This window comes from Mesorhizobium sp. M7A.F.Ce.TU.012.03.2.1 (assembly GCF_004006095.1).
GTDB lineage: Bacteria > Pseudomonadota > Alphaproteobacteria > Rhizobiales > Rhizobiaceae > Mesorhizobium.
On the sequence record NZ_CP034779.1, the window covers coordinates 2,455,856 to 2,565,881 of the forward strand.

Below are 110,026 nucleotides of genomic sequence, written 5' to 3' on the forward strand. Positions count from 1 at the left end.
GAGTAGGGGAGTAGGGGAGTAGGGGATATGTTCCACAGCGCAATCTGCACCACTTACATACTGCCTTACTCTCGTATTCCCTTCAGGACATCAAATGCCTTCACCGGCAAGTTCCTCCGAAATCGTGCCGACCTGGTCCTGGGCGCTGCGCATCATCGGATAGATGGCCAGCACCTTTTGCCAGGCCTCGAGCGCCGATTGCTTGTGGCCGGTCAGCGCCATGATCTGCGCCAGGCCGGACAGCGCGCCGAAGTGGCGCGGCTCGAGCTGCAGCGTATGGTCGATGTCGGACATCGACTTGCCGTAGTTCTTCATCATGAAATGGACGGTGGCACGCCGGTTCCAGCCTTCGGCATAAGTCGGCTGCAAAGTCACCACCTGGTCGAGGAAATCGAGCGCGACGTCGAACTTCTGGCCCTCGACGGCTTTTTGCGACCACTGCATCATCAGGTCGATCGAGGCGCTGCCGGATTGCGACCACTCGCTCCAGATGTTGCCGGCGATGCGCTCGGCCGCCTTTTCGTTGCGCTCGCGTTTCAGATCGCTGAACAGCTGGTCGAGGCGGGCTTGTTTCGTCGTTGCGGCGGGCGGCGCGTCCTGAGTGGCCGGCGGCGCGACAGCATCGTCCGCCCATGCCGGGCCATAAATGACGCCGGAAACAAGCAGAGATGTCACAAATGCAAAAAGAGTCCGCATCGCCGGACTCTAGTCCCGGGCGACGGAACGTCAAACTGAATTTGGCGTGAAAATGCCGGCAGGCGGCAACAAGCATCAAATGGGGGGAGGCAACAGCCTCCTGCCCGAAAACTCAGCCCTGGCGTGCCTTGTAGCGCGGGGCGGTCTTGTTGATGATGTAGACGCGGCCCTTGCGGCGAACCAACTGGTTGTCGCGGTGACGCGCCTTCAGCGCCTTGAGCGAATTCTTGATCTTCATGGTCTTGCCTGTCGGTGTGGACCCGGTCCGGGTCGAAATTTTAAGGCGCGCCAGAAGACGCGCCTTTGAACTGTGGGAGGCTCATAAACGAGGAGCCTTGTCCCTGTCAACCGCAAGCGTGCTCCATAGCGGCTGTGAATTGTCCCTGTCATCAATTATCCGCCATGTCGGCCTTGCGGCATTGCGCGGCCCTGGGGCCGGCTGGGATGATGCGGTCGCCGTGAAGTGATTTGGAGAGAACCATGCGCCGAATGTTCCTGTCCGCCTGCCTAGTCCTGCTGGCGGCAGCTTCGGTTGCTCGCGCGCAGGAATGCGACCGCAGCGACGACAGCCAGCAGATGATGAACATCTGTGCCGGCGAAGACTATCAGGCGGCCGACGCCAAGCTCAACAAGGCCTATCAGGACCTCACCAGCTCGGATGACGCCGGCGGCAAGAGATTGCTGCAGGTGGCGCAGCGCGCCTGGATCACTTTTCGCGATGCCGAATGCGCGCATTCCACCGCCGCCAGTCAAGACGGCTCGATCCATCCGATGGCAGTATCGCAATGCCTGACCAGATTGACTAATGATCGCATCAAGCAGCTCGCTGCCGCGGCCAATTGCGAGGAAGGCGATTTGAGTTGCGTCAAACCAGGCGAGGACGAGAGCGACGATTTGCAGTAGGCAACCCTATGAGGCGCGACGGCTGATCCGAGTGAAATGTCCCATCTTGCGGCCGAGCCGCGCTTCGGCCTTGCCGTAGAGATGCAGCATCAGATCGGGCTCGGCGAGCAGCTCCGGGACGCGCAGCACATCGTCGCCGATCAGGTTTTCCATCACACAGTCGGAATGGCGGTCCGGGGCGCCGAGCGGCAGGCCGGCGATGGCGCGGATATGCTGCTCGAACTGCGAGACGATACAGGCGGCTTCCGTCCAATGGCCGGAATTGTGCACGCGCGGCGCGATCTCGTTGGCCAGCAGCGAGCCGTCCGCCAGCACGAAGAACTCGACGCCGATGACGCCGACATAGTTCAGCGCCGACAGGATCTTCGATGCGGCCGTTCGGGCCGCTTCCGCCGTCTCCGGCATAATGGCGGCCGGCAAGGTCGATGTGTGGAGAATGCCGTTGCGATGGATATTCTCGGCTGGATCGTAGGCGACAACCGCACCGTCCAGCCCACGCGCCGCGATCACCGATATCTCGCGCTCGAACGGCACGAAGGCCTCCAGGATCAGAGGCACATTGCCCATCGCGTCGCATGTGCCGGCGAAGCCGCCGGCTTCCATGTTGCGGAAGACGCGCTGGCCTTTGCCGTCATAGCCCATGCGCCGGGTCTTCAGGACACCGCTGCCGTCGAATGCTTTCAGCGCCGCGATCAGCTGGTCATCATTGTCGACGGCGTGGAAATCGGCGGTGGCAATGCCGATGCCGTTGAGGAATGTTTTTTCGTCCACCCGGTCCTGCGCCACTTCCAGCGCACGCGCCGGCGGATAGACCGGAACCTTGACGGCCAGCGCGCTGGCGGCTGCAACCGGCACGTTCTCGAACTCGTAGGTGACGACGGAACTCGAGCCTGCCAGTTCGGCAAGAGCGGCCGGGTCGTCATAGGCGGCTGTTATTTGCCGGTTGGCGACCTGCGCGGCCGGGCAATCCGCTTGCGGCTCCAGCACCACGGTGCGGTAGCCGAGGCGGGCGGCGGCAACAGCCAGCATGCGGCCGAGCTGGCCGCCGCCAATGATGCCGATGGTCGATCCGGCGGGCAGGCTCACGGCGTATCCGTCGGTTCGGTCGCGACCTTGGCGGTCTGCGCGGCGCGCCAGGCGTCCAGACGGACGGCAAGGCTGTCATCGTTCAGGGCCAGCACGGCAGCGGCCAGAAGGGCTGCGTTGGCAGCGCCGGCCTTGCCGATGGCCAGCGTGCCCACGGGAATGCCGGCTGGCATCTGGACAATGGACAGCAGCGAATCCTGCCCGGAAAGCGCTTTCGATTCCACCGGCACACCGAACACCGGCAGCGGCGTCATCGCCGCCGTCATGCCGGGCAGGTGCGCCGCACCGCCGGCGCCGGCGATGATCACCTGATAACCGGCTGCCTTGGCGCCCTTGGCGAAATCATAGAGCCGGTCCGGCGTGCGATGCGCGGAGATGATCAGCCGCTTGTGCGGGATGCCGAGTGCTTCCAGCGTTTCGGCGGCATGACGCATCGTCGCCCAGTCGGACTGGCTGCCCATGATGATGGCGACGTCGGCGCGTTGATCGTCCAAGTCCGTGTTCCCCGGCGACAAAGGCGCGCCTTAGCGGAATTCGCGCGAGGCCGCAAGGATAGGCGGCGGCCGCGGCGGTCTGGCAAGACGGAAACCAGCCGGTCAGATGCCGTCGCGCTCGGCCTCTGGCGTCGAGACCAGCAAGGCCGAAGCCGCGTTGGCGGCGGTGATGGCCGCCCGCATGGTCTGCCCACGGGCAAGTCCCGCGGCCAGCGCGCCAACGAATTCATCGCCGGCGCCATGCGTGCTGGCGACCTTGACGGGGATGGCGGACAGAGCAAAGGCCTCACCGCTACGATCGCAACAGGCGACGCCCTCGCCGCCCGCCGTGACAATCGCCACCGGATAAAGATCGGCCAGCAGCCGTGCGGCTTGCGCGGCCCCGTCCAGCGTCTCGAACACTGCTGTGCCAGCCAGGAATTCAGCCTCGATGGCGTTGACCACCAATATGTCGACCAGGGCGATCAACTCGTCGGAGAGTTTGCGCGCGGGGGCCGCGTTGAGCACGACGCGGCCGCCCCGTGCTTTGACGGCGCGTGCGGCGGCAATGTTGCCGGCTTCCGGCACTTCGTTCTGCAACAAAAGCACCGCCGTCTGTCCCACCACATCGGAAGCAGAGACGATGTCGGCATGGCCCAGTGTCAGATTGCTGCCCGAGACGATCACCGCGCCATAGTCGCCGCCCGCGTCGAAGATCGCCACGCTCATGCCGGAGCCGGCGCCAGCGGCCACCCGCACGAAGCGGTGGTCGACCACTGCGCGATTGAGATTGGCCAGCAACGCCCGCCCGAAATCATCGTCGCCGACGGCGCCGATCATCGCCGCGCGCACGCCGGCCCGCGCCGCCGAGACAGCCTGGTTGCCGCCCTTGCCGCCGCATTTCGGGTGCCAGGCATGGCCGGTCACCGTCTCGCCCTTGCGCGGGCGGTCGGGCGCGTCGACCATGATGTCGTAATGCAAGCTGCCGAACACGGTGACCAGCGGCGATGTCGTCATGAGCCCCGGTCTTTTCGTTTCGATGTCACCGCGGACATGGTGCGGCCGAGATTGCGCTCCGCCGCCTGGTAGTCGCGCTGTGCCACCGCCACGAACAGCGCGTCGAGGATGTTGAGCTGGGCAATGCGCGCCGCTGCGTTCTCGCCCATCAGCGGCGAGCCCTGCGCGGTCGAGCACAGCACGATGTCGGCGACCGCAGCCAGCGGCGAGTTGTCGTAGTTGGTGATGGCCAGCGTGCGGGCACCGTTCTTGCGGGCCAGCTGGATGGCGTCGATGACGGCCGACGTGTTGCCCGAATGCGAGAAGCCGACGGCGATGTCGTCGCCGCCGAGCAGCGAGGCCGACATCAGCATCATATGCGAATCGTCATAGACGGATGCGCGGATGCCGATGCGCAGAAACTTGTGCGAGACATCGCGGGCGATCTGCGCCGAGCCGCCGACGCCATAAAAATCCCGGTTCTTGGCACGGAAGAGCAGCTCGGCGGCGCGGTCGAAATCCTCGATGTCGAGGATCGCCAGCGTCTCCTCCAGCGCCTGGATGGAGGTGCGAAAGACTTTTTGCACGATCTCGGCCGAACTGTCGTCGGATGACAGTTCCTGGTGCATCTCGGCGGTCGGCAGGCGACTGTATTCATAGACGGCGGTGCGGAAGTCGCGATAGCCGGAAAATCCCAGCTTCTTGGCGATCTTGACCACCATCGCCTCGGACACGCCGGACTCTTCGGCGATCTGTTTCAGCGGAATGCTCTCGTCGAAGCCGCGCCGGCCGAAGACGGTTTCCACCACCTTCGCCTCCAACGGGGTGAGATGCGGCATCATCATGCGGATGCGCGGTCCTACCGCTTTCAGGTCCAGCCCGCTCAAGGTCATCCACGCCCCCTCGTCACGCGATCGATAAGCATCGCGGCGAGGATTATAAGACCAGTTGCCAGAAGCTGATAGAAGGACTGGACGTTCATCAGCGTCAAACCGTTGCGCATGGCGCCGAGGATGACGGCGCCCAGGATGGTGCCGACGATGCTGCCCTTGCCGCCCATCAGCGAGGCGCCGCCGATGGCGGCAGCCGCGATGGCGTCGAGTTCCCAGAGATTGCCGAGGATGGGCTCGGCGGCGCCGAGCCGGCCGACCAGGATCTGCGCGGCAAGCGCCGCCAGCAGGCCTGAGATCATGTAGGCGGCGATCTTGGTGCGGGCAATCGGCACGCCGGCGATGTAGGCCGCTTCCTCGTTGCCGCCGACGGCAAGCAGATATTCGCCGAAGGGCGTCTTCTTCAAAACGACCCAGGCGACGACAGCCACGCAGGCGACGATGATGACCGCCAGAGGCAGTCCAAACAGCGATCCGTTGAAGATGGCGCGAAAGTCGGCGGGCAGGCCGAGGACCGGATTGCCGCCGGTGTAGATCAGCGCCAGCGCCCGATAGGTGCTGAGCGTTCCCAACGTGACGATGAAGGGCTGCAGCCCGACATAGGCGACGAGCACGCCGTTGACGAGGCCGCAGGCAAGGCCAATGACGAAGCCGGCGGCGATGGCCAGCGGAAACGGCACGCCGGCGACCATCATAGAGGCCGAGATGACGGCCGAGAGTGCCGCCGTCGGCCCGACCGACAGGTCGATGCCGCCGGAGATGATGACCAGCGTCATGCCGAGTGCGAGACAGGCATTGATGCTCGACTGCTGCAGGATGTTGATCAGGTTACGCTCGGCGAAGAAGCCGGGCACCAGCGCGCCGAATACGGCCAGGATCACGACAAGGCCGATCAGCGTGCCGGCGTCGCGCATCGAAACGCCGCGCAGGAATTCGGCGCGTGGCCGCACCAGAGTGGTATCCGACATATCCGTCACCTCTGCCTTGCCTGTTACGCGGCCGGCGTTTGCGTTTGCGGGATGGCGTGCGCCGCGATCGCCTGTTCGCTGATATCGTCTCTGTGGAGTTCGGCCGCGATCGTGCCGTCGCGCATGACCAGCACGCGGTCGGCAAGCCGGATCACTTCGGGGAGTTCGGAGGAGACGACGATCACGGCATGACCCTCGGCGGCGAGTTCCTCGATCAGATGATAGATCTCCGCCTTGGCGCCGACATCGATGCCGCGTGTCGGTTCGTCGAACAAGAGGATGCGCGTTCCCGCGGCCAGCCAGCGGCCGATGATCGCCTTCTGCTGGTTGCCGCCGCTGAACAGGCGGATCGGCCGGTCGAGCAGGAACGGGCGCAGATTGACGCGGCTCATCCTGTCGACCGCCACCTGTTTCAGCCTGGTGTGATCGATGACGCCGCGCGGCGCGAATACGTTCATCGAGGCCAGCGCCATGTTGCTGGTGATCGAGCGCAGCGGCACGATGCCTTCGCGCTTGCGCTCCTCCGGCACCAGGCCGATGCCGGCGGCAATCGCATCGCGCGGGCCGGCGAAGCGCGCCGCCTTGCCGTCGATTGCAATGGTGCCGGCCGTGGCGCGATCGGCGCCGGCCAGGAGCCGCAAAAGTTCAGTTCGGCCGGAACCGACCAGGCCGGCAATCCCCAGCACCTCGCCGCGATGCAGATCGAACGACACGTTGCGCACCTTCGTCGCCGAGGAGAGGCCACGCGCGCTCAGCATGACCTTGTTCGTGGCATGGGAATTATGGTGTTCCTGCGCCAGTTCGCGGCCGACCATCATCGCCACGACCGCTTTCTCCGACAGGTCTTTCAGATCGACGGAATCGACGACGACGCCGTCGCGCATGATGGTGGCGCGCCGGCAGATGCCGAACACCTCATCCAGCTTGTGCGAGACATAGACGACGGCGACGCCATCGCGCGTCAAACCTGTAATGACTTGCGCGAGCCGTTCGAATTCGCTCGGCGTCAGGCTCGATGTCGGCTCGTCCATGGCGACGATGCGGGCGCGATCGAGTAATGCCCTGGCAATCTCGACAATCTGCCGCTGCGCCACCTTCAGGGTGCCGAGCGGGGCGGCTGGATCGATGGAAGGGTCGATGGCTGCAAGAGCCTCGGCGGCGCGGCGCTCCTGCTCTCTGCTGGCGACGAAGATGCCGCCGCGCGTCAGCGGATGGCCGAGGAACATGTTCTGGGCGACGCTGAGGCGCGGCACCTGCTGCAATTCCTGATGGATCATGGCGACGCCCGCAGCGCGCGCGGCAACCGGGTTGGCGAGTGTAACCGGCTTGCCGTCAATGAGGACGCTTCCCGCTGTCGGCCTGTAGACGCCAGACAGGATGCGCAGCAGCGTCGACTTGCCGGCGCCGTTTTCGCCGAGCAGGCCGTGGATTTCACCGGCCCCCACCGAGAGTGACACCTCGTGGAGCGCCCGTACGGCCGGAAACAGCTTGGAAATGCCCTTGAATTGCAGCCTGGGTGACATCGGGTTCTATCTCCGGGCCATGGTGCCGGTCAGAAGCGAATTGCCCTGACCGGCACTGTTGGTTGGCCTTACTGGCCCGCAGCCGCGTCCTCGAGCAGCGCCTTGCGCGCGCCGGCGCCGGAATAGCGGTCGGCATTGTCCTTGGTGATCAGCGCCTGTGGCGTGGCGACGACGCGCGGCAGCTTCTGTCCCGCGACGAGACGCAGAGCTGTTTCCAACGCCACTTCGCCGGTCAGAACGGGGAAACTGTCGACCGTGCCGGTCAGTTCGCCGGCCCGTATGGAGGCATAGGCATCGGAAATGCCGTCGGTGCCGAAGACCGCAACCTTGTCCTGCAGGCCGGCGGCCTTGACAGCCTCGACGATGCCGAGCGCCATGCCGTCATTGTTGGCATAGAAGCCGATCAGGTCGGGATGCTGCTGCAGGATGTTGGTGGCCGCGTCATAGGAGGTCTGGCGGTCCCAGTTGCCGGGAACGCTGGCGACAACCTCGAACTTGCCTCCCTCGGTGATGGTCGACTTGAAGCCATCGGTGCGCTGCACGGCGGCATAGACGCCAGCCTGGCCTTCGACGATGGCGACCTTGCCGCCATTCGGACGATTCTTGACGAACCATTTGGCGACGCGCACGCCATTGTCGCGTTGGACATTGCCGACATAATGCTCGGCCTGCGGGATGACGGCGTCATTGACATTGACCACCGGCACGTTGGCGGCCTTTGCCTGCTCCATGATCGGCTGCAGATTGGCATCCGTCTGCGGCGAGACGAGCAGCACGTTGTAGCCCTGCGTCACCAGGCCTTCGGCGATGGTGAGCTGGCCGAGCTGGTCGCCCTCGCTCTGCGCTGCCTGATAGACGACAGGAACGCCGACCTTGGCGCCGAATGCCGTGTAGCCCTCGCCCAGCGAGCGCCAGTATTCATTGGTCAGCGTCTTGGAGACCGCGCCTGCCTTGGTGCCTTCGGGCAGCTTGGGGAACGCGCCGAACTTGGCCTCGACCTGCGACCAGTCGATGCGGTCCTTTTCCGTGTCGGAATTGAGCGGCGCGAGGTCGGCGGAAAAGGCAGAGCCGATCGAGAGCGCCATCAGTGCGGCGGTAGCGGTGGCAAGCAGAAGTTTCATTGTATTCCTCCCTGGTTGAAAAACGGCGATGGCGCGGATGCCTCAGCTATCCGGCCCGAGCATGATTTCCTGGATGATGGCCTGCGACGTAACGGCATCCTGGCTGTCCATGGCGGCGGACAGGCGATTGTCCTGCTCCAGCCGGTCGACGACGCGCAGCATGCGCTTGACGGTGGCGATGTTGACTTCGCACTCGCGCACCGGATCGAGCCCGGTCATATCGGGGAACGTGTCGAAATAGATGGCGCCGGCGTAACCGTCGCGGCGAATCTGCCTGAGCAGCTCGATGGTCTGCAGCGTGTGCACCGCGCCGACCATCAGGCCGTCGTCGCGCTTGGCGTAGCCGTCGTTCAGGTGCACGCCGAGCAGCTTGCTATGACGCGCCACCAGGGCTGCGGCAAAGGCCGGCTGTTCGTCGGCGTAGAGCACATGAGCGAAATCGAGCGTGACGCCGAGATTGGGCAGGCCGACATCGCGGATCGCCAGCAAGGTCGTCGCCGCATCCGGCATCAGGCTGTAGGAGCGGGGTTCGTTCGGTTTGTATTCAAGGCTGATCTGACAGTCGGGATCATGTGCCGCAACTTCACGAATCCCATCAATTTCGTGTTGCCAAAGCGTCGAATAGTCGGCCTGGAAGGCGTAGTCGAAGCCATCCTGGCCGAGCCACAGCGTCATCAGGCTGGCGCCGGCCTCACGCACGGCATCGATGCCGGCCTTGGTCAGGTCGATGGCCTCGCGGCGCACCGCCGGATCCGGATTGGTGAAAGCGCCGAGCTTGAAGGCGGGGTTGGAGTAGTAGCGCATGGCAAAGCCATTGATGGAGAGCCCTAGATCGCCCAGTTTCAGGGCGATTTCCGTGGGCTTTTCACCGACGTGGTCAGGAAAGTTGAGATCGAGATCGGTAAGCCCCTCGACCTTGGCGGCGCGCGCCGCCATCTGCAGCAGCGACGGCTTGCCAGTAAGATCGGGCCACTCAGCCTGCGGCCGCGAGGCAAAGGAATTCAGGCGCGTGGCGAAACGAGTGGCTGTCATGATCGATCCTTCAATCGTCATGACTTCACATAAATAAAGATATTTGTAAAGTTTGTTTGGGAGGCTACGAAGCGGCCACGAGGCTGGACCCGCCAAGGTGCGCAAAGGGAGCCGGCAGTTTCCCGGCCGGTGCCCTGGAGAGCCCGTCAGGCCAATAGGCGCATGATGGCGCGTGCTGGTTACGGCCGGCGCATTCAGGTAGCGATTCGCCGGGTGTTCAATCTGGCCAGCGCAAGACGCCGGACGAATCCTTGCGGGCGAGTTTCATCGCATCGGCCGGGCGGTCCTTGGCGGTCAATACGGCGCGCAACCGTTCGGCGACGATCTCAGCCTCGCCGGGATGGAGGTTGCAGGGATCGAGGAAGAAATGGCCGCGCTCCACCTCATGGTTGCGCACGATGATCGGCGGCGAGCCCGTCGCCAATGCCGAGGTGAGGCCGGCCGCCGTGAACCGGCTTTCGGGCAGTACAAATATCTGAAGCCGATCGAGAGGGTTGGCGGTCGGATCGGGAATGATCTGCGCGACAATGCCCGGCAGGCCCTGCAACGTCTCCTTCCACAGGTTGAGCGCGGCGTCTTCGCGGCGGCGGATGCCGGCATGGTCGCGCTTTTCCCAGGCTTCCAGTGCGGCCATGGTGCCGGCGATGCTCTCCTTGCCGACCTTCATGGCGCGGGCGACGCCGCGGTTCTGGAGATAGGCGGTGCGAACCAGATCCTTGCGCCCGGTGACGATGCCGCTGGTCGGCCCACTCAGGAATTTGTGTCCGCTGTAGATGACAATGTCGGCGCCGCGCGCGAGGAAGCCGCGCAGATCATACTCTGAAGCCGCATCCACGATCACAGAAACGCCCCTGGCGTGGCAGATCTCGCAGAATTCCTCCAGGGACAGCATGCCATACTGCACGGTGTGGTGCGCAACGACGTAGAGGCCCGCCGCCGTGCGGTCGTTGATCGCGTCGCGCACATGATAGTCCTGCGTCACGCTGACCGTGCCGGCCGGCACGACCCTGGCGCCCGCCAGCCGGACCGACTGGTCGATCGGCGCACCATAGTTGACGATGTGCCCGAGCTGGACGATGACCTCCGACTTGAGGCCTTCCGTGTTATCAGGCAGCCGCTCAATGGCGAGCAGATTGGTCCCCGTCATCGCACCGGCGATCGCCATGGTGATGCCGCTGGCGCAGCAGGCAGTGATGAAACCGGCCTCGCCGCCGGTCAGGCGCGCGACGATCGTGCTTGCGGCACGTTGCAGGTCATCCATTTCCACCCATTGCGAGGCCATTTCCGCCATGGCGCTGATCGCTTCGGGGACGATGATCGACGCGCCGAGCGCGGTCATCGTGCCGGAGACATTGATGATCGGGCGAAGGCCGAGCCGTTCGCGGATGGTGGTGTTGGAGCCGTCGGTGGAAGTGGTTTTCATCTCTCGGATTCCATTCTTCTAAAGGTCAGGCGGCGATCTCGACAACCGCCTCGATTTCAACGGTGATGTTTCCAGGCAAGGAGCCGACGCCGATCGCCGAGCGGGCATGGCCGCCGATATTGTCGAACACATCGGCAAACAGGTCGGAACAGCCATTGACCACTTTCGGGTGGTCGCTGAAGGTCGGTATGGCGTTGACGAAGCCGAGCAGCTTGACGACGCGCACGATCCGGCCAAGGTCGCCGGTGGCTGCGTGCATGACGGCAAGCAGATTGAGGCCGGTGAGGCGGGCATGGCCATAAGCCTGCTCGACGGTGACATCCTCCCCCACCTTGCCGGTAAACAGCGTGCCGTCGGTGCGCAGCGGACCCTGGCCGGACAGGAAGATCAGCCGGCCGCTTTCGGCATGGGTGACGAAGTTGGCGATCGGTGTCGGCGGCTCGGGTAGCGTCAGGCCCAACGCGGCGAGCCGGATATAAGGCGTCATGAAAGAAGGCTCCTTGCGACAGCGTTCGCTGTCCCGTTCTAGAAATGCGAGGCGCGGAAGCGCGCCAGGAAGGTGCGCAGGCGCTCATTGTCGGTGTCGGCCGCCAGGATTTCGGCGGGTGGACCCGCCGCGCTGACGCCGCCATCGGCCATGAAGATGATGCGGCTCGAGGCATCTCGGGCAAAGGCCATTTCGTGCGTGACCATCACCATCGTCATGCCGTCCTCGGCCAGGCTACGCACGACCTCAAGCACCTCGCCGACCAGTTCCGGGTCGAGCGCGGAGGTTATCTCGTCGAGAAGCAGGATCTTCGGCCCCATGGCCACGGCGCGGGCAATGCCGACGCGCTGCTGCTGGCCGCCGGACAGTTCGGCGGGCAGGCTGTCGGCCTTGTGGGCGAGGCCGACCCGGCCGAGCCAGTGTTCGGCGATGGTGCGCGCTTCGGCGTTGCTCTTGCCGCGCACCTTGGTGAGGCCAAGCATGATGTTGCCGGCGGCTGTCAGGTGCGGAAAGAGGTTGAAGCTCTGGAACACCATGCCGGTCTCGGCGCGCATCGCGGCGAGATCGCGTTCGCTGCGACGCTGGCGGGTTCCGGCTTCGCGAAAGCCGACCTCCTTGCCGTCGATGCGGATCGAACCACTGTCATAGCTTTCGAGAAAGTTGACGCAACGCAGCAGCGTGGTCTTGCCGCTGCCGGAGGGGCCGATGACCGTCACCACCTCGCCCTTCGCCACCTGCAGGCTGACCGAACGCAGGACCTGGACGGTCCCAAAGGCTTTGGAAACGTCCTGGACGTCGAGAAGGGCCGGGGTGTTTTTCGGACTTGTGGACATTGCTATTCCCGGATGAAGGAGAAACGCCGCTCGAGCCGACGGCTGGCGAGCGAAAGGGCATAGTTGACCGCGAAGTAGATGAGCGCGCCGAGGATATAGAGCGGCATGGCCTCATAGGTGCGGCCGATGACCTGGTTGATGGCCTGCATCAGGTCGGTGATGCCGAGCAGCGATACCAGCGCGCTGCCCTTGACCGCATCGGTGACGCCGTTGATCCAGGGCGGCAGGAAGCGCCTGAACGCCTGTGGGAAAATGACGTAGGCGAGCCGCTGGCGAAAGGTGAGTCCGATCGCCATCGCCGCCTCGGACTGCCCTTTCGGAATGGAGCCGACAGCACCTCTGAAATATTCGACGACCTGAGCTGTCTTGAACAGGGTCAGCGCCAGCACTGCGGCCCAGAACGACGGCAGATGAAGCCCAACGGCCGGCAGTCCGTAATAGACAAAGAAGATGAGCACCAGGATCGGGATGCCGCGGATGGTGTCGCTGAAGATGCGCACGGCCCATTGCAACGGCACCGGGCCATAGACTAGGCCGACGCCCATGATCACGCCGGCGATCAACGAAAACACCACGACCAGCAGGGATACCCACAGTGTCAGGGCAAAGCCCTGGGCGAGGAAAGGCAAGGCATAGGCTATCTGGGTCAGCATGTCAGCGCGCCGCCCTGAACCGGCGCTCGACGAGCCGAAGCGCAAAAAGCAAGATGTAGCCGGTCACCAGATACATCGCCGTGACCACGAGATAGACCTCGACGATGCGGAAGGTGTTGAAGTTGATCCACTGGGCGCCATAGGTCAGCTCCGGCACCGAAATGACCGAGGCGACGGAGGTGTCCTTGAACAGCGATATGAAGGTGTTGGACAATGCCGGCAAGGTGATGCGCAGCATGGTCGGCAGGCGCACGTTGAGCAGCCTTTGCCAGGGCGTCAGGCCGATTGCCTTGCCGGCGTCCAACTGTCCGCGCGGAACGGCTTCGAGCCCGGAGCGAAACACCTCGACCAGATAGGCGCCGCTATAGAGCGACAGCGTGACGACGAACGAGGTCGGCGCGCTGTAGGCGATGTCGACCACTGTCGGCAGGCCGTAGAAAACGAGGTAGACGAGCAGGATCAGCGGCACGTTGCGGATGAATTCGACGTAGGCGGCGATGATGGTGCGCACGATGCGTCCGGCAGACACGTACCAGACCGCCAAAACCAGACCGATGACGGTGCCGATGGCGATCGATATGACGGCGAGTTCGAGACTGAGCAGCAGTCCGCCCCACAGCTTGTCGAAGTGCCGCCAGATCAGGTTGAAATTAAGGGCATAGCCCATGCGTCCGCCTCAGTGCCGCAGGCTTAGAGCAGTTCACCGTTTCACGGAAACGGCGACCCGCTCTAACTCTTTGTTTGACGCAATTCCGGACGAAAAACCGTTTCACACTTCCTGGAATTGCTCTAGGGAGGCGGAAGGGCGCTGGATACGCCCTCCCACCTGATGCAGATCAGATGGCCGGGAAGCCGGGATGGCGCGCCGGCGGCTCCTGTCCGAAATAGTCCTTGAAGGCGGCATCGTAGAGTGCGTTTTCGTGGCCGAACATGGCGATGGTGAAGGTCGCGTTGACGAAGGTCAGCCAGTCAAGGTCGCCTTGCCGGAGTGCCGCGCCATAAAGCATGCTCAGCCAGCTCTTGCCGGCGTCGAAATATCTGTCCGGATTGCGCGAGGCGAGCCAGCGCACCGTGGACAGATCGACGGCAGCGGCGTCGACGCGTTTCGATTCCAGTGCCTGCAGCACGTTGGCCTGGGTATCGATCTGCATGACCTGGCACTCGGGCAGCACCGAATGCACCTGCGCCTCGGCATCGACATTCTGCAGGATGGAGACGCGTGTCGCCGAGCCGCCGGCAAGCAACTTGTCGAAGGTCTTGTTCTCGGCGGTCGGAAGGCTCAGCAGGGCGACGCCCTCGACGTAGTAAGGCCGGGAAAAGTTGACCAGCTGCGAGCGCTGGGCGCTCATCGTCATGAACTGAATGGTGATGTCGACCTTGTTGGTGGTGACGTTGGGGATGCGCTGTGCCGGATCCTGCATCACGAACTCGACCTTGGTCGGATCATCGAAAAGGCCCTTGGCAAGAATGCGCCCCATGGTGATGTCCATGCCGACGAGTTCGCCGGCATCGTTCTCGAAGTGCCACGGCGCGTTGGTGCTGCCGGTGCCGACGATCAGCTTGCCGCGATCGAGCACGGTGCGCAGCAGGCTGTCGGGTGCTGCCTGAGCAGCGGCCTTCTGGGCATCGACGGCTACCGCCGCACCCACGACGCCGGCCGTGGCCAGTCCCGCCATTCCCAATTTCAGAAAATCACGTCTTCCGGATGTGTCGTTCACGGCGACCTCCTTTCGTTTGTGTTCCCCTTGCACAGGCAATACACGCGTCAGTGTCGTCGAAGCGATTGTCTCTTACAAGAGACGTGTGTATCCTGTACAGGACAGATACTAACACCGGGAATCAACAATGCAAGATGGCAATGCCTCGGCACTTTCAGCCGGCGAGAAGATTTCGGGCTCCCGTGAAAAGGGGCTCAACCGGGTGCTCGAGATTCTGGAGTTTCTTCACACGACCCAGCGCGCGATCGGCATTGGCGACCTTGCCAAGGGCGTGAACGCGCCCCGTTCGACGATCTATACGCTGGTGCGGTCGCTGGTCGATGCGGGACTGCTGGAAATGGAAGGCGACGGCAATCGCGTCTATTTCGGCAAGAAGCTCTATCTCTACGGAATGGACTATGTGCGGGGCAACGACCTGTTGAGGCGGGGGCGCCAGGAGGTCGACAATCTGTCGCGCGAGACCGGCGAGACTTCCGAACTGTGCATGCTGCAGAGCGGCCGCTATACGATCGTCCATGCGAGTCCCGGCACCAGGCCGTTCCGCATCAGTTCCGCCACCGGCTTGCAGATACCGCTGCCCTGGACGGCCTCGGGGCGGCTGCTTCTGGCTGGGCTGGAGAAGGCTGAGATCGAAGACATGGTGTCAAACGACGATCTCGTGCTGCCCGACGGGCGCAAACTGCGGCTCGACGATTTCGTCGCCGACATCGCAAAAGCGCGGATCACCGGCTATTGCGTCACTTCGGGCCTTGTCGATGCCTATACCAAGTGCCTTGCCGCGCCGGTGTTTTCAGCGCCGGGCAAGGTCGAGGCGACGATGTGCCTGGTGGTCCCCATCGATACATCCGAGGGGCGGACCGGCGAACTTATCGGCCTGCTGCGTGATCGTGCCGCGAAGCTTTCGATCGCCGGGTAGCGCGAGCGAGCGAACGCCAACTCACGCAATGATGTCGGGAATGATCTTGTCTTCCAGCGCCATCAGCCGGTCCTTCAGGAACAGCTTCTTCTTCTTCATGCGCTGGATCTGCAGCGGATCGCAGGCCATGGCGATCATCGCGTTGATGGCCGCATCGAAATCGGCGTGTTCCTGCTTCAGGCGGGAAAATTCTAGGCGAATATCGGCCTGTTCCTGATCGGACATTCTCTACCGTCTGCACGTCTGCGGCGCCCAAAACTGGGCCTGATTGGGCGGGACCGGGTGTTTTGTCACCGGCGTGCAGCCCATATCACATTTCAAGGTGTCGTGGAATGCTACCACGGATCATTCGACATCGCGGCCGGATGGTGGCACAGTGTCATTGTGCCGTCACAGAAGCGAACCTGCGGTGGACGCGCCGTGACGGTTGCAATCGAGGAAAACCATGAAAGGGAGAACCAATCATGTCTCTTGCATCCCATCTTGATGAGTTGCAGCGGAAACACGGCGACATCGAACGTGAAATCGATGACGCGATGAATCATCCATCGGTCGACGACCTCGAAATCGTGAATCTCAAGCGACGCAAGCTGGCACTCAAGGACGAGATTGAAAAACTAAGAGGCAAACCGACCACGCATTGACGCCCTCCTGACATAGCCGCCCAATATCCGCGGCCTCTTTTCCCGGCGGCGCCCCGCCGCCGGCGTGGAGGGTTTTGATTTTCCAGCACCGGTCTGTCAGCCGAAGCTGGACTTGCACCCGGCTCAATCTCCGCTTCGACCGTCGCCCGTTTCGCCAGATCATCGATTGTTTCTGGTCGCCGGCGGCGGGCGATTCCGGCCAATGGCGACCTGTCGCCATTGACAAGCCATCTTTGCTCCTCCACCTCATGCCCGGACCTCAGCGCATCGGCCCGGGGCGTCGTTGTGCGTCCATGCAGGACACAAGATGCTCCAGAGACAAAAGGCTGCCGGCATGACCGGATATTTTTCCTCTCCTTTCCCCCGCCGCACGTCGGTCAGCGTCGATGTCGGCGGCGTGGTCGTCGGCGGCGGTGCGCCCGTTATCGTCCAATCGATGACCAACACCGATACGGCCGATATCGACCAGACGGTTGCGCAGGTCGCAGCGCTGCACCGGGCCGGCTCGGAGATCGTGCGCATCACCGTCGATCGCGACGAGAGTGCCGCCGCCGTGCCGCGCATTCATGAGCGGCTTCAGCGGCTCGGCATCAACGTGCCGCTGGTCGGCGATTTCCACTATATCGGCCACAAGCTTTTGGCCGATCATCCGGCCTGCGCCGAGGCGCTGGCCAAATACCGCATCAATCCGGGCAATGTCGGCTTCAAGGACAAGAAGGACCGCCAGTTCGCCGATATCGTCGAGATGGCGATCAGGCACGACAAGCCGGTGCGCATCGGTGTCAACTGGGGCTCGCTCGACCAGGAGCTTTTGACCCGGCTGATGGACGACAACCAGGACAAGGGTTTTCCGCTGACGGCCCAGGAGGTGATGCGCGAGGCGATCGTGCAGTCGGCGATCCTGTCGGCCGAGATGGCGGAAGAGATCGGCCTTGGCCGCGAAAAAATCATCCTGTCGGCCAAGGTCAGCGGCGTGCAGGACCTGATAGCCGTCTATACCGAACTCGCCACCCGCTCCAACCACGCGCTGCATCTCGGCCTGACCGAAGCCGGCATGGGCTCGAAGGGCATCGTCGCTTCGTCGGCCGCCATGGGCATCCTGCTCCAGCAAGGCATCGGCGACACCATCCGCATCTCGCTGACACCGGAGCCGAACGGCGACCGCACGCGCGAGGTGCAGGTGTCGCAGGAATTGCTGCAAACCATGGGGTTCAGACAGTTCGTGCCGATTGTTGCCGCTTGCCCCGGCTGCGGCCGCACCACCTCCACCGTGTTCCAGGAACTCGCCCAGAACATCCAGGCCGATCTCAGGAAGAACATGCCCGTGTGGCGCGACAAATACCCCGGCGTCGAGAACCTCAAGGTCGCGGTGATGGGTTGCATCGTCAACGGCCCCGGCGAGTCCAAGCATGCCGATATCGGCATTTCGCTGCCCGGCACGGGCGAAATGCCGACGGCGCCTGTCTTCGTCGACGGCAAAAAGGCGGCGACGCTGCGCGGGCCGTCGATCGCCGCGGATTTCGAGAAAATGGTCGCCGACTATATCGAGCAACGGTTCGGTCGCGGCAAGGCCGCGGCCGAGTAGAACCGATGCAGCGTTTCCTTTGGGCAGCGCTGATCCTGCTGTACGGGCTGACCTGGTCGACCCTTGTGCAGGCCGATCCGCCGCAATCCGCCAAGCAGCGGCTGATCGACAAGGTCTGCAATCTGATCCAGGCGAATGCCGACCAGAACGGCCTGTCCAGGGATTTCTTCGCCCGGCTGATCTGGAAGGAAAGCCGTTTCGATCCCAACGCCGTCAGTCCGGTCGGTGCCGAAGGCATTGCCCAGTTCATGCCGGGCACCGCCAAGATGCGCGGGCTTGCCAATTCCTTCGACATCAACCAGGCGATCCCGGCTTCGGCCAGATATCTCGCCGAAATGAAAACCGGCTATGGCAATCTCGGCCTGGCGGCCGCCGCCTACAATGCCGGCGAGAGCCGGGTGTCGCGCTGGCTCAGCTCCGGCGGTTTCCTGCCGATGGAAACCGAAAGCTATGTCTTAGACATCATGGGCGAACCAGCCGACAAGTTCACCGACCGGGCCTATGCTGGAAAGGTCGAGCCGCTCGACGCAAAGACGGAGTTTGCCGTCGCTTGCCGAAAACTGCCGGTGATCATGTCGCGGACGGTGGCCATGGCTTCGATCAACATAAAGCCATGGGGCATCCAGGTGGCCGGCAATTTTCGCCGCAGCGCCGCGATCAACCAGTGGGTCAGGGTAAGGAGCCGGTTCCCGGCTCTACTCAACGGGCATGATCCGGTGGTCAGCCGGGTGCGCACGCCGATCGGCCGGCGCGGCATCTACGCGGTCAGGATCGGTGTCGACCGCCGCGCCGATGCCAACGTTATTTGCCAGAAATTGCAAAGTGTCGGTGGGGCGTGCGTGGTGGTGCGCAACCGGTAAATTTGGCCGCTGCAGGCATGGTGTTTGTCCGAGAGAGGCATTTAAAAGCGATAGCCGTGACGTCGCATCCAGCAAAGATTTCAGCTATAGCGGCCGCCATCCTTACTGGGCGGCGGCCCTGTCTTTGACGAGCAGCATGGGTCTCAACATGTTCGATGGATACATCATCTGCGGCACGCCGAGGACCGGAAGCACGCTGCTGTGCAAGCTTCTGGCATCCACGAAGACGACTGGCGATCCGCACTCATTCTATCGGCGGCAGGATGTGCTGGAGTGGGCTGAAGAGTGGAAGCTGCCCGATCGCGACACGATGAGTGAGCTCGACTTCAATGTCGCCTATCTCAACGCGGCGATGGCTGCGGGCAAGGGTGGGACCGGCCTCTTCGGCCTTCGCTTAATGCGCGAAAATCTGGATGAACTCTCGGCAACCCTCGACCGGATTTTTCCAAAACTGCCGTCCGACAGAGCGCGTCTTGAAAAGGCCTTTGGCCGCGTCCTCTACATACACCTCTCGCGGGAGAACAAGCTCGCGCAGGCTGTCTCCCTGATCAAGGCGGAGCAGACCGGTCTTTGGCATATCGCTCCCGACGGCACCGAGATCGAAAGGGTCGCGCCGCCGAAAGAGCCCCAATATGATTTCGAGCGGATCAAACGAGAGGTCACGGAACTCGAGACCTATGATGCGGCATGGAACATTTGGTTCGCTGAGCAAGGCATAACCCCGCTTCGGGTTGGCTACGAGCGCCTTTCGAGCAATCCGGCGGCGACGTTGCTAGGCATCTGTGAAGTTTTGGATGTCCGAGCACCAGACGCCGAAGATATAAGCCCCGGCTTTGCAAAGCTCGCTGACGCGACAAGCCTCGACTGGATGCGTCGCTATCGCCTGGACGCGGCGGCCTGACGCATTGATGGGCCGCAGCTGGAAATTTGGAGTATAGGCGGAGAACTATGACCGACCCTATCTACAGCGATCCTGACTTCGTCCAGTTCTATGATATTGAGAACCAAAGCGGCCGCGCCGATTTTGAATACTGTATCGGTCTTGCCGTAAATCGCGGCTCGGTCCTCGATCTCGGCTGTGGCACTGGCCAACTGGCTGCCGAACTTGCCGATGGGCATAGTGTCACTGGCGTTGACCCGGCATCGGCGATGCTCGACGTCGCGCGGCGCAGGGCCGGCGGCGACAGGGTCGACTGGGTCGAGGCTGACGCGCGTACTGTTCGGCTCGGGCGGCGTTTCGATCTGGTCCTGCTCACCGGGCATGCGTTCCAGGTTTTCTTGACAGGCGAGGATCAGATGGCGGTGCTGGGCACCATCACTGAGCATCTCGCTCCTGGCGGGCTCTTCATTTTCGACACACGAAATCCCGCCGAGGAGGAATGGCTGGAATGGACGCCGCAGCGCTCCGAACGGGCGGTTACGCATCCCGACCTCGGCACGGTCAAAGCCTGGTATGATGCCGGACACGATGCCGCTACCGGCATCGTCACCTACTCGACCTTCTATGACATTCCGGGCGGTAGACCTGTTCTGGGCGCCGAATCCAAGATCGCGTTCCCCAAGAAGGAAGATCTTGCGCGGATGCTGGACGAGGCTGGCCTGTTGGTCGAGCAGTGGCTGGGTGACTGGCAGGGCACGCCTTATGGCGTGACCTCGCCGGAAATCATCCCGATCGGCCGGTTGCGCCGATCGGCCTGACCAATAGGGCCGGCTTTTACGCCGTCTTGGCCACCACCGTCTCGCTGAGCCATGTGCCGATCTTGGTGCCCAGGCGGTCGGGCGAAACGGGCTTCGGCAGATAGTCGTCCATGCCAGATTCGATGCACTTGTCGCGATCGCCCTTCAGCGCGTGCGCGGTGACGCCGATGATCGGGATGTGGGCGCCCGTCGAGACCTCCATCGCCCGGATGGCGCGGGTCGCCTCATAGCCGTTCATTTCGGGCATCGAAACGTCCATCAGGATCAGCTTGGGGCGCAGCGCCCGGTACATTTCGACCGCCGTGCGGCCATTGCCGGCGATGCGGTAGCTCAAGCCCAACCCATTGAGGATCTGGCCGAAGACCAACTGGTTCACGTCATTGTCCTCGGCAATGAGGATGTCGATCGGTCCGTTCGGCGCGGTTGTCAATTCCGGCGCTGCCGTGACCGGCATTGCCGGGCCGCGGATGACAGTGAAGGCGGGCGGCGCTGCCAGGGAAGCCTGCACAATCGGTTCACGGACGAACCGCGCCTTGCCGACCTGCGAACGGGCCTTCTGAATCACCGAGATGACGGTGCCGAGCAGCACCGCGGAGCGCGCCGGTTTGGTCAGATGCGCGGCAATGCCGAAGTCGATGATCATCTTACCGAAATCGACCTGGTCGACCGAGGTCAGGATAACGATCGGGATGGCCGACAGGCGCCTGTCGGAAGCAATGGCTCTGGCGACGTCGGCGCCGTTCATTCCCGGCATCTGGTAGTCGAGGATGATGCAGTCGACAGCGGCGCCCAACTGAAAGGCGCGGTCGAGGAAGGCCAGCCCAACCGCGCCGCTTTCGGCGGCGGCGCAATCGAAGCTCCAGCTTCTGAGCTGCTCGAGCAGGATTTCGCGGTTGACCGGATTGTCATCGATGACCAGCACGCGCGCGCCGGTGACGTCGACCGGCACGATCTCGTCGCGCGCCGCGGCCTGATGCGCGGGCAGCGGCACCGCGAACCAGAACACCGAGCCGCGGCCGATCTCGCTTTCGACGCCGATCTTGCCTGCCATCAGGTCGACGAGGCGGGCGGCGATGGCCAAGCCAAGCCCCGTGCCTTCATGACGGCGGGTGGACGAGCCGTCCACCTGCGCGAATTTTTCGAACACGTTCTGCAGTTTCTCGGCCGGTATGCCGATGCCGGTGTCCTCGACGCGGATCTTGAGTTGGACCACGTCGTTGACGATTTCGCCGCCGACATCGATCAGCACATGACCCTTTTCGGTGAACTTCACGGCATTGCCGAGCAGGTTGGTGATGATCTGCCGGAACCGGCCGGCGTCGCCGACGACATGGGCCGGCAGGCGCGGGTCGACACGCACGATCAGTTCAAGGTTCTTTTCGGCGACGCGCGCCGAGACCAGCGTCGCCACATCCTCGACCGCCTCGGAAAGGCGGAAGGGAGCAGGGTCGAGAGTGAGTTGCCCGGCATTGATCTTGGAGAAATCGAGGATGTCGTTGATGATGGTGAGCAGCGCGTTGCCGGATTTGACGATGACGTCGGTGAAGGTCTTCTGGCGCGGGGTCAGATCGGTCTTGGCCAGCAGTTCGGCCATGCCGAGCACACCGTTCATCGGCGTGCGGATTTCGTGGCTCATATTGGCCAGGAATTCGGATTTGGCGCGGTCGGCGGCCTCGGCCTTGAACAGGGATTCCGCGGATTCGGCAAAGGCGCGGCGGATTGCCACTTCCATCGGGCGGAAGATCCAGAAGGCGACGATGGCAAGTGCCGCGAACAGGATGCCGCTCGCCCACAGCAGCAGCCTGTCGCTTGAGGCATCGGCCAGGTGGCGCTCATCATCCATGGCGGTGCGGACGCGGACCAGCATCGGCTGGGCGAACAGGTCGTTCTGGTTGCGGATTTCGCGATAGCTCCACTCGTCGACCTTTTGCGCCATCGACATCAGGTTGAAATTGCGCACCATGTCGCGCGGCGACCAGAACAGATCGCCGTTGACGGAAGCGGACTGGAGTTCGTTGACGGTCTTGATCGACAGCCGTGGCTTGATCGCCGCAAGCTGGGCGGTCAGCGTCTCGATCTCGCCGGTCAGGCGCTCCGAATGGCCGCGCGCCGATGTGGTCAGGGCATCGCGTGTCTCCGCCCGCCAGGCGGTGCCGGTGGTCTCGGCGAAGCTGGTCGCGTTGCGCAGGTCGCGGGTGAAGATGACGAGGTTGCTGCTCAGCGCATCGATGTCGCGGCGAAAGGAATTGACGCGGTCAAGCGCAATCACGATGCCGGCGGAAGCCAGCGCGAAGATCAGCAACCCTGAAATATAGCGGATCCGGACCGACCGGATGAAGGACGAATATTCAGGCATGCGCAACCCCAACACATACGCACCATTTTAATGGCCGGGATTACGCTTCATTTACATTAAAATTTCGTTCGTGCGGGCAGGCAGGCCATGCGAACCGCCGGATGGACAGCACGCCTAGGCCGCTTCCACGACGAGGGCGCGGATGCGGCCACGCACCGGACCTTCCCCGAACCGTTTCCCAAGGGCATTCGCCACGTATCGCGTCGCCTCCTCCAGCGAGCCGCCGCGCGCCTCGATCTCAGCCCGCAGGGGTGTGCCCTGGCAATAGGCCGTGGCCGCCTCATATGGCGACGAAGCGGCGCTGACGGCATCCAGCGGCTCTATGGTGATGTTACCGAAGTCGGCGGCATGAAGGTCGGCGCGGATGACGTCCGCATCGTGATAGCCGTGCGGCGTCCTCGCCATGAAGCGCGGCGGATCGGCCGGGAAAAAATGGCCGAGCGCCCGCGTCACTTCCTCGGCGAACTCGTTGTCTTCGATGGCACTCCAGACGTTGAACAGGAAGTGCCCGCCCGGCCGCATCACCCGCCGCGCTTGGCCGTAGGCGCCCACCCGATCGGGGAAGAACATCGCGCCAAACTGGCAAACCACGGCGTCGAACTCTGCGTCCTCGAAGGGCAGCGCCTGGGCGTCGGCCTGCCGCCAGGTGATCCGAGGATCGTCCGCCATCCGCGTGCGTGCGTGGTCGAGCATGGGCTGGTTGAGGTCGGTGACCACGATGCGGGCTTGCGCCGGCAACTTTGCTGCCATCGCACGTGTCACCACACCGGTGCCCGCCGCCACTTCGAGCACCGATTGCGGCCCGAGCTTCGACACCCGCTCTGCCAGATCCCGTGCATACGGCTCGAAGATCAGCGGCACCATCGCCCGGTCGTAGACCTCGGCAATGGAACCGCTGAACAGCTTGTCGGTGGTCGACATGGCACCCCTCCAACTCTACCCGCACCGCGTGCGTGCCGTGCGGATGGCAAAGCGATGTCGATCCTCTGCCTCGGCAGGCTTCCGCTCAAGTTCTATTTCTGAATTGGCCGGCGGAGGATGAGCGAACTTTAGTCAGCTCGATATCTCGGTTGGCGCCAACCTCAACTGGTGCGGGTCGCCACGAACGTCGCCGCTTCTTTCAGCAATTGGGCATCGTCGCCATAGGGCTCAAGCAGCGCATGCGCCTGTGCGACAAGGCCGTGCAACTGGCTGCGCGCCCAATTCGGACCATGCAAGGCCACCAGCGTCGCCTTGCCGGCGGCGGCGTCCTTGCCGGTTGCCTTGCCCATCTGGCTGGCATCGGCGGTCAAATCGAGCAGGTCGTCGGCAAGCTGGAAGGCAAGACCGATCGCCGAGCCGAATTCGGCCAGCCGCTCGCGGTCATCGGCCGGGGCGCCGGCGATGAGGGCACCTGCCTCGCAGGCGAAACGGATCAGAGCGCCGGTCTTCATCGCCTGCAGCCGGATGATGCCGGCCTCGTCCGGCGGCGTCTGTTCGGCTTCGAGGTCGAGCTTCTGGCCGCCGACCATGCCGCCGGGTCCGGCGGCGCGGGCCAGCGCCAGCACCAGGGCCGCCCGCCGCTCCGCCGGCAGGGCGGTCGCCTCGCCGGCGATGATGTCGAAGGCCAGCGTCAGCAAGGCATCGCCAGCCAGAATGGCGGTCGCCTCGTCGAAGGCTCTGTGCACGGTCGGCTGGCCACGACGCAGGTCATCGTCGTCCATGGCGGGCAGATCGTCGTGTACCAGCGAATAGCAATGCACGCATTCAAGTGCGGCGGCGACACGCAGTGCCGCCTCGCCATCGGCGGAAAAAAGGGCGGCACTTTCCATGACCAGGAAGGGGCGCAGGCGCTTGCCGCCGTTCAGCACGCCGTGCCGCATGGCTGCCATCAGCCGCTCAGGCCGCGCGATCTCGCCCGAAAGCGCACGGTCGTCGAGCAGCCGCCGCAGCAGCACCTCGACGGCGGCAGCGCGTCGGATGAGCGCCATTTCGAACGCCATTTGGTCGTCATTCGTCATGGCCCGGACCGGTAGCCGACACTCAGACGTTGCGCAAGAAGGCAAGCGCCATTATGCCGGAGCAGTATGAGCCCGTTTGGAAACTCTGCTCCTGCGGTCATCTGAGGGCGTTTTCTGCGCTTCCGGTGCTTGCGTACTCTAATGTACGCTCCGCTCCGGTTCTCGAAAACACCGTCACATGACTCACAGGAGCGCGTTTCAAAACGAGCTCTCTGGCACGGGTTGGGCGGCTTGGCGGAACCGATCGTCGATCATGAAACCGAAAAGCTGGACATGGCGACGAGATCGCGAGGCGTAAATCGCCGGGGTCTCAAACGCTGGGTCCGGCGCGGCATCGTCGTGGCCGCGGTGCTGGCTTTGATTCCGGTCGTGCTGACCTTTCTCTACCTGCCGTTCTTCGTGCATCCTGTCTCGACGCTGATGTTGAAGGACCTGGCGACGTTCTCCGGTTACGACCGCCGCTGGGTATCGATCGACGACGTGTCGCCGGTGCTGGCCAATTCCGTCATCATGTCGGAGGATGGGCAGTTCTGCTTTCATCGTGGCGTCGATCTCGGCGAGCTGAGAGGCGTCGTCGACGACGCGTTGGCCGGCGAAGCGACGCGCGGTGCCTCGACCATCACCATGCAGACGGTAAAGAACCTGTTTCTGTGGTCGCGGCCGCTGGGCTCGGTGCGCAAGGTGGTCGAATTGCCGCTGGCCGTCTATTTCGATGCGGTGATGTCGAAACGGCGCATCATGGAAATCTACCTCAACATCGCCGAGTGGGGCCCGGGCATCTACGGCATCGAGGCCGCGGCACAGCACCATTTCGGCGTTTCGGCAAAACAGCTGTCGCGACGGCAGGCCGCCTTGCTTGCGGTTTCCTTGCCAAATCCGATCGCCCGCAATCCGGCCAAACCCGGGCCTGGCTTGAGGCGGCTCGCCAATCTGATCGAGCGGCGCGCCGGCCGCTCCGGCGCCTATGTCGGTTGTCTCCGCTAGCCGATCCAAAAAAATTCGCGCCAGTGCTGGCCAAAACGGCACAGGGCGTGTATAGGCACCCGACTTTCTCAGATTTAGGCCCCGACATGGCCCTTTCACGAGGGCGGGCGGGGCTTTTGACCATGTAGTGGAGCATATCCATGGCCGTTCCGAAACGTAAAACCTCTCCGTCCAAGCGCGGCATGCGCCGCTCGGCCGACGCCCTCAAGGCCCCGACCTATGTCGAGGACAAGAATTCCGGCGAAATGCGCCGTCCGCATCACATCGACTTGAAGACCGGCATGTATCGCGGTCGTCAGGTGTTGACGCCCAAGGAAAGCTGAGACCAGCTTTTTCAAAGGTTTGAATTTCCATAAGGACCGGCCGGTGGCTGGTCCTTTTGCGTTTGAGCCGGCCGGCAGCGCATTTCGAGGCGTGCACCGCAGGCGTTGCAAATCCTTCGGCCGGCAACCGGCTGACATGGTTGTTGCGTGCGGTCTTCGACCGTGTTCAACGCTGCCATCGAAACATCTTGACGGCGTGCCTGTGGCGCATTCTACAAAGGATTGCCCCCACATGGAGACGCCAGATGTTCGGTGCCATTCCGCTGCTGATCGTGCCTTTCGTGCTCTACAACCTCGGACTGTTGGGAATTTTCGGCAGTGGTGACGATCCTTGGGCGAGCGAGGTCTTCCCCTTCAGTATGATGTCGGGCGGCGTGTTCTCGATGACGCTGGGCGACCTGATGATACTGATCGGGCTGGTCTTCCTGTTCCTCGAAATGGCGAAGTCGGTGCGCACGACCAACGCCTCGATCATGGACCATCTTCTGTCGACGCTGGTGTTCGTGGCCTTCCTGGTCGAGTTCCTGCTGGTGAAGGGCGCGGCCCATTCCGTCTTCTTCACGCTGATGGTCATCGCGCTGTTCGACGTGCTGGCCGGATTCGCAGTGTCGATGCGATCGGCCAGCCGAGACATCAATCTGAATTAGGTCCCCAGCGCGGAAGGCGGAAGTTTGACGGGCGCTTGCGCTGACAGTTGTCGGAAACACCCGTAACGTCGTCATCCTGGGGCGTAGCAAGGAGCGTAGCGACGCGGCCCAGACCCCAGGATCCATGCCGCGACACGTGAGCGTTTCAGCGGTCCAGAATTCTGCTCCGCTGCACTCTACGGCTGATGTTACGGAATGGATCCTCGGGTCTCCGCGACGGAGCTTCGCTCCTGCTCCGCCCGTGGATGACGAAGTTCCCCGACGCTCAGCCCGGATCGGCGGTGAAGCCGGCGGCCTCGATGCCGGCGATGGCCGCGGCTTCGTCATTGTCCGAGGTGTCGCCGGAAATGCCGACGGCGCCGATGATAGCGCCAGTCTTGTCGCGGATCAGCACGCCGCCGACGACCGGCAGCACGCGTCCGCCAGAGACGTCCGAGATGCCGGCGACGAGGTGCGGGCGCTCCTTGGCGAAAGCCTCGACTTTGCGCGAGCCCATGCCGATGGCGAGCGCACCAAAGGCCTTGCCGGCCGACATTTGCGGGCGCAGGAACGAGGCGCCGTCCTGGCGCTGGAAGGCGACCAGATGCCCGCCGGCGTCGAGCACCGAGACGCCAAGCGGCTTAAGCTTGAGATCGGAGCCCTTGGCAAAGGCGGCATCGATGATTTGCCTGGCTTTTTCGAGCGGCAGTGCGGTCATGGCGGTCTCCTGTCTGAAAGGCGTCGATCATCGACCGTCGACGGGCGAGATAACATCCCGGTTTCGGTTGAAATTGCTTCGCGTGAAAAGGTCGGATGGAAGCGACCGTCACAGCCTCCCGGATAGGAGTTGGTGCCTGTGCGGCTTCGGGTTATTTTTTCTTGGCGCGGGCCGGCTTCTTGGCAGGTTCCGCCGGCGCGTTGGCGAGGTCTTCGGCTTCCTTGGCGAGACGCAGCGCCCGCAGCTTGTTGGTCTTGGCCTGGCGGGCGTCGCTCTCGGCGACGTATTCGGCCATCGCCTTCTGGCGGACGGTTGCCGCCTCTTCCTGCTTCTTGAAGCGCAGGTCGGCGCGTGCGCGGGCAGCATCCCGAGAGTTCTCAACCAAGACCTTATCCAATCCCGTGAATTGTGATTTTCCGCTTCTTCTAGCAGAGCCGGGCCCCAAACGGGAAAATAAGTTGGTCAAGCGGCAGAGTCGGCGGCGAGAGCCTTGCTGGCAACCAGGGCTTCATAGGCGGCCTGCAAGGTGGCGCGGACAGAAGGACCCGACGCGGTATCGAGCGGCTTGCCGAGATGTTCATGGCGCAACTCGTCCATGAATTTGTCCCACATCGGCGGTCCGCCCTTTTCCAGAAGTTCGGCGCGGATCGAGAGTTCTTCGCTGACCGGCAGCCAGACGCGGCCCCAGGCGCCGAGATGGGCCAGGATCGGCACCAGCGTGATCGCCATTTCGGTCAGGCTGTAGATCGCCTTCTGCTTGTGCGAGGGGTCGTCGGCTTTGGTCAGCATGCCCAGTTCCATCAGCCGCTTCAGCCGGTCGGCGAGGATGTTGGAGGCGATGCCTTCCATCGATCCGTTGAGCAGCTCGCGAAAATGACGCCTGCCGCCGAAGATCATGTCGCGAAGGATGATCAGGCTCCAGCGATCGCCGAACACTTCCAGCGACAGGTTGATCGGACACCCGGACCGGCGATCCATACTCATGAGATTGTTTCTCCAAAACCGGTTGCATTATCGTATCGGTTTTAATATCGTGCAACCGATTGCAAAATGCAATCAGTATTGCAGGAGAGGAGGCCGCACCGTGACGACGACCGAACGCCCCGAAATCATATCCGAAACCTTTGGCGATCCGGCGAACCCGCCGCTGTTGCTGATCATGGGAGCGATGGCCTCGATGCTGTGGTGGCCGGAGGCGTTTTGCCGGGAACTGGCCGATGCCGGCCTGTTCGTGATCCGCTACGACAATCGCGATACCGGCCGTTCGACCAAATACAAGCCGGGAGAGCCGCCCTACACGTTCGATGATATGGCCGACGATGCAATGCGCGTTCTCGACGACCACGGTATCGGCAAGGCGAATCTCGTCGGCATGTCGATGGGCGGCATGATCGCGCAGCTTGTGGCGTTGGAACACCCGTCCCGTGTCGCATCGCTGACCGTCATCAGCAGCACGCCCGTGGGAACCGACACTTCGCACCTGCCGCAGACGAGCGATGCCTATATCGAGCATTCGGCCGAGGGCGTCAAAGTCGATTGGTCGGACCGTGGCCAGGTGGTCGATTTCATCGTCAGGGACGCGCGGGCGATCGCCAGCATCGCGCACCCATTCGACGAAGCCCGGATGCGTGCCTTCGTCGAGCAAGACTACGACCGCTCCGGCGGCTTCCTGAGCGCCACCAACCATTTCATGCTCAGGGGCGGCGACGCGTGGAAAGGCCGCCTGCACGAGATCGCGTCGCCGCTGCTGGTCATCCACGGCACGGCCGATCCGGTCTTTCCGGTCGAACATGGCAAGGCGCTGGCCAAGGCGGTCACCGGCGCGAAAATCATCCGGATCGAAGGTGGCGGCCACGAGCTGCATCCAAACGACTGGGATATGATTGTTGCCGGCATCGTCGCCCACGCCGCTTGAAGCGGCAAAAGCAGGTCTTGACGAGCAATGCTTGCCGCAGTGTTTAACCTATGACGAGCGTGCCCGGCGCCGGCCACCGATAAACCAGGAAACAGGCGAGCAAAAAATGTCCCTGACGCTTCATTTCCATCCGCTGGCCTCCTTCTGCTGGAAGCCGCTGATCGCGCTGTACGAGAACGCCACGCCGTTCACGCCTGTCATCGTCGATCTTGGCGATGCTCAGTCGCGCGCGGCCTTCCTGAAGATTTCGCCGGCCGGCAAGATGCCGGCGCTGCGCGACGATGCGCGCAACCGCACGGTGCTGGAATCGACCATCGTTGTCGAATATCTGGCCGCGCATTATCCGGGGCCAGTCGACCTCGTTCCCGCCGACATCGACCTGGCGCTGGCCGTTCGCCAAGCCGACCGCTTCTATGATTTCTATGTGCAGGAGCCGATGCAGAAGATCGTCGGCGATCGGTTGCGGCCGCAGGACAAGACTGACCCGTTCGGCGTCGAGCAGGCCTGCGACCAGCTTCGCAATTCCTATGCCATCATCGAACAAGACATGCAGTCGAAGATCTGGGCGATGGGCGACACCTTCACCATGGCCGATTGCGCGGCGTCCCCGGCGCTGTTCTATGCCAACAAGGTCGAGCCGTTCGGCGACGAGTATCGGGCTGTGAAGCGCTATCACGACTGCCTGCTGCAGCGCCCCGCCTTCGCCCGGGTGATCGAGGAGGCGAAGCCCTACTTCAAGTTCTTCCCCTACAACAACGGTTGATCGGGGTTAGGCTTCCCAGAACTGATCGAGCCAGATGTTGAGTTTGAGGAAGCCAGTGCCGCTTACCGTATAGACGCGCCTTGTTCCTTCCGGCTTGGCGTGGACCAGCCCGGCATCGAGCAGCACTTTTAGATGCTGCGAAACAGCCGGGCGCGACACCGGCAAGCCGGCGGCCAGTTCGGTGACGGTTTTCGGGCCGCGGCGAAGTTCTTCCAGAAGATGGCGCCGATTGGGATCGGCAATCGCCATGAAGGCGTCGGAAAACATCATGCCTGTATTAGTGAGGCAAAGCCTTTCGAATCTCAACCGTCTGCTTCTGCTTTTCTTCTGGGATCGAGCCGCAATGCTTCCGGGGTGACCGAACGGTCGGCCGGCTGCGTCTTGAAGGCATCACGATCGCCGATCGGCACCGGCGCGCGGCGGCTGATGCGCAGCAGCGTGTAGCCCGCCAGGCAGAGATGCGCCAAGGCGGTCGCCAGGAACAGACCTTCCGGGCGCATCCAGCCCATCAAAGCGGCGGCGAGCAAGGGTCCAATCATCGTGCCGAAGCCGTAGAGCAGCAACAGCCCGCCAGATACCTTGACGAAATCCTCCGAGCGCGCGTGGTCGTTGGCATGCGCCACGGCAATCGAATAGAGCGTGTAGGCGAAGGCGCCATAGGCGGCAGTGAAGACGATGACGAAGACGCCGGAGCGCGGCTCGAACAGAAAGATCAAGAGCGCGAACAAAGCCCCGCCGAAAGCCGCCCCCGCCAGCACGAAACGGCGGTCGGTCTTGTCGGAGAGACGCCCGGCCGGAAGCTGCATGGCGGCACCGGCAACGACCACAAGGCTCATCATCAGGGCGATCTCGGCCGTGGAAATGCCGATGCGGGCGCCATAGACGGCGCCAAGCGTGCCCCAGGCGCCGTTGGCGATGCCGATCAACACGCAAGCGACCGCCGACACCGGCGAATTGGCATAAAGGCCTCTGACATCAAGTGAGACATCCTGCAGCGGCTTGGGGTGCGAGGCGGTCGAGACCGCCGTCGGAATGAGCGAGAGGCAAAACAGGATGCCGGTGATCATGAACAGCGACGCGGACTTCACGTCGCCGCCGGCGACGATCATCTGCCCGCCCATGATCGAGGCATAGGTGACCATCATGTAGAGGCCGAAGACGGTGCCGCGGTTCTCGTTGGTGGCCTTCTCGTTCAGCCAGCTTTCGATGACCATAAAGGCACCGGCCATGGTGAAGCCGGTGAAGGCGCGCAGCAGGATCCAGACATATTCGTCGATGATCAGCCCGGTCAGTAGCGCCACGATGGCGCCGGATGCGGCAAAGGCGCCAAAGGCGCGAACGTGGCCTGCGCGGCGCACGATGCGCGGTGCGAAGAAGCAGCCGGTGACGAAGCCGCCGGCCCATGCCGTGCCCATCAGGCCGAGCGATGCGGTCGAGAAACCTTCCAGTTGACCGCGCAGGGGCAAGAGCAGTCCATGCAATCCAGATGCCGCGAGCAGGAAAGCGGTGCCGCGAAGCAGCGAGAGGATCGGTCGGTAGGTTGCGAACATTGTTTGATCCGGCTCAGGTTTGGCGGGGACGCTGGGTCTGAAGACAGCCGCATTCGGGCTTTTCGGCGGCGGGCTTTGCGCCAGCGCGCCTATCCGCGGCGGAACAGTGCTTCGGCCGCGGATTTGGTGGTGTCCTTGGTCTTGAGTTCGGCTTCCAGGCGGGCAATTTCGTCGCGCAGTATGCCGATCCGCTCGGTCAAGTCGCTGACGGAAAGCAGTGACAGGTCCTGCCCGATCTCGTGCGGGCGTGCCTTCTTCTTGGGTTCGTCGTCGAAGATCGCCATCGTCGCTCCTCCTCCGCCAAGACCAGATTGGCCATTTGCCTGATTTGGCAATCAGCATACATAGGGCAGGGGCGTCGATGCAAACAGCCGATCGGATAACGGCGAGGAAAGACGGGAAATCTCATGGCGAGCGGACAGAAAATTCCGGCAAGGATGACGGCCATCGCGATCTCGGAGCCGGGTGGCCCTCGGGTCCTGAAGCCGGAAACACGCGACGTGCCGCAGCCCGGCCCCGGCGAGATCCTGATCAAGGTGCATGCCGCCGGCGTCAACCGGCCCGATATCCAGCAGCGCAAGGGCGCCTATCCGCCGCCGCCCGGCGCGTCGGACCTGCCGGGCCTCGAGGCGTCGGGCGAAGTGGCGGCCCTTGGCGACGACATATCGCGCTGGCGCATTGGCGACCGCGTCTGCGCGCTGACGCCCGGCGGCGGCTATGCCGAATATGTCAAGGTGCATGCCGGGAGCGTGCTGCCGTTGCCCGCCGGCTTCACCCATACCGAAGCCGCGGCGGTGCCGGAGAATTACTTCACCGTCTGGCACAATGTGTTCGAGCGTGGCGCCCTCAAGAAAGGCGAGACGCTGCTCGTCCATGGCGGCTCGTCCGGCATCGGCACGACGGCAATCCAGCTTGCCTCGGCCTTTGGCGCCTATGTCATCACCACTGCGGGCAGCAAGGAGAAATGCGACGCCTGCCTGAAGCTCGGCGCAGACCGGGCGATCAACTATCGCGAGGAGGATTTCGTCGCCGCGGTCAAGGAGGCAACGGGGGGCAAGGGCGCCAATGTCATCCTCGACATGGTCGGCGGCGACTATGTGGGGCGTAACTACGAGGCCGCTGCGGTTGAGGGTCGGATCGTCCAGATCGCCGTGCAGGCCGGCGCTGTCGCAAGCGCGGATTTTTCGAAAATCATGGTCAAGCGGCTTACCCACACCGGGTCGACGCTGAGGCCGCGCACCGTCGAGTTCAAGGCGGCGATCGGGGCGGCGCTGGAAGCGCAGGTGTGGCCGTTGCTCGGCACGCGCAAGGTTGCTCCTGTCATGGACATGATCTTCCCGCTCAGCGAAGCCTGGCGGGCGCATGAGCGGATGGAGGACGGCGAACACATCGGCAAGATCGTGCTCGACGTCGGCTGACAGCGAGCGAGGTCAGCGCCTCGCTGCCTACAAGATGAACAGAAGCTTAATGCTGCAATGCAGCATTTGCATCATTGCTATGCAAAATCAGCCATTCAAGTCCTCGTCGATGACGCCTATTTGAGCACCATCGAAACGAACATCAATTTGGAGGACTACCATGAACCCGATCCGCGCTTTCCGTAACTGGCGTATGTACACCGAGACCGTCCGCGAACTGAACCGTCTCAACGCACGTCAGCTCAGCGATCTCGGCATCAACCGCGCTGACATCGAAATGATCGCCCGCAAGGCCATCTGATTTGAGCATGGTTTGCTCCAAGGAGCGGACCATGCCGTAGAAGCAAGAGCCGAAGCAGACGGTTTTGCCGTCGCCGGTTCCGAGCCCGCTGGACCCAGTCCGGCGGGTTTTGTCTTTTTTGGCCAGTAGTACCGAGCATGGCTCGACAGCGCTCCGCGGTTGACCTCAACTCTCCGCATGGCATTTGGATCATGCGCACACTCGGCCCGGCCTACTGCAATGGCGCGAGCGTTGTCCGCCGGCCGCTTCCAAAAACGTTGCGAAACGACCCGAGAGCGGTTATACAGACCGCGAATTTCCCATTTTGGTGGCTCTAAACCACCGCCCGCGCGGGAACGCGGGCGAACGAGAAGGATTTGTAAATGGCCAATACGCTGCTGATGCCCAAGGCGACCGCTGTCTGGCTGGTCGACAACACCGCACTTTCCTTCGAGCAGATCGCGCAGTTCTGCGGGCTGCACCCGCTCGAGGTCAAGGCAATCGCCGACGGTGAATCGGCGCAAGGCATCAAGGGCATGGACCCGATCATGACCGGACAGCTGACCCGCGACGAGATCGCGCGTGCCGAGAAGGATCCGAACCAGCGCCTGAAGCTTTCGGACCCCAAGGTGCGGGTGCCTGAATCCAAGCGCAAGGGTCCGCGCTACACGCCGCTGTCGAAGCGCCAGGACCGGCCGAACGCGATTCTGTGGCTGGTGCGCAACCATCCCGAGCTCAAGGATGCGCAGATCTCGCGTCTCGTCGGCACCACCAAGTCGACGATCGAACAGATACGCGAGCGCAAGCACTGGAATTCGGCCAATCTGCAGCCGATGGACCCGGTGACGCTGGGCCTCGCATCGCAGATCGACCTCGACATGGAAGTCAATCGCGCCTCGCGCGGCCGCGAACAGGCGCAGCCGGTCGGCGACACGCTGCTGCCGGCGGCCCTGACCGAGCGGCTGGTGCCGGCTCCCGAGAAGCCGAAGGACGAGGATGCCGAACTCGACGCCAACGCCGTGTTCGCCAAGCTCTCGGCCTTGAAGTCGAAGAACACGGACAATGACGACGACGAGTGAGATTGTCTGATATTCCAAGAAAAAAAGCCCGCTTCGAGCGGGCTTTTTTATGGGGTCAACAACTCAGCTGCGCGCAGCGCGATCCGGCGCCATGCCATAGTCCTCGCTGCGTTCCACCGCGCGGTAGAAGTCGGCAAGCTGCTTGCCGCGCTCCGGCTTGAAGATGCGGCCGGCGATGACCACGGAGGCGATGCGATCGATGCGGAAGGCGCGAAAATCGTCGCGCATCTCGCACCAGGCGACCAGCGTCCACACCTTGCCCCAAAACCACAGACCGAGCGGGCGGATATCGCGGGCGGTGCCGCGGCCGGCCTCGTCGGAATAGTCGATGGTCAGCACCTGGCGTTTTTCGACCGCGCGCTCGATCAGGTCGATCGCCTCGCGGGCGGCGTCGCTGACCACCCACATCGGTGTGTGGATCTCGGTGCGGGCGATGCGGTCTTTCTCGGCATCGGGCAATACGGCGCCGATCTTGACCAGCGCCTCGTCGGCGGCCCTCGCCATGGCGGCACCGCCAAAGGCGCGCACCATGCGGGCGCCGGCGACCAGCGCGACGATCTCGTCACGCGTGAACATCAGCGGCGGAAGGTCGAAACCCTCCCTCATCATGTAGCCAACGCCGGCCTCGCCGTCGATCGGCACCCCGGTCGATTGCAAGTCGGCAATGTCGCGATAGATGGTTCGCTCGGAAACCTCGAGCCACGTGCCGAGCTTGTGGGCGGTGACCAGTCGGCCACCGCGCAGATGCTGCACGATCTGGAAGAGCCTGTCGGCGCGGCGCATCGTATGGTCCCTCGGCGTTGTCTCTATGCATGTCGCCCAAAACTGATGTCCACTTTTGGACGGCACGGCCTCGTGTTTTCGCGCATGCCGTTATCCCAAAACCGCAGAACACTTTTGGGCGGCGTGCCTCATGGTTTCAGCCCTTCGCGCTTGCGCTGCGCGGCGACGAACTCCGCGCCGAAGGACAGTTTCTTCGTCGTCGGTGTTTTCGCATCGAGCACGCGCCAGAACGGTGCCACGTCACTCAGCGCCATGCCGCGCTGGAGGTCCTGGTTGGCGGCTTCGGCAACAGTGCGCAGATGATAGCCTATGGTGACCGGGCATGTCACTTCGGCGCCATGCTGGATGGCAAGTGCTGTCCGTAGCGCACGCACATCCATCTCGATGCCTTCGGGAATCGAGCGGATGAAATCATCAACCTGGCGCGCCGTCGGCACCAGCATAGGCTGGCCTTCGACGACATCGGCCATCGTGCGCGGCGTTGGCTTCACGCCGTTGATGCCTGGTGTGCTCAGTCTGTCGTTCCAACTCTTCATCGATCGTCCTTTGACGCCAATGCGCGGTGTCCGAAGCTGGCACCATTGCACGGCCCTCCTGACAGCATACTGTCAGGAGCCTTCAGCATATTCCTTGGCAAACAGTGTCCGCATCCGCGCGAGATCGCCGCCTCTTTCGGGGTAGAGCGTCTTCAGAAAGGCGAGTGCGAAGGTGCCTGGTGCCGAACCTGGCGCGGAAACAATTTTGCCGTCGGCTACGGCATGCGGCACATCCTGGTAGTTCTCGGCACCGGCATAACCGGCCTCATGACCATTGATCCAGTCGCGGCCATTGCTGGTATGCCTGGTCTTCTCGAACAGGCCGGCTCGGGCCAGCGCCAGCGTGCCGGCGCAGATACCGCCGACCACACCGCCGCGCGATGCAATGGCTGCAAGCAGGTCGCCTACATCAGGCGGTGCCTTGCCCGTCCACTGGTCGGAACCAATGACGGCAATGGCATCTAGATCGGCATTCTCGCTGGCGCCTGTTGAGCGATCGGGGATCAGCCGAAAGCCGCTGATCCCGGTCACCTGCTTGCCATCCGGTGTCAGCGACATGGCACGGGCACCGAACCATTCGACTGCCGAGGCCGCCAGCAGCCCATACTCCCAGTCGGCAAAACCTTCGATGAAAAGGGAACCGATCGTCTTCTGTTCGGGCATAAGCTCGCTCCCATCCTCGCGCACCGGACCTGTTATCTGGGCGTTGACGCGCCGACATCCAATCGCCGGGTCGAAAAATTGGCTTCAATTGCCGCGAGGGCCACGGTCCGCATACATGTCCGGCCAGCCGATATCCTTACGAATGTCCGCCGGCAGCGAGTTCATGAACCGCTGGGTGCGGATCTCGTTGCGCATCGTGCGGATCTTGCCGACATAGTGCTGCATGCCGCGCAGAATGGTATAACCGTTCATGGCTAGTCTCCTCTCTCTGTGTAGAGGCACTATCGCATACCCCTCCTGACAGCAGTCTGTCAGGAGGATGGCAGGGGGCGAACAATAGTTCCGGACAGTGCGCGCGCCGCAGGCAAGGCATCGCTTCTCGCCGCATCGACCGGTGCCTCAAGGCAGGTTTGCGACTTCCGATTGTTCATAGAGACGGCGTTGTATTCGGTGCCGCTGTTCAGCTTCCGGCGACGGACTGTCGGGATACGCGGCCTTCAGCGAGGTGACCGCAGGTCTGATATGAAGGGAGAAAATTTTTCCCCAACAGCAGGGAGACGACCATGAGCTTGCAACTGACAGGTATCCACCATCTGACCGCCATCACCGCCAATGCGCCCGGCAATCTTCATTTCTACACCAAGGTGCTGGGTCTGCGGCTGGTCAAGAAGACCGTAAACCAGGACGACACCTCGGCCTACCACCTCTTCTATGCCGACGGCGAAGCGACGCCGGGCACCGACCTTACCTTCTTCGACTGGCCGGTCGGCCGCGAGCGGCGCGGCACGCACAGCATCGTGCGGGCCAGCCTCAGGGTCGGCAACCGGGAGAGCCTTGCCTGGTGGAAGCAACACTTGACCGACGAAGGCCTGGCAACAGGAGAGATCGCCGACATCGGCGGTTATGCGTCACTGGACTTCGAAGATCCCGAGGGCCAGCGTCTGCGCCTGGTCAGCGATGGCGGCAAGGGCGGCAGCCATCCCTGGGCGCAAAGCCCGGTACCGGTCGAGCACCAGATACGCGGGCTCGGGCCGATCGTCATCAGCGTTCCCGACATCACCAACACCGAGGCGGTGGTGACCAAGGTGATGAACATGCGCAAGGCGCGCGACTATGCCTCGCCGGAGGGGGAGGTTCACGTCTTCGAAATGGGCGAGGGCGGGCCGGCGGCGGAGCTGCATGTCCTGGTGCAGCCGGGACTGGCGCCGGCACGGCAAGGCGCGGGTGCGGTTCACCATGTCGCCTTCAGGGCGCCGGACCAGGAGACGCTGCATCAATGGACGGCGCGGCTGGCCGAGTTTCGGCTGCCGTCGAGCGGCGAGGTCGAGCGCTATTATTTCCGTTCTCTCTATTTCCGCGAGCCGAACGGCATCCTGTTCGAGATCGCCACCGATGGACCGGGGTTCACCGCCGACGAGCCGCTGGAAACACTGGGGGAAAGTCTTGCCCTGCCGCCATTCCTCGAACCGAAGCGCGCTTCGATCGAGGCCGGCCTCAAGCCGCTGAAGTAGATCGTTTGCCACCGGCAGGCGGGCGCCGCGTTCCGACCCAGGATCGCGGCGTCGTTCTTTCTCAGGCAATGAACGACGTGCTTTGACAGCCGGGCGCGTTGCTGGTCAAAGGCGGCATGACGAAATTTCTCGCCCTTGTCATCGTCGGTTTCATGGTCATTCAATTGATCAAGCCGCTTGGCTGGCCGGGCCTCAAGCGACGTGGTGATTTCTGGAAACTGGCACTGCTCGCCATGGCCGCGATTTCCCTGGCGGCCGTGCTCGGGCATTTGACGTAGGACGGCACTTGTCGTCGGTGCTCAATTGCCAAGCACCGGGCCAACCAGATGCTCGGCCCAGGCCCGGTAGCCTGCTTCCGAGGCGTGAAAGCCGTCCGACGCAAAGCGGGCTTCCGGATTGGTGATCGGCAGGCGCGGCGCCGGCACCGCGCCGCGCTCCAGGCAAAGGCGTTCGCCCATCCGGTTCATGTCGGTGGCGCGAATCTCAAGGATTTTTCCGAGCAGCGGCGGCATGGCCGGAGCCCGCGTGAACTCCAGCACCGGCGACCACACCACGCGTGCTTCCGGCCATTTGGCGCGCAGGCCGTAGAGCAGGCCGCCGAACTCCTTCTTGAAGCGCGGCACGGAGTGAAAATTCTTGGTGTCGTTGGTGCCGATGGCCAACACGATATGCGTCCACGGTTCGGCCGACAGATTGGGCAGGACATGGTCGCGTATCTGGCCCGACGTTGCCGAATTAAAGCCGGCCGCCCGCCAGCGCACGGTGCGGCCTGTGCTTTGTGAAATCAGCACGGCGAGTTGCGCGGCAAGCCCATGTTCCGAATTGCCTATGCCGACCGACGCGGCGGACGAATCGCCCAGCACCAGAAGCGAGATATCAGGCGCCTTGCCTGATATTTCGTGCATGACCGGCCCTTGCGCCGGCAGCATGCGCGTGGTGCGGCGTCGCACGCCGAGGCCTTGCCAGATATAGACCGGGAAGGCGAGCCAGGTGAGTAGGGACGGGAAGCGCATAGCAGTACCGTTAAACGATCAGCGGCAGCCTTAGCGCATGTTTTGGTCGGCGGGAACGCTCTTCAATCGCAGCAACTCGCCTGCCCCGCTTGCTTGCCCTGATATTCATCGTGCAGCCGCACCCAATCCATCAGTCCGTGATAGGGGCCGTTCTCGTTGCGGCCCTTCGGCGTCATGTCGAGATAGTCGTAGGCGCCGATCTGCGCCTCGCCGCCGCGGGCGCGCGACATGAAGGTGAGGAAGATGTCGCGGTTCTCGTCCCGGTAGAAAACGCTGGTGCCGGGAAGCTCCTTCGATGTCCGTGGACGGGTCTCGAAATTGTAGGTGGTGTCGCCGGCGGCGATCTGCTTGTCGGTGAAGGAGACCTGCATGTCGAAGTTGAAATCCGAGGCATAGGACGACACCCAGTCGAACTTCCAGCCCATGCGCTGCTTGTAAGGCAGAAGTTCCGCCAGTGGAGCGCGCGAAACCACGACCAGCGACACGTCGTGATGCCGCAGATGCTGATTGGCGCCGTCGATATGGTCTGCAAGGAATGAGCAGCCCTCGCAATGATTGACGCAGCCCGGCCCGAACATGAAGTGATAGACGATCAGCTGGCTGTTGGTGCCAAACAGGTCGGTCAGTCTCTTCGGCCCTTGTTCGGTCTCGAAGACATAGTCTTTCCGGATCTTCAGCCAGGGCAGTTCACGCCGTTCAGCGGCGATCCGCTCGCGAAACCGCGTCAATTCCTTCTCGCGCGCCAGATGCGCCTTGTGCGCCTGGAACCAGTCTTCGCGCGAAACGATCTTGTTGCGATGCATGAACCTCTCCCTGAATGTCATCCCAAGGACGTTCGGGATGGGCGCAAACCGACATCGCCGGAGAGGAAATAAGGACGGAGAGGCTCTGCCCCAAGTCCGGGCAAACAAAAACCCGGGCGCATCGGCCCGGGTTCAAAGGCAAGACGGAAGGATTTTGATCAGGCGGCCTGTTCCAGGCTCGCCTTCCATTTTCCAAGCGCCGCCAGATGGTTCATATGCGCGCGATGGGTGAAGGCGGCCTGGCCGGCGGCGACATTCGAGGCCTTGCCGCTCCAGGCTTTCTGCGGCGCGGCCTGCAGCGCGCGGCCGTAGGAGAAGGTCAGCTTCCACGGGTGCGGGCCGATGGCGTTGATGGCGTTGAGGTTGGCGGTCGCCTCCTCGTCCTCCTGGCCACCGGAGAGGAAGGCGATGCCCGGCACCGCTGCCGGCACGGTCTCGCGAAACAGCTTTATGGTCTTTTCCGCGACTTCTTCCGGGCTGCTCACCTTGCCCGATTTCTTGCCGGCCAGCACCATGTTGGGCTTCAGGATGGTGCCTTCCAGCAGGACGCCAGCCGCATGGAGCTCGTCATAAAGCTTGATCAGCGTTGCCTTCGAGACGTCGTAGCAGGTATCGATGTCGTGGGCGCCGTCCATCAGCACTTCCGGCTCGACGATCGGCACGATGCCGGCCTCCTGGCAAAGGGCGGCATAGCGGGCAAGTGCATGGGCGTTCGAGCCGATCGAATTGGCCGAGGGCACGCCCTTGGCCTGGTCGATGTCGATCACCGCTCGCCATTTGGCGAAGCGGGCGCCCAGCTTGTAGTAATCGGCAAGGCGCTCGCGCAGGCCATCGAGGCCTTCGGTGATGGTGTCGCCGGGAAACCTGGCCAGCGGCTTGGCGCCGGCATCGACCTTGATGCCGGGGATGGCGCCGGCCGCCTTGATGATGTCGACCAGCGGCGTGCCGTCGGCGGCCTTCTGGCGGATCGTCTCGTCAAAGAGGATGACGCCGGAGATGTAACGGGTCATCGCCTCCCTGGTGCGGAACATCATCTCGCGGTAGTCACGGCGGCTGTCGGCGGTCGATTCGACGCCAATGACGTCGAAGCGCTTCTTGATGGTGCCTGAACTTTCGTCGGCCGCCAGCAGGCCCTTGCCGTCGGCGACGATTGCGGCGGCAATGTCTTCGAGACGTTCGCTCATTGTTGCTTCTCCTGAAACGGTTGTTCCGCGCTTAACGGAAGTCTACCGCCAAAGGAATGGCATCGGAAAGCTCGAATCGATTGAATGCCTCGGGCGGCCTTGTTCGCTCTCCGAGTGTTGATCGCCTCGCCTCGGAGCCTCAGCGCTTCAACACGTCGACGCCGGGCAGTGGCTTGCCTTCCATCCATTCCAGGAAAGCGCCGCCGGCGGTCGAGACATAGGTGAAGTCGTCGGCGACGCCGGCATGGTTGAGCGCCGCCACCGTATCGCCGCCACCGGCAACCGAGACCAACTTGCCTTCCTTGGTGCGCGCCGCCGCATGCTTGGCCGCCGCTACCGTCGCATGATCGAAGGGCGCGATCTCGAAGGCGCCGAGCGGGCCGTTCCAGACCAGTGTCGCGGCACGGTCGATCCATTCGCCGATGGTCGTCACGGTTTTGGCGCCGACATCGAGGATCATGCCGTCGGCCGGCACGTCCGATATGGCGACGGTCTCGCATTCCGCGCCCGCCTTGAACTCCTTGGCGACGACGCCGTCGACCGGCAGGATGATGGCGCAGCCGGCCTCGGCCGCCTCGATCATGATCTGCTTGGCGGTCGCGGCGAGATCATGCTCGCACAGCGATTTGCCGACATTGGTGCCACGCGCGGCAAGAAAGGTGTTGGCCATCCCGCCACCGATGACGAGGGCATCGACCTTCTTCACCAGGTTCATCAACAGATCGATCTTGGTCGAGACTTTGGCGCCGCCGACAATGGCGACGACCGGACGAACCGGTTTTCCCAGGCCCTTCTCCAGCGCCTCAAGCTCGGCCTGCATGGTGCGGCCGGCAAAAGCCGGCAACAGATGCGCCAGCCCCTCCGTCGAAGAATGCGCGCGGTGCGCGGCCGAGAAGGCGTCGTTGACGAAGATATCGCCATTGGCGGCGAGTTTTTCGGTGAAGGCCGGGTCATTCTTTTCCTCGGCCTTGTAGAAGCGGGTGTTTTCGAGCAGCAGCACGTCGCCCTTGTTCATGGCGGCGACAGCGCTTCCGGCCGTGTCGCCGACGCAGTCGGAGGCAAACCCGACGGGACGGCCAAGCACATCAGCTGTCGCCTTGGCGATAGGCTCCAGCGAGAATTCGGGCGAGGGACCATCCTTGGGTCGGCCGAAATGGGCGAGCAGGATGACCTTGGCACCCTTGCCTGACAGCTCGGCGATGGTCGGCGCGATGCGTTCGATGCGGGTGGTGTCGGTGACTTTGCCCTCAATGACAGGCACGTTGAGGTCGACGCGCACCAGCACGCGCTTGCCGCTGATGTTGCCGATATCGTCGAGTGTCTTGAAGGCGGCCATGCGGGGTTCCTTTCGCGAAAAACCGGGGGACCATACCCCGCATCGGTGTCGATGCAAGGCTTAGGGCGCGCTCGAACCGAAATTTTGAAGTGGGCACGATCTTGCACCGGCGGGGCGGATGAATGGCAGCGCTCAATAGCGGGTTTGTCAGCTTTCGGTTGCTGCCTTTTCCGGCGCTGGCTCCGGGGCCTGCTTTTCGTCCGCCCGCGCCTCGGCCTCCTGCGTCTCGGTCGGCTTGCGCCAGTTGCGGATGAAGGCGGAAAGACGATCGCCGATTTCGCCGGCGCTGAGGAAGACCGGCACCCGCGCCACCGGCGCGGTCGGCTCGAACGACAGGCCGAGGCCTATGATCTTGCCCTTGTCGTCGACGTCGCGGACGATCAGTTCTATCGGGCCGAGCAGGACGCGGTCGGCGTATTCGGCATGGCCGCCGAGCCGCGCCGTGACCAGCGCGCCAACGGTGAGCTTTTGCTCCGCTTCGGTCAGGCCTGGCGTATAGGCCGCTTCCAGTTCAGCGGCGGAGCGCGCGGGGTCGACGGCGAAGGCACCGAAGAAATCGGCATCCTCGGGATCGACCACTGCACGGCTCGCGAACAGCTTGTCGAGCAGGCGCGGATAGCGGTCCGGCACGAAAATGTAGACCTGGTCGCCGGCGGCGAGCCGGCCCATGTCCTGGAAGCGCATCGAGCGGCCGTCGCGCAACACCAGCGAGGGTCGCGCCCAGCGTGGGATGCGCTCGCCGCGCGCCACCGGGCTGCCGTGTGCAACGCGATAGGCAAGAAGCTCGTGATGGGCCGAGCCCGGCAGTTCCAGCTCGACCTTGTCCAGCGGTCCGAGCCGTGCCGGCACGATCAGACCGAGGCGACGCGCCAGCGGTCCGACTGTCCAGCCCTGGATGACCAGCGACACGAGTACGATGATGAAGGCGGTGTTGAAGATGACACGGCCGTTTTCCAGCCCGCCCAGCAGCGGGGTGATGGCGAGCAGGATCGACACCGCGCCGCGCAGGCCGACCCAGGAGACGAAGGCGACCTCGGGGCGCGGCAGACGGAACGGGATCAGGCAGAGCCAGACCGCGATCGGGCGGGCGATGAACATCAGGAACAGGCCGAGCAGCACCGCCGGCACCATGATCGCCGGAAATTGCGACGGTGTCGCGAACAGGCCGAGGATGAGGAACATGATGATCTGTGCCAGCCATGACATGCCGTCCTGGAAGCGCTTGAGGATGGTGACGGCGCGGATATCGGAATTGCCCGAGATGAGGCCGGCGATATAGACCGCCAGGAAGCCCGAGCCGCCAATGGCGCCGGCGGCTGCAAACACCATCAGCGACAAGGTCAGCACGAAGATCGGCAGCAGGCCGTGGTCGAGATTGAGCCGGTCGACGAGGCGCACGATGGCGAGGCCGCCGAGCACGCCGACGACAGCGCCAAGGCCCATGTTGAGGAGGAAGCCGAGGAACAGGCTGGTGACCAGGACATTGGTTTCGGGGTTGGCATGGGCGGCGATGATCTCGACCAGCGTGATGGTCAGGAAGATGGCGATCGGGTCGTTGGTGCCGGATTCCACCTCGAGCGTCGAGCGCACGCGTTCGCGCAGATTGATCTCGCCGGCGCGCAGCAGGAAGAACACGGCCGCCGCATCGGTGGAGGCGACGGCAGCCCCGAGCAGGAAGGATTCCAGCCAGGTGAGATCGAGCAGATAATGGGCGGCGACGCCGAACAGGCCGGTGGTGACAAGCACGCCGAAGGTCGCCAGCGACAAAGCCGGGCCTGCAGCCTGCCGCAAGGCGTTGAGCGGCGTGCCGAAACCGGAATCGAACAGGATGACGGCCAGCGCCAGTGAGCCGGCAAAATAAGCGATGCGGGCGTTGTCGAACTGGATGCCGAGTCCGTCGGTGCCGGTGGCGAGGCCAATGCAGAGAAACAGGAGCAGAAGAGGAGCGCCGAAGCGGAAGGCGATCAGGCTCGAAAACGCGGCGGCGACGACAAGCGCTGTGCCGACCAGCGTGACGAGATAGATCGCATGCTCCATCCTGAAATCAGCCCCTCAAATTCGTCTGTCTCCTGCTTTGCGAGAGAGTGGGGCGAAGACGTGACCAGTGCAAGGCGGCAGGGTGGCTTTTTGGCCTATGCCGCTGATTTTTGGATGTTTTGGCGTCCAGGACACAATTTGGAAAGGCGCAAGCTGCGCTCATGAAAAACGCCCGGGCAAAGCCGGGCGTTCCAAGTCTCGAAAAGAAAGCTTTGTGATCAGGCGATGGTCTTGCCGAAGGCGACCGATGTGTCGCCCATGCGGTTGGAGAAACCCCATTCATTGTCGTACCAGGACAGCACCGACACGAAGTTGCCGTCCATCACCTTGGTCTGGTCGAGCGCCATGATCGAGGAGCGCGGATCGTGGTTGAAGTCGATCGACACGTTCGGATGATGGGTGACGCCGAGAATGCCCTTCAGCTTGCCGTTGGAAGCGGCGATCACCGCTTCGTTGATCTCCTGCACCGTGGTCGACCGCTTGGCGATGAACTTGAAGTCGACGACCGAGACGTTCGGGGTCGGCACGCGGATCGAGATGCCGTCGAGCTTGCCCTTGAGGTCGGGCAGCACCAGCCCGATCGCCTTGGCGGCACCCGTCGAGGTCGGGATCTGCGACAGGGCAGCGGCGCGGGCGCGGTAGAGATCCTTGTGCATGGTGTCCAGCGTCGGCTGGTCGCCAGTGTAGGAATGGATCGTCGTCATCATGCCCTTTTCGATGCCAACGGTCTCATGCAGCACGGCTGCCAGCGGTGCCAGGCAGTTGGTGGTGCACGAGGCATTCGAGATGACGATATGGTCCTTGGTCAACTGGTCGTGGTTGATGCCGTAGACGACGGTGAGGTCGGCGCCTTCGGCAGGGGCCGAAACGATGACGCGCTTGGCGCCGGCGGTCAGGTGTGCCGCTGCCTTGTCACGGGCGGTGAAGATGCCGGTGCATTCGAGCGCGATGTCGATGCCGAGTTCCTTCCACGGTAGCTGCGTCGGATCCTTGATCGCGGTGACCTTGAACGTTTCCTTGCCGACGGTGATCTGATCGCCGGAAACCGAAACTTCATGCGGGAAGCGGCCGTGCACGCTGTCGTAGCGCAACAGATGCGCATTGGTCTCGACCGGGCCGAGGTCGTTGACGGCGACGACGTCGATGTCCTTGCGGCCGGATTCATGGATGGCGCGCAGGATGTTGCGGCCGATGCGGCCAAATCCGTTGATGGCAACTCTGACGGTCATAATTCTCTCCCTGGGAGTTGGAGGGCGGATGAGGGGTCCGCAGTTTCATAGCGGTGGAAGCAGAAAGAATCCAGCCGCAGTGGCGTGGATTTAAATCGATTAAGTTGGGCCAGCCCGGCGAGTCCGCCTTTCGCGATTTCGCCGAACCTTGAACCTACTTGGTATGCAGGCGGGCTTCCGCCGCCTTGGCCGCGGCTTCGGCGGTAATGCCGAAATGCGGATAGAGTTGCTCGATCGTGCCCGAGGCGCCGAAGCCTGTCATGCCGACGAAGATGCCGTCGGAGCCGATCAGATGATCCCAACCCTGGCGTATGCCGGCCTCGATCGCCATCTTGATCGGCGCGTTGCCGATCGTTTTCTTGCGGTAGTCGTCGCTCTGCTGGTCGAACAGTTCGAAGCAGGGCACCGAGACGACGCGGGTCGGATGGCCGTGCTTTTCCAGCAGGTCGCGCGCGCCAAGCGCGATCTCGACCTCGGAGCCGGTGGCGAAGATCGTCACCGCTGCCTCGCCGCTGGCGGCAGCCACCTCATAGGCACCCTGTCCACTGAGGTTCTTCGCCGAGAATTCGGTACGCACCGTCGGCAGGTTCTGGCGGGTCAGCGCCAACGTCGACGGCGTCTTTTCCGACTCCAGGGCGATCTGCCAGCATTCGGCGGTTTCGACCGCGTCGGCCGGGCGGAAGACATTGTGGTTGGGAATGGCACGCAATGCGGCCAGATGCTCGACCGGCTGGTGGGTTGGGCCGTCTTCGCCCAGACCGATGGAATCATGGGTCATGACGAAGATCGAGCGGATGCCCATCAGCGATGCCAGCCGCATCGACGGGCGGGCGTAGTCGGAGAAGCACATGAAAGTGCCGCCATAGGCGATGAGGCCGCCATGCAGCGTCAGGCCGTTGATCGCAGCCGCCATGCCGTGCTCGCGGATGCCGTAATGGATATAGCGCTGGCCATAGTCGTCCGAGGTGATGTTCTTGGTTTGGCTGGTCTTGGTGTTGTTGGAGCCGGTCAGGTCGGCGGAGCCGCCGATGGTCTCGGGCACGGCGCCGTTGATGACTTCCAGCGCCATCTCGGACGATTTGCGGGTGGCGACCTTCGGCTTGTCGGCCGACAGCTTCTTCTTGTAATCGGCAATGATGGCGTCGAAATTGGACGGCAGCTTGCCGCTGAGGCGGCGTTCGAACTCGGCCTTCAGCTTGGCATCGGCCTTGGCCAAGCGGCCTTCCCAGTCGGTGCGCGCCTTGGCGCCGGCCTTGCCGGCGGTGCGCCAGGCGTCGAGGATGTCGGCCGGAATCTCGAAGGGCGGCGAATCCCAGTTGAAGAACTTGCGAGCGCCGGCGATCTCGTCGGCACCGAGCGGCGAACCGTGCGCCTTGTTGGTGCCGGCCTTGGTCGGCGCGCCGAAGCCGATGGTCGTCTTGCAGGCGATCATGGTCGGCTTGTCGGAATGGCGGGCGGCTTCGATGGCATAAGCGATCGCTTCGGGATCGGTGCCGTCGATGTGGCTGGCATTCCAGCCGGAGGCCTGGAAGCGGGCCACCTGATCGGTGTTGTCGGACAGCGAGACCGGACCGTCGATCGAGATGTCGTTGTTGTCCCAGAAGACGATCAGCTTGTTGAGCTTGAGATGGCCGGCAAGCGCGATGGCTTCCTGGGAAACACCTTCCATCAGGCAGCCGTCGCCGGCCAGCACATAGGTGTAATGATCGACGAGATCGTTGCCGAAGGCGGCATTCATGATGCGCTCGCCGAGCGCGAAGCCGACCGAATTGGCGAGACCCTGGCCGAGCGGGCCGGTCGTCGTCTCTATGCCGGTGGCATGGCCGTATTCGGGATGGCCGGCGGTCTTCGAGCCCAACTGACGGAAGTGCTTGATCTGGTCGAGGGTCATGTCTTCGTAGCCGGTCAGATGCAGCAGCGAATAGAGCAGCATCGAGCCATGGCCGGCCGACAGGATGAAACGGTCGCGGTCGGCCCAGTGCGGGGCCTTGGGATCATATTTCAGGAAGCGCGTGAACAGCACCGTGGCGATATCGGCGCAGCCCATGGGCAGGCCTGGATGGCCGGAATTTGCCTTCTCGACGGCGTCCATGGAGAGAAAGCGGATCGCATTGGCCATCCGGTCATGTTGTTCACGCGACGTCATGGTTCCTCCAGAAGTGGGGGTTTGGGGGCTTGGGAGAGCCCTTGAAAAGGGTGCGCGACACATAGCAGGCGCGGGCTTTTAGTCAACAAATCGGGTGCACATTTGCCGGTCTTGTGATGCCGGCGGCGGACCTACATTAGCGTTAGCGGGGGACAGTCGCGAGAGCTTTGTTGACGTTGCCTTCACCCGGTGCCTAATGTTTCAGGGATAACGCGTTCTGAACGTGAACGATTCGGTGATGGGCAGGGCACAGGACGAAGGCCATGACCGGGGAAGCCACACTCAAGGAAGTCATCGCGAGGCTGGGCAAGGCCATCGAGGGGCTGGAAAACGCCGTCGCGGCCAAGCTCGAGCATGAACGCGACTACTCCGAAGCCGAGGCCGAGGTGCAGCGGATGAATGCCGACCGCTCGCGGCTGGCGCAGGAACTCGATAATTCCGAAGCGCGCGCCGAACGGCTGGAAGATGCCAACAAGGAAGTCTCGCGACGTTTGGTGACCGCCATGGAAACCATCCGCGCCGTGTTGGACAGATAGGAGCTGGCCCGATGGCACAGGTCACGGTTTCAATCGACGGCAAGCAGTATCGCATGGCCTGCGACGAGGGCCAGGAAGAGCATCTGATCGACCTTGCCGAACGCTTCGACCGCTATGTTTCACACCTGAAGGACTCGTTCGGCGAGATCGGCGATCAGCGGCTGACCGTGATGGCCGGCATTATGGTGATGGATGAACTCTCCGAGTTGCAAAAACGCGTCAAGGGCATGGAAAGCGAAGTGCTGACCTTGCGCAAGACCCGCGACGAGGCTCTGACCAAGGCCGACAAGAGCGATAGCGTGCTCACCAACGCGCTCGGCGCGTTGGCACAGCGCATGGAAGACCTGACTGTGACGCTGGCGGTCAACAAGAGCTGAGACAGAACCTTTCCTGTCCAGCCCCAGGCTCTCATCCGCGCGCCGCGAATTCGAAAGCATAAAAATGCTCGCCTGCCGCCGACAAGAGTTTCATATTATCTTGCAGCCACGATTTTTGCGCTAAGATGCAACGATGCAGGGCGGGACAGCTTGATGGCGGCGTGGGTTGCCGTGTGCCGTTCCTCGCTGCCGACGGTTCCGTTTACAGGGGAGATGTACCATGAGCCTTCGTATCAACGACATTGCGCCGGATTTTACCGCCGAGACCACGCAAGGGACGATCAAATTCCATGATTGGATCGGCGACGGTTGGGCGATCCTGTTCAGTCACCCGAAGAATTTCACGCCGGTCTGCACGACCGAGCTTGGCACGATGGCGGGGCTCGAAGGCGAGTTCAAGAAGCGCAACGTCAAGATCATCGGCATTTCGGTCGATCCGGTCGAAAGTCACGGCAAGTGGCAGGACGACATCAAGACGGCGACCGGTCATTCGGTGAACTATCCGCTGATCGGCGACAAGGACCTCAAGGTCGCCAAGCTCTACGACATGCTGCCGGGCGGTGCCGGCGAGACGTCGGAGGGCCGCACGCCCGCCGACAACGCCACAGTGCGCTCGGTCTACGTCATCGGACCGGACAAGAAGATCAAACTGGTGCTGACCTACCCGATGACCACGGGGCGCAATTTCGATGAGATCCTGCGCGCGGTCGATTCCATGCAGCTCACCGCCAAGCATCAAGTGGCGACGCCGGCGAACTGGAAGCAGGGCGAGGACGTGATCATCGCCGCGGCCGTTTCCAACGAGGATGCAATCAAACGCTTCGGCGCTTATGAGACCATCCTGCCGTATCTGCGGAAGACCAAGCAGCCGTCGGCCTGACCGCTCGGAACAGTTTTGGCTTTCCTGTCGCCGCGAGCGAAAGGATACTTGACTGGCTCACCCGAGCGGACAACCATGCTCCTCTCGGGTGTCGTCAGAGAAAATCATTCCTGGCGACCGAGAGTTGGGGAAGCCGGAATTGGACGTAGCTTTGGCCAGGCCGCAGGTCAGCGGCTTCTATGACAAGCCGACCGGCGCCATCCAGTATGTCGTCGCCGACCAGGCGACGAAGCGATGCGCCATCATCGATCCGATCCTTGATTTCGACGAGAAATCCGGTGCTACGACAACGACGAATGCCGATGTCCTGCTCGACTTCGTCAGCGAGCAGGGACTGAGCGTCGAATGGATCCTCGACACCCATCCGCATGCCGACCATTTCTCGGCGGCGCATTACTTGAGAGAGAAGACCGGCGCGCCGACGGCGATCGGCGACAGGGTCATCGAGGTCCAGAAACTGTGGAAAGCGATCTACAACTGGCCGGATTTTCCCGCCGACGGTTCGCAGTGGGACAGGCTGTTTAGAGAAGGCGAAACCTTCCAAGTGGGTACCCTTCCGGTCAAGGTGCTGTTCTCGCCCGGACACACGCTGGCCTCGATCACCTATGTGATCGGCGATGCCGCCTTCATCCACGACACGCTGTTCATGCCCGACAGCGGCACGGCGAGGACGGACTTTCCCGGCGGCAGTGCCGCGCGGCTCTGGCGCTCGATCCAGGACATATTGGCGTTGCCGGACGAGACGCGGGTGTTCGTCGGCCATGACTATCAGGCCGGCGGCCGCGAACCTTTGTGGGAAAGCACGGTCGCCATACAGAAGGCTACCAACATCCATCTTGCCGCCGCCTGCAGCGAGGCCGAGTTCGTCGCCCTGCGCGAGGCGCGCGACAGGACGCTGCCGATGCCGCGGCTGATCCTGCATGCGCTGCAGGTCAACATGAATGGCGGGAGGTTGCCCGAACCCGAAGCCAATGGCCGGCGGTACCTGAAGTTTCCGCTGGACGGGCTTTGAGGGGCCGTTGGTGAAGCTGCCAATCTCGACCCTTGCGGGGGAGATTGGCTGTCGCCCCCGTTCGCCAACTCCCAATCAGCCACAAAAAAGGCGGCGCCAGGTTTCCTGGCGCCGCCTTGATTTTTTGTTGCCTTAGCTAACCTTACGCCGCCGGCTGCGCCTCAATCGTGCGCAGCGCCTGGGTCTGGCGCTTGGCGGCGGCCTTGACCGCGTCCTGCACCTTCTCGAAGGCGCGCACCTCGATCTGGCGCACGCGCTCGCGGCTGATGTCGAACTCGGACGACAGCTCTTCCAGCGTCAGCGGCTCTTCGGCGAGGCGACGGGCCTCGAAGATGCGCCGCTCGCGCTCGTTGAGCACGGCAAGAGCGCCCGACAGCATGCCGCGCCGGTTTTCCAGCTCGTCCTGCTCGATCAGCATCTCTTCCTGGCTTTCGTGGTCGTCGACCAGCCAGTCCTGCCATTCGCCGGATTCGCCTTCGCTGGCCCGGATCGGGGCGTTGAGCGAGGCGTCGCCGGACAGGCGGCGGTTCATCGACACCACTTCGGCTTCGGAAACGTTCAGCCTTGTGGCGATCTCGGTGATCTGGTCGGGCTTCAAGTCGCCGTCGTCGAGCGCCTGGATCTTGCCCTTCACCTTGCGCAGGTTGAAGAACAGGCGCTTCTGGTTGGCGGTCGTGCCCATCTTGACCAGGCTCCACGAGCGCAGGATGTACTCCTGGATCGAGGCCTTGATCCACCACATGGCATAGGTCGCGAGGCGGAAGCCACGCTCGGGTTCGAATTTCTTGACAGCCTGCATCAGGCCGACATTGCCTTCCGAGATCACTTCACCGATCGGCAGGCCATAGCCGCGATAGCCCATGGCGATCTTGGCAACGAGCCTGAGGTGGCTGGTGACGAGCTTGTGCGCAGCGGAGGTGTCTTCATGCTCCGCATAACGCTTGGCGAGCATGTACTCTTCCTGCGGCTGCAGCATGGGAAAGCGGCGGATTTCTTCCAGGTAGCGGCTGAGGCCGCCTTCGCCGGAAACGATACTGGGTAGTGACTGGGCCATGATAGCGCCCCCTCTCTATTGGAGTGATGCCCCCGAAACGCGGCGGGCATGTGACGCGAGCACCAAAAGGCTCGCCCGCGACATCAGATCTTATACAGGAACAAAACCAGAAAAGACAGGCATTTGTTCAACACGAAACAGTGTGTCACGGTGAAGTGAACAATGTCAGTCAGGTTTTTTGATGGCTTGTCGGTGACGGGTTCAGAGCTTGCGGAAGCCGCCGACGAGTTCCTCCATGTCCCTCGGTAACGGCGCCTCGAACCTCATCGTTAGATGGGTAGTGGGGTGCCGAAATGCAAGGAGCCAGGCATGCAAAGCTTGCCGGGGAAATGCCTTGACCTGGCTTTTCAGCGGTTCGGGCAGCCGGTTGGCCTTGGTGCGGAAGGCTTGGCCGTAATCGGGGTCGCCGATCACCGGGTGGCCGATATGCGCCATGTGGACACGGATCTGGTGGGTGCGGCCGGTCTCCAGCCGGCATTCGACCAGGCTGGCCGTGGCGAACTCCTGTTGGCTCTCGCCGAAGCGCTCCTGCACGGCGAAGTGGGTGACCGCATGGCGGGCGTCGTCGCGTCCTTCCGGCACCACGGCACGGCGCACGCGGTCGGCGGCGCGGCCGAGCGGCGCGTCGACCCTTCCGGTCGGCCTCTGCGGTATGCCCCAGACCAGCGCCAGATAGGCACGCTCCAAGTCGCCGGTCAGGCCGTGATCGGCGAAAGCCTCGGACAGTGACTTGTGGGCGCGGTCGGTCTTGGCGACCACCATGACGCCGCTGGTCTCCTTGTCGAGGCGGTGGACGATGCCCGGCCGGCGCACACCCCCGATTCCTGAAAGGCTGGCGCCGCAATGATGGATCAGCGCATTGACCAGCGTGCCGGTCCAGTTGCCCGCTCCGGGGTGCACGACAAGCCCGGCCGGCTTGTTGATGACGATCAGTTCGTCGTCCTCATAGAGTACATCGAGTGCGATGTTCTCGCCCTGCGGCTCCGCCGGCTCCGGCTCCGGCATGGTAACCGACACGCTCTCGCCCGGCGCCATCTTGCGCTTGGTCTCGTCGACGGGCTTGCCGTCGACCGAGACCGCGCCCTGCCTGATCAGCATCTGCACGCGGCTGCGTGACATGTCCGGGCCAAGGCTTGCGGCCAGCCACTGGTCGAGGCGCAGGCCGGCCGCATCCGCGCCCGCCACCAGCACTGTCGGTTCCGCCTCTATCAATTCAGGGGCCTCTTCGCTATGAGCGCTCATTGAAAAACCGTTCCGGAACTGTTTTGCCATGGCCAGCCCGATCGCCGAAGAAGACCAGGATAAGCCGCTCGACCCCGAGGTCGAAAAGGTGCGCAGGAAACTCGTCCGCTTCGTCGGGATCAATCTCGGCCTGCTGTTCCTCGCCCTTATGGTGGTGATCGGCGCCCTTGTCTACAAAGCGCGCAATGCACCGCCGGCGAACCCGCCGCTGGCCGGCGATATCCAGACACCCGCCGGCGAACCGGTCAACGGCGACATCGTGCTGCCGGTCGGCGCCACGGTGGTCAGCCAGTCGCTGTCCGGCAATCGTGTCTCGATCGACGCCGAGCTTGCCGATGGCAGCCGCACGATCTTCGTCTACGACATCACCGAGCGACGCCTGATCGGCCGCTTTGCGATCCGCAACAAGTGACCGTGACCGAGCCGCAACGATGAACGGCAGCAGGCCAATGAGCAAGCCTCAGGCATGAGCGGGTTCGCCGAGCATCGCCGCATCGCCACGGTCGCCCTGGTCGTCGCCAATTATGACGAGGCGATTGCCTGGTATGTCGAGCGGCTGGGCTTCCTGCTCGCCGAAAATGTCGATCTCGGCGGCGGCAAGCGCTGGGTCACAGTGGCGCCGGCCAACGGGCAGGGCGCCAGGCTGCTTCTGGCGGAAGCGTCCGACGAGGCGCAAAGGCGGAGCATCGGCAACCAGACCGGTGGCCGTGTCTTCCTGTTCCTGGAAACCGACGACTTTGCCCGCGACCACGCAGCGATGCTGGAGAAGGGCGTCGAATTCCGCGAAGCACCGCGCTTCGAGCCCTACGGCACGGTGGCGGTTTTCGCCGATCTGTACGGCAATCTCTGGGATCTGATCGAACCGAAACGATAGGCTCACGGCCGGCTTTTCCTCGGCAAGGGAAAGCGGCCTAACCCCAGTTGCTTTTTCCCAGCGCTCAGCCTATATCGCCGGTTCTTGAACGCGCCCATCGTCTAGCGGTCAGGACACCGCCCTCTCACGGCGGGAACAGGGGTTCGATTCCCCTTGGGCGTACCAAGTTTTCCGACAAATTCGCAGGATGCCGCCGATTTCGTTTCTGAAGTTGACGACCCTCGATACTGGCCTTCATTTCATTCGTCTGGCAAATGTTAACGGACCCGAAACCGAGAACCTTAACGCCCCCGCAACTCACGACGATATATTAGTTGTCGCTTTAGTAGCTGTAGGAGGTCGACATGAAGAAAATAGCCTGTCGTTTCGCTTGGGACGAGTCGGGCGCGACCGCGATCGAGTATGGCTTGATCGCGGCTCTTATCGCGCTGGCGATCATCACCGGCGCCGGGGCGCTGGGCAATTCGCTCAACGGAATCTTCACGAACGTCGGCACTACGGTCAACAGCAGCGGCTCGTAAGTCGGTATCTCAATTCGGTCGGCCGTCGGCCGGATCGTCGACCCTCAGCCTCCAAAAGCGTAGCGTGTACGCCCTTCCGATGTCCGGGCATCGGAAGGGCGGCGCACTCTCAATCATCCGGCTTATCCGTTGCGTCGCCGCGTTCGTCGCTTCTGGCGCTGCGGCCCTGTTTGCATTAGCATCACGTCACGGATCCTGAGGTTCGGCTCCGGCGGCGCGCAGAACGCCGCGCTGCCCGGACGGCCAGTTGATGCCGTGGGGGAGGAATGCCAATGCAGAAGCTGCAGTCGCAGGGCGTTCATCACATCACGCTGGTCGGCGCCGGGCGCCAGACCTCTATCGATTTCTGGGAAGGCGTGCTCGGCATGCCGTTCATCTTCGAACAGCCCAACCTCGACAAGCCGAGGGAAAGCCATCTCTATTTCGATCCCGGCGACGGCCGGCTGATCACCATCTTCACCGACGAGAGCCGCACACCGGAGAAGCGGCGCACGCCGACCGATCCGGGCTGTGTCCACCACATCGCCTTTTCGGTGTCGCGCGTCACCTTCCTGCAGGCGGTCTCCCGTCTTGACGAGCGCGGCATCAAGCACAGCGGCGTCAAGGATCGCGGTTTCATGGATTCGATCTATTTCGAGGATCCGCTCGGCCTGCTGATCGAACTGGCGTCCTACCGCTTCGAACCGCCAGCGGGCTTCACCCACGCCGATGTGCTGATGGAAGCGCACAGGCTGCGGGTCGCGCGCGGCGACTACAACATCGCCGAAGTGCATCTCGCCGATGCGATCCAGGCGCTCGTCGAACGTTCCCGCGCCACCTTGTCGGACGATCGGGCGCCGAAGAACCCATACTGAACAGACCAGAGGGAGGAACAAGATGGCCAAGACAGCGACGAAGACTGCCGGGAAATCCGCGGCGAAAGCTGCGGCAAAGCCAAAAGCCAAGGCGGCCGCCAAGCCTGCGGTGAAGGCGACGGCAAAAGCCGCGCCCAAGGCCAAGCCGGCCAAGAAGCCGGCGTTGAAGCTCAGCATGCTGAAGCCCAGCGTCAACAACATGACCGTGCGGGTGTTTGCGCGCGCGGCCGGTTTCGACAATGCCGAGACCGATGCCTGGGGCCACACCCGTTCGCCGGAGTTCATGGCGCGAAATCCCGCCCATTTGACACCGATGATCGAGGACAAGGGCCTCCCTAGAGGCGTGTTGTGGGAAAGCTGCGCCATCATGCAGTATCTCGCCAACAAGCACGGGCTGGAGAAATTCTATCCGAAGGCGCCGGCCAAGCGGGCGATGGTCGACAGTGCCATGTTCTACCTGATCGGCACGCTCTACCCCTATGTGGCACGCGCCACCTATCCGGCGCTCGGCTTCCCACAATATGCCGGCGAGGTCGGCCACAGCGACGCGCACCCCGACAGGAAGTCGGAGGCCCAGAAGGCGGCGATGGCGGCGATCGCCGAGCCGCTCGAAGTGTTTCACAGCTTCTTCAGGGACGGCAAGCCGTTCATCGGCGGCAAGAACCCGTCGATCGCCGATATCCGCCTGGCGGCGACGCTCGAATTCCTAGCCGTCGTCGACTATGCCTTGCCCAAGTGGGCGAAGGACTATGTGGCGGCGATCGAGAAGACGCTCGGCAAGGCCTATAGCGAGCCGGCCGGCGATGTGCGCGGCTACATCGCCCATGTGAAGTCGCAGGCCAAGGCCTGAGGTTAAGGATACGTTAACCAAAGCCCTGTCTACTGCAGGCAATTCGCTTTCGGCCCGCGACCACGGATGTACTGGCGCAGAACGTCGTAGCGATAGGAAAGGTCGGCGCAATGCCGGCCTTTTTGCTTTCGCACGCCATCGCCAAGTGCGAATTGGCACGCAGGCCTCGTCCAGTGTCGCTTTTTTGGCGTCAACTTTTGTCGGGAGATATTGTCATTGCCGGCGTTGGCCCTACCATCCATCTCGGCAGTCCGGCATGGATTGTCGGTCAGGCATGAGACGAGGGCTGGCGATGAAAAGCGTTGCGAGACGGATTGCGGTTGCGGGCGTGATGCTGGCAACCGCTGTCCATGCTTCGAGTGCAGCCGAACTCAACACGATGGACGATGTCGGGGCAGCGATCCAGGCATGCTGGACACCGCCGGCGGACGCCGGGACCGCCAGCGTCACCTTGAGCTTCAGCTTCAAGCGGGATGGCACGCTGATCGGCCCGCCGAGGCCGACGGCCATTAAAGTGGATGGTGATGCCAAAGCGAAGAAATCGTTTGTCGATGCCGCGACAGCGGCCCTGCAGGATTGCCTGCCCCTGACTTTCTCGGCGAAGCTGGCGCAAGGGGTCGCTGGCAACGTGTTTACGTTGCAATTCGCTTCTCCAAAATAGGCGCCGCTGCCGGTTCAGTGGTGACTGCGCCTGGCCTCGGCATGCCGGGCAAGATCGGGCGTCTCGAAGACGTAGTCGCTCCAGGCTGATTCAGGAACCTGGCCGGCCAGATAGCATTCCAGCAACAGGCTTTGCTCGGGATTGAGTGGCCTTGGCGCGCGCTGGTCCAGCCCCAGCGAGTGAAACAGGTTTCTTGTCAGGTCGGAGACGGTGAAGTGGATCGACATCTGCGTTCTCCCTTTGGTCCTTCAACGCGGAAGGCCCGACAAAGGTTTCGAACCCCTGGTGATAATGGCGCATTGATCTCGGTCCGTTGCGCTGCAGGTCCTCGGCGACGGTCAGGCTTGCGCTTTCCTTCGAGGTTCGTCTCAATCTTGAAATAAAAATGTAATATCGAATTTACATGAGGTGACGTAGTACAATAGACAATAGGTCATTCATGTCGAAATTCGTTAGATTATTAGGAATTACTCATGTAGCCGAATCTTGCTGAAGTCATGGACTCTAAATTCCAGGTTCTCCGCAAAAAGGACCAGTTGTCCCGATGATCCGTTTCTGGCCCTCCATGGTGATCGCATTTATTTCGCTGGCGGCAGTGTTGTTCGGTACGCTTTCGTCCTACGCGGACAGCTGCGGCGCGATCAGAAGCCAGTTGCTTTCGGCTGGCCGCAGCGGCGGGGCGAGCCCGGAGCTTGCCCAGTTTCGCCGGCAACTTGCAGCCATCCAGACTATCGAGAGACAGCGCCAGTGCACGGCGAAGAGTTCGCTTGGTGGTCTCTTCAACGCTTGCGCCGATCTCGCCAGGAGCCGCTCGGATGTGCAGCGCCGGATTGCTGCCGCTGGGAATTCGGGCCGCGACACAGCGGGCCTGCAGGCGCGCCTCGTCGCGCTTGGCTGTGCGACTTCGGCAAAGCAACGGCCTGTGCGCGCCGCGCCCAGCACCCAATCGGCGAGCACCACGTTCGCCGGCAATGCGATGCTGTTTTGCGTGCGTCTGTCGGACGGATATTTCTTCCCGGCGCCAAAGTCGCAATTCGCCGCCAGCGGCGATCTGAAGGAGACGGTCGATCAATGCCGTTACATCTGCGATGACCCCGGCGTCGACCTCTACACGTTGAACGACGCCAGCCTCGAGACCGACCAGATGACCGCGCTCGACACGCGCAAACCCTATACCGAGCTGCCGGCAGCCTTCAGATATCGCGATGATGCGAATTTCAAGGCATGCGACGTCAAGCGCTACTACCAGCGGGTCACCGAACTGCGAGCCAGGACCGTGACGCCCGCCAACATGCGCAACGCCATTATTCCGTTGCCGACGGCGAAGCCGGATCTCGGCACGGTTGCGGCCGTCCCCGGGATCGATGCCGAAGCCCCAGGTGCCGCCCAGCACCTTTCGATCGAGGCCGGCGAGCGGCTGGTGCGCTTGGTCGGCCCGGCATTTTTCCCGGCCGAATGATCGCCGGTCTTCCCCGATTTGCGATCACCGGCGGCGGCGTGCCTGCTGCTATGCGGCTGCGCGATCCGTCTGGAACAGAGGGGCGCTCACGGCGTTGTGATCGACATCAGCCGGGAGGAACGCCATGGCTACGTTCAGGGAAATGCGGGTGCTGGAGATCGTCGAAGACGACTCGCTGACCACCGAACAGAAAATCGCCGAACTGCGCGAGATCGAATCCGAGGCGCGTGGGTTGCAGCGGGCTGCCTCGGAGGGTCCAATGGACGACGATGACGGTTGGCAGGAAGATCTGCGCCAGGTTCGTCTTGCACTCGACAAGCTCGGAGCGAAGGAGCCGAAAAAAGGCGCTGCTTCCCTGTGAAAGCCCGTTCGCCGAGCTATCCGCGGATCGTGTTTGTTTGACCGAACCCCGCTTTTAGGACCAAGCTCCAATCTAATCGCAGACCATGCGAGCTCTCTTGCCAGGCTCGCTGATGTTCCTGCAGGTCAGCGACTTCGCCGGCGCCGATAGGGACGCCGACGCAGGCAACCTCGTCTGGTGCCGTTTCGGTGCGGCATGGCTGACCTTGCGCTCGGAAAAACGCCGGGGCGGCTGCGGCGCCACCGGAAAAGCGCCGTTTTCGACCTCGGCTTGCCCATAGTCGACATTCGGTGGCGGCCGGTCCCAGAAGCGCCGGACATCGAGCGGCCTCGGGATGACGACCGTGCCGTCATAACTGCGCGAGCAACCGCCGCCGAAAAGCAGCGCTAGCCCCATGAAAAAAGGCACAATCCGTCCAAGCATCAGCAATACCCCTGCCGTTGCTTATATAGCGGGTTCGACCCCGCCGACAACCGGGCGGAATGAAGCAGACCGTGCCGCGCAATCCTGTCTAACCGACCGTTAAGGTTAGCGGATCCTTAATGCTTCACGGGCACATTCCGCCGACGAACCGCGGAGGAGGGTTCGGCCTTGGTTTTCGGGGTGGGAACGGCATGGCGGAAGCGGACGAAACAATCGGCGCGCGCGGCAAGCGCGGGCCTCGCAGATCCACAGCGCAAGGCGATGATGCATCATCGTCCGCCTCTTGCATGGATTCGAACGATGCGCTTCGCCAACTCGTCGAAGCCGGTTCCGACTGGGTCTGGGAGACCGACGCCGAACTGCGCTTCTCCTGGCTCTCGCAAAATTACCAGGCAGCCACCGGCATCGATCCGGCAAACGTGCTTGGCCGGTTCCGCTTCGACTTCCTCAATCAGGTCCTGAACGGCGATCGTAGTGGCGCCGCGCATTTGGAGGATCTGCAGGCGCACCGGCCTTTTCGCGACTTCGTCTACGAACTCAAGGGTGGCAGCGCCGACTGTCGCTGGGTCTTGACATCAGGCTTTCCGAAGTTCGACGACGAAGGAAGATTTGCCGGCTATCGCGGAATCGGCCGCAACGTCACGGCATTGGCCGGCGCCTTCAAGGGTCCGGGGCCGGAACCATCGGCCGACGGCGAGCCCGACCAGCATCTGGCCGACCTCGAGCGGACGATGGACGCCATGCACATGGGCGTCGTGCTCCTCGACGCCAGGCTCGACACGCTGATCGTCAACAAGGCCTATCGCGACCTCTCGAGGATTCCGGACGGCGCTGTCGGCGTCGGCGCTCCGTTCAGCCTGTTGATGGAGCTCAACCGCCGCAGCGGCATCTATGGCGACATCGACGAACGGCAATGGCAGCGCTACCTTGCCACTCGTCTCGAGGAGATTCGCGCCGGATCCGTCGCGCCGCGCGAATTTGTCCATGCCAACGGCAGGACGATGATGTTCTCGGTGACGGCGCTGTCAGGCGGCAAGCGGCTGTTGACCTATTATGAGGTCACCGAGATCAAGCAACGCGATGCGGAGATCAAAAGCGCGAACGCCAAGATCGCCGAGACCTTCGCCAGTCTCCGCACCATGGTCGACCAGATGCCGATCGGTGTCCTCGTCCTCGACGCCGATATGCGCACCGAGATCATCAACCGTGCTTTCTATGATTTCTGGCAGATCGACGCCCGGCGCGCCGAGATCGGCTGCAGCTTCCGCGATCTGATGGACGCCAGCCGCGACATCGATCCGTTTGGTGCCGACGATGCATCATGGCAGCGGCATATCGCCGAGCGCGAGGCGGAAATCAGGGCCGGGATCGCCGCGGCGCGGCAGTTCCCGCGCAATGACGGCCGCACGCTGATATCGTCGATGGCGCCGCTGGCCGGCGGCAAGCGGCTGATCTCCTATGTCGACGTCACCGACATGAAGAACCGGGAGGCCGAACTTGCCGACGCGCTGGAGAAAGCGCGGCTGGCGGAGGCGGTGATCAACGCCGTCAAGGATCCGATCTTCGTCAAGGACGACCATCTGCGCTTTGTCTTCGTCAACGAGGCGTTCGCGGCTCTGTTTGGCCAGACGCCGCAAGCCATGCTCGGCAAGCCCGGCGGCGATTTCCTCCCAGCGAACGCTGTCGCGCTTTTCGAGCAGAGCGAAGGTGAGGTCCTTGCGACCGGGCGGCCGTACGAAGTGGAAGAGAATTTCGAGGTCGATGGCGCCAGCCGATCGCGCATCGTCAGGAAGAGCCGCGTCGGCATGGCCAGCGGCCGCAACTATGTTGCCGGCTTCCTGTTCGATATTTCCGAAATGAAGCGCCGCGAGACGGAAGCGCAGGATGCGCGCAAGCATCTCGCCAGCGTGCTGGAATCCTTGCCGGCCGCCGTGATCATCTACGATCGCGACGACAGGTTCGTTTTCGCCAACCGCAAGATCCAGGATACGCTGCCGGCCTTGAAGCCGGCATGGCAGCCCGGCTGCACATTCCGCGAGGCACTCGTTCTGGGCCATGCGAACGGCTATTTCCGCGACAGCGGCGATCCACAAGTCGACCAGCTCTACGACAGCGACCATGACCGCTGGCTGGATGCGATCCTCGCCCGCTACCGCTTGCCCAATTCCTGCTACGAGCGTCATAACCCCGACGGCCGCTGGCACCAGGTCTACGACATGCGGACCGATGATGGCACCTTCATCGGTGTTCGCGTTGACATCTCCGAGATCAAGAGCCGCGAGGCGGCATTGCGCGATTCGATGCGCCAGATCGACCTGTTCCGGCACGTGATGGACGAGTTGCCGGTGGCCGCCTTCATCAAGGCGCAGGACCTGAGCATCGAATTCGTCAACAAGGCCTGGTGCGCGATCACCGGCTTGACCAAGGAGGATGTCATCGGCCGCACCGACCGGCAGTTGTTCGGTGCGCAGGACGCCGATGGCTACAGCCATGACGACACGCAAGTCGCCGTGACGGGCGCCGTCAGGGAGGTCGAGGAACCCGTCACCCATCGCGACGGCACGGTTCGGCAGTTGATGACGCGCAAGAGCCGCCTGGTGACGCTGGACGGGTCGGTGCATCTGGTCGGTTCGAGCACCGACATCACCGACGTCAAGGCGCGCGAGCGTGCGCTGGAAGAGAGCATGCGCGAGAACGAGGTGTTCCGCAGCCTGATCGACAACGTGCCGGTATCGATCTACGCCAAGCGCTCCGATCTCAGGCAGTTCTATGTCAACAAGGGCTGGTGCGATCTCACGGGCTTCAGCAAGGAAGAGGCTATCGGCAAGACCGACATCGAGATTTTCGGGCCCGATGGCGAGGCTTTCGTCAATGGCGACCTCGCCGTGCTGCGCACCGGCGAAACCCAGGAGGTCGAAGAGACGGTGACGTTGGCCGACGGCAGCGTCAGGCATCAATTCGCCCGCAAGGGCGCGATGATCGCCTCCGACGGCTCGCTCTATCTGATCGGCTCGACCACCGACATCACCGAGCTGAAGATGCGAGAGGCGGAACTACGCGAAGCGCGTCAGCGCGCCGTGCTCGCCGACCGCGCCAAGTCGGAATTCCTCGCCAATATGAGCCATGAGATCCGTACGCCGATGAACGGTGTGCTCGGCATGGCCGAACTGCTGGCCAAATCGGACCTCGACCCGAAGCAGAAGACGTTTACCGACATCATCGTGAAATCGGGCAATGCGCTGCTCACCATCATCAACGACATCCTGGACTTCTCCAAGATCGATGCCGGTCAGTTGGTGCTCGATCCGGCGCCCTTCAATCTGGCCGAGGCGATCGAGGATGTGGCGACGCTGGTGTCGACACGTGCCAAGGAAAAGGACCTCGAGCTGATCGTTCGTGTCGAGCCTCGGCTCGAGAGCCTGTTCGTCGGCGATGTCGGCCGTATCAGACAGATCGTCACCAACCTGCTCGGCAACGCGGTGAAATTCACCGATGAAGGCCATGTGCTGGTCGACGTCACCGGCGAGAGGGCTCCAACCGGAACGAAGCTGACGATCTCGGTCACCGATACAGGTATCGGTATCCCCGAGGAAAAACTGAAACTGGTGTTCGAGAAATTCAGCCAGGTCGACACCTCGTCGACGAGGCGACACGAGGGGACCGGTCTCGGCCTCGCCATCACCTCGCGGCTCGTCGAGCTGATGGGCGGCGATATCGGGGTCGAAAGTGCGGAAGGCAAGGGCTCGACTTTCTGGTTCTCGGTGACGCTGCCGAGGGCCGGACAGCAGAACGGACAGCGCATCATGCCGATCGACGTGACCGGTGCGCGTGTGCTGATTGTCGACGACAATGCCGTCAACAGGGCGATCCTGACCGAGCAGATGACGTCGTGGACGTTCGATTCCTGCGCTGCCGAAAGTGGCGCAGAAGGCCTCAGGGTGCTGATCGCCGCCGCCGCCTATGGCGTCCCGGTCGACTGCGTCGTGCTCGATTACCAGATGCCTGGAATGAGCGGCGCCGAAATGGCGCGGATCGTGCGCAACACCGCCGGCCTTGCCGGCACGCCGATCATCATGCTGACCTCGGTCGACCAGTCGCTCGCCAACACCAGCTATCGCGATCTCGGCATCGATGCCCAGTTGATCAAGCCGGCGCGCTCTTCGGTGCTGCTGGAAACGCTGGTCGCCACCATCCAGCGGCATCGCCACAACACGAGCGGCAGCGACGCGCAGCCGCTCGCAGCCGACGTCGCTACGGGTTATGTGATGCGGACGCAGCCCTCGGCACCGTCCGAACAGCGGGCGCTGCTGCAGCCGCCTTCGATTCGCCCCCGGCCACCGGTGGCGGCTGGCGGCGACAGGCTGGATATCCTGGTGGCCGAGGACAATGAGGTGAACCAGATGGTGTTCACCCAGATCCTCGGCGAGACCGGTTATGGTTTCGAGATCGTCGGCAATGGCCGCAAGGCGCTCGACGCCTTCGGCCGGCTGAACCCGTGCATGATCCTGATGGATGTCTCCATGCCGGAGATGAACGGTCTCGAAGCAACCGCCGCCATTCGCCGGCTGGAGGAAGAAACCGGCACGCATGTGCCGATCGTCGGCGTCACCGCGCATGCGCTGAAGGGCGACCGCGAGCGCTGCCTGGAGGCAGGCATGGACGACTATCTGCCCAAGCCGATCAGTCCCCGGGCGTTGCTCGAGAAGGTCGAGCGCTGGGTCGGCGCCAGCCGGCAGGCGCAGCGCAACGCCGGGTAAGGCCGGCTCTGCCCGAGTACCGGGAATACGGCGAAGATTCGCGCCCCTGTCAGCGGCCAAGACTATGGTGCGATCGCACCATATGAAAGGCGGCATCCAGCCGAGACAATAGCGACATTCGAATTCCGCTCTTCCCAGTTACGGGCGGGAGCAGCGACCGCCGGCATGAGACAGCGTCAACCTACCCCAACGGACCTGTTTTCGGCGATGGCCCGGCCACGACACCGTCTGGCTGAGAGCAACGCGCTCCCGTCCGGCTTTTCTTCATAAAGGCCGGCTGATCCCCAAATCGCCGGCCAGCCTCGACCGAATCGAGCAAGTCCCTGATTCCGGTGACAAAGCGGGGCTGCGTCGGGAGTGCCGGCCAGGCGGCATTCTGCTCATCCCGATGACGCGTTACCGGGGTGACATCAAACTGTCATGCGACTGTTATAATCGAAGGCTATTGGCCTCAGCGGGCGCCGACTGACGAGCGCCGAGAGACCATCTTCCGAACAGGAGCAGGCCACATGAAGAAATTCCTCTATACGGCGTCGGCCGCTGCGCTTGCGCTCGCCGCGACGTCCGGCTTCGCCGCCGCGCGCGACCAGATCCAGGTCGCCGGATCATCGACAGTGTTACCTTATGCCAAGATCGTCGCCGAGCAGTTCGGCGAAACATTCACCAACTTCAAGACCCCGGTCGTCGAATCCGGCGGCAGCGGCGCGGGCATCAAGGAATTCTGCAAGGGCGTCGGCGAAGACACGATCGACATCGCCAATTCGTCGCGTCCGATCAAGGCGGACGAACTCAAGTCCTGCGCCGACGCCGGCGTGAAGGAAGTCCAGGAAGTCCGGATCGGCTATGACGGCATCGTCTTCGCCACCGACATCAAGGGCCCGGATTGGGCGCTGGTTCCCGCCGACATCTACAAGGCGCTCGCGGCCAAGCTGGTCGTCGACGGCAAGCTCGTCGACAATCCGAACACCAAGTGGAGCCAGGTCAATCCGAAGCTGCCCGACTGGGACATCGCCGCCTATATTCCGGGCGAAAAGCACGGCACGCGCGAAGTGTTCGAGACCAAGCTTCTCGATGCCGGCTGTGACAAGGCTGCTCTCAAGGCCGCCGGCATTGCCGACGACAAGGAAATCGGCAAAACCTGCATCGCCATCCGCAAGGACGGCAAGGCCGTCGACATCGATGGCGACTATACCGAGACGCTCGCCCGCATCGACTCCAACAAGACCGGCGTCGGCGTGTTTGGCCTCGCCTTCTATGAGAACAATGCCGACAAGCTGAAGGTCGCCACCGTGGAAGACGTCGTGCCTTCGACCGGGACGATCGCCAGCGGCAAGTATCCCGTCTCGCGCCCGCTGTTCTTCTACGTCAAGAAGGCGCATCTGGGCGTCGTTCCCGGCCTCAAGGAATATGTCGAGTTCTTCCTTGACGACCAGATGGTTGGCCCGGAAAGCCCGCTCGCCGAATACGGCCTCGTTGCTGCTCCGGATGCCGAGCGTCAGGCCCAGCGTGACGCTTTCGCCGCCGGAAAGTCGATGTAATCAGCTGCCGAACCGGGGTGCGGGCCAAATCCCGCGCCCCGGTTTCATCGCAGGCCGCAATGGCGGCTGCGTAAGAATTTCTCTTGGGGTGGGTCCATGTCGTCCTTGCTCGTACTGGCCATCGTCGTTGCCGTCGGCCTGGTTGCCTTTTTCATCGGTCGGCAACGTGCCGCGGCCCACGACAATGGCAAGGTCAAGCCGCATTCGCGCGCCCACTATCATGGCTGGTGGGCCTTCCTGCTCGCCGTTCTGCCTGCTTTTTTGCTGCTTGCCGTCTGGACCGTCGGGTCTTCCGTCTATCTTGACCGACACATTCACACTGCCTTGCCCGAGCGCACCGTCGACAGCAAGGTTGCCAGTGAGGCACTGGATGTCAGCCTGGTAAAGAGCCTCGCCAGGGGCCTGCGCAAACTCGATGCAGGCACACTGGCCGCAATGCCTGCCAGCTTTGCCGAGCTGCAGCCGCTGCTCGCCGCCAAGGGTGTGGCACTGGCGAGCGACACGCAGGATTACATGATCCCGATCGCCGTCGAGGCGAACAAGGTCCAGGACCGGCTCGGCCTGTTCGGCGCCATTGTCATTCTCGTTTCCTCGATCGCCGGCGCCTTCTATGCGCTCAGGCAGATCGAGCCGCGCGCCAGGGCACGCAACAATGTCGAGAGGCTGATGCTGTGGGGGCTGCTTGCCGCCTCCACCATCGCCATCCTGACAACCATCGGCATCGTGCTTTCGATGCTGTTCCAGACGATCACCTTCTTCGAAAGCGTCTCGCCGATGAGTTTCTTCTTCGGCACCGTCTGGGATCCGCGTTTTGCCGCTGCCGGTTCGGGCGGCAGCCAGGGCCAATTCGGCCTGATCCCGCTTCTTGCGGGCACGCTCTACATCGCCGCCGTCGCGCTGCTGGTTGCGGTGCCGGTCGGGCTGATGTCGGCTGTCTACATGGCCGAGTATGCAACGCCCAAGGTGCGCTCGGTGGTTAAGCCGGCGCTTGAACTGCTGGCCGGCATACCGACCATCGTCTACGGCATCTTCGCCGTCGTCACGCTTGGGCCGTTCCTGCGCGACCTGTCCGCGGCGCTGACCGGCGGTTCGCCCTTCATCCAGGGCCAGAGCATCTTCACCGCCGGCCTGGTCATGGGCGTCATGCTGATCCCGGTGGTGTCCTCTCTTTCGGACGACATCATAACCGCGGTGCCGCGCGCCATGCGCGACGGGTCGCTTGGCCTCGGCGCGACCCGCTCCGAGACGATCAAGCGGGTGATCCTGCCGGCTGCACTACCCGGCATCGTCGGCGCCATCCTGCTGACCGCCTCGCGCGCCATCGGCGAAACGATGATTGTCGTGCTGGCGGCGGGCGTCGCCGCCAACCTCACCATCAACCCGTTCGAGGCGATGACGACCATCACCGTCAAGATCGTCAACCAGCTCACCGGCGACCTCGAGTTCAATTCGCCGCAGACGCTGGTCGCCTTCGCACTCGGCCTGACGCTGTTCGCGCTGACGTTGGTGATGAACATCGTCGCGCTCTACATCGTGCGCAAATATCGGGAGCAGTACGAATGACCGACATTTCCATGAATACGATGGTCAGGGCGGCGGCCCATCCGCGCCGCGACATCGGCCTGAAGGCCCGTTACGCCGCCGAACGCCGTTTCCGCATCTATGGCGTCGTGGCGATTTCCGTAGGCCTGGCGTTCCTGGCAATCATGCTGATCACCATCGTCTCGAAAGGCTACACCGCCTTCTGGCAGACGACGGTATCACTGCCGATCTCGTTCGACGAGAAGGTGATCGATCCTTCCGGCAAGCGTGCAACCGATCCGAGCGTTCTGATCAAGGCAAATTATCCCAAGCTCGCCGAAAACGCGCTTGTGGCCAAGCTCGGCATCTCTCCTGATGACAAGCCGATGATCCAGAAGCTCAAGGGCTTCCTGTCGGAAGGCGCCCGCGTCCAGTTGCGCGACATCGTTGCCGCCGATCCGTCCGTGATCGGCACGACACGCAACGTCAACATCCTCGCCGCCGCCAATCTCGACTCGGCTTTCAAGGGCCAGATCGACCTCAGTGTCGAGGAAGCGCGACGCAAGGTCTCGGACCAGCAGATCACCTGGATGAACAAGCTCAAGACCGAGGGCGCGATGGCCGAGCACTTCAACAGCGGCCTGTTCACCTACGGCGCCTCCAGCCGCCCGGAAACCTCGGGCATGGGCGTGGCGATCATCGGCTCGTTTTATATGATGGTAATCGTGTTGCTCCTGGCGCTACCGATCGGCGTCGCCGCCTCCATCTATCTGGAGGAGTTCGCCAAGAAGAACCGTTTCACCGACCTTATCGAGGTCAACATCAACAATCTGGCAGCGGTGCCGTCAATCGTCTTCGGCTTGCTCGGCCTCGCGGTGTTCATCAATTTCCTGGGCATGCCGCGCTCCGCCGCTTTCGTCGGCGGCCTGGTGCTGACACTGATGACGCTGCCGACGATCATCATCGCGACGCGCGCTGCACTTGCCGCGGTGCCGCCGTCGATCCGCTCGGCGGCTCTCGGTCTTGGCGCCTCCAAGATGCAGATGGTGTTCCAGCACATCCTGCCGCTTGCCGCACCCGGCATCCTCACCGGCACCATCATCGGTCTAGCGCGTGCGCTCGGTGAAACCGCGCCCCTGCTGCTAATCGGCATGGTCGCCTTCGTCGCCGATCCACCGACGACGCCTTTCGATCCGGCCACCGCGCTGCCGGTGCAGATCTATATGTGGGCGAACGAGGCCGAACGCGCCTTCGTCGAGCGCATGTCGGGCGCGATCATCATCCTGCTCGTCTTCCTCATGGCCATGAACATCACCGCGATCGTGCTTCGGCGTCGGTTCGAGCGGCGCTGGTAGAAAAAAGGCATTTTGGTATGAACATCATGACCGAACAGTCCCTTGAAAACGCAGTGGGCGATAAGATGAACGCCAAGTCGAACGAAGTGATCAAAATGCGCGGCGACAAGGTCGGCGTGTTCTATGGCGAGAAGCAGGCGCTGTTCGATGTCAATCTCGACGTCCGCCTGAATCAGGTGACGGCGCTGATCGGCCCCTCCGGCTGCGGCAAGTCGACCTTCCTGCGTTGCCTCAACCGCATGAACGACACCATCGATTCCGCGCGGGTAACCGGCAAGATAACGCTCGACGAAGAAGACATCTACGACAAGAACATCGATGTCGTCGAACTCAGGGCGCGCGTCGGCATGGTGTTTCAGAAACCCAATCCGTTCCCCAAGTCGATCTACGAGAACGTCGCCTATGGCCCGCGCATCCACGGATTGGCCAAGCGCAAGGCCGACATGGATCAGATCGTCGAGTCGAGCCTGAAGAAGGCGGCAATCTGGAACGAGGTGAAGGACCGTTTGCAGGAACCTGGCACGGGTCTTTCCGGTGGCCAGCAGCAGCGTCTGTGCATTGCACGCGCCATCGCCGTGTCGCCCGAGGTGATCCTGATGGACGAGCCGTGTTCGGCGCTCGATCCGATCGCCACTGCTCGCGTCGAGGAACTGATCGACGAACTGCGCCAGAACTATACGATCGTCATCGTCACCCATTCGATGCAGCAGGCAGCGCGCGTGTCGCAGCGCACCGCGATGTTCCATCTAGGCTATCTGGTCGAGGAGGGCGCCACCGACAAGATGTTCACCACCCCCGACGACAAACGCACCCAGGACTACATCACCGGCCGGTTCGGCTGAGCTCAGGCATATGAGGGACGAAGATCATGGGTGAACATACCGTTGCATCTTTCGATGAGGATCTGGAGCAGATCAGCCAGCTGATCCGCGACATGGGCGATCTCGCCCGCTCGATGGTCAGTGGCTCGACCAAGGCTTTGCTCAATTCGGACAATGCGCTGGCGCAGCGCGTGGTTTCCGACGATGCCATCATGGATGCCCGCCAGCGCGAGCTGGACGATCGCGCCATCACGCTGATCGCCAAGCGCCAGCCAATGGCCAACGATCTGCGTGCGGTGGTCGGTTCGATCCGCATGGCCGGCGACCTCGAGCGCATCGGCGACCTTGCCAAGAACATCGCCAAGCGCGTCGGCACTGTCGGGCTGAGCGTCACGCCGCACGATCTTTCGCATTCGATCGACGCGATGGCGCAGCTGGTGCTGATCCAGGTGCAGGGGGTCGTCGACGAGTATGCCGCCGCTGACGCGGCAGCGCTTGCCACGCTCAGAAACAATGATGAACGCATCGACGTCAAATACACCTCGGTGTTCCGCGAGCTGCTGACCTACATGATGGAAGATCCCCGCAACATCACGGCGTGCACGCACCTGTTGTTTTGCGCCAAGAACCTCGAGCGGATCGGCGACCACGTGACCAACATCGCCGAAAATGCCTACTATGTTTTGACCGGCACGCAGCTGCCAGCCAATCGTCCGAAGCAGGACGAGACGGCAATGTCCGCGCCAGCGGCATAACAGGGGTGACCAGCCGATGATCGCACCACGCATCATGGTGGTGGAGGATGAGGAGCCGCTAGGCGTGCTGCTCCGCTACAATCTTGAATCCGAAGGTTACCAGGTCGAGGTGGTGACGCGCGGCGATGAGGCCGAAATCCGGCTGCAGGAGAACGTTCCCGATCTTCTGGTGCTCGACTGGATGGTGCCTGCGGTTTCGGGCATCGAACTCTGCCGGCGCCTGCGAATGCGTCCCGAGACCGAGCGGCTGCCGATCATCATGCTGACCGCGCGAGGCGAGGAAAGCGACCGCGTGCGCGGCCTGTCGACCGGCGCCGACGACTATCTGGTCAAGCCCTTCTCGACGCCAGAGTTCATGGCCAGGGTCAAGGCGCTGCTGCGCCGGGCCAAGCCGGAAGTGCTGTCCAGCGTGCTAAAGGTCGGCGATATCGTGCTCGATCGCGAGTCGCACCGTGTCTATCGCAAGAAGAGCGAGATCCGGCTTGGGCCGACGGAATTCCGCCTGCTCGAATTCATGATGCGCCATCCAGGCCGCGTGTTCTCGCGCAGCCAGCTGCTCGACAATGTCTGGGGCGAGACGATCTACATCGACGAGCGCACGGTCGACGTGCATGTCGGCCGGCTGCGCAAGGCGGTCAACAATGGCCGTATGCCTGATGTCATCCGCACGATCCGTGGGGCCGGATACGCCATCCGAGAGGACTGAACTCCCTCGTTTGAACTCACGCCACGTTCTTGCCGCCGAAACCGGATCTCGCCTGCACGCCCGGCGCAAAAATCTCCTGATCGACGAAGATCAGCGCCCGCATGGCGCAGCCCTCGCGGATCAGCGGCAGTTCGTTCGGCTCGGTGTCGAAGGAAATCGATTTGGAATGCTGGCCGCCGGCGGTCTGGGCAATCGCTTGCCGCAATGCCGGCTCGATCAGGTCGAAGGCGGCGGCGCTGACACCGACCATGGCGACCGGCGCCGGATCGATCAGCGCGAACAGGCTGCCGAGGCCGTAGCCGAGCGCTTCGCCGGCCTTGCGATAGGCTTCCCGTTCGGGTCCGTCACCTTCGCGGGCCGCGGCAGCCAGGGCGCGCATGTCGGCGTCGCTGACATCGGCAACGGGTTCTGCATCCTCGCCCATCTGCCTGGCGTTGCGCCAGATGGCGTAATTGCCCGCATAGGCTTCGACGCAGCCGCGCCGTCCGCAGCGACATAGCGCGCCGTTCGGCCGATGGATCATGTGGCCGAATTCGCCGCCCGAAGAATGGGTGCCGGTGAACAATTCGCCCTTCAGCACCAGTCCCATGCCGATGCCGTGCGACAAAAGGATAGCGATGAAATCGTCGCGGTAACGATCGGGGTCGCGCCAGCGCAGCGCCACCGCCATCATGTTGCAGTCGTTCTCCATTATGGCAGGGATGCCGAACTGGTCTTCGAATATGTCAGCGAAGGCGATGTCGGTGTGCGGCGTGATCGGCGACCACAGCATGGCGCGGGCACGGGTGTCGGTGATGCCCTGGATGGCCAGCGCGATGCGGGCGATGCTGCGCACGTCCAGGTCGGGATCTGCCAGGCGGCGCCGCACGATGGCCGTGCATTCCCCGATCAGCGACTCGCGCGACATCGTCAGCGTGTCCAGCCGGCGCTGTTCCTCGGATATTACCTGGCCGGCATAGTCGATGACGGCGACGGAGAGGAAGTTCAGCGACAGCACCACGGTCATTACCGCGGCCGCTTCCGGATTGAGACTGAGGCCGACCTGCGGCCGGCCGCGTTTGAGTGAGCCGGCCTCGCTCGGCTTGCTTTCGGTCAGGATGCCTTCGACGATCAGGTCCGCTGAAATCGCCGAGATGGTCGAATGGCTGAGGCTTGTGGTCGCGGCGATCTCGGTTCGCGACGGCTGTCCGGCGCGGCGCACTGCCGCGATCACCATGGCGCGGTTGCGGCGGCGCAGATCGTCGTGGCGGATTCCGACCGACATGTTCTTTCATATCCTCCCGGTCGCCGCGGTTCCTCCTGCCCCTGGAACGCTGTCGGTGACGCCGGTAAATACTGGCAGAAGCTGCAGGCCGTGTCATTTATTTATTCCGAGACTCGAAAAAAACTCGAAATGACATCAAAATCCATCAGAATCGATGTTGACAGCGTTCGGGCGTTGGCCCAGTATTTTTTCGAGGCTCGAAAAAATAGAGCCTCTGTGCCGGCCCTCGGGTCAGTTTGGTCGCGCCATACGCGGCGCAGGGAGGATAATATGAAAAGATTCACGGCCGCCATCCTGGCGGGTGCCGCCATGTCGCTGACGCTCGCGTCTGTCGCGCAGGCGAAGGACAAGGTCGTCGGCGTTTCGTGGTCCAACTTCCAGGAAGAACGCTGGAAGACCGACGAAGCCGCCATGAAGACGGCGATCGAGGCCGCTGGCGACAAGTACATCTCCGCCGATGCGCAGTCCAATCCCGGCAAGCAGCTTACCGATGTCGAAAGCCTGATCTCGCAGGGCGCTAATTCCCTGATCATCCTGGCGCAGGACGCTTCGGCCATCGGCCCGGCCGTGCAGAAGGCGCTGGACGAAGGCATTCCGGTCGTCGGCTATGACCGGCTGATCGAGAACAAGGACGTCTTCTATCTGACCTTCGACAACAAGGAAGTCGGCCGCATGCAGGCCCGCGAAGTGTTCAAGGTCAAGCCGGAAGGCAACTACGTCTTCATCAAGGGCTCCGGTGCCGATCCCAATGCCGACTTCCTGTTCTCGGGCTCGATGGAAGTGCTCAAGGAAGCCATCGACAGCGGCAAGATCAAGAATGTCGGCGAAGCCTACACGGATGGCTGGCTGCCCGCCAACGCCCAGAAGAACATGGAGCAGTTCCTGACCGCCAACGACAACAAGGTCGACGCGGTGGTCGCGGCCAATGACGGCACTGCCGGTGGCGTCGTCGCGGCGCTGACGGCTCAAGGCTTGGCCGGCACCGTGCCGGTCTCGGGTCAGGACGGCGACCACGCCGCGCTGAACCGCATCGCCCTCGGCACGCAAACCGTGTCGGTGTGGAAGGACGCGCGGGAGCTCGGCAAGAATGCCGCCGAGATCGCCTCGCAACTGGCCGACGGCAAGAAGACGAGCGACATCGCCGGCGCCAAGGACTTCACGACGCCGGGCGGCAACACCGTCAAGTCGCTGTTCCTGACCCCGGTTGCCATCACCAAGGACAATCTCAACGTCGTCATCGACGCCGGCTGGATCAAGAAGGACGAAGTCTGCGCGGGTGTCGCCGCCGGCACCGTGGCGGCCTGCAACTGATCCGTACCACTTTGAAATATCTGAACGCCGCGGCCCAAAAGCCGCGGCGTTTTCTCAAAGAATTCTGTTTCCGCATCATGCGGATAGCTTCTAGGCTGGGCTCCGGCATGCGCGTCAGACGGCCAGCCGGTGGGAGGAAACCATGACCGATACGACGTCAAACCCGCAGACCGATACGGCGCGCGCGTCGGAACTCGGCGCCGTCGCCCGGTTCCTGAAGGCGACCGAGATCGACACCCGCATGCTCGGCATGATCGGCGCGCTGCTGGTCATCTGGATTGGGCTGCATGTCATTTCCAGCCTGCGCCTTGGCGTCAATCCGCTCGATTTCGACAGCCGCACCTTTCTCACGCCGCGCAATCTGTGGAACCTGTCGGTGCAGACGTCCGCGGTTGCCATCATGGCCTGCGGCATGGTGCTGGTCATCGTCATGCGCAACATCGACCTGTCGGTCGGTTCCGCCGAGGGCCTGATCGGCATGGTGATGGGATTTGCCCAGGTGCATTTCCTGGTGCGCTTTGTCGGGCTCGAACTCGGCAACCCGTGGATCTGGGTCCTGGCACTGGTCATCGGCCTGGCGCTCGGCCTGTTGATCGGCGCTTTTCAAGGCTTCGTCATCGCCTATCTCGAAGTGCCCGCCTTTATCGTGACGCTGGGCGGCCTGCTGGTCTGGCGCGGTGCCGCCTGGTGGGTCACTTCAGGCCAGACCGTGGCGCCGCTTAACGCCACTTTTCAGCTGATGGGCGGTGGGCCGGCGGGATCGATCGGCGCGACCTGGAGCTGGATCGTTGGGATCGTCGCCTGCCTCGCCGTGGTGTTTGGGCTGTTCAACGGGCGGGTGCAGCGCAAGCGTTTCCGGTTTCCGCTACGTCCGATCTGGGCCGAGGCGCTGCTTGGAGTCGTCACCTGCGGCGCCATCATGGGTGCGGTCTGGCTCGCCAACTCCTACCCCTGGCCGATCGGCATCGTGAACAGATATGCGGCCGCCAACAACATCACCGTTCCCGAAGGCGGCCTGTTCATCGCCCACGGTATCGCCATACCGGTGCTGATGGCTGTCGCCGTCGGGCTGGTGATGACCTTCATCACCAACCGCACCCGTTTCGGCCGCTATGTGTTCGCCATCGGCGGCAATCCCGAGGCGGCTAATCTCGCCGGCATCAACACGCGATGGATCACCATGAAGGTGTTCATGATCATGGGCGTGCTGGCCACGATTGCCGCGGCGATCTCCTCGGCCCGGCAGAATTCGGCCACCAACGTGCTTGGAACGCTCGACGAACTGCTCGTCATTGCAGCCGCCGTGATCGGCGGCACGTCGCTTGCCGGCGGATCGGGAACGATCATCGGCGCCATGCTGGGCGCGCTGCTGATGCAGTCGCTGCAGTCCGGCATGGTGCTGCTCGGCGTCGACTCGCCGCTGCAGAGCATCGTCGTCGGGGCCGTACTGGTCATCGCCGTGTGGCTCGACACCGTCTATCGCAAGCGCGTCTAGGAGGGCATGCCATGAATGACAAGACTGCTCCTGCAGCCACCGCGCTGATCGACATGAGGAACATCTCGATCGCGTTTGGCGGCATCCGCGCCGTCGACGACGCCTCGATCGATCTTTTCCCCGGCGAGGTCGTGGCGCTGCTCGGCCACAATGGCGCCGGCAAGTCGACATTGATCAAGATCCTGTCCGGCGCCTACAAGCGCGATTCGGGCCAGATCTTCGTCAACGGCGAGGAGGCATCGATCTCCAATCCACGCGACGCCAAGAAATACGGCATCGAGACGATCTACCAGACGCTGGCGTTGGCCGACAATGTCGACGCCGCCGCCAATCTGTTCCTCGGCCGCGAGCTGATGACCGCCTGGGGTACGCTCGACGACGTTGCCATGGAGGCCGAGGCGCGCAAGGTGATGGGTCGGCTAAATCCCCGCTTCCAGCGCTTCAAGGAGCCGGTGATCAAGCTGTCGGGCGGCCAGCGGCAATCGGTGGCGATCGCGCGTGCGATCCTGTTCAACGCCCGCATCCTGATCATGGACGAGCCGACTGCGGCGCTTGGTCCGCAGGAAACGGCGCAGGTCGGCGAACTGGTCAAGCAGCTCAAGTCCGATGGCATCGGCATCTTCCTGATCAGCCACGACATCCACGATGTGTTCGAGCTTGCCGACCGGGTCTGCGTCATGAAGAACGGCCAGGTCGTTGGCACCGCCCGCACCACCGATGTCACCCAGGACGAGGTGCTGGGGATGATCATTCTTGGCAAATGCCCGCCGGGCGCCATTCCAGGACCGGGCGCGCTGAAGATCGCGGCCTGAGATCAAGCCAGCTCGCGGTTGCCGGACACGTGATATGCCAGCCGTAAGGATGGCTTGGCCTTGGCATTGTGTTGGCACGGCGACTTGCCCATAAAGGTCCGATATCGCTCAGGGACCGCACGATCCGTTGAAGAAGCTTTTCCCGATCATCGCCTTTATCGCCGTCGCACTAATCAGCATGGTGATGGCAGGTTTCGCCTATTTCGCCACACAGGAAGCCGCGCGCATCAAGTTCGAGGCGACTGCCGACGACGCGCTCAACCGGATCGAGAGCCGCATCGACCTGCATCTGTCGCTGCTGCGCTCGACGCAGGCCCTGTTCGACGCCCGCAATGGCGATATTTCTCGCAATGAGTTCAAGGCGTTCTTCAACGCGCTCGATGTCGACAAGAATTTCGCCGGCTTGCGCGGCATCGGTTTCCTCAGGCTGGCAAAGACGGGCGACGAGGCGACGGTCGAACGCGATATGCTGCACGATTATGGCGTCAGTCATCCAATCTACCCGGATACCACGCAACCCTGGCGTACCCCTATCGTGCTGTTCGAACCGCTGGATCCATCCAACCAAGCCGCCATCGGCTACGACATGTTCAGCGAACCGATGCGGCGTGTGGCGATCGAAAAGGCGATGTCCGACGACCAGCAGCACGCCAGCGGGTTGGTGCAGCTGGGCCAGGACACGGGCGCCTCGCAGACGTTCACCGGCTTCTTCGTTTTCGTGCGGCTCAATGTCGAAACCGCTCCCGACGTCATCAATGCTTCGATATCCTCGACATCAGGTTTTCTCTATGCGGCCTTCCGGGCTCGCGATCTGTTCCAGACCGCGCTCAGCCGGTCGCCGCTACTGCCGGTCAACACCGAAATCTATGACGGCGATGGTGCCGTGAGCGGCGACAATCTGCTGTTCCGGTCGGAGACGCCGCCAGCTTCGACTTTCGGCGACAGGCTGCTGGTCACCCGAAAGATCATCGTCGCCGGACGGCCATGGACTGTCCTGTTCCGGCCGACAAGCGCCTTCTCGCAGCCGTCGTCGCGCGCCATTCCGGTGATGCTGGGGCTATTCGGCCTGCTGTTGGCGGGCGCCATCGCGCTGGTGGCGCGATATCAGGAGCGGGCCTATGAGGCGGCGTCGCGGTTGCACGAAACCACGGAAAAGAGCCTGATCGAAAAAGACCTGATGCTGCAGGAGATGAAGCATCGCATCAAGAATTCGATCACCAGGGTGCTGGCGATCGCGCGCCAGACGGCATCGCGGGCTACCGACGTCAACGAGTTTTCCGCATCTTTCTCGGCCAGGCTGCAGGCGATGGCAGCGTCCCAGGACATGCTGACGCGCTCTCGCTGGCAGAAGGCCGATCTTGGCGATCTCTTGCGCATCGAACTCGGCCAGGTGTTCGGCAAGGAGTTGCCCGAGGGGCTGCTGTCAGGGCCGCAGGTGCTGCTTGACGAAACCACGACGCAAGCGCTCGGCCTGACCTTCCACGAACTGGCGACGAATGCGCTGAAATACGGCGAAGCCGGCAATTCCGTGGGGGCACTGAAAGTGGATTGGTCTCTGGAAGGGCGTGGGCGCGACAGGACGCTGGCCCTCAACTGGCGCGAAAACGGGCAGAAGAAACTCGAAGCTCCCGCCGAAACCGGCTTCGGCACCAAGCTGATCGATCTCAACGTGACGCGCGAATTACGCGGTACGATCAAGCGCGACTACCAGGCCAATGGGCTGAACGTGGAAATCAAAATTCCACTCGCCAATTGAGCGCGACCTTCTCCCGAAAAGGATCAAGCGCCGGACATGAAAAATCCGAAGGCCAGCGGACCAGCCTCCGGATCGACGTTTCGATTATCGCCGAATTAGTTGCAGCGAGCCGTGTAGATCCGGCCGCGATGATCGCGATATTGGCAATAGCCGTTGCGCAGATTGCGCACCAGCAGGCCGGAACCGGCGCCAACGGCCGCGCCGATCAGCGCGCCCTTGCCGCCGCCGACCAAGCCGCCGACACCGGCGCCGATCAAGCCGCCGCCAACCACGTCCTGTTCGGTCGAGGTGCAGCCGCTGACGGCAACCACCGCAACCAGGGCAATAATCATCTTCCGCATAGAGTCACTCCTCACTTTTTGTCCTCACTTGGTAAAGCTCCAGCTGCCATTTAGCATGAAATGACGGCCTTTGCTGCTGCAATCTATTGTTGGTGAAGATAGTCTTTTTCTGGGCCTGCCGCGTTCGACGCCATTACCAGGCTGGAAATTGCCAAAGAAGCGTCAAGCGTACCATCGGCGCGCACGTTCCAGACGATCTGATCATAGTCGTCTTCAAGCACCGGATCGACGGCAAGACATTTGGCGACGATGTGATCAGCCTGCCCTTGCACGTCGCCCAAGACGAATGGGCGCTCGGCCACACATTGCTCGGCGGTCGCGAAAATGCTGACGGGCACCTGGAGTTCACGGCAGTCGGCCATCGTGTTCGAGCAACCGATGACCAGCAGCAATGCAGCGATATGTTCCATGGCGGGAAAGTCCTCTCGCCATAGTAACGGTCTACATCAGCCAAAGTTCCTGGCTCGCTGGGCGGGCAGTAACTAAGACGGCGACAATTGATTCTGTCGCCGGCCGAAACGAGCTGGCCTCAATAGACCAGCTGGTACAGGGCGACCACCATGATCACCGCCACCAAGGCCAACGCAACAAGGCGCAAGGCTCCGTTGGGGACAGGGGCCAGCGGTGGCGCGGATGACTCGGAGTCCTCAAACTCGCCCATGGAAATCCGGGCGGCCTGCTCCAGTCTGTTCATGTCGACAACCGTCAAGGCATTCCTCCCGCACCATGCTGCAAATCCTGCTGCGGAAATGTTCGGTGATGCAACAGGTTCCAGCGGTATCTGGGAAAAACAGCATCTGCATTTATGGTGAACAGCTGGTTAAGAAAGCTCGGGTCGCTCAATCCGTCTCGAAATTGCCGTGCGGAACGACAAGGCGGTACTCGAGACGGCCAGCCGCGATTTCGAGCGTCGCCGTTCCGTTCAGTGACGCCGGCACGACCCGTTCGAGTGCGACACTGCCGAAGCGCTTCTCGCTACGCCTGACATCACTGGCTCCGATTGCCTCGGCCCATATCAGCGACAGGGAGGTTCCCGTGTCGGCGGCGGTCAGGTTGGCTGTAACATTGACGAATCCATCGGGCCGCGACAGGGCGCCATAGCTCACCGAATTGACGGCGAGTTCATGCATCGCAAGGCCGATATGCAGGGCAGCGTTGGGATTGAGATAGGGGTTTGCCCCCTGAAACCGCAGGCTGCGAACCGGATCACCGCCGTAGCGGCCCACCTGGCCCGATACGAGTTCGCGAAGTGCGGCGCCCCGCCAGTTGGAAGAGGTCACGAGATCCTGGGACGAAGCCAGCGATTGCAGCCGGCCGCGAAAACGTGTCAGGAAATCGCCGATGCTGTCGGAGTAGCGACCGGTCTGGGTGGCTATGCTCTGGATGATCGCCAGCAGGTTTTTCGAGCGATGGCTCACCTCCCGCAACAGAGTCGTCAGGGTCTGCTCACGGCGCTTCTGCTCGGTCGTCTCGACCATCGTGGTGACGACCCCTTGCACCGTGCCGCCGTCGCCGTGATCGGCATCGATCCAGACCTCAAACCAGCGGCTGCCATCCTCGACGGGAACGCTGATCTCGAGACGTTGGGGGTTGCCGGATGCAATGACGTCGCGCTTGGCCGCGCCGATGCGGTCGGCCTGCGCCTCCGGCAGAATACCGATGCTGTCGGCGGTGTCCGAAACCCAGGGCGCACGCATGTTGCGCGCCCATACGGTTTTCATCTCGCGATCCTGGTAGAGAACGGAAATGCCGGCATTGTGCAACGCATGCAGAAGGGCGCGGCCGAGCTGCATGCCGCTTTCGGCAGGATGGAGGGCGATGACTTCATCGCTTTGCACGTCGTCCTTCCTGTTTCCGGTCCTGGAACTCATCGGCCAAACTGTCCACCCAATTCAGGCTGAACGGCTCACCGGTGAATGGGTTCCAAAGAGGTTTCCCGAACCCGCCGCCAAAAAACGGTCCGCCGGACGGCGTCCTTTGAAGGACACCGCCCGGCGGTGGCTGGAAACCGTTTGAGGGGTGCGGCTTCCAGTGTTCGGCCGTCCGTCCTTACGAAGCCCGTTTGAACAGGCCCGCAAGAAGCGAAATGACCAGGAAAGCGAGGAAGATGAAAAACAATATCTGCGCTATGCCGGCAGATGTACCGGCGATGCCACCGAAACCAAGCGCGCCGGCGATGATCGCAACGACGAGAAATACGAGCGCCCAGTAAAGCATGATGCATCTCCTTCGAATGATGCGATAAAAACGTGGGTGGTTGCGGTTTGTTCCCACCCTTTGCCGAAAAAGACCGAGCTTGCAATTCGTTCGGCAGCCGGACGCGCAGGAAATTCGCCCTCACCGCCCGATGCGTGGATCAGGCGGCCCGAAGTGAAGAATTGAAGAATTGAGGAATTGATGAATTGACGATTTTGATGATCTGGAGAAATCGGCGAGCGAGGCTATCGCCTTCAATTCCTCAATTCCTCAATTCCTCAATTCCTCCACTCCTCAATTCGCGACTATGCTGCTGCTTTCGCCTGCCGGTCAAAAAACAGTGCCTGGCTGATCAGCGCCTTGACCATGTCGGGATTGAACGGCTTGGTGACCAGGAAGGCTGGTTCCGGCCGCTCGCCAGTCAACAGGCGCTCGGGGAAGGCGGTGATGAAGATGACCGGCACCGACGTCGATGACAGGATCTCGTTCACGGCCTCGATGCCGGAACTGCCGTCGGCAAGCTGGATGTCGGCCAGAACCATCTTCGGCCGTGTCTTGCCGAACATCATCACGGCCTCGGCATGGGTGCGCGCCGTTCCAACGACGCGGTGCCCGAGGCTCTCTACCATTTCTTCGATATCCATGGCGATCAGCGGTTCATCCTCGATGATCAGAACGTCGGTTGCCACCTGACGGGATATCTCGTTGCTCGCCTGGGCAAGCAGCTCTGAAAACTCCTGGTCGCCGACGTCGAGGATCTCAGCCGCTTCGTCCTCGCTGAAGCCTTCGACAGCCACGAGGAGGAAGGCCTGACGGGGCCGCGGCGCGATCGCATTCAGATTGGCGGCGGTGCGCTGTTCCCACGCCGATTGCGCCTGCTCCTGTGGAACGCGAATGGCGACCGATGTGAATAGCTTGGCGAAAACCTTGTACAGCGCGATGCGGTCGCTCGATGCTTCGGGAAATATCTCGATATCGGCGATGATGGCCTCGAGCATCGCGGCTACCAGCGCATCACCACTCTCTTGCGACCCGGAAACAGCCCGCGAGAAGCGGCGTAGGAAGGGCAGATGTGGTGCGATGGTGGCGGATAAGCTCATGGTAAGACGTCTCCCTCAGAATGACGTGAATGCGTAGCTGACTGCAAGCCCTGACGATAACGCGGATTTTTAGAAAAAGTTCCGCCTCGACGGAACAAATACCGGGGAGGGGCGTTTGGGGTCGGGATGGGCAACCAGACGAGGGCGCCGCTTGCGTTGTGTTGAGTATGATAAGAGCGGTTTGAGCGCTGGGAATACAAGGGCAAAATGAAGGATATGACGAAAGATATTCTGGCTGGCGCCGAGAGCAGGCGCCGGAATGGTTCTGGTGATGCTCTTGGGCCGAACTCCGAAATCGGACGCAAACTCAAACAATATTACGACGCGCTGGTCTCCGACGATGTGCCGGATCGCTTTTCCCAGTTGCTTAGCCAGCTGGAACGGGCTGAACCCGCACAGAAGAAGGACTGAGGCATGGCCGCGGTCTCACAAGGCTTCAAGACCGATCTGCTTGGGGCAATCCCAAGTCTGCGCGCGTTCGCCGTGTCGCTGACGCAAAATGCCGACAAAGCCGACGACCTCGTCCAGGAAACGCTCGTCAAGGCCTGGGACAAGCATGAGAGCTTCCAGCCCGGCACCAATCTCAAGGCCTGGCTTTTCACCATCCTGCGCAACGAGTTCTATTCGCAGATGCGCAAGCGCGGGCGCGAAGTGCAGGACAGCGACGGTATCATGACGGCCAGGCTTGCCGTTCATCCGGCCCAGCACGGCCAACTCGACCTGAAGGATTTTCGCGGCGCCCTGGAGCAATTGCCGGAGGACCAACGCGAAGCCATCATCCTCATCGGCGCATCTGGTTTCTCCTACGAGGAGGCCGCCGAGATCTGCGGTTGCGCGGTGGGAACGATCAAGAGCCGCGTCAGCCGAGCCCGTACGCGCTTGCAGGAGATCCTGAAAATATCAGGCGAGGACGAGTATGGTCCGGACGCAATTTCGGCCCAGGTAACGAGCTCGCCGGCGAGCTGACCGCGATCGTGTCTCAAGCGCGTCCGCAGGCCGCGGCGACTGCTTGCACGAGGTCTTCACCCGAATAGGGTTTGCCAACCAGCCTGACGCCCGGAAACGATGCCTTGATTTCATCGACATCCGAATAGCCCGACGCAAACACGAAAGGTATGCCTGCCGCGCGCAGCCCGGAGGCGAAATCGATGGTTGAGGCGCCGCCCAGCATCAAGTCGACAATGGCTGCATCGAATCGCGTGGCGACCTCGCGGCCATCGACCTCGGTCAGGTCACGGGCGATCACCACCTCATCGGCGCCATGGTCGCGGCAAAGCTGCTCGACGTCCATGGCGATCAGAAATTCGTCCTCCAGGACCAGAATCCGCAATCCGTCAAGCAATGTGGGCACAGGCAAAGACTCCTTGAAACGCCGGAGTCATGATCGCTAATTCGCTTGCTGTCATTTAAAAAAGACATGTGGCCCAGCAGGCGGAACCTCAATCCTTGCAACGCGTTGAAACGCGCTCTCCAAGAGCGGCTTTCGAAGGGGGGTCGAAATGTCGGTTCAGAACAATAGCGCTTTCTCCAGCCGCCAATATCCTTGCGAGAACTGCCCATTGCGGCCGTTGCCGATTTTTCGCGATTTCGAAAAACAGGAACTGGCCTTCATCAGCAAATTCAAGAAGGGCGAACTCGCAGTCGAAAAGGGTGGCACGGTGCTGGTGGAGGGAAGCCATAGCGCCCATCTCTACACCGTGCTCTCCGGCTGGGCGTTTCGCTACAAGCTGTTGCTGGACGGCCGCCGCCAGATCCTCAACTATCTCATGCCCGGTGATCTGATTGGCTTGCAAGGCAGTGTGATGGGCGAGATGCAGCATTCCGTGGAGGCACTGTCGCCGATGCTGCTGTGTGTTTTCGAGCGCGAATATCTGCATGAGCTGTACCGCAATCATCCCGGGCTGGCCTATGACATCACCTGGATCGCATCGCGTGAAGAGCGGATGCTGGACGAGAATCTGCTCAGCCTCGGGCGCCGCAGTGCGATCGAGCGCGCTGCCTATCTCATCGCCTTCATCGGCAGCCGCGCCAAGGTTGTCGGACTGAATGGCAACCAATCCGTCCAGATACCGATCACGCAACAGCACATCGCCGATACGCTTGGCCTGTCGCTGGTTCACACCAACAAGACGATCCGCAAGCTGATGGATCGCAAGCTGATCGTCTGGCGCGACGGCGGCTGCGTGGTTTCCGACAATGAAGGGCTCAAGCGGCTCGCCGGCTGGGAAGGGCTGGGTGAAGCGCGCCGGCCATTAATCTGAGGAAGCGTGTTTTGCCGGAGCCGGCGGACCGGGTGCGCGCCGATGCGTTTTCGGCTACTTTGTCCCCGATGCCGGAACCTTGAGACGCGCAGCGCGTTTGAAACCAAGCAATCACAAGGAGTTAAGCCATGGCCACTGCCGCAGGAAAGACCGCAAACGACGCCCGTGCAAATGCGGACCTGGAAGCCGACATCAGGCAGTTGAAGGCCGACATCGACAAGCTCACCAAACAACTGGCCAAGACCGGCGAGCATGGCTATGGCACCGCGCGCCGCGCAGCCACGGAAGGGGTCGAGCAGTTGCGTGCGCAGGGCGAAGCAGCCTTTGACAGCCTGCGCAGCAATGCCAAGGACATCGAAGCGCAGATGATGGCAAGCGTGCGTGAAAAGCCGGTGACGTCACTGGCGATCGCCGCCGGCGTAGGCTTCCTTTTCGCGCTCATCGCGCGTCGCTAGTCGCGCTCCGGATGGGAATGTTGGCAACCCTGATCTCGGGCCTCGCCTCGGGGGAAACCGTGGCCGCCATACACCGGGCGCGCACGGCGGCAATCGTCTATGTGATCGCCCTGGCCGCCGCACTTTGCGGTCTCGGCTTTCTTGTCGGGGCCGCCTATATCTGGACGGCGCTGCGCTATGGGCCGCTTGCCGCGGCACTGGGGTTTGGCGTCGGTTTCCTGGTGCTTGCCGGACTTATCCTGCTGATCTACCGGATCTCCGCAGGCTCACGCGCCCGGCGCCGGGCGCAGCGCCGCAATGCCGACATGAAGGCGATCGGCATCACCGCCGCACTCGCCGTGCTGCCGAGCCTGCTCAAGGGAAAAGGCGGTCTCGGCGTCATTCTTGGGCCGGCCGTGGCGCTCGCGGCCTACGCCATCTACCGCGAGAATGTGAAATCCGACGATCTGGATGAGAGCGAGCGGAGATAGAGCTGTTGGGAGAGGTCACTTTGACAACTCTTCCAGCGGCATCGAGATTTCGGCAAACACGCCCTCCGGCCGGAATTCATGGGTCACTTCGCTGGAAATGACCTTGGCCAGGCTGCGGCGAATGAGGATCGAGCCGAAGCCGTGCCGATCCGGCGGAGCGACTTGCGGGCCGCCGCTTTCGCGCCAGGTCAGCACAAGACGCCGGGCATCCCTCCTGCCTTGCGTCCTCCAGCCGAGGTCGACCCTGCCTGACGGCACCGACAGCGACCCATATTTCAGCGCGTTGCTGGCGAGTTCATGCAGGATCAGGCCAAGCCCGACGGCCTGGTCGGGCGACAGCAGCAGGTCGTCGCCGGAGATCGTCATGCGCGGCTGCTCGGCCGTTTCGAAAGGTTTGACCTCGATCTGGACGAGTTCACTGATGCCGATGCCACGCCACTCGCGGTCCGACAACAGATTGTGGGCGATGCCCAAGGCCTGAAGCCTGGCGCCGAAGGCCTCAAGGAACTGGCTTGGCTGGCGGGCATGGCGTACGGTCTGCGTTGCCAGCGCCTGGACGGTTGCCAAAGTGTTCTTGACGCGATGGTTGAGCTCACGCAGCAGCAGCCGTTGCCGTTCGTCGCCGAGCTTGCGCTCGGAGATGTCGTAGTTGACGCCGAAGATCAAGGTCGGCTTGCCGTCGCCGTCACGCTCGATGACACGGCCGCGCGTGGCGAGCCAGCGCGGCGGATGAAAGCCCTTCACCCGGTATTCGCCGAAATAGTCGTCGCTGCCGGTCAGGGCGTCGCGAAAGCGGGTTTCGGTCTGGTAGACGTCACGCGGATCGATGGCGGTGAGGATGTCACGTGCGCGCAGCCGGTTGGAGCGCGGCAGGCTGAACAGCTCCGACATCAATGTGTCGCATTCGATGATATCGGTGCGGATATCCCATGCCCAACTGGCGAGCGACGCCGCATCGAGTGCGATGGCGCGTCGTTTTTCCTCGCGAACCAGTGCGGCCTCGGCGATCGCGCCGCTGCGGGTTGCGTCCTTGAGGGTGAACAGGCTGGCAGCGAGGCCGGCGAGCGACTTCAGCTGGTCGAGCTCGGCGTGGGATGGAAAACCATGCGGCGAGCGGTCGAGCACGCACAGCGTGCCGATGCGGGCACCTGCCACAACCATCGGCGCTCCGGCATAGAAGCGGACATGGTGCTTTCCGGTGACCAGCGGGTTGGTCTTGAAACGGGGATCCGTCGTTGCATCCACCACCACCATCGGTTCGTCGCCGGCGGCAATCGCATGGGCGCAGAAGGAGACGTCGGTCGCGGTTTCGGCCTCGTCCAGGCCGAAGCAGGATGTGAACCACTGCCGTTCGAGGTCGACGAGCGTGACCAGGGCCATCGGCACCTGCATCACCGCCGCGGCAAGGCTGCTGACGCGGTCGAAATCGGGATCGGCCGCCGTATCCAGCATCTCCAACCCGTGCAGCACCGCGAGCCGGTCAACATCCTTGACTGCGCGCGCAACTTCGGCCGGCAGCTCGGGCACTGTTTGCGTCTTGCCAGTCACCCCACTTGCCTCGTCCCGGTCTTCGCCGCCGCCTGCTTGCGCTGGTGCAAGGCCAGCGCGCTTTTCCGGAACCATCCTAGCGAGGAACCGTTACCCGACCATGATTTGCCGAGCGCGCCAGCTGGTGCAGAATGAGACAGGGATCGAGCATGGCCAAGATCATTCCAGAAAACAAGGCGCGGCAGGGGCGATGGGGCTGGCATGGATTTCGAATCCTGATCGCCGCATTGCTTCTGGTGTTTGCTGCGTGGGGCATTGCCGAGATTTATGGTGTGTTGATCAAGGCGCCAACCAGCGATGAACAGCATGTCCCCACGCCCAGCACCACCGAGCAGGCTCCTGCTGGCTAAAGCCGGTTTGTTCGTTGCAACGCATCGCATCAGGCGGCTCTCGATTGGGCCGCGCTCGCCGGCACCAGCACATTCAGCGCGCCAGGCTGGATTTCGATTACCGTTTCACGGTCAAGCCTGACCAATTCGCCGTCCATCACAGCGCGAAACTTGCGGCTGCTCGAATGGATTTTCAGCACCGTTCTGTTCGTCTGGTGGATTTCGACATGTTCGTTGTCGCGCCATTTGCCGCGCGCCACGTTGAAGAAAAACTTGACCAATTCGGCGCGCTGCTTCGCCACCGTGACATAGACACCGAGCACGCCGCCCGCCGGATTGTCGGCGTAAGGCAAATGGCCTTCGCCGAACAAATTGTTGGTGATGCCGATGCCGGTGATGCGTGCCGCCATTTCGGCTTCGCCGATGCCGAGCGTCACATTCATCGCAGGTGGATTGTTGATCGTCGCCCAAGCCGCTTTGGCCGAGGCGCGGATCTTTCCCAACCGCGAACCGAACTCCATCTTCTGGCGCAGTTGCACCATCTTCGCATGCATGCCGATCGAGAACTGATGTATGAAAGGTTGGCCATTGGCGGTCGCCACGTCGACCGCGATGATTTCGCCGTCGGCGAAGGATTTCAGCGCTCCATCGAGTGACTGCGGAATGCCCAACCCCCGCGCGAACAGGTTCATGGTGCCGGCCGGCAATATGGCAAGCGCCTTCTTCGTGCCCATCAGCCGCGCGGCCGCGGCGGAAATGGTCCCATCGCCGCCACCCGCCAGCACGACGTCGACAGAGCGACGCGAAGCCGCGCTGTCGAGCGTTTCCACCACGTCCTTGCCGGCGACAATTTCGATGCTGAGCGAGTGCCCTGCCGTCTCCAGCGTCTGATGCATCCTGTCGGAGAAGGCGACGAGGTCGGTGGTGCGCAAAGTGCCGCCATCCCGGTTCAGCACCGCTGCGAATTTCATACCCCCCTCCATCATGTCAGCCAAAAAGCGGCCGGGACACGCCCAGCCGATGGCGGAAACGCGGCGGCGACGGAAAGGTTCCCTTGACACGAAGGGGCTTCTAAGCCGCTCGATCATTTCTGTGATTTCGATTTCCGGACGGCGCGGTTTTGTCGGAACAACAGACTGGTCACAACGTTGTGAACCTGTAGATGCCGCGTCCGACTTTCCGGCGAAGACGCGGCGCACGAGATCAGGCACGAGGAGAGACTATCATGATCCGCAATCTTTTAGCCACGACCGCACTCGCAACACTGATCGCGACGGGCGCATATGCGCAGAGCGCGACGACTGCGGCGCCGGCACAGAGCCCAGCCGTTCAGGAGTCAGGCGCCGCGACGGTCCGCGCAGAGGGCAGCATCGTCACCAACATCATCGGTGAATCCGTCTACAACGGCACCGGCGATGATGCCGAGAACATCGGCGATGTCAGCGACGTCGTCTTCGACAAGGATGGGCAGGCGAAATCCGTCGTCATCGACGTTGGCGGTTTTCTGGGTGTCGGTGCCAAGAGCGTCGCCTTCGAGTACGGCAAGCTGCAGTGGGCCGAAAAGAATGGTGACCGCTGGCTGGTAGCCCAGACGACCAAGGACGAGTTGACCGCTCAGGCGGAATTCGACAGCCAGCCCTACAGTCCGGCCCCCGCACCTGCGGCATCGACCGACGCGACCGCACCTACGGCACCTGCTACGACGGATACGGCACAAAAGCCGGCCGACATGAACGCCGCTCCGGCGGAACCGGTAAAGCGCGCGGACGGTAACCTTGCCACCAACATCATCGGTGAAGACGTATATAACGGAACCGGTGATGACGCGCAGAATATCGGCGACGTCAACGACATCGTGCTGACCAAGGAAGGCAAGGCCGAGTCCCTGGTCATCGGCGTGGGCGGTTTCCTTGGCCTCGGCGCCAAGAATGTCACCTATGATTTCTCTAAGGCGCAGTGGGCCGAGAAGAATGGCGACCGCTGGCTGGTGGCCCAGACCACCAAGGAAGAGCTGCAGGCGCAGCCCGATTTCGACCGCAAGGCCTATGATCCGGCGCCGGCCACGACGGCTTCCAACGAGCCTGCGGCCACCGCTCCGGCTGCTGTGCCGTCCGACACGACGGCTCCTGCTGTCGCTCCGGCAGATAAGACCGCCGAAGCTCCGGCAGCGACCACCCCTGACGCCTCGGCTCCCGACCAGACACAGACTGCCGCCATCGACAAGTCGACGTTGACCGAGATGCCGGTCGGCGAGATTCGTGCCGATGACCTGAAGGGCACGACTGTCTACGGCGCAAACGACGCCAGGGTTGGCGAAATCGGCGATGTCGTGCTTGCGCCTGACAACAAGACGGACGCGGTGATCGTCGACGTTGGCGGCTTCTTAGGCGTCGGTGAAAAGGAGGTCGCGGTTGGTATGGATAATCTCAAATTCATGACCGACAAGGACGGCAACAAGTACCTCTACACGACCTTCACCAAGGAACAGCTCGAGGCTCAAACCGCCTATGACAAGGGCAGCTATGCTGAGCAGCGCGATCAGCAGCGCATGATCGTAAGGTAATTCTGTTCAGCCAAATGAGCCCGCGCTGGCAACGGCGCGGGCTTTATTTATGTGTGGCCAGGTTGCAGGCCAGCGGCATGGCCGACGAGGCCGTTCTGGGTCAATTCGGCCAGTGCCAATGACTGGTCGAGATGTTCGGCCCGCCAGGCGAGCAGCCGTTCGGCGAATTCCAGGCGCACGGTGAGATGGCCGGGGTCGGCCGCGAGATTGTCCAGCTCGCCCGGATCGCTTTTAAGATCAAAGAGCAGCGGCGGCAGATTGCCGCCGAAATGCACATATTTGAAATGTTCCGTGCGGATAACGGTGAGGTTGCATTGGCGTGAGGCGATGCCGAGATGGTTTTCGGCCTCGCCCGCGGCAATCGAGCGGAAGTCAAACTCCCAATGCGCGGCATCGCGCCAGGCCGCAGGGGTTTCTCCGCCCAGGAACGGCTTCAGCGAGGCGCCGTCGAGATGCGGCGCGGGCTTTTCGCCGAGCAGGTCGAGAAGCGTCGGCAAAATGTCGACCGCTTCGGTGAAGCTGTCGACACTGCCGCCGGTCGCCTTGCCTTGGCGCGGATCGCGAATGATCAGCGGAATGTGGTAGCTGCCGTCGAAATAGCCGCCCTTGCCCAGCATGAAATGGTCGCCCATCATCTCGGCATGGTCCGAGGTCAGAACGATGATGGTGTCGTCCCACGCGCCTGCGGCCTTAACCGCTTTCCAGACGCGGCCGAGTTGCGCATCGACCTCGGAAATCATGCCGTAATAGATCGCGCGGATGCGGCGAAAATCGTCTTCGCTCCAGTCGTGCACCTTGCCTCTGGCGTCCGGGCGGAATTTTATCTGTTTCTGCCGGCCGAGATCATAGGCAAGATAGGGATGGTTTTCCGCCTCTTCGTGCCAGCTTGCCGCGCGCCGGAAGGCCGGGCCGTCAGCCGGATCGTACATCGTGTTGTAGGGCTCCGGCACAATGAAAGGCGGGTGCGGGCTGATGAAGGAAAGATGCGCGAACCACGGCGTGGCGTCCTCCTGTTCGCCAAGCCAACGCGTGAATTCGCCGGTCAGGAAAGCCGCCGGCGTTTGTTGCCCGGAGTAGACGGGCGGCGCGTTGCTGATGGTCCCGGCCACGCCGTCGGCCAGCGGACGGTGGATGTCGGGGGACCCGGCGCTGGCGTCGACACCTTGCAGTTCCAGCCAGGATAGCCATTGCTTCTGGTGCTCGGGCAGCAACTGGCGCACCGTAAAGCCCGGCAGCACGCCTTCATAGCTTTGCAGCCGCGGATCGCCCGGCGCCAGCAGGCGCGGATCGAGCGAGACGTCGGTGTAGCCGAACAGCGTCGGATCATAGCCCAGGGCGCGAGCCGAGAGCGCGATGTTGCCGTGGCGAGCGTCGAGCGGCGTGCCGTTGCGGCAGACGCGGTTGTTCATCTGGTAGAGGCCGGTGTAGAGGCAGGCGCGAGCGGGCGAACAGGGCGCCGCGCCGCCATAGTGCCGCTTGAACAGCACACCCTCCGCGGCCAAAGCGTCGGCATTCGGCGTCTGCACGACCGGATGGCCGGCTGCGGACAGACAATCGCCACGCCACTGATCGCATGTGATCAGGAGAATGTTGGGCCGCCTGGCTTTTCCAGTCACTCACAATACCTTTGTCGCGGGATGTCGAACGCCTTTCATGGAACCGAATTCCGGCCACGGCGCAAGCCCGACTCTGCGGGCCAATTGGTGAACGAACCTTGTTCCATCGTTCACTTTTACGACACAGTCCATTCTGTGTTTGCCGCCTTTGCCTAAACTGCTCTGGTCCTCATATTGGCGTGGACAGCGGCGAGGGCCGCACATGCACCAAGGAAGGAGCAAGACAATGCTCGACCAGATCAAGGGCCTGCATCACGTCACGTCGATGGCCAGGGATGCCCGCCAGAACAACGAATTCTTCACCAGGAAACTCGGCCAGCGCCGGGTCAAGAAGACCGTCAATTTCGACGCGCCCGACGTCTACCACCTCTATTACGGTGACGAGACCGGCACGCCGGGTTCGGTGATGACCTATTTCCCTTTCCCCGATATAGGCAAGGGCCGGCATGGGGTCGGGGAAGTCGGAACCACCGTCTACTCGGTGCCGGAAGGCACGCTTGGCTATTGGGAAAGCCGTTTCGCCGATGAGGGCGTCACTGGCCTCTCGCGCGAAGAGACCTTCGGCGAGAAGCGCCTGGCTTTTGCCGGACCGGATGGTGACGGCTTCGCGCTGGTCGAGGGCAAGGGTGACGGCAGAGCGCCCTGGGCGAAAGGCGGTGTTCCGGTCGACCAGGCGATCCGCGGTTTCCATTCGGTATCGCTCAGGCTGAAGGATGGCGGCGCCACTGAGGAGCTGCTGAAGTTCATGGGCTATGAGGAAGTCGACAAGTCCGGCAATCTCAAGCGGCTGGCGGTGAAGAACGGCAATGGCGCCGATGTCATCGACATCGAATCGCTGCCGAGCACGGCCTTCGCCGATCTCGGCGCCGGCTCTGTCCATCACGTCGCCTTCGCGGTCGAGAACCGCGCCAGGCAGCTTGAGGTGCGCAAGGCGTTGATGGACACCGGCTATGGGGTGACGCCAGTAATCGATCGCGACTACTTCTGGGCGATCTATTTCCGCACACCGGGTGGCGTGCTGTTCGAAGTCGCCACCAACGAGCCGGGTTTCGATCGCGACGAGGATACCGCTCATCTGGGCGAGGCGCTGAAGCTGCCGTCGCAGCACCAGCACCTGCGGCCGTATCTGGAACAGCATCTGCAGAGACTGGAAGGCTGAGGTCATGAGCAAGGACGCTTACATCCACAAGCTGCTGCCCGGTTCGCCGGGCGGTCCGCTGCTGTTCGTCTTCCATGGCACTGGAGGCGATGAGAACCAGCTTCTGTCGCTGGGGCGCGATCTCGCGCCCCAGGCAACCATCATCTCGCCGCGCGGCGATGTGTCCGAACAAGGTGCCGCGCGCTTCTTTCGCCGCACCGGCGAGGGCGTCTACGACATGGAGGATCTGGCACGGGCGACGATCAGGATGGCGGGCTTCGTCAAAGCCCATGTCGAAGCAGCGAAGCCATCGGCCGTGCTGGGTCTCGGCTATTCCAACGGCGCGAATGTCCTGGCCTCGGTGGTGTTCGCGGTTCCAGCGCTGTTCGGCGCGTCGGTGTTGATGCATCCGCTGATCCCGTTCGAGCCGCAGGTGAAGGGCAGTCTCGCCGGCCGCCATATTCTGATGACCGCCGGCAAGCGCGACCCGATCTGCCCGCCGAACCTGACCACGCGGCTCGAGGCATATTTGCGTGCCGACGGCGCCGATGTCACAGTGGAATGGCACGATGGCGGGCACGAGGTGCGGCCAAACGAGATCGAGGCGGCACGGCGGTTCTTTGCCGATGCTGCCCAAGGAGCATAGCGATGCCTGACCAACTGCCTGAGATCGAACTTGAGGATCGCGGTTCCAAGGGCCGCTATGTCCTGCGTGGACCCGATGGCGCCGAGGCCGAGATGACCTTCACCAAGATCGGTGAGCACCAGATCATCATCGACCACACCGAGGTGCCGGACGTCTTTCGCGGCCAGGGTGCCGGGCTTCGCCTCGTCACCCGCGCCGTCGAGGATGCGCGTGCGGCGGGTAAGAAGATCATCCCGCTCTGCCCGTTCGCCAACGCCCAGTTTCGCCGCCATCTGGAATGGGCCGACGTGCTGAAGCAATAGGGGTTTCGTCGCTTGGAAACGGTGCGGAAAGCGGCTGCGATCCCCACGGGGATGACTTTGGCATTTGTGCGGGTAGCGCATCCTGCCTAAGTCGATATGATATATCTCAGCCCCTTGCCGACAAACGAACCGAATGATCCCCCTATGACCGAAACCGATCTCGTTCCCGTCTTCGACGGCCACAACGATACGTTGCTCAGACTCTACCAGTCGAAAGACACGGATGTCGAAAAGCTGTTCATAGAGGGGAAATCGGGCGGCCATATCGACCTGCCGCGTGCCAAAGCCGGCGGCTTCGCCGGCGGCATGTTCGCCATCTTTCCGCCGCCTGTCGAGAAATCCAGGCGCGGCGCCGTGCCCCTGGCGCCGAGTGCCGCCGAGCCGCTGCCGCCCGAGGTTCCGCGCAATGAGGCGCTGACCTCGACCATCGCGATGGCCTCGATCCTGTTCAGGCTGGAACGGGCCGGAGCGCTCACCGTCTGCCGCAGCGCCGGCGATGTGCGCGGTGCCATGGCGCAAGGCTCGATCGCCGCGGTGTTCCACATCGAAGGGGTCGAGGCGATCGATCCCGAGCTCACCATGCTCGACGTGCTGCATGAAGCCGGCCTGCGCTCGCTCGGCATCGTCTGGAGCCGGCCGAACGCCTTCGGCCACGGCGTGCCGTTCCGCTTCCCGTCCTCGCCCGACACCGGCCCCGGCCTCACCGATGCCGGCAAGGCGCTGGTCAAGGCCTGCAACCAGCTGAAGATCATGATCGACCTCTCGCATCTCAACGAGAAGGGCTTTCGCGATGTCGCGGCGCTCAGCGATGCGCCGCTGGTCGCGACCCATTCCAACGTGCACGCGATATGCGGCCATTCGCGCAACTTGACCGACTGGCAGCTCGGCGCGATTCGCGAAACCGGCGGCATGGTCGGGCTGAACTTCGCAACCGGCTTCCTGCGCGAGGATGGTCGCATGAATGCCGACACAAGCCTCGACATCATGGTGCGGCATATCGATTCGCTGCTGCAGGCGCTGGGTGAGGACGGCGTTGGTCTTGGCTCCGATTTCGACGGCGCCATGATCCCGGCCGTCATCGGGGATGTCGCCGGCCTGCCGAAGCTGATCGATGCATTGGCGGCACGCGGTTTCGGCCGCGCACTGATCGAAAAAATCGCCTATCGCAACTGGCTCAATATGCTCGAGAAAACGATAGGTTAGAGACAGCCTGCGGCATGGCGTGTGCGGCCCGCCGGCATATGTCGACAAGGACATACTTCGTCGGTGGAAGCCGGATGCGATTGGGTGGATAGCCGGCAATGCTGAAGACCTTCACGGATGAGGGCGGCGAATTCGAGCGAACCGATGTCGTCATCGTCGGTGCGGGTTTCACAGGCCTGTCGGCGGCGCTCGAGATGAAGAAGGCCGACATCGATTTCATTCTGCTCGAAGCACGCGACCGGGTCGGCGGACGCGTCGAGTCCCGACTGAACGGACTTGGCGAACGGATCGATAGTGGCGGCCAGTTCCTGTGCGAGGACATGCCGGAATTGATGGCGCTGATCGAGGCGCGCGGCAAGACGCTGGTTGAAACCTATGTCGATGGCGATTTCATCACCCAGCCGACGATGTCCGTACAACGAGCAGAGCGGATCTATGACGCGGCAATGGCAATCCGCGAGCGCATGAACGGGATCGATCCGGACGACGTCTCGATTGCCGGACTGACCGTTGCCGACTGGCTTGCCCGCCAGCGCGATTCGGCCGACGCCAGGGCCGTCTTCCGTTCGATGATCGAAGGTCTCTGGTGCATGGCGCTGGACCAGATTCCTCTCTGGTATCTGATCGACAATGACCGACGCGTCACCAACGAGGTGCCGGAGCTGCAATATTTCGTGCGCGAAACCATGCATTCACTGGCCGACGATCTGGCCCGCGACCTTGGCGATCGGTTGCGGCTGAGCGAGCCGGTCACGCGCATCGAGCACAGTTCACAAGGTGTTCTTGTCGTTTCGGCCGGGGGTGCCATCGAGGCGCGCGCGGTCCTGGTTGCCGTCCCGCCGGCGACGGTTACGGAGCTCGCCTTTGCTCCCGCCTTGCCAGCCCGACTGGGGCGGGCGCTCGGCGCCTGGAAAAGCGGCGCGGCTATCAAGATCCTGGTGCGCTATGCCAAACCGTTTTGGCGCGGGCGGGATTTGAACGGCATGGTGATGTGGCTCGATCCGCCGGGGCTGTTTGCCTGCGACGCCGGCAAGGATGCGGAGCATGCCGCGCTCGTCGTGTTCGTCGGCGGGTCGCTCGCGCTGCGCTGGCGCGACCTCGGCGAGCCGGAACTGCGTGCGGAGGTGACCGGCCGGTTGGAGGCAGCCCTTGGCCGGAGTGCCGGTGATGTCATCGATTTCAGTTTGCGTGACTGGGTAGGAGATCGCTGGAGCGGCGGCGCGTACAGCGATCTTGTTGTCGACGTGACAGCAAGAGATGCCGAGCGGACGATCCTTGCCGGCGCACCGCCGGTGTATCTCGCCTGTTCAGAACTCTCGCCGTCGTTTCCGGGGTATGTCGAGGGCGCCATCATTGCCGGGCGTATCGCCGCGCACAAGATCATTGCCGAGCTTCAAGCTTCGGTCTGAGCCTGGTCTTTTCGAAAAACTGTTTGGCAAGATCGGGTCATGTTGCGCCTCAAGCCCGAGCGCCGTCGAAGCTATGCCCGATTTTGCCCGACTTCGCCCGAATGCTGTTTCGAATGAGTTACAGTGCCAGTCCTTCGCCACCCCATCGTCGTTACAAAGTGCGGATAAGTTCATTTCACCGCCAAAAGAAACTCAGCGAAGGGGAAGGCAATGCATGCGAAAATCCAGACGATCCGCGGCGAGAGCCGCCTTCAGGCTCCAGAGCGCAATGACCGCCGTCCGAAACTGGCGCTGCGCCAGCGGGCCAGCGACCACCCCATGGCGATGTTCATGGTGCTGGCTGCTTGCGCCTTCGTCGGCATGGCGTTCACGCCGACAATCGGGCCGGCCTTCGCTTCGTTGAATCCGCCGTCCAATCTCATCGACGGCGCGCAGACGACGACCAGGACCGCGCGTCTGCCGGTACCGGTGACCGACTTCGCCTGCAAGGGCCAGACCTGGGGTGCCGAGAGTATCGACTGCCTGCGCGCAATCGCCGAACAGTCCGGAACACACAAGAGCCGCGCCATCCGCATGATCGCCACTGCCGCACCGTTGGCCGACACGCCGAATATTTTCTGATTTTGTCGAAGCCTGATCCGAAACCGTTCCCGTTTTGGGATCATGCTCTGGACTCCCCGAGCGCTCCCTCCAGCGCGCTCTTCTTCGGCCCCCGCCCCCGGGGGCCTCTTTTTTATCCTTTAAAGGCCGCCTGTTCGGCAATGGCGGACAGAACACTGCGCACATCCAGCGTGCTGAACGGCTTTTCCAGGATCTGCGGCCGCTGCTGTGCCGGCAGGGCCTCGATTTCGGCTTTCGCACCGATCAGGTCGCCTGTAACCAGCACGAAACGCCGCGCCAGGTCAGGCTTTTCGGCGAGCAGCTCGCGATAGATCGATATGCCGCTGACGCCGGGCATGCGCAGGTCCGAAAAGACGATGTCCGGCGGCATGTGGCCGCTCAACGTGGCGGCGGCCGATTCCCAGACAGGAACGATCCGCGACTTGATGCCCATCAGTTCGAGAATGTCGGAAAGCGAGCCGGCGACATCCGGCTCGTCATCGATGATCAAGGCATGGCGCAGGCCGCTTGATCGCGGCTGGTTATCGCCGGCGGTGGCGAGGCCGGCCACGATGGCCGGCAGCTGGACGACGAAACGCGCGCCTCTCGGGAGCACTTCCTCGAACCAGACATTGCCATTGTGCCGCTCGATGATCGATTTCGAGATCGACAGGCCGATGCCGGTGCCGACGCCGACCGGCTTGGTGGTGAAATAGGATTCGAAGATGCGGCCGCGGATCGCTTCCGGCACGCCGGGCCCATTGTCCTCGACCGAGAAGCAGGGGTGACCGCGGTCGCTGCGGAACGTCCGCACCTTGATCAGCCGGTCACCGGCAATGCCAGCCAAGGCGTGCTGGCTGTTGATGAGGAAGTTGGCCGCTACCTGCGTCACATGGTCGGCGTCTGCCATGGCCAGCAGCGGGCCGGCGGCGAAATCGGTGTCGATGACGATGCCGCTTGAGCGCGCGCCATAAGCGGTCACTTCGAGTGCCGACCGGATCACCTGGTTGAGGTCGGTCTCGGCCTGTGCCGCGGGATGGAGGCGGACCATCGACAGGAAGCTCTTGACGATGCGGCCGCAGCGCTCGGCCGCGGCGCGCACCTTCTCGGCGCGCACCTTGGTCTGCGGATCGGAAGCGAATTCGTGCAGCAGCGTCGATTGCGCCACAACCACTGCCAGGGGATTGTTGAGCTCGTGCGATACGCCGGCCAGCAACGAACCCATCGCCGCCATCTTCTCGTTCTGGTGCAGCTTCTCGCGCTGCCGGCCGATTTCTTCCTCCGCACGCAATTTGTCGCGCAGGTCGCGGATGGAGCCGAAGATCAGGCGGCGGTCGGCGACCCGCATCTCGGTCGCCGTCAGCTCGATCGGGAACACTTCGCCGGCAGCATTCTGGGTCACCGTCTCGAGCCTTTGGCCGACCATCGGCGCGCCGCGGCCGGACATGTATTCGGCCCCCGAAGCATAGCCCTTGCGGTAGTAGATCGGCACGATCGTATCGAGCAGATCCTTGCCGAGAATGTCGCTGCGCTGGAAGCCGAACATCTTCTCGGCGGCCGGATTGAATTCGATGATCGAGCCGGTCTCGTCGATGACGACGATGGCATCAAGCGAGGCCTGCAGCATAGTCCGGCGAATGACCTCGCTGGCATGGGCGTCGGAGGGCGAGCGCTCGATAGCGTCGCCGATAGCGAGCGCGATGATGTGCAGCGTCGCCTCTTCCTCGTCGGTCCATGCACGCTCGCTGACGCAGTCATTGACCGCCAGCGTGCCCCAGAGATGGCCATGCGCGAAGACCGAGACCGAGAGGAACGACTTGATGTTCTGCTTCTCGAAATCGGTCCTCAGGAAACCTTCGAGGTCGCGCGTATGGCCGGCGAAGATCTTGCCTTGCCTCTCGTCCTCGGCAAGCCGCTCCAGCAGGGGGTCGGAATTGACGATCGATTGCATGATGACGGTTGGCGACGCCAGTTCGCCGCCGAAAAGAGGGTCGATCCAATAGGCGGCGACGGATTGGGCGAAGCCCTGGCCTGGCAGTTCGCGCAAGCGAAACAGGATGCCGCGCTGGCAATCCATGGCCCGGCAGAGCGTTTCCAGTATGCCGTCCATCTCGCGCTGCCAGTCGCCGGCCTCGCGCAGCCGGCGAACGACGCGCACGGCCGCCATCGCCGCGCCCTGCCTGAACCCTTGCATATCGGTGCTTGCTGCTTCAGCGATCATCTTGTGCTGTCATTCCGGAGTCGCGCCAATTCGGAGTCGTGCCAATTCCGGCTGGCGAGCAACCGAATCCTTCTGGCCCGGTGCTCAGTTGCCGTCGCCGGTCGGCAGCGAGAAGATATAGCCCTCGCCGCGTACCGTGCGCAGGAATTTCGGATTGGCGGGATCGGCCTCGATCTTTTTGCGCAGCCGCATGATGCGGATGTCGACGGCGCGCGACGATTCCGGATCTTCGGTGAAACCGATCGCCTCGGAGATAGCGGCGCGGGTCAGCAGCCGGTTGGCGCGGGTGAGGAAAATCTCCAGCACGTCGAACTCACTCTTGGCCATGTCGATCACCGCGCCATTGGCGCCGGTGACCAGCCTGCCGTCAAGGTCGGCCTGAAAGGGGCCGAAGGCAACGGAACGGCGATCCGTCCCGGCTTTCTTGTCCTGGAGTTCCTTCGGCTGGGGAACGCGGCGCAACACGCTGCGGACCCTGGCCAGCACTTCGCGCAATTCGTAGGGCTTGACGATGTAGTCGTCGGCACCGAGTTCCAGCCCGACGATACGGTCGAGCGCGGTGCCGGCCGCGGTGGCATAGATGATGCCGATCGGCAGTTTCGAACGCAGCCAGCGGCCGAGCGAGAGGCCGTCCTCGCCGGGCATGGCGATGTCGAGAATGGCGAGATGAAACGATTGCGTTTCAACGAGGCTGCGCGCCGCGGCAGCACTTTCAGCGGTGGCCACGTCATAGCCGGATGCGCCAAGATATTCGGCGACCGCGTCCCTGAGGTCGGGCTCATCCTCGACTATGACAATTCTTGCCCGCACGATGCTTTCGCTCCCACTTTCAGTGGAAAGTAGATTGGGTATAAACATCATGTCCAGCACTCATATCCGGGTTGCCAGGGAACGGTTGGAAAAGATGGCCGCACGATCCGTTATTGCGCTCGTTTCGGTAGCCGAAGTGGTGGCGACCGAACTCGCCGACCATCTCGAGCGGCGCGGCCACGACGTGCATCAGGCACGTCAGCCCTGGGAGGCCGAATCGCTGCTGTCGGGAAAGGGCATCGACGTCGTCGTCGTCGGCGACAGCCTCAGCCAGGCGGAGGGGCGGGATCTGCTCAGACGTTATGGCGACCAAGCAGGAGGCGGCGAGGGCGGGCCGGATTTCATCTTGATCTGCCGGCCGGCGGATCTCGTCGACAAGGTGCTGGCGCTGGAGCTTGGTGCGGCCGACGTCGTCGAGAGTCCGCTCAATGTCCGTGAACTGGCCGCTCGTGTAGGCGGCCTGCTTTCGCGCCGCGGCAGGGGCACCCAGGAACTGATCGTGCTGGAGAACGCGACCGTCGATCTGAGATCGGCCATGGTCATGCATCGTTCCGGCTCCGAGGAACAGCTTTCGCCCGGCCAGGTGGCGCTGCTCAGGTTGTTCCTGGCCAGTCCGCGCAAGGTGCTCACGCGCGACGACATCATCGCCGCGGCACCGGCCGAAAACGCCGACGCCTTCGATCGCTCGATCGATTCGCGCATCGTGCGGCTGCGCCGCAAGCTCGACACCGACACCATCACCACAATACGTGGCGCCGGCTACCGGTTCGATCCGCCGCGGCAATTCGCCGACTGACCGCCGGGTACTGGCGCAATCCCTTTTGTCAGGCATCGGTTTTTCCATCTCTGGGCCCGATGCTCTTGACGCTCAGCGAACCAGCAGAAGCGATGGCCCCACCGGCATGTCACTGCCCATGGTGAGTTCGCTTGCATGGGCGCGGTCCCTGAGCAGCACGGTAGCAAGACCGGCAAAGCCGAGCAGGCCCTGGGCGTAAAGCAGTGCGGAAAGCACCGAAGCAGCGAATTTCGTTTTCATCGTCGCAGTTCCCCATGCCAATTCTTCAAAAATGAACCTGTTGCGGGTCTCTTCAGGATACCCCCGAAGTGCCCGCGCCGCCCACGGAGCCCCCCGTCGCGGCGCGGGCCTTCGGTCCTCTCGGCAGCAAGTTGCCGGAGGCGCCGCGCAAACCCGTCAGCCTAAGGCCGACCCGCCAGAGGGCCTTTAGCCGGGCGATGCGCAGGCTGGAAACAATCCAGACCGTGGCGAAAAACAGTGCGGCATGCAGCGTCGAAATCTCGCCTGATGTCATCGCGCCGAGGCTTGTCAGCGGGGTGCCGGCAACCGTGCCGACGCCGCCGATGACCGCCGCCGCGATGCTGATCCTGAGAAGCCAGGACAGCGCGTTCGATTTCGTTCCCATGTTCGTTTCCGGCTGTTTTCGTTGCGTCAACTTTGCTCGCACCCCGTATCCGGATCATGCCGCTTGGAGCCGCGCTTTGTTGCAGGTTGGTTTCGATGTCGACGACTGTTCTTTCACATGATGCCAATTCGCACTTTCGTTTGAAGGCGGATACTCATGTTCCTGCCGCTGGTCTTTGCTGGCGGGGCCTGCCGAGCGTGTCCAACCCATCTATAAGAGGGACGTTTGTTACCAGTGGAAACAGATTCGAAACAGAAGCGAGCATTTTGCGAAATCTTCTCGAAACATGACGTTGGGATAAGCGGCCATCGAATTGGAGCCGGACCAACCGGCAGAGAGAGGGGACTTCATCATGCATACCGCCATTTCCGCCAAGCTTATCAACATCACCGCTGCTGCCTTGACTGGTGCAGCACTGCTGCTCGGCGCCGGCTCGGGTGCGGCGCACGCCGCCAACAAGATCGTGGCGCGCGTTTCGCTATCGCAGCAGATCATGGAAGTCTCCGTCGACGGCCGGCCGACCTTCGCCTGGAAAGTCTCCACCGGCGACCGGGCCCATGTGACGCCGACCGGCTCGTTCAAGCCGACCCGCATGCATGAAATGTGGTATTCGAAGAAATATGACAACGCCCCGATGCCGCACTCGGTCTTCTTCAGCGGCGGCTATGCGGTGCACGCGACCTATGCGATCAAGCGTCTCGGCCAGCCGGCTTCACATGGCTGCGTACGGCTGCACCCCGACAACGCCGCCGATTTCTACCAGCTCGTCGAAACCTTCGGGGCGACCAACACCAGCATCGTCATCGTCAAGTAAGCAGGCTGTGACCGGCGCGTCAGCATGCTGCCGCGCCGTGTTCAAGGCTCCCGCCGGAAAACGCTGCGGTATCGAGCACAGCTCGAACCAGGGTATTGAGTACAGCGCAAACCGGCGGTATCGAGCAAAGCTCGAACCGGGGTATCGAGCCCAGCCAAAAAGAAAAGAGGCCGGAAATTCCCGGCCTCTTTTCTTTTGCTTCCATCTATTTGTCCTGCCCATTTCCGAGCGGGAATTCCTCGACCGCCTTAGCTCGGCAGTGCCGGCATCAGCTTGGGATCCGGCTTCTCCGCCAAATGAGGCAGGTCCTTGCTGGCGATGAAGGTGTAGAACATGGGCACAACGAAGAGCGTGAACAGGGTTCCGACCAGGATGCCGGTGAAGATGACCAGGCCCATCGAATAGCGGGCCGCGGCACCAGCGCCGCTGGACGTAATCAGCGGCACCACCCCGAGGGCCATCGCCGCTGTCGTCATCAGGATCGGCCGCAGGCGCACCTTGGCCGAGGCGATGATCGCGTCGCGCCGCCGCATGCCATGCTTTTCACGCTGCTGGTTGGCGAACTCGACCAGCAGGATGCCGTGCTTGGTGATCAGACCGATCAGTGTGATCAGGCCGACCTGCGTGTAGATGTTGAGCGTGCCGAGGCCGAGATTGAGCGGCACGATCGCGCCGAAGATCGACAGCGGCACCGCCATCATGATGATCAGCGGGTCGCGGAAGCTTTCAAACTGCGCCGCCAGCACCAGATAGATGACGACAACGGCGGCCGCGAAAGCGATCAGGATGGTGTTGCCCTGTTCCTTTTCCTGTCGCGATTGACCGGAATAGTCGATGAAGAAGGTGTCGGGCAGGCTCTCCTGGGCGATGTCCTCCAGCGCCTTCAGCCCGTCGCCAGTCGTGACGCCGGGCAACGGAAGCGCCGAAATCGTCGACGAATTCAGTTGGTTGAACTGCTCGATTGCCGCCGGCGCCGCATTGTTCGAAATCTTGACCACCGCCGAGAGCGGCACCATCTCGCCCGTCACGCTGCGCACGAAGTATTCGCCGAGCTTATCGGGGTTGTCGCGAAACTCCTGCGGCACCTGCGGGATGATGTCGTAGCTGTTGGAGTCACGGTCGAACTGCGCCACTTCGGCGCCGCCGACCAGCAAGGTCAGCGTGCGGCCGATATCTGCGATCGGCAGGTTCAACGCCGCGGCGCGATCACGGTCGATGGTCACCGTCACCTCTGGTGCGTCATAGGCCATCGAATTCTGCACGACGATGAAGCGGCCGGAGGCTTGCGCCTTGTTCTTGATCTGCTCGGCCACCTCGTACACTTCCGAGGAAGCGCCGGTCGATCGCACCACCATGGAAATGGGCAGGCCGCCACCAGAGCCGGGCAGCGTCGGCGGCGCGAAGACGAAGGCCTCGACGCCAGCCACTTTGGCGATACGGGCCGTGATGTCGGCCTGCAGTTCCTTCGAATTGCGCTTGCGTTCCGCCCAATCCTTGAAGGCATAGCCGACGAAGGCGCTGTTTGTCGTGCCGCCGAAGGCGACGGCCGAGAACTGCGCCCGTGTTTCGGGAATATCCTTCACCAGGCCGAGGATCTGGTTGACATATGTCTCGGTGTAATCGGAGGTCGCATAACGCGGCCCTGTCACAATCGAGAGCAGAAAGCCCTGGTCCTCTTCCGGCGCCAGTTCGCTCGAGGTCTTGGTGAACATGAAGCCGGTGACGCCGACAAGCGCAAGCACGATGATCAGCGTCAATGGGCGATAATTGAGCGACCCGGTGACGGCGCGTTCATAGACATGCTCGACGCGCGCGAAGGCGCCGTCGACAATGCGCTGGAAACGGCCCGGCGTGCCGGACTTCAGGAGGCGTGCCGACATCATCGGGGTGATGGTGATGGCGATGACGCCCGACAGCACCACTGAGCCGGCGAGCGTGACTGCGAATTCACGGAACAATGCGCCGGTCAGGCCCCCGGTGAAGGCCAGCGGCGCGAACACGGCGGCCAGTGTCATGGTCATGGCAATGATGGCCGACGATATTTCGCGCATACCGCTGAACGCGGCCTGCATCGGCGACATGTGGTCTTCTTCCATATGGCGATGGATGTTCTCCACCACCACGATGGCGTCGTCGACGACCAGGCCGATCGCCAGCACCATGGCCAGCAGCGACAGCAGGTTGATCGAATAGCCCACCGCAAACAAAAGGAAACAGACGCCGATCAGCGACAACGGGATGGTGATGATCGGCATCATCACCGACCGGAAGGAGCCAAGGAACAGAAGGATGACGACGATGACGATGGCAACCGCCTCGGCGATGGTCTTGAACACCTCTTCGATCGAAGCGCTGATCTGCCCGGTCGCGTCGTAGACGACCTCGATCGTCATGCCTTTCGGCAGCGTCTCCTGAATCTGCGGCACCAGCTTGGTGAGCGCAGCCGCCGTGGTCAGCGGATTGGCCGCCGGCGTCGGGAAGATGGCGAGGAAGGTGCCGGGCTTGCCGTTGAACGAGACCCGGGTGTCGGTGTTCTCGGCGGCGAGTTCGACGCGAGCCACGTCGCGCAACCGCACCACATTGCCGTCAGTCGAGCGCAGCGGCAGCTCGGCGAATGCCTCCGGCGTCTGCAATGTCGAGCGCACGGTGATCGAGGAAACGACATACTCGTTCTGGGTGTTGCCGGGCGCCGACAGGAAGTTGGAATTGTTGATCGCCGTTAGCAGTTCGGAGGCCGTCACGCCGCGCGCGGCAAGCTTGACCGGATCGATCCAGACGCGCATCGAGTATTCCTGGGCGCCGAAGATCTGCACGTCGGCGACGCCTTCGACCGTCGACATGCGCGGCCTGATGACGCGCTCGATATACTCGGTCAGCTGCTCCTTCGTCATGTTCGGGTTCTGCATCGAGATGTACATCATCGCGAACTGCTGGCCGGTGCCCTTGACGATGACAGGGTCCTTCGATGCGTCCGGCAAGGTGCCGCGCACGCCCTGGACCTTGGACAGGACTTCGGTCAGCGCGACGTCGGGGTTCGAGCCGAGCTTCATCTGCACGGTCACGGTGCTAGAGGACGGGCGGCTGGACGAGGTGACGTAGTCGATGTTTTCGGTCGAGGCGACGGCGCGGGCAATCGGGGCGGAAATGAAGCCCTGGATCAGATCGGCGCTGGCGCCTGGATAGGCCGTCGTGATGGTGATCGCGGTTTCATCGACCTTCGGATACTGCCGGATCGACAGGTTGAAGATGCCCTGGAAACCCAGGAGCAGGATCATGCAGGCAAGGACCGTCGAAAGAACAGGCCGGCGAATGAAGAGATCTGAAAAGCTCATTGCTGTTCGGCCTGCTTGTTCGCCGATTTGGTCGGGTCGATGGTGTTGTCCACAACGACGGACATGCCGTTGAAGAGGCGGTTCTGGCCGGCGGTGACGACCTCGTCGCCGGCCTTCAGCCCCTCGACGATCTCGACCATGCCTTGATTGCGGCGGCCGGGCTTGACGAACACCTGCGACAGCACGAGCGCGGGCTTGTCACCTTCCGCCGCCGGCTTGGCCGGATCGGCAGCCTTGTCGGTTGGTTTTGCCGCATCGGCGGCAGGCTTGGCTGCATCAGCCGCCGGCTTCATGGCATCGGCCGGCTTGGTGTCCGCAGGCTTGGCTTCCGCCGATTTGTCGGCTGACGGCGCGGCGGGTTTTTCCTCTGGCTTGGCTGGGGCCGCCTCGGCAGGCTTGGCCGGCTGCACCACGAAGATGTAGTCGCCATAGAGGCTTGTCGTCAGCGCCGTCTGCGGCAGGGTCAGCACGTTCTGCTCTTCGGGCAGCTCGACACGCACCTGCACGAACTGGCCGGGGGTCAGCTTGCCATCGGGATTGGCGACTTCCGCCCGGATGTTCACCAGCCGGCTGGACGAGTCGATCTTCGGGTCGATGCCGCGAATGGCGCCTGCGAATGGCCTGTCCTCACCGCCAAGGCCCAATCGAATCGTCTGGCCGATCTTGAGCAAGGCGAGTTGCTGTTCGGGAACCGAGAAATCGACCCGCATCGTGTCGAGGTCCTGCAATGTCACCACGGCGGTGCCGGGCGCCAGATACTGGCCGATATCGATTTTGGGAATGCCCACCGTGCCGCCGAAAGGCGCCGTCAGCTGCTTCTGTTCGAGTACGGCCTGCAGCTTGGTGACCTGAGATGCCGAGGCCGAGGCCGCCGCACGCGCCGTGTCCAGCGTCGAGTCGGAGCCGACGCCACGCCTGGTCAGTTCAATGGCGCGGGCCAGCGAGGTCTGGTCGAGCGCGGCCTGCGCTTTCTGTGCGTCGAGATCGGCGCGCTCGACGGCGTCATCGAGCTGCAGCAGAACCGCATTGTCGGCCACCTTCTGGTTGGCATGGAAAAGGATGTCCTTGACGATCCCGGTGGTCTCGACCGTCAGGTCGACACCACGCACAGCCCTGACCGTACCGATCGCCTCGACGCCTGGCGTCCAGGCCGAAGGCTTGGCGATGGTCGTCGAAACGGTTGCCGCCGGCGGCTTCATCGATGCGAAGTACTGCTTGATGCCGTTGTCGCGCAGGAAGTTGAAGCCGACGATGCCGCCGACCACAACGACGAGCAGAGCCAGAACCAGAACAATGATAAAGATACGGAGTATGCGCTTGAACAAGGAAGTCCCCTCAGTCGAAATCCGGCGCGAAGCGCGGATATCGGGACACATATCGACTGCGGGTCCCGATTTCAAATAATGGCGGTCTTCCTGTACCGTCTGGACGGTCTTGTCAATTGGGCCTAAGCTTGCGATGGGAGGCCCCATGAGAGCCCAAAGACCGAATTCGCGCGAGAAGATTCTCGCCGCGGCGGCTGATGTTGCCCGGGAATCCGGACCAGGCAGCCTGTCGCTGGATGCCGTAGCCAGCCGTGCCGGCGTGTCGAAGGGAGGGCTCCTCTACAATTTCCCGACCAAGGCAAAATTGATGCAAGGTTTGGTCGAAGGCTATCTGCGTGAGTTCGAGCACGCACTGGAAGCCGCCCGCACAAATGCCAAGGACGAAAATCCCCTGGCTGTCTACATCAGGCTGTCAGCCAATGATTGCGAGGAAAAGCAGCCGTCGGCGTCCTGGATTTTCTCGGCCATCGCCGAGGATCCCGATTTCATGATGCCGATAAAGACCTTCAAGAGGCAGCTTTTCGAGCGGCTGAAAGGTGAGACGCCGGATCTCAAATCGCTGTTGATCTGCTATCTCGCCATCGAGGGATTGCGCAGCATGAACCTCTTCGATTCGGATGTTCTGTCGAAAGACGAGCGAGAGCTTCTGGTATCGTCCCTGCTCGAGATCGCCAAATAGGCGTCGCCCACCCTATGTCTGGACCCCGCTGGTCGAAAGGCAGATTCCCGACACCATGAAGGCGCGCGGCATGACCGAGGAACAGGTCAAGCACGATGTGCTGCTCGCAGCCCAGCCGACCAAGGAATTCGTCACCGTCGACGAGCTTGCCGCGCTGACGCTGTTCCTGTGTTCGGATGCGGCCAGGCAGATCACCGGCACGACCTTGCCGATGGACGGCGGCTGGACGGCACAGTAGACCGGCCCCGAAGGCTTCAGCATTTGCTTCCGGCGGCCAGTAGCGGGGTGTCTCCTGGTTGGATTCCGCTGCTCGTTCGACGCGAGAGTTTCGGGATAGCGGCGATCAACTCTTGGGTATAGGCCTGCTGCGGGCGATCCAGAACGTCTTCCGTATGGCCGTATTCAACCAGCTTGCCGTGCTGCATGACCGCAACGTGCTCGCAGAGATAACGCACCACGCCCAGATCGTGGGAAATCAGGATCAGCGTCAGCGACAATTCGCGGCGCAGCCGCGCAAAGAGGCCGAGCACCTGGGCCTGGATGGTGACGTCCAGAGCGGAGGTGACTTCATCGGCGATCAAGATCTCCGGCTCCAGCGCCAGGGCTCTGGCGATGCCGACGCGCTGCCGCTGGCCGCCGGAAAGCTGCGTGGTGCGTCGGTCCAGCAACTGGCGCGGCAATTCCACTTTTTCCATCAGCTCGCGGATCCGCTCCGGAATGTCTCTTTCCGGGCAGATGTTCTGTTGCCGCAGCGGTTCGGCCAGAGTTCGCGCAACCGTAAACGCCGGGTTGAGGGACGTGAACGGGTCCTGGAACACCATCTGCAGTTTGCGAACCTGCTCCGGTCGGCGCTGCCTTAGCGCGCGATCGAGCGATTGGCCGTCCACCTCGATCTCTCCTTGTTCCGGCTGCACCAGGCCTGCAATGGCCCGGGCTATGGTGCTCTTGCCGGAACCGGACTCGCCGACGATCCCCAGTGCCCCACCGCGCCGCAATGCCAGCGAAACATTGTCGACCGCGCGCACGATCTGCGGCGGCTTGCGTGTCGCCCAGGCTGCAAGGCTCTGCCCTGGGTAGAAGTTCACGCACAGGTTCTTCACCAGGAGATGCGGTTCCGTCGCCACGGGGCATGCATGCGTGGTCGGCTTCATCAGCGAGGGTTGGGAAGCGATCAGGCGCTTCGTGTATTCATGGGCGGGGTCACGCAGGATCTGATCGACCGAGCCGATTTCCAGCACCGCGCCGTCCTTCATGACGACGACGCGGTCGCACATTTCCGCGATCACGCCAAGGTCGTGAGAGACCAGAATGACCGACAGCTTGCGTTCACGCCGGATGCCGCGGAGCAGGTCGAGTATCTGAGCTTGCACCGTCACATCAAGTGCCGTCGTGGGTTCGTCGGCAATCAGCAGTTTCGGTTCGAAGGCAAGGGCCGCCGCAATCATCACCCGCTGACGCATGCCACCGGATAGCTCGTGAGGATAGGCGCCCGCGCGCCTTGGCGCGTCCTTGATGTGCATGTCTTCGAGCAGTCCGACCGCCCGCGCATTGGCCTGCCGCCAGGATATGCCCTGATGGACCACCATCGCTTCGCCCACCTGACGCCCGACCGTCATGATCGGATCAAGATGCGTCGACGGGTTCTGGAAGATCATCGCCGCTTGCCCGCCACGCAGCTGGCCCAGTTCGGCATCCTTCATGGCGAGGACATCGCTGCCCTCGAACATGATCCGGCCCGACTTTACCAGTGCGTTGCCGGCAATCAGCTTGAGGATGGCTCTGCAGGCCACCGTCTTGCCCGATCCGGATTCACCGACGATCCCAAGGACCTCTCCTGCTTTTAGTGAAAAGCTGACGCCGCGCAGGGCGTGGACGTCGCCAAAATTGGTGGCGAAGTCGATGGTGAGGTTCTCGACGCTGACGAGGTCGCTCATCTCAGGATTCCGTGTTCAGGAGGCGGGCGAGACCATCAGCGGTCAACGAGAGGCCCAGCGCCAGAAGGCAGATGGCGATGCCTGGGAAGATCGCAATCCACCATGCGGTCGTCAGATACGTCTGCCCGTCCGCGATCATGGCGCCCCATTCGGGCGTCGGCGGTTGTACGCCGAGGCCGAGAAAACCCAATGATGATCCGAGCACGATGGCCAGCACGGCATCGGTCATGACGAAGACGATCGATGGGACGATGGCATTCGGCAGGATGTGGAACAGCATGATGCGCAAATGCCCAAAACCCATGCCACGTGCCGCCAGCACGAAATCGACGCCGCGCAGCACCAGCGCCTGGCTCCGCACAAGTCGCGCATAGCTGACCCAGTTCACCAAGGTGAGCGAGATGAAGTAGCTCTTGAGGCCGGGCCCAAGCACGGCCACGATGGCGATCACGAGGACGAAATAGGGAAATGATACGGTGACCTCGAGGATGCGCATCAGCGCCGCATCGATCCGGCCACCCAGATAGCCGGCGATAAGGCCGATGATGGTCCCCAGGATGATCGGACCAACGACGCCAAAGAAGGCCATGGCGAGATCGTAGCGTGCGGCAAACAGTGTTCGCGCCAGGACATCGCGGCCGATGGCGTCGGTGCCAAACCAATGCTCGGCGCCAGGTGGTTTCAACGCCTGCATCACATCGACCTTGATCGGGTCGAAACTGGTCAGCACCGGCGCCAAAATGGCCATGACAATCCAGGCCAAGGTGATGGCGCCGCCAATGATCAAGGTTGCCGGCATCGTCCGGATACGCGCCATGGCCAAGGAGCCGCCGCCCTGCATCACATCGCTCATAATTCCACCCTTGGGTCGAGAATGGCGGTCAAGACATCGACGGCAAAATTCGAAATGACGACACCTACGGCAAGCAGCAGGGCCACTGCCTGGACGACGAACTGGTCGTGCGTGAGAACGCCGCGGATGAGCAGGTTGCCGAGCCCTGGAATGTTGAAGACATTTTCGACAACGACCGTTCCGCCGATCAGGAAGGCGACCACGACGCCCAGCAGATTGACTGTCGGCAACAGGGAATTCCAGAACACATGCCGGGAAAAGATGTAGCTTTCCGGCAGGCCCCTGGAGCGGCAGGCGATCGCGTAATCCTTGTCCATCTGCTGAATGAAGGTCGCGCGCAGATTGCGCGCGAGGATCGGCGTCACCCCGATGCCGATCGTCAGGGCCGGCAGGAAGAGATGCCACAGATTGTTGAAAAAGGTCGGCCCGTAACCGGATACGGGGAAGATCTTCAGCCGCAGGCAGAAGCCCATGATCAGCAGCAGGCCGACAAAGTAGGACGGCACGCCGACGCCCGCGACGCAGACGAGACGGATGAGGTGATCGATCCACCGTCCGCGCTGCCGGGCAGCGGTGACCGCGAGCGCGAATGTCAACAGCAGCGAGATCACGAGGCCATAGAGGATCAAGAAAACCGTTGGCGCGATCCGTGCCGCGATGACGCCGCTGACGGGACCCCGGAAGGCGATCGACTGACCGAAATCGCCGCGCAGGCAATTCAGCACGTAATAGAAATACTGCACGGGGATGGGCTGATCGAGACCGTATCGCGCCCGCACGAATTCGATCGCCTCCTGACTGGCCTTGGGGCCAAGCATGAGGCGAACCGGATCGCCGGGTGTCATTTGCAGCAGCAGGAAGGTGATCACACTGATACCCAGCAGCACGGGGATCAACTGTATCGGCCGCCTGAGCACGAAGGAGAATCGATTCATGGTGGGGATCCTGGTGTCAAATCGATGCGAGACGGGGACGAAGATCTCGTCCCCGTCTCGCATCCTGTGCCGATCAATCCAGGCTGGTCCCGCCGATGGACGAGAATTGCAGGCCGACGTTTAGGACCAACCCTCTCACGCTCGGAGCATAGGCGTTGAGCCACGTCGGGTGATAGAGCGCCACCTGCGCCACCTCGTCCACCACGGTCTTCTGGATCTGGGCATAGAGCTCGGCCCGTTTGGCATTGTCCGCCTCGCCCGAGGCTTCATCGATCAGTTTGTCGACCGTTTCGTTGTTGTAGCGGGTGTAGTAGGACTTGTTGTCGCCCGCGCCCCAGACGCACCAGCGCAATGCGTTGTCGGGATCTCGCGTCTCGTTGTACCACCAGTTCATTTCCGCCTGGTACTCGCCATCGGCGAGGCGGGTCCATGCCTGGGTTGAATCGATCTTGGCAATGTTGACGGTGATGCCGACTTCCGCCAACTGCGCCTGGATCAGCACCGCCGCCTTTTCCTCGTCGGCACTTCCCGCATTCTGGATGAGTTCGAAACTGGCTCCGATCTTGCCGGAA

At 62.7% G+C, this 110,026-nt stretch carries 118 protein-coding genes, 1 tRNA gene and 1 pseudogene (1 of these 120 only partly in view); 59 read left to right on the forward strand and 61 right to left on the reverse strand.

What is annotated here, in order from left to right:
- Positions 1-90: 90 nt before the first annotated feature.
- A complete protein-coding gene (locus tag EJ079_RS11805; RefSeq protein WP_127809056.1) occupies positions 91-696 on the reverse strand; it encodes a hypothetical protein in 606 nt (201 codons plus the stop codon).
- Positions 697-808: 112 nt separating this feature from the next.
- Positions 809-934, reverse strand: a complete 126-nt coding sequence (gene ykgO, locus EJ079_RS11810; RefSeq protein ID WP_006327841.1) for a type B 50S ribosomal protein L36 — start codon at positions 932-934, stop codon at positions 809-811.
- 242 nt (positions 935-1,176) lie between these two features.
- Here ykgO and EJ079_RS11815 point away from each other — a divergent pair, with 242 nt between their 5' ends.
- Positions 1,177-1,599: a lysozyme inhibitor LprI family protein gene (locus EJ079_RS11815; protein ID WP_127397018.1), complete on the forward strand. Its 423-nt coding sequence runs from the start codon at positions 1,177-1,179 to the stop codon at positions 1,597-1,599.
- Positions 1,600-1,605: 6 nt separating this feature from the next.
- On the opposite strand, the gene EJ079_RS11820 is transcribed toward EJ079_RS11815, so the two are convergent.
- From EJ079_RS11820 to EJ079_RS11885, 14 genes are all read right to left on the reverse strand, one after another.
- Positions 1,606-2,685, reverse strand: a complete 1,080-nt coding sequence (locus EJ079_RS11820) for a 5-(carboxyamino)imidazole ribonucleotide synthase (RefSeq protein WP_127809057.1) — start codon at positions 2,683-2,685, stop codon at positions 1,606-1,608.
- On the reverse strand, positions 2,682-3,179 hold the full coding sequence (gene purE, locus EJ079_RS11825; RefSeq protein ID WP_127296872.1) for a 5-(carboxyamino)imidazole ribonucleotide mutase: 498 nt from the start codon (positions 3,177-3,179) through the stop codon (positions 2,682-2,684). Before purE ends, EJ079_RS11820 begins: the two co-directional genes overlap by 4 nt.
- Positions 3,180-3,281: 102 nt before the next feature.
- Entirely contained in the window at positions 3,282-4,175 is an 894-nt protein-coding gene (locus EJ079_RS11830) for a ribokinase (protein WP_127809058.1), read from the reverse strand.
- The gene (locus EJ079_RS11835) at positions 4,172-5,047 is read right to left on the reverse strand and encodes a MurR/RpiR family transcriptional regulator (RefSeq protein ID WP_013529211.1); all 876 of its coding nucleotides are present in this window, start codon (positions 5,045-5,047) and stop codon (positions 4,172-4,174) included. The genes EJ079_RS11830 and EJ079_RS11835 overlap by 4 nt, the downstream gene beginning before the upstream one ends.
- On the reverse strand, positions 5,044-6,012 hold the full coding sequence (locus EJ079_RS11840; RefSeq protein WP_127809059.1) for an ABC transporter permease: 969 nt from the start codon (positions 6,010-6,012) through the stop codon (positions 5,044-5,046). Before EJ079_RS11840 ends, EJ079_RS11835 begins: the two co-directional genes overlap by 4 nt.
- Before the next feature lie 23 nt (positions 6,013-6,035).
- Entirely contained in the window at positions 6,036-7,535 is a 1,500-nt protein-coding gene (locus tag EJ079_RS11845) for a sugar ABC transporter ATP-binding protein (protein WP_127809060.1), read from the reverse strand.
- A gap of 68 nt (positions 7,536-7,603) precedes the next feature.
- Entirely contained in the window at positions 7,604-8,656 is a 1,053-nt protein-coding gene (locus EJ079_RS11850) for a substrate-binding domain-containing protein (protein WP_127269388.1), read from the reverse strand.
- A 42-nt stretch (positions 8,657-8,698) separates the two neighbouring features.
- On the reverse strand, positions 8,699-9,688 hold the full coding sequence (locus tag EJ079_RS11855) for a TIM barrel protein (RefSeq protein ID WP_127809061.1): 990 nt from the start codon (positions 9,686-9,688) through the stop codon (positions 8,699-8,701).
- A 217-nt stretch (positions 9,689-9,905) separates the two neighbouring features.
- On the reverse strand, positions 9,906-11,111 hold the full coding sequence (locus EJ079_RS11860) for an aminotransferase class V-fold PLP-dependent enzyme (protein WP_127809062.1): 1,206 nt from the start codon (positions 11,109-11,111) through the stop codon (positions 9,906-9,908).
- 25 nt (positions 11,112-11,136) lie between these two features.
- Entirely contained in the window at positions 11,137-11,598 is a 462-nt protein-coding gene (locus tag EJ079_RS11865) for a RidA family protein (protein WP_127382404.1), read from the reverse strand.
- 38 nt (positions 11,599-11,636) lie between these two features.
- On the reverse strand, positions 11,637-12,431 hold the full coding sequence (locus EJ079_RS11870; protein WP_127272345.1) for an amino acid ABC transporter ATP-binding protein: 795 nt from the start codon (positions 12,429-12,431) through the stop codon (positions 11,637-11,639).
- Positions 12,432-12,433: 2 nt separating this feature from the next.
- Positions 12,434-13,084 carry an amino acid ABC transporter permease gene (locus EJ079_RS11875; protein ID WP_023810936.1) on the reverse strand — a complete coding sequence of 217 codons (651 nt, stop codon included), beginning with the start codon at positions 13,082-13,084 and terminating at the stop codon, positions 12,434-12,436.
- A gap of 1 nt (position 13,085) precedes the next feature.
- On the reverse strand, positions 13,086-13,751 hold the full coding sequence (locus EJ079_RS11880) for an amino acid ABC transporter permease (RefSeq protein ID WP_023810937.1): 666 nt from the start codon (positions 13,749-13,751) through the stop codon (positions 13,086-13,088).
- 169 nt (positions 13,752-13,920) lie between these two features.
- On the reverse strand, positions 13,921-14,802 hold the full coding sequence (locus EJ079_RS11885; RefSeq protein WP_127267516.1) for a transporter substrate-binding domain-containing protein: 882 nt from the start codon (positions 14,800-14,802) through the stop codon (positions 13,921-13,923).
- A 127-nt stretch (positions 14,803-14,929) separates the two neighbouring features.
- Between EJ079_RS11885 and EJ079_RS11890 the strand changes: the two genes are divergently transcribed.
- The gene (locus EJ079_RS11890; RefSeq protein WP_127399021.1) at positions 14,930-15,718 is read left to right on the forward strand and encodes an IclR family transcriptional regulator; all 789 of its coding nucleotides are present in this window, start codon (positions 14,930-14,932) and stop codon (positions 15,716-15,718) included.
- Between the two features lie 21 nt (positions 15,719-15,739).
- On the opposite strand, the gene EJ079_RS11895 is transcribed toward EJ079_RS11890, so the two are convergent.
- Entirely contained in the window at positions 15,740-15,943 is a 204-nt protein-coding gene (locus EJ079_RS11895) for a DUF465 domain-containing protein (protein ID WP_013529216.1), read from the reverse strand.
- Positions 15,944-16,182: 239 nt separating this feature from the next.
- Between EJ079_RS11895 and EJ079_RS11900 the strand changes: the two genes are divergently transcribed.
- The 5 genes from EJ079_RS11900 (at position 16,183) to EJ079_RS11920 (ending at position 20,505) form a co-directional block, all read left to right on the forward strand.
- Positions 16,183-16,362, forward strand: a complete 180-nt coding sequence (locus EJ079_RS11900) for a YdcH family protein (protein WP_013529217.1) — start codon at positions 16,183-16,185, stop codon at positions 16,360-16,362.
- A gap of 334 nt (positions 16,363-16,696) precedes the next feature.
- Positions 16,697-17,947 (forward strand): flavodoxin-dependent (E)-4-hydroxy-3-methylbut-2-enyl-diphosphate synthase, encoded by a 1,251-nt coding sequence (gene ispG / locus EJ079_RS11905; protein ID WP_164873938.1) that lies wholly within the window; start codon positions 16,697-16,699, stop codon positions 17,945-17,947.
- Between the two features lie 5 nt (positions 17,948-17,952).
- On the forward strand, positions 17,953-18,807 hold the full coding sequence (locus EJ079_RS11910; RefSeq protein WP_127809063.1) for a lytic transglycosylase domain-containing protein: 855 nt from the start codon (positions 17,953-17,955) through the stop codon (positions 18,805-18,807).
- Positions 18,808-18,943: 136 nt separating this feature from the next.
- Positions 18,944-19,708: a Stf0 family sulfotransferase gene (locus EJ079_RS11915; protein WP_127809064.1), complete on the forward strand. Its 765-nt coding sequence runs from the start codon at positions 18,944-18,946 to the stop codon at positions 19,706-19,708.
- 47 nt (positions 19,709-19,755) lie between these two features.
- The gene (locus EJ079_RS11920) at positions 19,756-20,505 is read left to right on the forward strand and encodes a class I SAM-dependent methyltransferase (protein WP_127809065.1); all 750 of its coding nucleotides are present in this window, start codon (positions 19,756-19,758) and stop codon (positions 20,503-20,505) included.
- Between the two features lie 16 nt (positions 20,506-20,521).
- Here EJ079_RS11920 and EJ079_RS11925 read toward each other — a convergent pair whose 3' ends face one another.
- From EJ079_RS11925 to EJ079_RS11935, 3 genes are all read right to left on the reverse strand, one after another.
- On the reverse strand, positions 20,522-22,861 hold the full coding sequence (locus EJ079_RS11925; RefSeq protein ID WP_127809066.1) for a response regulator: 2,340 nt from the start codon (positions 22,859-22,861) through the stop codon (positions 20,522-20,524).
- Between the two features lie 114 nt (positions 22,862-22,975).
- Positions 22,976-23,782: a class I SAM-dependent methyltransferase gene (locus EJ079_RS11930; protein WP_127397031.1), complete on the reverse strand. Its 807-nt coding sequence runs from the start codon at positions 23,780-23,782 to the stop codon at positions 22,976-22,978.
- 161 nt (positions 23,783-23,943) lie between these two features.
- A complete protein-coding gene (locus EJ079_RS11935) occupies positions 23,944-24,861 on the reverse strand; it encodes a polyprenyl synthetase family protein (protein ID WP_127809067.1) in 918 nt (305 codons plus the stop codon).
- Positions 24,862-25,083: 222 nt separating this feature from the next.
- Between EJ079_RS11935 and EJ079_RS11940 the strand changes: the two genes are divergently transcribed.
- From EJ079_RS11940 to EJ079_RS11950, 3 genes are all read left to right on the forward strand, one after another.
- Positions 25,084-25,845 carry a transglycosylase domain-containing protein gene (locus EJ079_RS11940; protein ID WP_127271462.1) on the forward strand — a complete coding sequence of 254 codons (762 nt, stop codon included), beginning with the start codon at positions 25,084-25,086 and terminating at the stop codon, positions 25,843-25,845.
- 140 nt (positions 25,846-25,985) lie between these two features.
- Positions 25,986-26,168, forward strand: coding sequence for a 50S ribosomal protein L32 (gene rpmF, locus EJ079_RS11945; protein WP_008834724.1), 183 nt, complete (start codon positions 25,986-25,988; stop codon positions 26,166-26,168).
- A 245-nt stretch (positions 26,169-26,413) separates the two neighbouring features.
- Positions 26,414-26,815, forward strand: a complete 402-nt coding sequence (locus tag EJ079_RS11950; protein ID WP_127809068.1) for a hypothetical protein — start codon at positions 26,414-26,416, stop codon at positions 26,813-26,815.
- 265 nt (positions 26,816-27,080) lie between these two features.
- Here the strand turns inward: EJ079_RS11950 and EJ079_RS11955 are convergent, their stop codons facing one another.
- The 3 genes from EJ079_RS11955 to EJ079_RS11965 all read right to left on the reverse strand — a co-directional run bounded on the left by EJ079_RS11955 (position 27,081) and on the right by EJ079_RS11965 (position 28,496).
- Entirely contained in the window at positions 27,081-27,512 is a 432-nt protein-coding gene (locus EJ079_RS11955) for a heme-binding protein (RefSeq protein WP_127396328.1), read from the reverse strand.
- Between the two features lie 151 nt (positions 27,513-27,663).
- Positions 27,664-27,897, reverse strand: a complete 234-nt coding sequence (locus EJ079_RS11960; RefSeq protein ID WP_027037125.1) for a hypothetical protein — start codon at positions 27,895-27,897, stop codon at positions 27,664-27,666.
- A gap of 77 nt (positions 27,898-27,974) precedes the next feature.
- The gene (locus EJ079_RS11965) at positions 27,975-28,496 is read right to left on the reverse strand and encodes a helix-turn-helix domain-containing protein (protein WP_127396327.1); all 522 of its coding nucleotides are present in this window, start codon (positions 28,494-28,496) and stop codon (positions 27,975-27,977) included.
- Positions 28,497-28,596: 100 nt separating this feature from the next.
- Between EJ079_RS11965 and EJ079_RS11970 the strand changes: the two genes are divergently transcribed.
- Both EJ079_RS11970 and EJ079_RS11975 read left to right on the forward strand, forming a co-directional pair.
- A complete protein-coding gene (locus tag EJ079_RS11970; protein ID WP_127396326.1) occupies positions 28,597-29,427 on the forward strand; it encodes an alpha/beta hydrolase in 831 nt (276 codons plus the stop codon).
- 106 nt (positions 29,428-29,533) lie between these two features.
- Positions 29,534-30,190: a glutathione S-transferase family protein gene (locus EJ079_RS11975; RefSeq protein WP_127396325.1), complete on the forward strand. Its 657-nt coding sequence runs from the start codon at positions 29,534-29,536 to the stop codon at positions 30,188-30,190.
- 6 nt (positions 30,191-30,196) lie between these two features.
- Here the strand turns inward: EJ079_RS11975 and EJ079_RS11980 are convergent, their stop codons facing one another.
- Genes EJ079_RS11980 through EJ079_RS11990 form a run of 3 tightly spaced genes read right to left on the reverse strand, consistent with a single transcriptional unit; the run spans position 30,197 to position 32,024 of the window.
- Positions 30,197-30,460 (reverse strand): metalloregulator ArsR/SmtB family transcription factor, encoded by a 264-nt coding sequence (locus tag EJ079_RS11980; RefSeq protein ID WP_013529232.1) that lies wholly within the window; start codon positions 30,458-30,460, stop codon positions 30,197-30,199.
- A gap of 32 nt (positions 30,461-30,492) precedes the next feature.
- The gene (locus EJ079_RS11985) at positions 30,493-31,863 is read right to left on the reverse strand and encodes an MFS transporter (protein WP_348628944.1); all 1,371 of its coding nucleotides are present in this window, start codon (positions 31,861-31,863) and stop codon (positions 30,493-30,495) included.
- Positions 31,830-32,024: a DUF1192 domain-containing protein gene (locus tag EJ079_RS11990; RefSeq protein WP_127809069.1), complete on the reverse strand. Its 195-nt coding sequence runs from the start codon at positions 32,022-32,024 to the stop codon at positions 31,830-31,832. The genes EJ079_RS11985 and EJ079_RS11990 overlap by 34 nt, the downstream gene beginning before the upstream one ends.
- A 123-nt stretch (positions 32,025-32,147) precedes the next feature.
- On the opposite strand from EJ079_RS11990, the gene EJ079_RS11995 reads away from it, so the two are divergent.
- From EJ079_RS11995 to EJ079_RS12005, 3 genes are all read left to right on the forward strand, one after another.
- Entirely contained in the window at positions 32,148-33,158 is a 1,011-nt protein-coding gene (locus EJ079_RS11995) for an NAD(P)H-quinone oxidoreductase (protein ID WP_127396323.1), read from the forward strand.
- Between the two features lie 160 nt (positions 33,159-33,318).
- Positions 33,319-33,459 carry a DUF1127 domain-containing protein gene (locus EJ079_RS12000; protein WP_127396322.1) on the forward strand — a complete coding sequence of 47 codons (141 nt, stop codon included), beginning with the start codon at positions 33,319-33,321 and terminating at the stop codon, positions 33,457-33,459.
- A gap of 362 nt (positions 33,460-33,821) precedes the next feature.
- Positions 33,822-34,517 carry a DUF1013 domain-containing protein gene (locus EJ079_RS12005; protein WP_023810957.1) on the forward strand — a complete coding sequence of 232 codons (696 nt, stop codon included), beginning with the start codon at positions 33,822-33,824 and terminating at the stop codon, positions 34,515-34,517.
- A 63-nt stretch (positions 34,518-34,580) separates the two neighbouring features.
- On the opposite strand, the gene EJ079_RS12010 is transcribed toward EJ079_RS12005, so the two are convergent.
- The 4 genes from EJ079_RS12010 to EJ079_RS12025 form a co-directional block, all read right to left on the reverse strand.
- Complete coding sequence (locus EJ079_RS12010) at positions 34,581-35,300, reverse strand: YafY family protein (protein WP_127809070.1); 720 nt, start codon at positions 35,298-35,300, stop codon at positions 34,581-34,583.
- Positions 35,301-35,428: 128 nt separating this feature from the next.
- Positions 35,429-35,836: a hypothetical protein gene (locus tag EJ079_RS12015; RefSeq protein ID WP_127809071.1), complete on the reverse strand. Its 408-nt coding sequence runs from the start codon at positions 35,834-35,836 to the stop codon at positions 35,429-35,431.
- A 72-nt stretch (positions 35,837-35,908) separates the two neighbouring features.
- Positions 35,909-36,499, reverse strand: coding sequence for a DJ-1/PfpI family protein (locus tag EJ079_RS12020; RefSeq protein ID WP_127809072.1), 591 nt, complete (start codon positions 36,497-36,499; stop codon positions 35,909-35,911).
- Positions 36,500-36,583: 84 nt separating this feature from the next.
- Positions 36,584-36,751 (reverse strand): hypothetical protein, encoded by a 168-nt coding sequence (locus EJ079_RS12025; RefSeq protein WP_013529241.1) that lies wholly within the window; start codon positions 36,749-36,751, stop codon positions 36,584-36,586.
- 311 nt (positions 36,752-37,062) lie between these two features.
- Here EJ079_RS12025 and EJ079_RS12030 point away from each other — a divergent pair, with 311 nt between their 5' ends.
- Both EJ079_RS12030 and EJ079_RS12035 read left to right on the forward strand, forming a co-directional pair.
- Positions 37,063-38,010 (forward strand): ring-cleaving dioxygenase, encoded by a 948-nt coding sequence (locus EJ079_RS12030; RefSeq protein WP_127396049.1) that lies wholly within the window; start codon positions 37,063-37,065, stop codon positions 38,008-38,010.
- A gap of 116 nt (positions 38,011-38,126) precedes the next feature.
- Entirely contained in the window at positions 38,127-38,288 is a 162-nt protein-coding gene (locus tag EJ079_RS12035) for a hypothetical protein (protein ID WP_023810961.1), read from the forward strand.
- Positions 38,289-38,309: 21 nt separating this feature from the next.
- On the opposite strand, the gene EJ079_RS12040 is transcribed toward EJ079_RS12035, so the two are convergent.
- From EJ079_RS12040 to tkt, 7 genes are all read right to left on the reverse strand, one after another.
- Entirely contained in the window at positions 38,310-39,023 is a 714-nt protein-coding gene (locus EJ079_RS12040) for an SGNH/GDSL hydrolase family protein (protein ID WP_127396048.1), read from the reverse strand.
- Positions 39,024-39,085: 62 nt separating this feature from the next.
- Positions 39,086-39,826, reverse strand: a complete 741-nt coding sequence (locus EJ079_RS12045; protein ID WP_127809073.1) for a thioredoxin family protein — start codon at positions 39,824-39,826, stop codon at positions 39,086-39,088.
- Between the two features lie 158 nt (positions 39,827-39,984).
- Positions 39,985-41,010 (reverse strand): class I fructose-bisphosphate aldolase, encoded by a 1,026-nt coding sequence (locus tag EJ079_RS12050; protein WP_127396046.1) that lies wholly within the window; start codon positions 41,008-41,010, stop codon positions 39,985-39,987.
- Between the two features lie 139 nt (positions 41,011-41,149).
- Entirely contained in the window at positions 41,150-42,346 is a 1,197-nt protein-coding gene (locus EJ079_RS12055; RefSeq protein ID WP_127809074.1) for a phosphoglycerate kinase, read from the reverse strand.
- Positions 42,347-42,493: 147 nt separating this feature from the next.
- Positions 42,494-44,383 (reverse strand): potassium/proton antiporter, encoded by a 1,890-nt coding sequence (locus EJ079_RS12060; protein WP_127271761.1) that lies wholly within the window; start codon positions 44,381-44,383, stop codon positions 42,494-42,496.
- 218 nt (positions 44,384-44,601) lie between these two features.
- On the reverse strand, positions 44,602-45,612 hold the full coding sequence (gap, locus tag EJ079_RS12065; protein WP_013529249.1) for a type I glyceraldehyde-3-phosphate dehydrogenase: 1,011 nt from the start codon (positions 45,610-45,612) through the stop codon (positions 44,602-44,604).
- Between the two features lie 154 nt (positions 45,613-45,766).
- Complete coding sequence (gene tkt / locus EJ079_RS12070; protein ID WP_127809075.1) at positions 45,767-47,758, reverse strand: transketolase; 1,992 nt, start codon at positions 47,756-47,758, stop codon at positions 45,767-45,769.
- 263 nt (positions 47,759-48,021) lie between these two features.
- Between tkt and EJ079_RS12075 the strand changes: the two genes are divergently transcribed.
- The 4 genes from EJ079_RS12075 (at position 48,022) to EJ079_RS12090 (ending at position 50,563) form a co-directional block, all read left to right on the forward strand.
- The gene (locus EJ079_RS12075) at positions 48,022-48,294 is read left to right on the forward strand and encodes a DUF4164 domain-containing protein (protein WP_013529251.1); all 273 of its coding nucleotides are present in this window, start codon (positions 48,022-48,024) and stop codon (positions 48,292-48,294) included.
- A gap of 11 nt (positions 48,295-48,305) precedes the next feature.
- Positions 48,306-48,671 (forward strand): cell division protein ZapA, encoded by a 366-nt coding sequence (locus tag EJ079_RS12080; RefSeq protein ID WP_023810969.1) that lies wholly within the window; start codon positions 48,306-48,308, stop codon positions 48,669-48,671.
- Between the two features lie 220 nt (positions 48,672-48,891).
- Positions 48,892-49,551, forward strand: coding sequence for a peroxiredoxin (locus EJ079_RS12085; RefSeq protein WP_127809076.1), 660 nt, complete (start codon positions 48,892-48,894; stop codon positions 49,549-49,551).
- Between the two features lie 139 nt (positions 49,552-49,690).
- A complete protein-coding gene (locus tag EJ079_RS12090; RefSeq protein ID WP_127809077.1) occupies positions 49,691-50,563 on the forward strand; it encodes an MBL fold metallo-hydrolase in 873 nt (290 codons plus the stop codon).
- A gap of 142 nt (positions 50,564-50,705) precedes the next feature.
- Here the strand turns inward: EJ079_RS12090 and rpoH are convergent, their stop codons facing one another.
- Together rpoH and EJ079_RS12100 are read right to left on the reverse strand one after the other, a co-directional pair.
- Positions 50,706-51,617, reverse strand: a complete 912-nt coding sequence (rpoH, locus tag EJ079_RS12095) for an RNA polymerase sigma factor RpoH (RefSeq protein ID WP_127268033.1) — start codon at positions 51,615-51,617, stop codon at positions 50,706-50,708.
- A 201-nt stretch (positions 51,618-51,818) separates the two neighbouring features.
- On the reverse strand, positions 51,819-52,859 hold the full coding sequence (locus EJ079_RS12100; RefSeq protein WP_127809078.1) for an RluA family pseudouridine synthase: 1,041 nt from the start codon (positions 52,857-52,859) through the stop codon (positions 51,819-51,821).
- A 28-nt stretch (positions 52,860-52,887) separates the two neighbouring features.
- Between EJ079_RS12100 and EJ079_RS12105 the strand changes: the two genes are divergently transcribed.
- From EJ079_RS12105 to EJ079_RS12135, 7 genes are all read left to right on the forward strand, one after another.
- Complete coding sequence (locus tag EJ079_RS12105) at positions 52,888-53,271, forward strand: fimbrial protein (protein WP_127268031.1); 384 nt, start codon at positions 52,888-52,890, stop codon at positions 53,269-53,271.
- Between the two features lie 54 nt (positions 53,272-53,325).
- The gene (locus EJ079_RS12110; protein WP_127809079.1) at positions 53,326-53,733 is read left to right on the forward strand and encodes a VOC family protein; all 408 of its coding nucleotides are present in this window, start codon (positions 53,326-53,328) and stop codon (positions 53,731-53,733) included.
- A gap of 90 nt (positions 53,734-53,823) precedes the next feature.
- Positions 53,824-53,898 (forward strand) — tRNA-Glu (locus tag EJ079_RS12115).
- A 179-nt stretch (positions 53,899-54,077) separates the two neighbouring features.
- Positions 54,078-54,254 carry a Flp family type IVb pilin gene (locus EJ079_RS12120; RefSeq protein WP_127320620.1) on the forward strand — a complete coding sequence of 59 codons (177 nt, stop codon included), beginning with the start codon at positions 54,078-54,080 and terminating at the stop codon, positions 54,252-54,254.
- A 272-nt stretch (positions 54,255-54,526) separates the two neighbouring features.
- Positions 54,527-55,108: a VOC family protein gene (locus EJ079_RS12125; RefSeq protein ID WP_127268028.1), complete on the forward strand. Its 582-nt coding sequence runs from the start codon at positions 54,527-54,529 to the stop codon at positions 55,106-55,108.
- Between the two features lie 22 nt (positions 55,109-55,130).
- Positions 55,131-55,958, forward strand: coding sequence for a glutathione S-transferase family protein (locus EJ079_RS12130; RefSeq protein WP_127809080.1), 828 nt, complete (start codon positions 55,131-55,133; stop codon positions 55,956-55,958).
- A gap of 292 nt (positions 55,959-56,250) precedes the next feature.
- Positions 56,251-56,619 (forward strand): hypothetical protein, encoded by a 369-nt coding sequence (locus EJ079_RS12135; protein ID WP_127809081.1) that lies wholly within the window; start codon positions 56,251-56,253, stop codon positions 56,617-56,619.
- 14 nt (positions 56,620-56,633) lie between these two features.
- Here the strand turns inward: EJ079_RS12135 and EJ079_RS12140 are convergent, their stop codons facing one another.
- The gene (locus EJ079_RS12140; protein ID WP_023810978.1) at positions 56,634-56,846 is read right to left on the reverse strand and encodes a hypothetical protein; all 213 of its coding nucleotides are present in this window, start codon (positions 56,844-56,846) and stop codon (positions 56,634-56,636) included.
- Between the two features lie 317 nt (positions 56,847-57,163).
- Here EJ079_RS12140 and EJ079_RS12145 point away from each other — a divergent pair, with 317 nt between their 5' ends.
- Together EJ079_RS12145 and EJ079_RS12150 are read left to right on the forward strand one after the other, a co-directional pair.
- Positions 57,164-58,078 (forward strand): DUF2865 domain-containing protein, encoded by a 915-nt coding sequence (locus EJ079_RS12145; protein WP_127809082.1) that lies wholly within the window; start codon positions 57,164-57,166, stop codon positions 58,076-58,078.
- Positions 58,079-58,202: 124 nt separating this feature from the next.
- Entirely contained in the window at positions 58,203-58,439 is a 237-nt protein-coding gene (locus EJ079_RS12150) for a hypothetical protein (RefSeq protein WP_013529265.1), read from the forward strand.
- Positions 58,440-58,511: 72 nt separating this feature from the next.
- Here the strand turns inward: EJ079_RS12150 and EJ079_RS12155 are convergent, their stop codons facing one another.
- Positions 58,512-58,862: a hypothetical protein gene (locus EJ079_RS12155; RefSeq protein WP_127809083.1), complete on the reverse strand. Its 351-nt coding sequence runs from the start codon at positions 58,860-58,862 to the stop codon at positions 58,512-58,514.
- A 191-nt stretch (positions 58,863-59,053) separates the two neighbouring features.
- Here EJ079_RS12155 and EJ079_RS12160 point away from each other — a divergent pair, with 191 nt between their 5' ends.
- The 7 genes from EJ079_RS12160 (at position 59,054) to phoB (ending at position 70,315) form a co-directional block, all read left to right on the forward strand.
- Entirely contained in the window at positions 59,054-63,619 is a 4,566-nt protein-coding gene (locus tag EJ079_RS12160; protein WP_164873772.1) for a PAS domain-containing protein, read from the forward strand.
- Positions 63,620-64,128: 509 nt separating this feature from the next.
- Positions 64,129-65,157 carry a substrate-binding domain-containing protein gene (locus EJ079_RS12165; RefSeq protein ID WP_127809085.1) on the forward strand — a complete coding sequence of 343 codons (1,029 nt, stop codon included), beginning with the start codon at positions 64,129-64,131 and terminating at the stop codon, positions 65,155-65,157.
- A 96-nt stretch (positions 65,158-65,253) separates the two neighbouring features.
- Positions 65,254-66,720, forward strand: a complete 1,467-nt coding sequence (gene pstC / locus EJ079_RS12170; protein WP_127809086.1) for a phosphate ABC transporter permease subunit PstC — start codon at positions 65,254-65,256, stop codon at positions 66,718-66,720.
- Complete coding sequence (gene pstA / locus EJ079_RS12175; RefSeq protein WP_127809087.1) at positions 66,717-68,033, forward strand: phosphate ABC transporter permease PstA; 1,317 nt, start codon at positions 66,717-66,719, stop codon at positions 68,031-68,033. The genes pstC and pstA overlap by 4 nt, the downstream gene beginning before the upstream one ends.
- Positions 68,034-68,050: 17 nt before the next feature.
- Positions 68,051-68,875, forward strand: coding sequence for a phosphate ABC transporter ATP-binding protein PstB (gene pstB, locus EJ079_RS12180; RefSeq protein ID WP_127267721.1), 825 nt, complete (start codon positions 68,051-68,053; stop codon positions 68,873-68,875).
- A gap of 26 nt (positions 68,876-68,901) precedes the next feature.
- Complete coding sequence (gene phoU / locus EJ079_RS12185; RefSeq protein ID WP_127267720.1) at positions 68,902-69,609, forward strand: phosphate signaling complex protein PhoU; 708 nt, start codon at positions 68,902-68,904, stop codon at positions 69,607-69,609.
- A gap of 16 nt (positions 69,610-69,625) precedes the next feature.
- Complete coding sequence (gene phoB / locus EJ079_RS12190; protein WP_010911896.1) at positions 69,626-70,315, forward strand: phosphate regulon transcriptional regulator PhoB; 690 nt, start codon at positions 69,626-69,628, stop codon at positions 70,313-70,315.
- Between the two features lie 16 nt (positions 70,316-70,331).
- On the opposite strand, the gene EJ079_RS12195 is transcribed toward phoB, so the two are convergent.
- A complete protein-coding gene (locus EJ079_RS12195) occupies positions 70,332-71,579 on the reverse strand; it encodes an ROK family protein (RefSeq protein ID WP_127809088.1) in 1,248 nt (415 codons plus the stop codon).
- Between the two features lie 270 nt (positions 71,580-71,849).
- Here EJ079_RS12195 and xylF point away from each other — a divergent pair, with 270 nt between their 5' ends.
- The 4 genes from xylF (at position 71,850) to EJ079_RS12215 (ending at position 76,953) form a co-directional block, all read left to right on the forward strand.
- Positions 71,850-72,890 carry a D-xylose ABC transporter substrate-binding protein gene (gene xylF, locus EJ079_RS12200; protein WP_013529274.1) on the forward strand — a complete coding sequence of 347 codons (1,041 nt, stop codon included), beginning with the start codon at positions 71,850-71,852 and terminating at the stop codon, positions 72,888-72,890.
- A gap of 142 nt (positions 72,891-73,032) precedes the next feature.
- Positions 73,033-74,385: a sugar ABC transporter permease gene (locus EJ079_RS12205; protein WP_127809089.1), complete on the forward strand. Its 1,353-nt coding sequence runs from the start codon at positions 73,033-73,035 to the stop codon at positions 74,383-74,385.
- Between the two features lie 11 nt (positions 74,386-74,396).
- On the forward strand, positions 74,397-75,197 hold the full coding sequence (locus EJ079_RS12210) for an ATP-binding cassette domain-containing protein (RefSeq protein ID WP_127267717.1): 801 nt from the start codon (positions 74,397-74,399) through the stop codon (positions 75,195-75,197).
- A 127-nt stretch (positions 75,198-75,324) separates the two neighbouring features.
- Positions 75,325-76,953 (forward strand): CHASE domain-containing protein, encoded by a 1,629-nt coding sequence (locus EJ079_RS12215; RefSeq protein WP_127809090.1) that lies wholly within the window; start codon positions 75,325-75,327, stop codon positions 76,951-76,953.
- Positions 76,954-77,048: 95 nt separating this feature from the next.
- Here EJ079_RS12215 and EJ079_RS12220 read toward each other — a convergent pair whose 3' ends face one another.
- Positions 77,049-77,294 (reverse strand): membrane lipoprotein lipid attachment site-containing protein, encoded by a 246-nt coding sequence (locus EJ079_RS12220; RefSeq protein ID WP_023810994.1) that lies wholly within the window; start codon positions 77,292-77,294, stop codon positions 77,049-77,051.
- 83 nt (positions 77,295-77,377) lie between these two features.
- A complete protein-coding gene (locus EJ079_RS12225; RefSeq protein WP_127267715.1) occupies positions 77,378-77,704 on the reverse strand; it encodes a hypothetical protein in 327 nt (108 codons plus the stop codon).
- Positions 77,705-77,854: 150 nt separating this feature from the next.
- Here EJ079_RS12225 and EJ079_RS33270 point away from each other — a divergent pair, with 150 nt between their 5' ends.
- Complete coding sequence (locus EJ079_RS33270) at positions 77,855-78,106, forward strand: hypothetical protein (protein ID WP_164873773.1); 252 nt, start codon at positions 77,855-77,857, stop codon at positions 78,104-78,106.
- 27 nt (positions 78,107-78,133) lie between these two features.
- Here the strand turns inward: EJ079_RS33270 and EJ079_RS12235 are convergent, their stop codons facing one another.
- The 3 genes from EJ079_RS12235 to EJ079_RS12245 all read right to left on the reverse strand — a co-directional run bounded on the left by EJ079_RS12235 (position 78,134) and on the right by EJ079_RS12245 (position 80,590).
- The gene (locus EJ079_RS12235; protein WP_164873774.1) at positions 78,134-79,165 is read right to left on the reverse strand and encodes a sensor histidine kinase; all 1,032 of its coding nucleotides are present in this window, start codon (positions 79,163-79,165) and stop codon (positions 78,134-78,136) included.
- A gap of 178 nt (positions 79,166-79,343) precedes the next feature.
- Positions 79,344-79,511, reverse strand: coding sequence for a DUF1328 domain-containing protein (locus EJ079_RS12240; RefSeq protein ID WP_013529282.1), 168 nt, complete (start codon positions 79,509-79,511; stop codon positions 79,344-79,346).
- A 284-nt stretch (positions 79,512-79,795) separates the two neighbouring features.
- Positions 79,796-80,590 (reverse strand): response regulator, encoded by a 795-nt coding sequence (locus EJ079_RS12245; RefSeq protein WP_023810997.1) that lies wholly within the window; start codon positions 80,588-80,590, stop codon positions 79,796-79,798.
- A gap of 207 nt (positions 80,591-80,797) precedes the next feature.
- Between EJ079_RS12245 and EJ079_RS12250 the strand changes: the two genes are divergently transcribed.
- The gene (locus tag EJ079_RS12250; protein WP_127269630.1) at positions 80,798-81,001 is read left to right on the forward strand and encodes a NepR family anti-sigma factor; all 204 of its coding nucleotides are present in this window, start codon (positions 80,798-80,800) and stop codon (positions 80,999-81,001) included.
- A 3-nt stretch (positions 81,002-81,004) separates the two neighbouring features.
- Positions 81,005-81,556: an RNA polymerase sigma factor gene (locus tag EJ079_RS12255; protein ID WP_013529285.1), complete on the forward strand. Its 552-nt coding sequence runs from the start codon at positions 81,005-81,007 to the stop codon at positions 81,554-81,556.
- 13 nt (positions 81,557-81,569) lie between these two features.
- Here EJ079_RS12255 and EJ079_RS12260 read toward each other — a convergent pair whose 3' ends face one another.
- A complete protein-coding gene (locus EJ079_RS12260) occupies positions 81,570-81,941 on the reverse strand; it encodes a response regulator (RefSeq protein ID WP_127269631.1) in 372 nt (123 codons plus the stop codon).
- Between the two features lie 148 nt (positions 81,942-82,089).
- On the opposite strand from EJ079_RS12260, the gene EJ079_RS12265 reads away from it, so the two are divergent.
- The 3 genes from EJ079_RS12265 (at position 82,090) to EJ079_RS12275 (ending at position 83,776) form a co-directional block, all read left to right on the forward strand.
- The gene (locus EJ079_RS12265) at positions 82,090-82,851 is read left to right on the forward strand and encodes a Crp/Fnr family transcriptional regulator (RefSeq protein ID WP_127269632.1); all 762 of its coding nucleotides are present in this window, start codon (positions 82,090-82,092) and stop codon (positions 82,849-82,851) included.
- Between the two features lie 128 nt (positions 82,852-82,979).
- A complete protein-coding gene (locus EJ079_RS12270; RefSeq protein ID WP_023811001.1) occupies positions 82,980-83,306 on the forward strand; it encodes a DUF883 family protein in 327 nt (108 codons plus the stop codon).
- Positions 83,307-83,317: 11 nt separating this feature from the next.
- Entirely contained in the window at positions 83,318-83,776 is a 459-nt protein-coding gene (locus EJ079_RS12275) for a hypothetical protein (RefSeq protein WP_127395721.1), read from the forward strand.
- Between the two features lie 15 nt (positions 83,777-83,791).
- Here EJ079_RS12275 and EJ079_RS12280 read toward each other — a convergent pair whose 3' ends face one another.
- Complete coding sequence (locus EJ079_RS12280) at positions 83,792-85,324, reverse strand: HWE histidine kinase domain-containing protein (protein WP_127395722.1); 1,533 nt, start codon at positions 85,322-85,324, stop codon at positions 83,792-83,794.
- Positions 85,325-85,473: 149 nt separating this feature from the next.
- Here EJ079_RS12280 and EJ079_RS12285 point away from each other — a divergent pair, with 149 nt between their 5' ends.
- Positions 85,474-85,674, forward strand: a complete 201-nt coding sequence (locus tag EJ079_RS12285; protein ID WP_127269171.1) for a hypothetical protein — start codon at positions 85,474-85,476, stop codon at positions 85,672-85,674.
- Between the two features lie 29 nt (positions 85,675-85,703).
- Here EJ079_RS12285 and EJ079_RS12290 read toward each other — a convergent pair whose 3' ends face one another.
- Positions 85,704-86,624 carry a diacylglycerol kinase family protein gene (locus tag EJ079_RS12290; protein ID WP_127809093.1) on the reverse strand — a complete coding sequence of 307 codons (921 nt, stop codon included), beginning with the start codon at positions 86,622-86,624 and terminating at the stop codon, positions 85,704-85,706.
- A gap of 254 nt (positions 86,625-86,878) precedes the next feature.
- Here EJ079_RS12290 and EJ079_RS12295 point away from each other — a divergent pair, with 254 nt between their 5' ends.
- Complete coding sequence (locus EJ079_RS12295) at positions 86,879-88,216, forward strand: PRC-barrel domain-containing protein (RefSeq protein ID WP_127809094.1); 1,338 nt, start codon at positions 86,879-86,881, stop codon at positions 88,214-88,216.
- Between the two features lie 47 nt (positions 88,217-88,263).
- On the opposite strand, the gene EJ079_RS12300 is transcribed toward EJ079_RS12295, so the two are convergent.
- Entirely contained in the window at positions 88,264-89,832 is a 1,569-nt protein-coding gene (locus tag EJ079_RS12300; protein ID WP_127809095.1) for an alkaline phosphatase family protein, read from the reverse strand.
- 226 nt (positions 89,833-90,058) lie between these two features.
- On the opposite strand from EJ079_RS12300, the gene EJ079_RS12305 reads away from it, so the two are divergent.
- From EJ079_RS12305 to EJ079_RS12330, 6 genes are all read left to right on the forward strand, one after another.
- Entirely contained in the window at positions 90,059-90,991 is a 933-nt protein-coding gene (locus tag EJ079_RS12305; RefSeq protein ID WP_127397680.1) for a VOC family protein, read from the forward strand.
- A gap of 4 nt (positions 90,992-90,995) precedes the next feature.
- Positions 90,996-91,616, forward strand: a complete 621-nt coding sequence (locus tag EJ079_RS12310; protein WP_127330369.1) for an alpha/beta hydrolase — start codon at positions 90,996-90,998, stop codon at positions 91,614-91,616.
- Between the two features lie 2 nt (positions 91,617-91,618).
- Positions 91,619-91,918, forward strand: a complete 300-nt coding sequence (locus EJ079_RS12315) for a GNAT family N-acetyltransferase (protein ID WP_127397679.1) — start codon at positions 91,619-91,621, stop codon at positions 91,916-91,918.
- Positions 91,919-92,062: 144 nt separating this feature from the next.
- Entirely contained in the window at positions 92,063-93,121 is a 1,059-nt protein-coding gene (locus EJ079_RS12320; RefSeq protein WP_127268955.1) for a dipeptidase, read from the forward strand.
- A 98-nt stretch (positions 93,122-93,219) separates the two neighbouring features.
- On the forward strand, positions 93,220-94,530 hold the full coding sequence (locus tag EJ079_RS12325; RefSeq protein ID WP_127809096.1) for a flavin monoamine oxidase family protein: 1,311 nt from the start codon (positions 93,220-93,222) through the stop codon (positions 94,528-94,530).
- A gap of 210 nt (positions 94,531-94,740) precedes the next feature.
- On the forward strand, positions 94,741-95,151 hold the full coding sequence (locus EJ079_RS12330; RefSeq protein ID WP_127271289.1) for a hypothetical protein: 411 nt from the start codon (positions 94,741-94,743) through the stop codon (positions 95,149-95,151).
- 112 nt (positions 95,152-95,263) lie between these two features.
- Here the strand turns inward: EJ079_RS12330 and EJ079_RS12335 are convergent, their stop codons facing one another.
- Positions 95,264-97,351: an ATP-binding protein gene (locus tag EJ079_RS12335; protein WP_164873775.1), complete on the reverse strand. Its 2,088-nt coding sequence runs from the start codon at positions 97,349-97,351 to the stop codon at positions 95,264-95,266.
- Positions 97,352-97,435: 84 nt separating this feature from the next.
- The gene (locus EJ079_RS12340) at positions 97,436-98,209 is read right to left on the reverse strand and encodes a response regulator transcription factor (RefSeq protein ID WP_174800345.1); all 774 of its coding nucleotides are present in this window, start codon (positions 98,207-98,209) and stop codon (positions 97,436-97,438) included.
- A 46-nt stretch (positions 98,210-98,255) separates the two neighbouring features.
- On the opposite strand from EJ079_RS12340, the gene EJ079_RS12345 reads away from it, so the two are divergent.
- Complete coding sequence (locus EJ079_RS12345; RefSeq protein WP_127395729.1) at positions 98,256-98,957, forward strand: response regulator transcription factor; 702 nt, start codon at positions 98,256-98,258, stop codon at positions 98,955-98,957.
- Positions 98,958-99,029: 72 nt separating this feature from the next.
- Here the strand turns inward: EJ079_RS12345 and EJ079_RS12350 are convergent, their stop codons facing one another.
- Positions 99,030-99,197 carry a hypothetical protein gene (locus EJ079_RS12350; protein ID WP_081738724.1) on the reverse strand — a complete coding sequence of 56 codons (168 nt, stop codon included), beginning with the start codon at positions 99,195-99,197 and terminating at the stop codon, positions 99,030-99,032.
- A gap of 52 nt (positions 99,198-99,249) precedes the next feature.
- Positions 99,250-99,582, reverse strand: coding sequence for a hypothetical protein (locus EJ079_RS12355; protein WP_023811017.1), 333 nt, complete (start codon positions 99,580-99,582; stop codon positions 99,250-99,252).
- A 352-nt stretch (positions 99,583-99,934) separates the two neighbouring features.
- Between EJ079_RS12355 and EJ079_RS12360 the strand changes: the two genes are divergently transcribed.
- Entirely contained in the window at positions 99,935-100,396 is a 462-nt protein-coding gene (locus EJ079_RS12360; RefSeq protein WP_023811018.1) for a L,D-transpeptidase, read from the forward strand.
- Positions 100,397-100,644: 248 nt separating this feature from the next.
- On the opposite strand, the gene EJ079_RS12365 is transcribed toward EJ079_RS12360, so the two are convergent.
- Positions 100,645-103,728 (reverse strand): efflux RND transporter permease subunit, encoded by a 3,084-nt coding sequence (locus EJ079_RS12365; protein WP_127395725.1) that lies wholly within the window; start codon positions 103,726-103,728, stop codon positions 100,645-100,647.
- Positions 103,725-105,053 (reverse strand): efflux RND transporter periplasmic adaptor subunit, encoded by a 1,329-nt coding sequence (locus EJ079_RS12370; protein WP_127382765.1) that lies wholly within the window; start codon positions 105,051-105,053, stop codon positions 103,725-103,727. Before EJ079_RS12370 ends, EJ079_RS12365 begins: the two co-directional genes overlap by 4 nt.
- Positions 105,054-105,198: 145 nt before the next feature.
- Between EJ079_RS12370 and EJ079_RS12375 the strand changes: the two genes are divergently transcribed.
- Positions 105,199-105,732, forward strand: a complete 534-nt coding sequence (locus tag EJ079_RS12375; RefSeq protein WP_127809097.1) for a TetR/AcrR family transcriptional regulator — start codon at positions 105,199-105,201, stop codon at positions 105,730-105,732.
- Positions 105,733-105,745: 13 nt separating this feature from the next.
- A pseudogene (locus tag EJ079_RS12380) lies at positions 105,746-105,970 on the forward strand (SDR family oxidoreductase); the annotation flags it as partial.
- A gap of 16 nt (positions 105,971-105,986) precedes the next feature.
- Here the strand turns inward: EJ079_RS12380 and EJ079_RS12385 are convergent.
- From EJ079_RS12385 to EJ079_RS12400, 4 genes are all read right to left on the reverse strand, one after another.
- Complete coding sequence (locus EJ079_RS12385; protein ID WP_127809098.1) at positions 105,987-107,666, reverse strand: ABC transporter ATP-binding protein; 1,680 nt, start codon at positions 107,664-107,666, stop codon at positions 105,987-105,989.
- Between the two features lies 1 nt (position 107,667).
- Positions 107,668-108,519: an ABC transporter permease gene (locus tag EJ079_RS12390; RefSeq protein WP_245481860.1), complete on the reverse strand. Its 852-nt coding sequence runs from the start codon at positions 108,517-108,519 to the stop codon at positions 107,668-107,670.
- A complete protein-coding gene (locus EJ079_RS12395; RefSeq protein ID WP_127267170.1) occupies positions 108,516-109,454 on the reverse strand; it encodes an ABC transporter permease in 939 nt (312 codons plus the stop codon). The genes EJ079_RS12390 and EJ079_RS12395 overlap by 4 nt, the downstream gene beginning before the upstream one ends.
- A 73-nt stretch (positions 109,455-109,527) precedes the next feature.
- On the reverse strand, positions 109,528-110,026 hold the end of the coding sequence (locus tag EJ079_RS12400) for an ABC transporter substrate-binding protein (protein ID WP_164873777.1). It continues 1,034 nt past the right edge of the window; 499 of the gene's 1,533 nt are visible here — the last part of the coding sequence; the start codon falls outside the window, past its right edge; the stop codon is at positions 109,528-109,530.

Bases quoted from the DNA above. Each gene is read 5' to 3' on its own strand.
- EJ079_RS11805 (WP_127809056.1), bottom strand. From the start codon at position 696: ATGCGGACTCTTTTTGCATTTGTGACATCTCTGCTTGTTTCCGGCGTC.
- ykgO (WP_006327841.1), bottom strand. From the start codon at position 934: ATGAAGATCAAGAATTCGCTCAAGGCGCTGAAGGCGCGTCACCGCGAC.
- EJ079_RS11815 (WP_127397018.1), top strand. From the start codon at position 1,177: ATGCGCCGAATGTTCCTGTCCGCCTGCCTAGTCCTGCTGGCGGCAGCT.
- EJ079_RS11830 (WP_127809058.1), bottom strand. From the start codon at position 4,175: ATGACGACATCGCCGCTGGTCACCGTGTTCGGCAGCTTGCATTACGAC.
- EJ079_RS11835 (WP_013529211.1), bottom strand. From the start codon at position 5,047: ATGACCTTGAGCGGGCTGGACCTGAAAGCGGTAGGACCGCGCATCCGC.
- EJ079_RS11840 (WP_127809059.1), bottom strand. From the start codon at position 6,012: ATGTCGGATACCACTCTGGTGCGGCCACGCGCCGAATTCCTGCGCGGC.
- EJ079_RS11845 (WP_127809060.1), bottom strand. From the start codon at position 7,535: ATGTCACCCAGGCTGCAATTCAAGGGCATTTCCAAGCTGTTTCCGGCC.
- EJ079_RS11850 (WP_127269388.1), bottom strand. From the start codon at position 8,656: ATGAAACTTCTGCTTGCCACCGCTACCGCCGCACTGATGGCGCTCTCG.
- EJ079_RS11855 (WP_127809061.1), bottom strand. From the start codon at position 9,688: ATGACAGCCACTCGTTTCGCCACGCGCCTGAATTCCTTTGCCTCGCGG.
- EJ079_RS11860 (WP_127809062.1), bottom strand. From the start codon at position 11,111: ATGAAAACCACTTCCACCGACGGCTCCAACACCACCATCCGCGAACGG.
- EJ079_RS11865 (WP_127382404.1), bottom strand. From the start codon at position 11,598: ATGACGCCTTATATCCGGCTCGCCGCGTTGGGCCTGACGCTACCCGAG.
- EJ079_RS11870 (WP_127272345.1), bottom strand. From the start codon at position 12,431: ATGTCCACAAGTCCGAAAAACACCCCGGCCCTTCTCGACGTCCAGGAC.
- EJ079_RS11875 (WP_023810936.1), bottom strand. From the start codon at position 13,084: ATGCTGACCCAGATAGCCTATGCCTTGCCTTTCCTCGCCCAGGGCTTT.
- EJ079_RS11880 (WP_023810937.1), bottom strand. From the start codon at position 13,751: ATGGGCTATGCCCTTAATTTCAACCTGATCTGGCGGCACTTCGACAAG.
- EJ079_RS11890 (WP_127399021.1), top strand. From the start codon at position 14,930: ATGCAAGATGGCAATGCCTCGGCACTTTCAGCCGGCGAGAAGATTTCG.
- EJ079_RS11895 (WP_013529216.1), bottom strand. From the start codon at position 15,943: ATGTCCGATCAGGAACAGGCCGATATTCGCCTAGAATTTTCCCGCCTG.
- EJ079_RS11900 (WP_013529217.1), top strand. From the start codon at position 16,183: ATGTCTCTTGCATCCCATCTTGATGAGTTGCAGCGGAAACACGGCGAC.
- ispG (WP_164873938.1), top strand. From the start codon at position 16,697: ATGACCGGATATTTTTCCTCTCCTTTCCCCCGCCGCACGTCGGTCAGC.
- EJ079_RS11910 (WP_127809063.1), top strand. From the start codon at position 17,953: ATGCAGCGTTTCCTTTGGGCAGCGCTGATCCTGCTGTACGGGCTGACC.
- EJ079_RS11915 (WP_127809064.1), top strand. From the start codon at position 18,944: ATGGGTCTCAACATGTTCGATGGATACATCATCTGCGGCACGCCGAGG.
- EJ079_RS11920 (WP_127809065.1), top strand. From the start codon at position 19,756: ATGACCGACCCTATCTACAGCGATCCTGACTTCGTCCAGTTCTATGAT.
- EJ079_RS11925 (WP_127809066.1), bottom strand. From the start codon at position 22,861: ATGCCTGAATATTCGTCCTTCATCCGGTCGGTCCGGATCCGCTATATT.
- EJ079_RS11930 (WP_127397031.1), bottom strand. From the start codon at position 23,782: ATGTCGACCACCGACAAGCTGTTCAGCGGTTCCATTGCCGAGGTCTAC.
- EJ079_RS11935 (WP_127809067.1), bottom strand. From the start codon at position 24,861: ATGACGAATGACGACCAAATGGCGTTCGAAATGGCGCTCATCCGACGC.
- rpmF (WP_008834724.1), top strand. From the start codon at position 25,986: ATGGCCGTTCCGAAACGTAAAACCTCTCCGTCCAAGCGCGGCATGCGC.
- EJ079_RS11950 (WP_127809068.1), top strand. From the start codon at position 26,414: ATGTTCGGTGCCATTCCGCTGCTGATCGTGCCTTTCGTGCTCTACAAC.
- EJ079_RS11955 (WP_127396328.1), bottom strand. From the start codon at position 27,512: ATGACCGCACTGCCGCTCGAAAAAGCCAGGCAAATCATCGATGCCGCC.
- EJ079_RS11965 (WP_127396327.1), bottom strand. From the start codon at position 28,496: ATGAGTATGGATCGCCGGTCCGGGTGTCCGATCAACCTGTCGCTGGAA.
- EJ079_RS11975 (WP_127396325.1), top strand. From the start codon at position 29,534: ATGTCCCTGACGCTTCATTTCCATCCGCTGGCCTCCTTCTGCTGGAAG.
- EJ079_RS11980 (WP_013529232.1), bottom strand. From the start codon at position 30,460: ATGATGTTTTCCGACGCCTTCATGGCGATTGCCGATCCCAATCGGCGC.
- EJ079_RS11990 (WP_127809069.1), bottom strand. From the start codon at position 32,024: ATGGCGATCTTCGACGACGAACCCAAGAAGAAGGCACGCCCGCACGAG.
- EJ079_RS11995 (WP_127396323.1), top strand. From the start codon at position 32,148: ATGGCGAGCGGACAGAAAATTCCGGCAAGGATGACGGCCATCGCGATC.
- EJ079_RS12000 (WP_127396322.1), top strand. From the start codon at position 33,319: ATGAACCCGATCCGCGCTTTCCGTAACTGGCGTATGTACACCGAGACC.
- EJ079_RS12005 (WP_023810957.1), top strand. From the start codon at position 33,822: ATGGCCAATACGCTGCTGATGCCCAAGGCGACCGCTGTCTGGCTGGTC.
- EJ079_RS12010 (WP_127809070.1), bottom strand. From the start codon at position 35,300: ATGCGCCGCGCCGACAGGCTCTTCCAGATCGTGCAGCATCTGCGCGGT.
- EJ079_RS12015 (WP_127809071.1), bottom strand. From the start codon at position 35,836: ATGAAGAGTTGGAACGACAGACTGAGCACACCAGGCATCAACGGCGTG.
- EJ079_RS12020 (WP_127809072.1), bottom strand. From the start codon at position 36,499: ATGCCCGAACAGAAGACGATCGGTTCCCTTTTCATCGAAGGTTTTGCC.
- EJ079_RS12025 (WP_013529241.1), bottom strand. From the start codon at position 36,751: ATGAACGGTTATACCATTCTGCGCGGCATGCAGCACTATGTCGGCAAG.
- EJ079_RS12030 (WP_127396049.1), top strand. From the start codon at position 37,063: ATGAGCTTGCAACTGACAGGTATCCACCATCTGACCGCCATCACCGCC.
- EJ079_RS12035 (WP_023810961.1), top strand. From the start codon at position 38,127: ATGACGAAATTTCTCGCCCTTGTCATCGTCGGTTTCATGGTCATTCAA.
- EJ079_RS12040 (WP_127396048.1), bottom strand. From the start codon at position 39,023: ATGCGCTTCCCGTCCCTACTCACCTGGCTCGCCTTCCCGGTCTATATC.
- EJ079_RS12045 (WP_127809073.1), bottom strand. From the start codon at position 39,826: ATGCATCGCAACAAGATCGTTTCGCGCGAAGACTGGTTCCAGGCGCAC.
- EJ079_RS12050 (WP_127396046.1), bottom strand. From the start codon at position 41,010: ATGAGCGAACGTCTCGAAGACATTGCCGCCGCAATCGTCGCCGACGGC.
- EJ079_RS12055 (WP_127809074.1), bottom strand. From the start codon at position 42,346: ATGGCCGCCTTCAAGACACTCGACGATATCGGCAACATCAGCGGCAAG.
- EJ079_RS12060 (WP_127271761.1), bottom strand. From the start codon at position 44,383: ATGGAGCATGCGATCTATCTCGTCACGCTGGTCGGCACAGCGCTTGTC.
- gap (WP_013529249.1), bottom strand. From the start codon at position 45,612: ATGACCGTCAGAGTTGCCATCAACGGATTTGGCCGCATCGGCCGCAAC.
- tkt (WP_127809075.1), bottom strand. From the start codon at position 47,758: ATGACGTCGCGTGAACAACATGACCGGATGGCCAATGCGATCCGCTTT.
- EJ079_RS12075 (WP_013529251.1), top strand. From the start codon at position 48,022: ATGACCGGGGAAGCCACACTCAAGGAAGTCATCGCGAGGCTGGGCAAG.
- EJ079_RS12080 (WP_023810969.1), top strand. From the start codon at position 48,306: ATGGCACAGGTCACGGTTTCAATCGACGGCAAGCAGTATCGCATGGCC.
- EJ079_RS12085 (WP_127809076.1), top strand. From the start codon at position 48,892: ATGAGCCTTCGTATCAACGACATTGCGCCGGATTTTACCGCCGAGACC.
- rpoH (WP_127268033.1), bottom strand. From the start codon at position 51,617: ATGGCCCAGTCACTACCCAGTATCGTTTCCGGCGAAGGCGGCCTCAGC.
- EJ079_RS12100 (WP_127809078.1), bottom strand. From the start codon at position 52,859: ATGAGCGCTCATAGCGAAGAGGCCCCTGAATTGATAGAGGCGGAACCG.
- EJ079_RS12105 (WP_127268031.1), top strand. From the start codon at position 52,888: ATGGCCAGCCCGATCGCCGAAGAAGACCAGGATAAGCCGCTCGACCCC.
- EJ079_RS12110 (WP_127809079.1), top strand. From the start codon at position 53,326: ATGAGCGGGTTCGCCGAGCATCGCCGCATCGCCACGGTCGCCCTGGTC.
- EJ079_RS12120 (WP_127320620.1), top strand. From the start codon at position 54,078: ATGAAGAAAATAGCCTGTCGTTTCGCTTGGGACGAGTCGGGCGCGACC.
- EJ079_RS12125 (WP_127268028.1), top strand. From the start codon at position 54,527: ATGCAGAAGCTGCAGTCGCAGGGCGTTCATCACATCACGCTGGTCGGC.
- EJ079_RS12130 (WP_127809080.1), top strand. From the start codon at position 55,131: ATGGCCAAGACAGCGACGAAGACTGCCGGGAAATCCGCGGCGAAAGCT.
- EJ079_RS12135 (WP_127809081.1), top strand. From the start codon at position 56,251: ATGAAAAGCGTTGCGAGACGGATTGCGGTTGCGGGCGTGATGCTGGCA.
- EJ079_RS12140 (WP_023810978.1), bottom strand. From the start codon at position 56,846: ATGTCGATCCACTTCACCGTCTCCGACCTGACAAGAAACCTGTTTCAC.
- EJ079_RS12145 (WP_127809082.1), top strand. From the start codon at position 57,164: ATGATCCGTTTCTGGCCCTCCATGGTGATCGCATTTATTTCGCTGGCG.
- EJ079_RS12150 (WP_013529265.1), top strand. From the start codon at position 58,203: ATGGCTACGTTCAGGGAAATGCGGGTGCTGGAGATCGTCGAAGACGAC.
- EJ079_RS12155 (WP_127809083.1), bottom strand. From the start codon at position 58,862: ATGCTTGGACGGATTGTGCCTTTTTTCATGGGGCTAGCGCTGCTTTTC.
- EJ079_RS12160 (WP_164873772.1), top strand. From the start codon at position 59,054: ATGGCGGAAGCGGACGAAACAATCGGCGCGCGCGGCAAGCGCGGGCCT.
- EJ079_RS12165 (WP_127809085.1), top strand. From the start codon at position 64,129: ATGAAGAAATTCCTCTATACGGCGTCGGCCGCTGCGCTTGCGCTCGCC.
- pstC (WP_127809086.1), top strand. From the start codon at position 65,254: ATGTCGTCCTTGCTCGTACTGGCCATCGTCGTTGCCGTCGGCCTGGTT.
- pstA (WP_127809087.1), top strand. From the start codon at position 66,717: ATGACCGACATTTCCATGAATACGATGGTCAGGGCGGCGGCCCATCCG.
- pstB (WP_127267721.1), top strand. From the start codon at position 68,051: ATGAACATCATGACCGAACAGTCCCTTGAAAACGCAGTGGGCGATAAG.
- phoU (WP_127267720.1), top strand. From the start codon at position 68,902: ATGGGTGAACATACCGTTGCATCTTTCGATGAGGATCTGGAGCAGATC.
- phoB (WP_010911896.1), top strand. From the start codon at position 69,626: ATGATCGCACCACGCATCATGGTGGTGGAGGATGAGGAGCCGCTAGGC.
- EJ079_RS12195 (WP_127809088.1), bottom strand. From the start codon at position 71,579: ATGTCGGTCGGAATCCGCCACGACGATCTGCGCCGCCGCAACCGCGCC.
- xylF (WP_013529274.1), top strand. From the start codon at position 71,850: ATGAAAAGATTCACGGCCGCCATCCTGGCGGGTGCCGCCATGTCGCTG.
- EJ079_RS12205 (WP_127809089.1), top strand. From the start codon at position 73,033: ATGACCGATACGACGTCAAACCCGCAGACCGATACGGCGCGCGCGTCG.
- EJ079_RS12210 (WP_127267717.1), top strand. From the start codon at position 74,397: ATGAATGACAAGACTGCTCCTGCAGCCACCGCGCTGATCGACATGAGG.
- EJ079_RS12220 (WP_023810994.1), bottom strand. From the start codon at position 77,294: ATGCGGAAGATGATTATTGCCCTGGTTGCGGTGGTTGCCGTCAGCGGC.
- EJ079_RS12225 (WP_127267715.1), bottom strand. From the start codon at position 77,704: ATGGAACATATCGCTGCATTGCTGCTGGTCATCGGTTGCTCGAACACG.
- EJ079_RS33270 (WP_164873773.1), top strand. From the start codon at position 77,855: ATGATCACCGCCACCAAGGCCAACGCAACAAGGCGCAAGGCTCCGTTG.
- EJ079_RS12235 (WP_164873774.1), bottom strand. From the start codon at position 79,165: ATGAGTTCCAGGACCGGAAACAGGAAGGACGACGTGCAAAGCGATGAA.
- EJ079_RS12240 (WP_013529282.1), bottom strand. From the start codon at position 79,511: ATGCTTTACTGGGCGCTCGTATTTCTCGTCGTTGCGATCATCGCCGGC.
- EJ079_RS12245 (WP_023810997.1), bottom strand. From the start codon at position 80,590: ATGAGCTTATCCGCCACCATCGCACCACATCTGCCCTTCCTACGCCGC.
- EJ079_RS12250 (WP_127269630.1), top strand. From the start codon at position 80,798: ATGAAGGATATGACGAAAGATATTCTGGCTGGCGCCGAGAGCAGGCGC.
- EJ079_RS12255 (WP_013529285.1), top strand. From the start codon at position 81,005: ATGGCCGCGGTCTCACAAGGCTTCAAGACCGATCTGCTTGGGGCAATC.
- EJ079_RS12265 (WP_127269632.1), top strand. From the start codon at position 82,090: ATGTCGGTTCAGAACAATAGCGCTTTCTCCAGCCGCCAATATCCTTGC.
- EJ079_RS12270 (WP_023811001.1), top strand. From the start codon at position 82,980: ATGGCCACTGCCGCAGGAAAGACCGCAAACGACGCCCGTGCAAATGCG.
- EJ079_RS12275 (WP_127395721.1), top strand. From the start codon at position 83,318: ATGGGAATGTTGGCAACCCTGATCTCGGGCCTCGCCTCGGGGGAAACC.
- EJ079_RS12285 (WP_127269171.1), top strand. From the start codon at position 85,474: ATGGCCAAGATCATTCCAGAAAACAAGGCGCGGCAGGGGCGATGGGGC.
- EJ079_RS12290 (WP_127809093.1), bottom strand. From the start codon at position 86,624: ATGAAATTCGCAGCGGTGCTGAACCGGGATGGCGGCACTTTGCGCACC.
- EJ079_RS12295 (WP_127809094.1), top strand. From the start codon at position 86,879: ATGATCCGCAATCTTTTAGCCACGACCGCACTCGCAACACTGATCGCG.
- EJ079_RS12305 (WP_127397680.1), top strand. From the start codon at position 90,059: ATGCTCGACCAGATCAAGGGCCTGCATCACGTCACGTCGATGGCCAGG.
- EJ079_RS12310 (WP_127330369.1), top strand. From the start codon at position 90,996: ATGAGCAAGGACGCTTACATCCACAAGCTGCTGCCCGGTTCGCCGGGC.
- EJ079_RS12315 (WP_127397679.1), top strand. From the start codon at position 91,619: ATGCCTGACCAACTGCCTGAGATCGAACTTGAGGATCGCGGTTCCAAG.
- EJ079_RS12320 (WP_127268955.1), top strand. From the start codon at position 92,063: ATGACCGAAACCGATCTCGTTCCCGTCTTCGACGGCCACAACGATACG.
- EJ079_RS12325 (WP_127809096.1), top strand. From the start codon at position 93,220: ATGCTGAAGACCTTCACGGATGAGGGCGGCGAATTCGAGCGAACCGAT.
- EJ079_RS12330 (WP_127271289.1), top strand. From the start codon at position 94,741: ATGCATGCGAAAATCCAGACGATCCGCGGCGAGAGCCGCCTTCAGGCT.
- EJ079_RS12335 (WP_164873775.1), bottom strand. From the start codon at position 97,351: ATGATCGCTGAAGCAGCAAGCACCGATATGCAAGGGTTCAGGCAGGGC.
- EJ079_RS12340 (WP_174800345.1), bottom strand. From the start codon at position 98,209: ATGTTTATACCCAATCTACTTTCCACTGAAAGTGGGAGCGAAAGCATC.
- EJ079_RS12345 (WP_127395729.1), top strand. From the start codon at position 98,256: ATGGCCGCACGATCCGTTATTGCGCTCGTTTCGGTAGCCGAAGTGGTG.
- EJ079_RS12350 (WP_081738724.1), bottom strand. From the start codon at position 99,197: ATGAAAACGAAATTCGCTGCTTCGGTGCTTTCCGCACTGCTTTACGCC.
- EJ079_RS12355 (WP_023811017.1), bottom strand. From the start codon at position 99,582: ATGGGAACGAAATCGAACGCGCTGTCCTGGCTTCTCAGGATCAGCATC.
- EJ079_RS12360 (WP_023811018.1), top strand. From the start codon at position 99,935: ATGCATACCGCCATTTCCGCCAAGCTTATCAACATCACCGCTGCTGCC.
- EJ079_RS12365 (WP_127395725.1), bottom strand. From the start codon at position 103,728: ATGAGCTTTTCAGATCTCTTCATTCGCCGGCCTGTTCTTTCGACGGTC.
- EJ079_RS12375 (WP_127809097.1), top strand. From the start codon at position 105,199: ATGAGAGCCCAAAGACCGAATTCGCGCGAGAAGATTCTCGCCGCGGCG.
- EJ079_RS12385 (WP_127809098.1), bottom strand. From the start codon at position 107,666: ATGAGCGACCTCGTCAGCGTCGAGAACCTCACCATCGACTTCGCCACC.
- EJ079_RS12390 (WP_245481860.1), bottom strand. From the start codon at position 108,519: ATGAGCGATGTGATGCAGGGCGGCGGCTCCTTGGCCATGGCGCGTATC.
- EJ079_RS12395 (WP_127267170.1), bottom strand. From the start codon at position 109,454: ATGAATCGATTCTCCTTCGTGCTCAGGCGGCCGATACAGTTGATCCCC.